Below are 111856 nucleotides of genomic sequence, written 5' to 3' on the forward strand. Positions count from 1 at the left end.
GAGCGGGTCACGCGGCACGACGTGAAGGCGCGCATCGAGGAGTTCAACGCGCTCGCGGGCCACGAGCAGGTCCACAAGGGCATGACCTCGCGCGACCTCACGGAGAACGTCGAGCAGCTGCAGGTGCTGCGCTCGCTCGAGCTGGTCCGCTCCAAGGTCGCCGCCGTCCTCGGCCGCCTCGCGCGCCTCGCCGCCGAGCACTCCGACCTCGTGATGGCCGGTCGTTCGCACAACGTGGCCGCGCAGGCCACGACGCTGGGCAAGCGGTTCGCGACGGGCGCCGACGAGCTGCTGGTCGCGTTCTCCCGCCTCGACGAGCTGATCTCCCGCTACCCGCTGCGCGGCGTCAAGGGCCCCGTCGGCACGGCCCAGGACATGCTCGACCTGCTCGGCACGCCCGAGAAGCTGCAGGAGCTGGAGCGGACGGTCGCGGGCCACCTCGGCTTCGAGCGGGTCCTCACGAGCGTCGGCCAGGTCTACCCGCGTTCGCTCGACTTCGACGTCGTCTCGACGCTCGTGCAGCTCGCGGCGGCGCCGTCGTCGGTCGCGAAGACGATCAGGCTGATGGCGGGCCACGAGCTCGTCACCGAGGGCTTCAAGCCCGGCCAGGTCGGCTCCAGCGCGATGCCGCACAAGATGAACACCCGCTCGTGCGAGCGCGTGAACGGCTTCGCGGTGATCCTGCGCGGCTACCTGTCGATGGTCGGCGAGCTCGCGGGCGACCAGTGGAACGAGGGCGACGTGTCGTGCTCGGTGGTCCGCCGGGTCGCGCTGCCCGACGCGTTCTTCGCGTTCGACGGCCTGCTGGAGACGTTCCTGACGGTGCTGGACGAGTTCGGCGCCTACCCGGCCGTCGTCACGCGCGAGCTGGACCGCTACCTGCCGTTCCTCGGCACGACGAAGGTGCTGATGGCGGCCGTGCGCGCGGGTGTCGGCCGTGAGACCGCGCACGAGGCCATCAAGGAGAACGCGGTGGCCGTCGCGCTGGCGATGCGCGAGCAGGGCCTCGCGCAGAACGACCTGCTGGACCGGCTCGCGGCGGACCCGCGCCTGCCGCTCGACCGGGCCGCCCTGGACGCGCTGCTGGCCGACCGCCTGTCGTTCACCGGCGTGGCGTCGGCGCAGGTGGCGTCCGTGGTGGAGCAGGTCGCCGCGGTCGTCGACAAGTACCCGGCCTACGAGCCGGAGCCGATCCTGTGATCGTGGCCGGTCTGCACGTCCACCCGGTCAAGGGGTGCGGCGGGTACCCCGTCGCCTCCTCGGCCGTCGACCTGACGGGCCTGCGCGACGACCGGATGATGATGCTCGTCGACGACGAGGGCGTGTTCCTGTCGCAGCGCAAGGTCCCGGAGATGGCGGCGCTGCGTCCGTCCGTCGTGGACTCGTCGCTGTCGATCGGCGGCGAGTCCTTCCCGATCGTCCCCGACGGGCCGCGGGTTCCGGTCGTCGTGCACGCCTGGCACGGGTCCGGAGTGGACCAGGGCGACGCCGCGGCGGCGTACTTCTCCGACGCGCTCGGCAGGTCCGTGCGGCTCGTGCGCACTCCACCGGACCTGCGCAGGGAGACGACCGGTGAGACGACCGGCCTCGTCGGGTACGCCGACGGCAACGCGCTGCTGGTGCTCTCGCTGTCCTCGCTGGACGGTCTGAACGAGCGGATCCTGGAACGCGGCGGGGACCCGGTGCCGATGGACCGCTTCCGCCCCAACGTGGTCGTGTCCGGCTGGCCGGAGCCGCACACGGAGGACCGCGTGCGGCGGGTGGCCATCGGTGACGTGGAACTGGCCTACGCCAAGGACTGCGTGCGTTGCGCGGTGCCGATGGTCGACCAGGCGACGGGTCTGAAGAGCGGACCGGAGCCGATCCGTTCGCTGGCGACCTATCGGCGTGATGCCGACGGAGGGGTGACGTTCGGCATGAAGGCCCAGGTCGTCCGCACCGGCACCATCGCGGTCGGCGACGAGCTCGACGTGCTGGAGTGGCGCGCCTAGGCCTTCTGCCAGCGCAGGCGGTCGCCGCGCTGGGGGTCCTTGCGGCACACCAGCTTCTCGCCGCGCAGGCCGATGCCGTTCGCGCCTTCGGGATCGCACCGCGCGCCCTCGTTGACCAGGAGGCCCTGCTGCGGCGGGGCCTCGGTGGTCGTCGGCTGCTGCACGGCGGGCGGCGTCTGGACGGGCGGCGGCTTCGGCTGCGTCGTCCTCGTGGTGGTCGTGGTGGTCGTTGCCGTCGTGGACGAGCCCTTGACCGTGATGTCGGCGACGTCCGGAGTCGGCACGATGCTCACCGACTGGGTCGTGCTCGTGTCCTGCGCGCCGCCGGAGGTGGGCGACGAGACGGGGCTGGAGTCGAAGCTCCACCCGGCCACGCCCAGGACGACGAGCAGGGCCGCACTGGCCAACGCCGGGATCCACAGGGCCTTTCTGGTGAGCACGGGTGCACCTTAAGCTCCTTCGGCCTTGATCTGTAGTGGTGCGGGGTGTAGATCGGTGCCCGGAACACGGGCACGTAGTCTGACCAGCGTGCCTACGCTCGCTGACTACCAGCACGTCGCCCGCGGCAAGGTTCGCGACCTGTACGACGTGGACGACGAGCTGCTGCTGTTCGTCGCGTCCGACCGCATCTCCGCGTACGACCACATCCTGAGCTCGGAGATCCCGGACAAGGGCCGCGTGCTCACCGCGATGAGCGTGTTCTGGTTCGAGCGGCTCACGCCCAACCACCTGGTCTCCTACGACGACCCGCGCATCCCCGCCGAGGTCCGCGGCCGGGCGCTGCTGGTGCGCAAGCTGCGGATGGTCGACGTCGAGTGCGTGGCGCGCGGGTACCTCACGGGCTCGGGCATGGCCGACTACACCGCGACCGGCGCGGTCTGCGGGATCGAGCTGCCGGCCGGGCTGGTCGAGGCGTCCGAACTGGACCCGCCGATCTTCACGCCCGCGTCGAAGGCCGAGATCGGGGCGCACGACGAGAACGTGTCGTTCGACGTCATCGCGGAGAAGCACGGCGTGGAGCTGGCGTCGAAGCTGCGTGACCGCACCATCGAGCTCTACAGCGAGGCGCGCGCGTACGCGTTGACGCGTGGCCTGATCCTGGCGGACACGAAGTTCGAGTTCGGGCTCTCCGCGGACGGTGAGCTGGTGCTGGCGGACGAGGTCTTCACGCCGGACTCGTCGCGCTACTGGCCGGCCGAGGGCTACGAGCCCGGCCGCGTGCAGCCGTCGTTCGACAAGCAGTACGTGCGCGACTGGCTGACGTCGCCCGCGTCGGGCTGGGACCGCAAGGGCGACACCCCGCCGCCTCCGCTGCCCGCCGAGGTCGTCGAGGCCACCCGTGCGCGGTACGTCGAGGCCTACGAGAAGCTGACGGGCCGGTCCTTCGCCGACTGGCTGGCGTGAGTTGGCTCCGCTTTCACGCGGATGTCACCACGGCGTGGCGCACTCATTGAGTGCACTCACAGCTCGTGGTCTCCCTGTCCGGCATCGGTCCGCAGACACTCGACCGATGCGCTGATCTGGCCGCGGCCCTCGGCCCGCGGCGGGTGCCGTTGTCGCTGCTCGTGGTCCCCCGCGAGCTCGGCAGGGCGCAGGAATGGGTGCGGCAGCGCGCCGCGCTCGGCGATGCCGTCGTCCTGCACGGTCTCGGCCAGCGGCGGTTGCCCGCCTACGAGGCCGGGCTGCTGCTGATGGGCGCGCGTCTGCAGATGGACGCCATCGGACTGAACGCCGACACGTTCGCGCCTCGGCGTTGCGTGGCGTCGCCCGGGACGTTGCTCGCGCTCGCCAAGCACCGGTTCAAGCTCTGCGCCGACGCGCACGCGGTTCGTGACGTGGGCAGCGGGCTCGCGACGCTCGGCCGCCTGCACGCGCTGACCGAGCGCAGCAGCTTCGGCGAGCTGCGGTCGCTCGCGCTGGTCTACGCGACGGCCAGGTCCGCACGCCGCGGCGGGCTGACCCGGATCACCGTCGACGCCCGCGACCTGCACCGGCCCGGTGCGCGGCAGGCCGTGCTCGACGCCGTGGACATCGCCCTCGCCCACGACGCCGAGCCGACCACCTACGTCAAACTGCCGTCTCCTCGCCTGGCGTCAGCGGCCTGACCTCGGTGCCCTCGGGCTTGAGCATCTCGAAGAGCCGGTGGGCCATCTGCGGGCTCGCGAGCGTCTTCTCGTGGATCGGCACGGCGACACGCGGCTTCACGGCGCGCATGAAGTCGACCGCCTCGCCGGTGCGCATCCACGGCGCGCCCGCGGGCAGACCGAGCACGTCCACGTCCTCGTCGGGCACGAACAGCGAGTCGCCGGGGTGGTAGAACGCGCCGTCGCCGACCACGTAGGCCGCGTTCGGCACGATCGGGATGTCCTGGTGGATCATCGCGTGCTGCCCGCCGACGACCCGGACGCCCAGGTCGCCGATCTCGAAGGTGTCACCCGGCCGGGCGACGGTCGCGTTCTCGACGGTGGGCGCCGTGCCCTCGTCCACGATCAGCTGCGCCCGCGGGTTGGTCTTGAGCAGCGCGGGCAGCTTCTCGAGGTCGACGTGGTCGAAGTGCTGGTGCGTGACCAGCACCGCGTCCAGGTCCGCGAGGTCCTCGAACCCCTCGGAGAACGTGCCGGGGTCGATCAGCACGCGGGTGGTGCCCGTCTCGAGAAGCACGCAGGCATGACCGAAATGGACAACTTTCACGTAATCCTCCAGTACCGACGTTTGGCGGGCTGACACGGTGAGGTGACGTCGGAAGTATCAAAAGGCATGAGGAAAACCCTGCAACTCCTCACGGCACTGGCGCTCGCCCTGCCGATGACGTCCATCATCCCTGCTACCACCACCTCTACCCCTGCGCAGGCGTCCTCGCCGCAGTCGCAGGAAATCGGAACCGAGGAATCGGTCTCGGTCCGCGTGGGTGGCGCGAACCGTTCGACGACCGTCGAACGACCCGGCTCCGGATACGTGAAGCTGCATTTCACGGACCTGCGGATCATGCCGGGTGACGTGCTCACGGTGTCGAACCCCGACGGCACCGAGAAGTACACGTACACAAGAGATCTGAAGGCCTCCCTGACGGCCACGGTCGACGCGTCCGGCTTCTGGGCCATGTCCGTCACCGGCGACCGCGCCGTGGTGTCGGTGACGAACCCGCTGTCGCGCGTCCGGATCGACAAGCTGACGCGCGGCTACACCGAGGCCGAGATGTCCGCGCAGCCGTCCGTGCAGAGCATCTGCGGCACGAACGACTACAAGGACGCGGTCTGCTACCAGTCCAGCAACCCGACCGAGTGGGGCAAGACGCCGGCCGTGGCGAAGCTGCTGCGCAACGGCAGCTCGCTGTGCACGGCGTGGCGCGTCGGACCCAACAACCGCATGCTGACCAACGAGCACTGCTTCACCAGCACCACCGGCATCGAGGTGTGGTTCAACTACCAGTGCCCGACCTGCGGCGGCACGAACTCGGCCACCGTCACGAAGGTGCTGGCGGCCCAGGTGCTGAAGTACAGCGCCGCGCTGGACTACACCCTCTTCACCGTGAACAACTTCGCGGCCATCAGCTCGTTCGGCTACCTCGAGCTGGACGCGCGCGTTCCGGCCGTGGGTGAGGAGATGTACATCGTCGGCCACCCGGCCGGGAAGCTGAAGAAGTTGTCGTTGCGCGACAACAACAACGGCGGCGGCTACTGCGTCGTGCGCGCGGTGCGGGTGAACGGCAGCTCGTCGCAGTCCGACATCAGCTACATGTGCGACACCGAGGGCGGCTCGTCCGGCTCACCCGTGCTGTCGAGGCGCACGCACAAGGTGATCGGGCTCCACCACTTCGGCGGCTGCCCGAACCAGGGCGTGCGCATCGACCTCGTCGCGGCGCAGGTCAACTCACTGCTGTAAGGATCTCCCGCTCCTCCTGCTCGGTGAGCCCCGCCTTGCGGGGCCGGTCCAGCCCGAGGCCGCGCTCGTACTCCAGCGAGTCGAGCGCGGTCTCGGCCAGCGGCCGGACGCGCAACCCGTTCGCCAGGGCGTTGCTGACGTCGCGGCCGACCATCTTGGCCCACTCCCGGGGCAGCCACAGCGGCAGCGACCGCGGCCCGGCCCACGGGTTGATGTTCAGCTCCTTGAGCACGCTCTCCGCGACGGGCACGAGCTGCGTCCCGGGCGCGGCCGTCGCGCCGGCGATCTCACCGATGGCCATCTGGAACGGCATGACCGGCCCGGTCGAGTCGTACGTGCCCGTCACCCGCTCCTCGGCCGCGAACACGATCCACTGCGCCAGGTCCCGCGCGTCGATGTGCTGGAAACCGAGGTCCGGGCTGTCCGGCACGACCACGCGCCCACCCCTTGCCAGCCGCGAGGGCCAGTACCCGAACCGGTCGCTGGGGTCGTCCGGCCCGGTGATGAGCCCGGCCCGGACGATGAAGTCCCGCCCCGCCACGGCCTCGCGCACCGCGATCTCGCTGGCCACCTTGACGCTGCCGTACCGCTCGGCCGTGAACTCCTCGGTCGGGTCGTCCTCCAGCGGCGGCAGCAGCTCGTTGCTGCCGGTCGCGTGGTCCGCGTAGACCGAGATGCTGGAGACGAACGTCCAGTGCGGCGTGGTGGACCCGAACGCCTCCAACGCGTCCCGCACCCAGTTCACCGAGTACTTGGACACGTCGACCACCGCGTCGAACCGCTCACCGGCCAGCGCGTCGAACGCACCGGGCCTGTCCCTGTCGACCCGGACCAGCGTCGCGCCCTCGGGAACCCCGCCGGAGGCACCGCGGGCAGCGCACACCACGTCGTGGCCGCGCCGGACGGCCTCCGCGGTGACTGCCTTGCTGAGGAACACGGTCCCGCCGAGCACGAGGATCTTCATGACCTCCAGCATCCGGCCGATCGGGCGGCGGTGCCAGTGGTCTCGCTTTCGGCGAAATAGCCGGTTGGAATAGTTCCAAGTCAGGGTCGTTCGGACCCGATCGGTGTGACTTGGTGAACTGGTGTTCGGGGTGTGCCGATGGACGTTCCGTGAGTCTGCACGCCTTCGTCGACGAGTCGCGGCGAAACAACACGTACCTGCTGGCGGTGGCCCTGGTGCCACCCGGCCAGTTGCACAAGTTCCGCAAGGCCCTGCGCTGTCTGCTGATGCCGGGACAACGGGAGTTGCACTGCAAGAAGGAGACCCCCGGCCGCCGCAAGGTGATCGTGTCGCGGCTCGTGGAAGAGCGGGTCTCGGTGCGGCTGTACAGGCGCAGCTGCGACCAGGGGGACGAGCAGTCGCGCCAGACGTGCGTCCGGCGGCTCGTGGAGGACCTGCTGGCAGCCGGTGCTCATCGGCTCGTCCTCGATTCGCGTGCCCAGCGAGATCAGCACGACCTCCTGACGATCCGCACGTCACTCGGCCACGTCGCGTTGTCCACGAACCTCGTCTACGAGCACTGCCGCAGCAGCAGCGACGAGCTGCTGTGGATCGCGGATTTCGTGGCCTGGTGCTACGGCTCCGGCGGTGAGTGGCGGGAGCGGGTGATGCCGGTCGTCGAGTCGATCGTCGACCTGGACAACCCCTAGAAAGCGCGATACCCAGCCGTCGACCGTCCGGACGTGGGCTGGGTACACTTCCTCGGCTTACGGGCCTCGGCGACTCCAACCTTACCAAACGGCCTCGCCGAGGCAAGCTCGTTCACCCGAAGGTGGACCACCGACGATGTGCCCCCGAACACGTGTCGGGAAGATGAACGCCCAGCTCAGGTAGGGTCGACGGGTACCGCCAGCCCTCCACCCCAGGGAGCAGTCCGTCGTGGCCCGAGTCGTCGTCGACGTCATGCCGAAGCCCGAGATCCTCGACCCCCAAGGCCAGGCGGTGGCGAACGCGCTGCCCCGTCTCGGCTTCGACGGCGTCACCGCCGTCCGCCAGGGCAAGCACTTCGAGCTGGAGGTCGCCGACGACGTCGACGACGCCACGCTCGCCAAGATCGCCGAGAGCTTCCTCGCGAACCCCGTGATCGAGGAGTGGACCGTGCGCAGGGTCGAGGCATGAGGGTCGGTGTCGTCACCTTCCCCGGCACCCTCGACGACGTCGACGCGCAGCGGGCGGTGAGGTACGCCGACGGCGAGGCCGTTCCGCTCTGGCACGGCGACCACGACCTCAAGGGTGTCGACGCGGTCATCGTGCCCGGTGGGTTCTCCTACGGCGACTACCTGCGGGCCGGTGCCATCGCGCGGTTCGCGCCCGTCATGCGGGAAGTGGTCGAGGCCGCGAACAAGGGGATGCCGGTTCTCGGCATCTGCAACGGCTTCCAGATCCTCGCCGAGGCCCACCTGCTGCCGGGTGCGCTGACCCGCAACCACAAGCTGCACTTCGTGTGCCGCGACCAGTGGCTCCGGGTCGAGAACACGAGCACCGCCTGGACCACCAGGTACGACCGCGACGCCGAGATCCTCGTGCCGCTGAAGTCCGGCGAGGGCGGTTACCAGGCCGACGACGACACCCTCCAGCAGCTCGAAGACGAGCACCGGGTCGTCTTCCGGTACGTCGGCGAGAACCCGAACGGCAGCCGCAACGACATCGCGGGCATCACGAACGCCAGGGGCAACGTCGTCGGCCTCATGCCGCACCCCGAGCACGCCATCGACGCGCTCACCGGCCCCACGGACGACGGCCTGGGCATGTTCCTGTCCCTGCTCGACGCGGTGGTGAAGGCGTGATCGACAGCGTCAAGAACGCGGAGAGCACTCCCGACCAGGAGCAGCCCTACCGGGAGCTGGGCCTCAAGGACGACGAGTACGCGCGCATCAGGGAGATCCTCGGCAGGCGCCCCACCGACGCCGAGCTGGCGATGTACTCGGTCATGTGGAGCGAGCACTGCTCCTACAAGTCGTCCAAGGTGCACCTGAAGTACTTCGGCGACACCACGACCGACGAGATGCGCGCCAAGATGCTCGCGGGCATCGGCGAGAACGCCGGTGTCGTCGACATCGGGGACGGCTGGGCCGTCACGTTCAAGGTCGAGAGCCACAACCACCCGTCGTACGTCGAGCCCTACCAGGGTGCGGCGACCGGGGTCGGCGGCATCGTCAGGGACATCCTCGCGATGGGCGCCCGGCCGCTCGCGGTCATGGACCCGCTGCGGTTCGGCAGGCCGGACGCCGAGGACACCAGGCGGGTGCTGCCCGGCATCGTCGCGGGGGTCGGCGGCTACGGCAACTGCCTCGGCCTGCCCAACATCGGCGGCGAGGTCGTGTTCGACGAGTCCTACCAGGGCAACCCGCTGGTCAACGCCCTGTGCGTCGGCGCGATGCGGGTCGAGGACCTGCACCTCGCGCACGCGAGCGGCACCGGCAACAAGGTCATCCTCTACGGCGCGCGCACGGGCCTCGACGGCATCGGCGGGGTCAGCGTGCTGGCGAGCGAGACGTTCGACGACACGGCCGGCAAGCGCAAGAAGCTGCCGAGCGTGCAGGTCGGCGACCCGTTCACCGAGAAGGTGCTGATCGAGTGCTCGCTGGAGCTCTTCGAGAAGGGTCTCGTCGCGGGCATCCAGGACCTCGGGGGCGCGGGCCTGTCCTGCGCGACGAGCGAGCTCGCGTCCGCCGGTGACGGTGGCATGCGCGTCCACCTGGACCGCGTGCCGCTCAGGGCGGAGAACATGACGCCGGCGGAGATCCTCTCCAGCGAGTCGCAGGAACGCATGTGCGCCGTCGTGGAGCCGCACAACGTCGAGGCGTTCATGGCGGTCTGCGCGAAGTGGGACGTCATCGCCACCGAGATCGGCGAGGTGACCGAGGGCGACCGGCTGGTCATCACGTTCCACGACGAGGTCGTCGTCGACGTGCCGCCGCGCACCGTCGCGCACGAGGGTCCGGTCTACCACCGGCCGATCGAGCGCCCGGCCGACCAGGACGAACTGCGGGCGAACACGCCCGACGGCCTTCCCCGGCCGGCGGAGGAGGAGCTGCTCGACCTGGTCAAGACCATGGCGGCCAGCCCCAACCTGGCGTCCAGGAAGTGGGTCACGCAGCAGTACGACCGCTACGTCCGCGGTGGCACCGTCCTCGCGCAGCCGAGCGACGGCGGCATGATCCGCATCGACGAGGAGACCGGCCGCGGTGTCGCCCTGTCGACGGACTGCAACGGCCGCTACACCAGGCTCGACCCGTACGAGGGCGCGAAGCTGGCGCTGGCCGAGGCGTACCGCAACGTCGCGACCACCGGTGCCACGCCCGTCGCCGTCACGAACTGCCTCAACTTCGGCTCGCCGGAGGACCCGGCGGTCATGTGGCAGTTCGAGCAGGCCGTGAAGGGCCTCGCGGACGGCTGCGCGGAGCTCGGCATCCCGGTGACCGGCGGCAACGTCAGCTTCTACAACCAGACCGGCTCCACGGCGATCCTGCCGACGCCGGTCGTGGGCGTGCTGGGCGTGATCGACGACGTGCGGCGCCGCATCCCCACCGGGATCGGGGCCGAGGCCGGGGAGACGCTGCTGCTGCTCGGCGAGACGCGCGACGAGTTCGGCGGGTCGGAGTGGGCGCACCACGTCCACGGCCACCTGGGTGGTCTGCCGCCGAAGGTCGACCTCCAGCACGAGAAGCTGCTCGGCGAGGTGCTCGTCGCGGGCTCGCGGGACGGCATGATCTCCGCCGCGCACGACCTGTCGGAGGGCGGTCTCGCGCAGGCGCTGGTCGAGACGTGCCTGATCGGCGAGGTGGGCGCGCGGGTCTTCCCCGAGGGCGACCTGTTCACGGCGCTGTTCAGCGAGTCGGCCGGCCGCGTGCTGGTCGCCGTGCCGCGCACCGAGGAGCAGCGCTTCACCGACATGTGCACCGCGCGTCGCCTGCCGTGGCGCAAGGTCGGTGTCGTCGACCCGGAGTCGAAGGCGCTCGAGGTGCAGGGGCTCGGCGAGATCCCGCTGGACGAGCTGCGCGAGGCCTGGGAGGGCACCCTCCCCGCGCTGTTCGACTGAGATGCGAGGAGGACGGCCCTCGCGAAGGGTCGTCCTCAGCCCGCGGCGATGCGCTGCAGCTGCTCGAACCTGCCGTTGAACAGGTTCTGGTCACCGGGGAAGTGCCCGGCCGCCTGCCACTGCCAGATCGTGTGGAAGTCGAAGCCCATCGGCAGCGGGCCGACCTCGGTGCCGTAGCGCGCGATCCACAGCGGGTTGTCGGCACCGAACTCCACCGAGCCGCCGACGCACTCGTTCCACCATTTCGTGGATGTGTAGATCATCGGATGCCGTTTCGTGCGCGCGTAGACCGTGTCGCTGAACGTCTTGACCCACGCCGTCATCGCGGCCTGGCTCAGGCCGTAGCAGGTGTCGCCGTACGGGTTGTACTCCATGTCGAGCGCGGGCGGCAGCGTCCTGCCGTCGGGTGACCACCCGCCGCCGTTGTCGACGAAGAAGTTCGCCTGCGCCGCTCCGCTGGCCCGGTCCGGCAGCGCGAAGTGGTACGCGCCGCGGATCATGCCGATCTTGTAGGAGCCGTCGTACTGCTGGGTGAACCCGGGGTTGCGGTAGTGGGTGCCCTCGGTCGCCTTGACGTAGGAGAACCGGGCCCCCTTGTCCCAGGCCGACCTCCAGTCGACGTCGCCCTGGTGGCTGCTGACGTCCATGCCCGGCACCTTGCCCGCGGTGGGCGGGGAGTCCGAGGCCGAACGGAGGTCGCCGGGGCCTTCGTGCTTGAGGATCTGGGAGCCCGCTGTGTGGTCCGCGGAGCCCTCGGGCAAGGGCGCCGCGGACGCGGGTGCCGGCGTCATGCCGGCGACGATCGCGACGATGCTGATCAAGGTCTGCATGGACTAGATCGTGCGTCCATTTGTCGCAATGTGCTACCGGGGTCACCCGTCCAGGCGGGACAGCTCCTCGGCGGTCAACTCCAGGTGGGTGGCGGAGGCCGAATCGCGGATGCTCGCCGGTCGGGAAGCACCCGGAATGGGGACCACCACTTCCGACTTCGCCAGCATCCACGCGAGGCAGACCTGGTGGGCGCTCACGCCGCGGGCCTCGCCGACCTCCTGGAACGGGCCGCCCAGCGAACCGGCCTTGCCGATGCCGCCGAACGGGCTCCACGGCAGGAACGCGATGCCGAGCTTCGCGCACAGCTCCAGCTCGGGTTCGCTCGACCGGAACACCGGCGAGAACTGGTTCTGCACGGCCGCCAGCCGGCCGCCGAGGATCTCGTTGGCCTGCACGATCTCGTCCGGGTTGAAGTTCGAGACGCCCGCGTAGCGGATCTTGCCGTTGTCCAGCAGCTCCGCGAGCACGCCCACGGACTCCGTGATCGGCACCTTCGGGTCCGGGCGGTGGAACTGGTACAGGAAGATCTGGTCGACGCCGAGCCGCCGCAGCGACCCGTCGACGGCCCCGCGCAGGTACTCCGGGCGTCCGTCGAGCTCCCAGCCGCCACCGGGCGCGCGGGTGTGGCCGCCCTTGGTCGCCACGAACACCTCTTCCGAGCGGCCCTTCAGGCCCTCGGCGATCAGCTCCTCGTTGTGGCCGAAGTCGGTGTCGTCGAGCGAGTAGGCGTCCGCGGTGTCGATGAACGTCACGCCCGCGTCCAGCGCGGCGTGGATGGTCTCGATCGCCCGCGCCCAGTCCGGCCTGCCCTGCACGGACATGGGCATGCCGCCCAGACCGATGGCGCTGACTTCCACTTCTCCGATGCGGCGCTTCTGCATGCCCTCCACTCTGGCCCCTCGGGATTAAGCTGTCCAACGCAGGGAAGTGATCTCATTGAGCACCGCAGGTGATGAATCGTGGAACTCAGGCAGCTGGAGCACTTCCTCGCGGTCGCCGAGGAGTCCCACTTCACCAGAGCGGCCAAGCGCCTGCACATCGCCCAATCGGGGCTGTCGGCGTCGATCCGGGCGCTGGAGGTGGAGCTGGGCGCGCCGCTGTTCCTGCGCACGACCCGCCAGGTCGGGTTGACGCAGGCCGGACGGGCCCTGCTGCCCGAGGCGCGCAGGGCGCTGGGCAGCGTCGAGGCGGCCAGGGACGCCGTCGCGGCCGTCCAGGGCCTGCTGCGCGGCACGCTGTCCGTCGGCAGCCTGCAGTGCCTGCACGTGGTGCACCTGCCGGCGGTGCTGTCGCGGTTCCACGAGCTGCACCCCGGCGTGGAGATCAGGATGCGCCAGTCCGGCAACGCCGAGCTCGTCGAGGACGTGCGGGCGGGACGGCTCGACCTCGCGTTCGTCACGCGTCAGCCGAAGATCGCCGAAGACCTCCGGGTGTCCACTTTGGCCGGTGAACCGCTCGTGCTCGCGTGCGCGCCGGGAAGTCCCTTCGCCGCAAGGGGGTCCGTCGCGCTCGCGGAGCTCGCCGGGCAGTCGTTCGTCGACTTCAACGCCGACTGGGGCACGCGCGACGAGGTGGACCGCGCCCTCGCCGCCGCCGGTGTCGAGCGGCGCGTCGCCGTGGAGGTCAACGACGTGCACTCACTGCTCGACTTCGTCTCGTTCGGGCTCGGTGTCGCGTTAGTCCCGCAGTCCTTCGCCCTCAAGACCGACCGCGCGCACTTCGTCGGCCTTCGCGGGGACGTGCCCGTCGCCGAGACCGTCGTCGTCAGGGCGGCCACCGCCGGCGCCGCCGCGACCGTTCTGCTCGACATGGTGCTGGAAGCCAGGTCCGGCCGCCTCCGTGCTGCCGGTTAGGTGCCAGCCGGCCGGGGGCTCGCGGAACTCGGTCCCCTCCAGCACCCGCATCTCACCGCGCTGCACGGCGGGCGGCTCGGGGGACGGGTGGAAGAACCGGCCGACCTTCGCGACCCCCATCTTCGGCGAGCTCATCTCGACGGGACCGGCGAAAGTCGTCTCCTGGAAGGAGATCCCGCCTTCGAAGTCGCCGTTCTCCAGCTACAGGCGGCCGTGGAAGGCGCCACCGGAGAACAGCGCGACGCTCCGCACGTGCACGTTGCGCAGGTTCGTGATGCCGTAGAACTGCGCGCGCCGGGCGACGAACCGGTTGACGTGCCGGCCGTCCAGCGAGAAGTACTCGAGGACGGCGCCGGTCAGGTCGAGGTCGTAGTGCTTGTGCCTGCGCTTCTTCCCCCACGACAGGGTGTCCTTGATCAACCGCTGCGCGGTCAGCCGGACCTGGTGCTCCAGCCTGGTCGCCTCGTCCACCTCGCCGAAGTGCTGCTGCGGGTCGTCGGGCCTCGCCTGGTGGGAGGGGTGCGTGAACGGACGGCGCAGGTAGGCGCACAGCACGTCGAGCACGGTCTGCCGGTAGCGGGGCGTCGACTTCGCGAACCACGCCAGCGAGTGCATCGCGCCCACGCGCACCTGGTCGGCCTCGTTGCCCAGCAGTTCGACGGAACGGGCGAACCGCTCGTCGGCGACCTTCTCGCTCTCGAGCGAGTGCTTGCGGTCGTTGAGCCACAACGCGTACAGCGCGACGACGGCACCGCCCGCGACGCCGGCGGTCTTCACGATCTCCACCGCCGGCGCCTTGACCGTCCAGAGCAGGACCGCGGTCGCCGCGGTCACCACGCCGGCGGAGAGCACCGCGAGCAGCCACTTCACGTCAGTTCCTCCACGCTTCGGGAAGGTCGGCCTGCACGGCGAACGTACAACCGTCCGCCTTCACGTCCGCCCACTGCGAGTCCGAGAACTTGGTCTCGCCCTGGAACTTGGTCTCGGTGAACACCGCGAGCCCGCGCGCCTTGACCCTGCTGAACCACGCCTTGCGGCGGAACTCGTTGTGGTGCAGGTAGATCCGGCCGGTCACCTCGGCGTCGGTGAGGTACAGGTCGCCGTGCACCACCATGTGGTGGAACGCGTTGGACTCGTTGAGGCGCGCGACCCGCATGACCAGGTCGCCGACCTGCCGGTACGACAGGTCCATGTACTCGAGGTGCGCCTTGGTGAGGTTGAGGTCGTAGCGCGGCGGGTCCTTCTCCTCCAGCCGGGGCAGCAGGTCCTCGACCAGCCGCTGCGAGGTGAGCCGGACCTCCAGCTCGATCTCGGCGGCGTCCTCGTCCTCGGACGAGCGCTTGAACGGTCGGCGCAGGTAGGCGCAGAGGATGTCGAGCACGGTCTGCGTGTACTCGGCCCTGGACTTCGCGAGGCCGGCCAGCGCGTGCATCGCGCCCACCCGCACCTGGGCCGTCTCGTGGCCCAGCAGCTCGACGGCGCGCGCGAACCGCTCGTCGGCCACGCGCGACCTGTCGTGGTCGATGCGCTGGCTCTCGAGCTCCTGGCGGGCCTCCTCGACCTTGCGCCGCCGGTCGTTCAGCCACAACGCGTAGAGCGCGACGATCGCGCCGCCCGCCAGACCGCCCGTCTTGATCGCCTCGTGCTTCGGCGCGCGGGGGTCCACGAGCAGCAAACCGCCGCCCACCAGCACAAATGCGCCGATCGACGCAAGAATCGTCGACAGCAGCAAACTTTTCCTCACGAGGTCGGCATTGTGCCAAGCGGCGGGTGCATGATGGGGTCGAACGGGTGCGAACGCGGGTGGGGTGAGCGGGTGGAACGGCCGAACTGGGCGCCGGGGGACATCGACCTGGAGCGGCCCAGCATCGCGCGCGTGTACGACCACTGGCTCGGCGGCGCGCACAACTTCGCCGCGGACAGGGCGGTCGCCGAGAAGGTCCTGCGGACGATGCCCGAGCTGCGCGCCGTCGTGCTCGGCCACCGCGCCTTCCTGCGCAGGGTCGTCCGCCACCTGCTCGGCCGGGGCGTGCGCCAGTTCCTCGACCTCGGCTCCGGCATCCCGACCGTCGGCAACGTGCACGAGATCGCCCAGGCCGCCGACCCCGGGGCGCGGGTCGTCTACGTCGACCTGGACCCGGTGGCGGTCGCGCACAGCCGGTCGCTGCTGGAGGGCAACGGGCACGTGGGCGTGCTGCAGGCCGACGTGCGCGACCCGCTGGGCGTGCTGTCCTCGCCCGAGGTCGGCAAGCAGCTCGACTTCGACGAACCGGTCGCCGTGCTGATGATCTCGCTGCTGCACTTCGTCCCGGACGAGGAGGACCCGTGGGGCGTGGTCGGCGGTTACCGCGACCGCCTCGCTCCCGGCAGCTTCCTCGCGATCTCCCACGCGGGCTACGAGGGTGAAGAGGAGCCGGAGTCGTTCCGGGAGGCGCGCCGGATCTACGACCGGAACGTCACGCCGATGACGCTGCGCGGCAGGGCGGAGCTCACGCGCTTGTTCGAGGGGTTCGACCTGGTCGAACCGGGTGTGGTCCGCGTACCGGCCTGGCATCCGGAGTCGTGCGACGGTGACGGGGAGTTCGGAGGGCGTTTTCCCGGGTTCGCCGCGGTGGGCCGGAAGGCGTAGAGGTGACTGCGCACCGCAACCGGCCGTATGCTGCGCGTTCGTGGCATCAGGGTCGAGCAGATGACCGAACGGGTTGACCAGCGAGTGCGCGAGGACCGCTCTCCTCTGGACCCGGCCGTAGTGGCCGGTGCCGAGGTGTTCGCGCGCAGCTGGGCGACGGCGGTGATCGGGTCGAGCTACGTCCCGATGACCCGCGCCGAGGTCGCGCAGCACCTCCAGGACCTCACCGAGCTGCTGGTCGAGGCGCTGTTCGCGAGCCCGTTCCGCACCGCTCCCGGCTACGAGATCGGCTCGCGGCTGGTCGACGCGCACTTCACCGGCACCGACACGCTCGGCCGCACGGTCCAGCTGCTCGGCGAAGACCTGCTGGCCGACCTGGGCTTCCCCGGTGACGACAAGCTGCAGTCCCGCCTCGCCGCCCTGCAGGGCGCGCTGTCCGCCGGGTACGCCCGCGCGCTGCGGGAGCGCACGCTCGCCGAGCAGGAGGCGATCAGGGCGGCCGTGCTGGACGCCCGCGACCAGGCCGAGGCGATGCTGCGGGCGTCGGAGGCCCGGTTCCGCGCGATGTTCACCGAGGCCGCGATCGGCATCGGCATCGCGGACATCGAGGGCCGGATACTCGACGTCAACCAGGCCCTGCAGGACATGCTGGGGTTCAGCGTCGAGGAGATGCGCCAGTACAACGTCCGCGACCTCATGCACCCCGAGGACGCGGGCAGCGTGTGGCGGCTCTACGACCAGCTCATCGCGGGCGAGTGCGACCACTACCGGGCCGAGAAGCGCTTCCACCGGGCCGACGGCGAGCAGGTGTGGACGCACCTGACGCTGTCGCTGGTCCGCGACGACCACGGCGAGCCGCAGTACCAGGTCGCGATGATCGAGGACGTCACCGACCGGCACCTGCTGCAGAACAGGCTGCGCTACCAGGCGCTGCACGACCCGCTGACCGGCCTGCCGAACCGCGCGCTGTTCCTCGAACGGCTGGGCCGCGTGTTCAACAACCGCGCCAAGCACGCGCGGGCCGGGCTCTGCTACCTCGACCTCGACGGCTTCAAGGTCATCAACGACTCGCTGGGCCACGACACGGGCGACCAGCTGCTGGTCGAGGTCGGCCGCCGGCTCGACCACTCGGTGTCCGGCGAGGGCAAGCTGGTCGCGCGCATGGGCGGCGACGAGTTCGTCATCCTGGTCGAGGGCTCGTCCTGCGAGCAGGACATCGTCGACGTGGCCGACCGGGTGCTGACCGAGCTGGAGGCGCCGATCCGCATCGCGGGCCACGAGCTGTCGGTGTCGGCGTCGATCGGCATCGTCGAACGGCGGCTGTCCGGCACGACGTCGGCCGACCTGATGCGCGACGCGGACATCACGCTGTACTGGGCCAAGGCGGACGGCAAGGCGCGCTGGGCGCTCTACGACCCGGAGCGCAACGCCAAGGAGGTCGCCAGGTTCACGCTGTCGGCCACCATGCCGCGCGCCCTGGAACGCGGCGAGTTCTACGTCGAGTACCAGCCGCTGGTGCGCCTGGAGGACTCGACGGTCACCGGCGTCGAAGCCCTGGTGCGCTGGCAGCACCCGGAGTTCGGCAGGCTCGCGCCCGACCGGTTCATCGAGCTGGCCGAGGAGACCGGCCTGATCGTCCCCTTGGGACGGTGGGTGCTGCGCAGGGCCTGCGAGGAGGCCCGGCGCTGGCTCGAGGAGTTCGGCGACTCGGCGCCGTTCGTGTCGGTGAACCTCGCCGTGCGCCAGTCCCGCGACCCCGAGCTCGTCCGCGACGTCAAGCGGATCCTCGACGAGTGCGGGCTGCCCCCGCACCACCTGCAGCTGGAGCTCACCGAGTCGGCGATCATGGGCACCGCCGACGAGCCGCTGGAGGCGCTGAGGGCGTTGTGCGACATGGGTGTCCGCATCGCGATCGACGACTTCGGCACCGGCTACTCGAACCTCGCCTACCTCAAGCACCTGCCCGTGCACGAGCTCAAGATCGCCGGCTCGTTCATGGAGGGGCTGCGGGCCGAGAACGAGGAGGACCCGGTCGACTCGCAGATCGTCGCCACGCTGGTCCAGCTGGCCCACGCGCTGTCCCTCGGCGTGACCGCGGAGGGGGTCGAGACACCGGCCCAGGCCGCCCGGCTGCTGCGCCTGGGCTGCGACACGGGACAGGGCTGGTTCTTCGCGCGGCCCGGTCCGCCGGAGAACATCGACAGCCTCCTGCGTGGTGATCTCTAGGGCGGGGAACTCCGAGTGCCATGAAACCCTTGGCGCTCGTCGTGCTCCTGCTCGCCGCGACGACCCCGGTCGTCCGCGCCGCTCCCGCCGACGTCGTCCCCCTGCCGGCGGACAAGCAGGGGTTCGGCACCGCGAGATCGGCGGAAAGCCCTGTTTGGTTCACCCTCGGTCACCAGGGGCTCTCGGAGATCTTCCACCCCGACCTCAGCACGCCCGCGACCCGCGAGACCCGGCTGCTGGTCGACGGGAAGCCCGGCCGGGCGCGCACCGAGCCGGCCGACGACCGGTCGCTCACGTTCCGCCAGCACCTGAGCGGGGACGGCTGGCGGGCCGAGATCACCTACGTCACCGATCCGCGGCGTGCGGCCGTTCTCGCCGACGTGGACTTCCACGCGCAACGCCCGGTCCGCCTGTCGATCGAGCACGTGCCGATGAAGGACGGCGGCTCCGTGGCGAGCACGTTGCCCACCGAACCGGTGCGACGCGCGCGCGGCACGTTCGCGGTCGGGTTCGGTGAGGGTGTCGCACGGGCGGCGTTGGAGCAGGACTTCCGCGTGGTGGCACGGGAGTACGCGCGGGGCTGGCGCACGTACCTGGACGGGCTGAAGCGGCCCGGGTCGGCGGACCGGCGGCTCTACGACATGTCCGTGATGGTGCTGGCGGCCACGGAGGACAAGGCCAACCCCGGTGCGTCGATCGCCTCGCCGAGCTTCCCGTGGGCGTTCGGGTTCGACCGCGCACTCGCGCCGGAGCTCGGCCCGTACGCGCTGGTGTGGCCGCGCGACCTGTACCACGTGTCGACGGCCATGATCGCCGCCGGCGACACCGGGTTCGCCCAGCGCTCGCTGGACTTCATGCTGACCAGGCAGCAGCAGCCGGACGGGCACCTGCCGCAGAACACGCGGGTCGACGGCACCCCGGTGTGGACCAAGGTCCAGCTCGACCAGGTCGCGGCGCCGCTGCTGCTCGCCTGGCACCTCGACCGGCGGGACAAGTCCACAATGGACGCTCTGCGCCGCTCGGCCGACTACCTGCTGAGCTATCCGAACGCGCCGTTCAGCGAGCAGGAGCGGTGGGAGAACCAGGACGGCTACTCGCCCGCCACCATCGCCTCGGCGGTCGCCGGCCTGGTCTGCTTCGCGGACCTGTTGCGGCGCAACGGCGAGAACGCCGACCGCTACCTCGCCACCGCCGACGAGTGGCAGCGCGGAGTCGAGGGCTGGACGGCGACGAACACCGGTCCGCACGACCCCAAGCCGTACTACCTGCGCGTCACCAAGGACGGAAAGCCCGACCAGGGCACGAAGTACGACCTCGGTGACAACAACCCGGCCGAGGTCGACCAGCGCGCGGTCGTCGACCCGAGCTTCCTCGAACTGACCAGGCTCGGCGTCAAGCGCGCCGACGACCCGGTCATCCGCAACACGGTGAGCGTCGTCGACCAGCACCTGCGGGAGCAGGGCTACTGGCACCGCTTCACGCAGGACGGTTACGGCGAGACGGCGGACGGCAGGCCGTGGAACATCAACTGGCCGACGCCGACCCGCACGTACGGACGGCTGTGGCCGCTGCTCAGCGGCGAACGCGGTGAGTACGAGCTGCTGACCGGCGACAAGCGCAAGGCGGCCCAGCGGCTGGAGGAGATCGCGGCGACCGCGAACAGCGGGCTCATGCTGCCGGAGCAGGTCTGGAACGGCCGCGGCACCGAGTCGGCGACCCCGCTCGCGTGGACGCACGCGCAGTACGTCCGGCTGGCGTGGTCGCTCGACCGGGGCGAACCGGTCGAGCGCCCCTCCGTGGTGGTGCGGCGCTACCGGTGACCGCGGGCCGGGGCCGGAGGGGGTGACGCGGGCCACCTCGTTCGCCACCCTCCGTGCCCGGCGATTCGGTACGTTGACCCGCATGCGCCGACTTGCCGTCCCGTTGTTGCTGGCAGCCGTGCTGTCCGGGTGCTCGGCCACCGAGCCGGGATCGCCCTCCGCGGGGCAGCAGACGGGCTCCGCGCCCGCGACCGGGTCCTCGACCGGTTCGGCCCCGGTGGCGAGGCCCAAGGCCGTCGACATGAAGGCGCTCGACCCCTGCACGCTCTACACGGCCGAGGTGAAGTCGGCACTCGGCGTCCGCCTCGTGACGGAGCGCCCCGCCCTGGCCGACTACGGCCAGGGCAGCAGGACGTGCAGCAACAACTACGAGGACGCCACGTACTCGTCGTCGATCTACACGCTGGTCAACGGTGGCGTGGACCGGCTCAGGCAGACCGTCGGTGAGGCCGAGCTCACCCCGGCGCGGGTCGCGGGCTACCCCGCGTACGTCGACGGGCGGGACGTGTCGGGCCTCGGACCCGCCTGCGATGTTTACCTCGACGCCCACGACGGGCAGTTGTTGCTGGTGAACGCCGTCGGAGGGTTCGGAGAGGACAGGTCCACGGTGGACGGGGCGTGCGCGCAGGCGAAGAAGCTCGCCGAAGCCGTCGGAGCCGTTCTCGCGACCGAATGACGTTCGAGCAGAACTACTCGTCTTGTACCGGGAACCGGTCACCCGCGTCACGCATCAGAGCTAAAGTCGTTCCAAATGCACACGCGGCCCATCCCCCAGGGCCGTACTGAGGAGGGTGTGCCGTGTATCTCGCGGACGGTGGGGGCACCACGGTGCCTTCAGAGTTCGGGCAGCGCAAGCTGAAGGTGGAGCCACACGCCATTCCACAGGCGCGGGCCGCCTTCCAGCGCGCGCTCGACGAGTTCGACGCCAAGATCAAGGCGGCTGTGCACGAGCTGACGACCAGGCCGTGGGCCGCGGACCCGATCAGCGACGAGACGTCGAAGGCGTTCAACGAGCAGACGAGGGGCAAGGCGCTCGCCGCGCTCGACGCCTACCGCGAACAGCTCGTCGGCGTCATCGCGCAGCTCAAGGCGATCGAGGAGCAGTACCGCCAGACCGAGGGCGACAACGAGGCCATGTGGGGCAAGCACCTGCGGGACATGGGCTGAGAGGGGGACTGACAGATGACTGAGCACCGCTTCCAGGGGTACGGACACCCCGAGCTGTACAAGATGATCAACTCCGGTCCCGGCGTCTCCGCGTCCATCCCGGTCGAACAGGGCTGGAAGTCGATCGCCGAGATGCTCGCGCGGATCGACAGCGACCTGCACGACGGTCTCGCGAAGATGGGCGCGGACTGGGAGTCCGACGCCTCCGACGCCGCCCAGGGCGCGCTGTCGCCGCTGGCCCAGTGGGCCGGTTTCGCCGAGTCCGGCGCGACCACCATGGAGAGCTCCGCGCGCCTGCAGGGCGAGTACATCGCCGAGGCGCGCAAGAAGATGCCCGAGGTCGTGCCCGTCACGACCGAGAAGCCGGGCCTCCTCGACATCGCCGCCGGCGCGCTGACCGGTCCGGTCGGCATGGCGCACGTCGTGAGCCAGCAGATGGACCACGAGCGCCAGGAGGCCGCCGCGGACAACGCCGCGGCCCAGGCCGTCAAGGTCATGGAGGACTACCAGTCGGACAGCCGCTGGAACTCCTCGACGCTCGGCGAGTTCCCGACACCGCCGCAGGTCGTGATCGACACGCCGCCCCCGTCCGACACGGGCACGGGCAGCACGCGCGCGGGCTACGCGTCGACGGGTGCTCCGGCGCCGTCGGGCAACACGGGCACGACCCACTCGTCGTGGGCGACGCCGACCGGCCCGCAGACCCAGGTCTCGACGGGCTGGACGCCGCCGCCGACCGACACCACGCACACGTCGTGGACGACGCCGACGCCCACGCCGACGCCGCCCCCCACGCACGTCCCGCCGCCCACCAACCTGCCGCACCCGACGCCGACGCCGACGCCGGTTCCTCCGAGCGGGCCGATCTTCACCAGGCCCTCGACGGGCGGTCCCGGCGGTGGCCCCGGTGGGCCCGGTGGTCCCGGCACCGGTGGTCCCCGCGGCGGCCTGCCCGGTGGCGGCCCCGGCGGTCCCGGTGGCGGCAAGGCGTTCGCCCCGATGTCGGGTTCGCTCGGCGGCGGCGCGTCCGGCCAGGGCGCGATGAAGGCCGTCGGCATGCCCGGTGGCCTCGGCGGCGCGATGGGCTCCGGTCCTGCTGACGCGGTGCGCGGCGGCGCGATGGGCTCCGGTCCGGGCGCGGGCGCCGGTGCGGGCAAGGCCGGTGCGGCCGGTGCCGGCATGGGTGCCGGTGGCGCCCACGGCCAGAAGGGCGAGGGCGAGGACGACATCGAGCACAAGGCGGCCGACTACCTGGTCGAGACCGACGACGTGTTCGGCGACGACCGCATGGTCGCTCCTCCGGTCATCGGTGGCCTGTCCGAGTGACTCTGTTCGGTGCTCCGGCGGAGAGGGAACCGATCACCCTCTCCGCCGAGGAGTTCGACGTGGTGTGGGACCGGATGGACGTCGGTCCCATGCCGCTCGTGCTCAAGGTCCCCACACCCGGCAAGACGCGTGACGAGCGCGTCCAACTGGAGAACCGGGTCTACGCCCAGCTCGACCAGCGCCGCCTGGGCAACTCGCGCGGTCTGTCGTCCGAGCTGGACGGGTTGCTGCGCATGTTCGTCAGGCCCGAGAGGGAGGCAGACGGTCGCCTCTGGCTCGGTCACAGCCTCCGCGTCCTCGCCGTCGCGAACGGCGACTGGTGCGCGGTGGCGACGTTGCGCGACGACCGGCTGACCTTCCAGCCGTGGACGGGCTCCGGGCTCGCCTCCGCGGTGCTGTCGGTGCTGCCGCAGCACCCCGCCGGAACCGGGATCTCCGTGACGCTGCCGAGCGCGGACATCGAGAAGGCGATCGCCCGGACCGACGGCTCGCCGAAGTCGACCGAGGCGGCGTTCCGCGGCATCGGGCTGCGCGAGGACGACGCCAAGCAGCTGGTCAAGATGTTCACCGGCATCGTCCACACCGGGAACTTCGGTGCCGCCGCCAGGGACAGGTACGGCAAGCGCTGGCGTCCCGAGCGGGTGGTCGGGTTCTTCGACACCGAGGAGGGCCGCTACCTGCAGCAGCGCCGTGCCTCGAACGGCCAGCCGCCGTGGAGCACGTTCACGCCGACCGACGCGCGCCGGATGCTGCGCCAGGTCGACGAGCTGATCGCCGAGGCGGTTCATTCCGCCGGCGCGTGATCTCTGGTTTGATCTGACCACCGCCGCCGTGGCCAAGACCCCTTGGAGACGGCGAAATGAACATCGACAGACGACGATTCCTGCTGGCCGCGGGGGTCGCGCTGGTCGGCTCGCCAGTGACGGCGGGGACTGCCTCGGCAGCGTCCCCCGCCTCGCTGTGGTCGGAGTTCGTGGCGAACCCGTACGACCACCCGCAGATCCCCAACGTCGCCTACGCCGGTTACCGGACCGGTGAGAAACCCGGTCGCAGGCCCGTGCTGGCGAACGTGCTGTTCTTCGGCGCCCGCCGCGACGGCTCCGCCGACGCCTCGGCCGCGATCAACCGGGCGGTCGAGTTCGTCGGCGGGCTGGGCGGCGGCACGGTCCTCGTCCCGCCGGGCCGGTACCGGATCGACGACATCATCCGCATCGGCTACGACAACGTCGTGCTGCGCGGCGCGGGCAGTGCGAAGACGACCTTCTACGCGACCCGCTCGCTGGAGGAGGTCGTCGGCGTCAACCGCAGCCGCTACGGCTCGGAGAACTCGGCGTGGAGCTGGTCGGGCGGCCTCGTGTGGGTCTGCCACCGCGACCGCTACCGGCCGCTGGTCGACGCGATCAAGGCGAGGAGGTGGCCGTTCGAGGGCTGGACCGGCAACGAGCTGGAGGCGGGTGAGACGCTCACCGCCGTCACGGGCTCCGCGGCGCGCGGAGCGTTCGTGGTGACCGTCGAGGACGGACGGGAGCTGCGTGCCGGTCAGCGCGTGCTGCTGCGCCTGGACGACGACGGCTACTCGCTGCCCAGGCACATGTGCGGCGACGTCCCCGGAACGTCCACCTACCGGTGGGACGACAAGGACAAGCTGCTGTCGTACTTCCCGTTCCTGTGGCCGGTGCGCGTGGAGTGGGTGCGGGGCAACAGGGTCAAGCTCGCGCAGCCGCTGCCGCTGGAGATCCGCCCGGAGTGGGAGCCGCGCCTCACCACGATGGCGCCGGTCGTCACCGGTGCCGGCGTCGAGGGCATCCGGATCGAGATGGTCAAGGTTCCGACGCCGAAGCACTTGCAGGACAAGGGGTACAACGGCCTCGCGTTCCAGTGCGCGTGGGACTGCTGGGCCGACGACGTCCACGTCCACGACGTCGACAACGGCTTCCTCCTGGTGTCCTCCAAGGGGATCTCGCTGCTGAACACGCGCGTCTCCGGCCGTGGTCACCACCACGCGTACGCGACGCGCGAGCAGTCGCACGACAACCTCACCGACGGGTTCGTGATCGAGGCGCCGTCCGAGCCCTCGCAGGCGGGCGCGGGCAACCACGGCCTGAACGTCGAAGGTCTGTCGTGCGGCAACGTCTGGACCCGCGGCCGCATGGACCACGACGTCTTCGACACCCACCGCGGTCTGCCGTTCGCCAACGTCCGCACCGAGATCACGATCAACAACGTCGGTGCGCACGGCGGCAGCGCGAACGCGGGTCCGTTGTACGGCGCCCGGTTCGCGCACTGGAACGTCACCGTCACCAACCAGCGCGCGGGCAACGTCCGCATCGACCAGGTGGCGCCGTGCAGCGCCACGGTCGCGATCTCCGAGGTCCGCGACTTCGGTCAGGTCGACAAGCCGGACTTCACCGGCGAGCTGAACTCGCGCCTGGAGCTGTACGGCACGACGGACGTGACGCCGCGCAACCTGTACGACGCGCAGCGGAAGCTGCGCCGGTCATGACTCGGCCATCCTGATCGGCAACGACCACACGACGTCGTTGAGGTCGGTGGGGAGCACGACCGCCTCCACCGACCGCCCGATCCGCCTGGTCCAGCCGGTGCCGGTGAGCTCCAGCCGGTACGACGCGTACTCGCTCGGCGTCGTGTCGGACAGCAGGAGGTGCTGGCCGTAGGTCCGTCCCGCAGCGGCCAGGGTGGCCAGGACCTCCGCGAACTCCGGGCGCTCCGCCAGGAGCCCGTGCACGCCGTCGACGCAGACCAGGAGCTCGGGCAGCACGAACCCCGCTGCCCGGTGCTCCCAGATGGTGCGGTGCCGGGCGTCGGCCAGCGCCGCGGTGCGCAGTTCGTGGTCCACGAGCAGGTCGACGATGCCGTGCCGCACGTGCGGTGCGCCGTCCAGGCCGGCGAAGATCCCGCCGCCGTGGAAGTCGACCAGGACGACCTGGAGGTCCTGCGGTGAGTGCCGCAGCATCTGGCCGAGCACCAGCGCGCGGATGCCCTCCGCCCGGCGCCCGTCCGGTGCGACGACGTCGCCGTGCGGGCCCATCCCGTCCTGGAGGTGCTGGGACTTCAGGTCGATCTCGACCGGCTGCCCGTGCTCGTCCACCCCGACCGGGACCCGGTACTGCAGCTTCACCGGCCGCGGCCGCCACGAGTGGGCCGGCGCCTCGTGCAGGGTGGCGAAGTCGGGGACGGGCTCGGGTTCGTGCATCGACCGCGGCAACGACTCCGCCGCCTCGTCGAGGTTCGCCGGCACCTCGCAGTCGCCGATCGGCCGGGCCACGTCGTGCGGTGCGTCGAGCAGCAGCTGCATCCCGGACTGCCGGACGTCCCGCGCGATGGTGAGGAGTGCCTCGCCGAGCTCCGTGGCCGCCAGGTCGGCGAAACCGGTGACGCAGACCAGCAGCTGCGGCAGCACCTGGTCGAAGCCGCGGTGGTCGAAGATCGTCCAAGTGTTGCCGACGACCTCGAGCCGGCGTTCCGACTCCGCGCGGAGCTCGGCCGCGATCCGGGCGGGATCCCCCGCCGCGTCACGGTGGTGCGCCACCACGTGCGGAGCCCGGTCGAGCCCGGCGAACGCGTCGGTGTCGTGCGCGTCGATGAAGACCGCCTGGAACAGCTTGGGCGAGTGCGTGGTCATCAGGCCCAGCACCAGGCTCCGGAACGTCCCGCGCGCGGGGGCGCTCAGGTGCGAGCCCGTGCGCCACTTCCCGTCGGCGAAGTGGGTGAGCCGCACCGCCACCGGTTCCCCGCCGGGACCCACGCCGACCGGGACCTTCCACCACCGCCCCTTCCACGAGAGCGCCTTGGTGAAGCGGGTCATCCCGTGCAGCGCCAGGAAGTCCAGCACCTCGACCCGCAGCGGCACCCGGTCCGGCAGCTCGTCGAGCGACCGCGCGGTGACGACCACCCGCACGTTCCACGCCGCCGCGGCGATCCAGCGGACGGAGTCGGCGAGCCCGGGATCGGTGTCGCTGCAGTACTTCCAGTCGTCGACGAGCAGCGTCGCGCCCGGCTCCGCGCCCCGTTCGAACCACGCCAGCAGGTTCTGCCGCCGCCGCTCGTCACCGGGTTCGAAGGTGACCGCGACACCGGGCGAGGCGCCCCGCCCGATGCGGTAGACGCCCTGCGTCCCCGCGAGGCGGCGCGTGACGAGTGCGGCCGGTCCGATGAGCGCGAGGTGGTTCACGGCAGCGCTATCCGCGCCTGCTGGAGGTCGGGCCAGGACAGGCAGAAGCCGGGCCGGTCCGGCACGAAGGCCGCGCGGTGCGGAGCGAACTTCGAGGTGGCCGGGTCGTCGAGCCGGAACTCGACGGCGAACGCCAGGCTGTCCTGGATGAACCGCGGCACCTCGTCCCACGTCCGCGCGGTCACGACGACGTGGCGCTCCGGGTCGATCGGCTCACCGGGGCCGTCGAGCAGCTGGTACCTGTGCACCTCGTCCCCGAGCACGGTCGCCAGGGTGCGCAGGGTCGTGCTCTTGCCCGTCCCCGGGCCGCCGACGATGGCGCCGTGCCGCCGGTGCTCGTCGAAGTGGACGATCATGACCGCGAGGCGTTGCTCGAACGGCAGGTCCACGATGCCGATGCCCCCTGGCGGCAGCATGCTCAGCCTGAGCTCCTTCCCGCTGTCGTGCAACGGCGGCGGGACGATCGGGCGGGCGGGCGGACCGGACCCCGCCAGCGCCCGCGGGAGCACGTCGGCCCACTCCTCGAGGTCGTGCGGCGGCACCCCGGAGGGCCACTCCGACCTCACCGACGCCCGCAACCCCTCGGGGAACGAGTCCCCCGAGCAGAGCAGGTAGACGCCCAGGACGCGGCCCGCGCTCGTGACGGTGTTCAGGGCGTCCGCGAAGCGGGGGTGCCGCCGCAGCACCACCTCCGCGCTGTCCACGCAGACCAGCAGGGCGGGCAGCGGTTCGAGGTCCTCACCCGCGAGGACCTTGGCGCGGTAGTCGTGGAAGTCGCGGCACCCCCCGGCTGCGCGCAGCAGCTCCTGCCGCCGGGCGATCTCGCCCTGGAGGCCCTGCCCGAACCGCTCGAAGGTCTCGGCGCTGTCGCCGCCGTTGAGGCTGAAGGCCATGTGGGGCGCGTGTTCCAGGCCGTCGAACACGCCGATGTCCGCCATGTCGACGCAACCGATGTTCAGGTCCGCCGGCGAGTGCGTGACCATGAACCCCAGCAACGCGGTGAGCACCTTCTGCTCCCGTTGCGCCGGCGGACCGACGTAGGCACCGAGGTAGCCGTCGCCGTCCACGCTGACGTGCAGGTACACCGGCCAGCCGCGGTCGTCGGAACCGACGGCGACCCTGAGGTCCCGGTGCCGGTGCTTGTTGCTCAGGTCGGGCTCGATGCCGTGCAGCGCCAGGAAGTCCGTGGCCTCGCCGTGCAACCGGCGCCGCAGCCGGCCGGGGACGTCCGCCCACTTCCGCGCGGTGACGACGACCTGCACGCCCTGCGCGGGCCCGAAAGCGGCGATCCACTCGACGGTCCGCTCCAGCCCGCGGTCGAACTCCGCGCACAGCGCCCAGTCGTCCACCAGCAGCACCGCACCCGACGGCGCCCCGCGCTCGAACCAGTCCAGCAGGCTCCGGCACCCCGGCTGGTCGGAGGGGTCGAACGTGGCCGAGACCGGCAACGGGTCCGCACCCCGCCCGATCCGGTAGACCGAGATGTCCGGTGCCGCCGCCAGGGCGGCCGTCAGCCGCTCCCTGGTCGCCTGCCCGGGGCCGACGACGGCGAAGTTCCTGATCACCGTTCAGATATACCAACAGCCCCGAGAGCGCCGCTGGCCCTTCGCTAATGTGGGCGGCGTGCCAGCCAGAGCCGTCGACCCCGCCGAGATGCGAGCAGCGGTGCAGGCCGTGCTGCCGTGGCTGCGCGGTGAGGCTGACCAGCCGGAACGGCCCGTGCTCGCCGCCGCGGTCCGCCTGAGCCTGCGCACCCTGGAGCAGATCGCGCCCGGCCGCAGCGTCGAGGTGCGCGTGCCGCCGTTCGCCGCCGTGCAGTGCGTCGAGGGCCCGCGCCACACCCGCGGCACGCCCCCGAACGTCGTCGAGACCGACGCCCGCACGTGGCTCGAACTGGCGACCGGCAGCCTCGAGTGGGCCGACGCCCTGGACGGCCGGGTCACCGCGTCGGGGACCCGCGCCGACCTCTCACCCCTGCTGCCGGTCGTGCGCTTCCAGGAACCGGGCCAGAACCAGGAACCGGGCCAGAACCAGGAACCGGGCTAGAACCAGGAACCGATCGTCTTCGCCACGCCGCCGACACCCTCGACGACGTCGCGGCCCAGCTCGACCGCGTTGCCGACGGTGTCGACCACGACGTCGCCCGCGTCGCTCGCCACCTCGCCTAGGGTGTCCACGGCGTGGCCCGCCGCGTCACCCCAGCGGCCGTTCGAGATGTCGTCCACGACCTGGCCGCCACCGCGCCAGACGTCCTCGCCGATGTCGGCGACCTCCTTGCCGGTGTTGACGCCCCAGTCGATGACCGGGCCCGCCACCGGCAGGTCCGAACCGGGCACCTCGCGCGGGGTGGGGGCGTCCTGCCAGCGCTGCTCGGTGACGCTGCCGCCCTCGCCGTTGGCGATCTTCGCGATGTTGCCGAGCGACTCGGTGCCCTTGTCGTAGTAGGACGAGTGGGCGTGCCCGATCCACGACTCGCCGGACGTGCCGAACGTCTTGGCGCCGAACGAGGAGTCGTAGGGACCGGTGGACGAGCCGTCCTCGGTGAACCAGTCACCGCTGGTGGCCTGGATGACCGGGTCGTGCTCCGTGCCGCCGACGTAGACGTGCCCGGCGCCGGCCGAGAGCTGGTCCACGTTGGACGCGCCGACGCCCGGCGAGCCGACGAACACGATGTCGTCCGCCTTGAGCCCGTTGTCCATCGCCGAGTAGCCGACGACCGTGCTGCCGTAGCTGTGGCCGACGACCGTGACGTGCGCGTCCGGGTTGGTCGTGCGGTAGCCCTCGACGTCCTTCGCGAGGATCGCGCCACCCTCGCGGGCCTGCTCCGGGTCGTTCACCTGGCCGGGCAGGAACTCCGGCGCGTCGTAGCCGAGCCACTGGATCGCGGCGCCGTTCGGTCCCATCTCGCCGCTGAGGTTCGCGGCCTGGTCGAGGCCGAAGCTGCTGAGCTTGGACGTGGTGCCCGGCACGCAGACCGCGACGTTCTCCGCCGTGTCGGGGTTGCCGAACGAGACGGCGATCGCGCCTTCCTTGGCACCCGCGCCGTCCGGGCTCCACGCGAGGACGTACGCCTTCTTGCCGTTCTCGTCGCTCAGCGAGTCGGCCTTGCCCAACGCGCCGACCGCGTCGTCCGCGTTCTTCGCCCGGCGCGCGGCTTCGTCGTACTGCGACATCAGCTGCGAGCCCTGGGCGTCGTTGCGCAGCGCCCGCTGGCCCTCCGGCGAGTTCGGGTCGACGCCCAACTCGCGCGCACGGTCGGCCAGCTGCTGCTCGAGCTGGTCCTTCTCCGCGTTGAACCGCGCCGCGTCCTCGGGGATCCGCTTGCGGTTGGCGAAGTCGAGCACGTCGGCGGGCAGGCCGCGGAGCTGGCCGAGCTCCTGGTACTTCGTGTTCTTGAGCGCTTCCTGCTGCGCGGGGCTGAGCGACTTCCACCAGTCGGCGACGGCCTTCGGGTCGCTGCCCGGCGGCGGCACGGGAGGCAGCGGGCCGGAGGCGCCGGCGCGTTCGGCGGCACGGCTCCAGCCGCTGTCGGTGCGCGCGGACTGCTCGAAGCCCGGCGGGATCCTGGTGAGGGCGCTCGCGTACGAGCGCAGGACGTTGTCGTAGCCCGCCTTCACCTTGGTCAGGTGCTCGTTGACCTGCTGGGCGAGCTGGCGGGTCTGCTCGGCGTCCAAGCCGGGCGGACGGCCGCGCCAGACGCCGATGGCCTGGTCGGCGGCACCGCGCATCTGGCTGTAGGCGCGCGAGGCGGCCTGGACGATGTCGACGCCGGCACCGAGCCGGTCGACGGCGGCCTTGGCGGCGGTGGCGGACAGTTCGGCGCGCGCGGTGAACCGGGTGGCGGTGTCGCCGACCCAGCTGCTGACCGCGGTCTTCCCGCCCCTGGCGACCGACTCACCGGCTCGCCCGACCGCGCTGATCGCGCCGGTGATGGGGTCGGCGGCGGCGGCGATCCGGCCGGCGTCGCCCGAGGCGAGCTTGCCGTACAGGCTCTCCGGGTCCGTGTAGCTCACTTGCCGCCCCCAAACCCGGAGAAGAGCTTCTTCAGCACCGCCGCGTGGTCCTCGTCCGTGCGCTGGTACGCGTCGGCGTTCGACACCAGGCCCTCGGCGGCGTCGTTGATCCAGGCGGACCCGCGCTGGAGGTCCTGGGCGTGCTTGCCGACGAACTCCGCGAGCGCGCCGGCGAACTCGGCGGCGCCGTCGACCTCGCCCAGCGCACCGGGGTCCAGCCGCAGCATCGAGATCATCTCGGCCGCCTCCCGCACCGCGTCGGAGCCGTTGCCGAACTCCTTGGACGCGTTGCGCAGCAGCTCTGGCTCAACGCCGAACATCGCCACCCCCGTGTTGGTCCTCGGTCACTGCGACGCAGTCACATCATGGCCGGTTCCCCACTCGTGCGATGAACGTTTCGGGCACGATGTCGCTCATGGTGCAGACAGGGTGGACGGCCGAGCGGTGGACCGCTGTGTTCGTCGAGCAGGCGGAGATGTTCCGCAGGGCGGTGGCGCAGGCGGACCCCGCAGCCGAGGTGCCGACCCGCCCCGGCTGGACCGTCGGGGACCTGGTCATCCACGTCGGGCGCTTCCTCGAGACCTCGACCCCGTACCTGCGCACCGGCAGCCGCACCGCGATGCGGCCGCCGGAGCCGCGGGCCGGCCTGGCGCCGCTCGAGTACCTCGACCTGCAGATCACCGCCGCCGCGGAGGTCCTCACCGCCGTGCCGGGCAACCGCCCCGTCTGGACGTTCTCGCCCGCGGCGCCCGACCTCGCGTGGGTGTGGCACCGCCGGATCGCGCACGAGGCGGTGCTGCGCCGGTTCGACGCCCAGACCGTCGTCCGCCAGGTCGTGGCCACGGACGCCGACCTGTGCGTGGACGGCATCGACGAGGTGCTGACCACGATCGTCGCGGCCAAGCTCGACGGCGACGTGCCGAACATGGTGTCGGGAAGCGCCGTCGTGCGGCCGACCGACGTGCCCGAGTCGTGGCTGATCTCCCTGGCCCCGGACGAGGCGCCGCGGATCCGTGCCGCCGCCCCCGGCGAGGAGGGCGACGCGCAGGTGACCGGTGAGGCCGAGCTCGTCTACTTCTGGCTGTGGAACCGGATGAACTACCGGGAGATGACCGGCGACCGGCGCGTGCTGGACGTCCTGCAGGTCGGGAGGGGGCACTGATGCGCGGGCTCGCCGTGGTCCTGACGTGCTGCCTCGCGGTGACCGCGTGCGGCGGCAGCGACAAGTTCGAGGGCGACGTCAGGTTCAAGGTCACCAAGGCGGACTCCGAGGGCTACGAGCTCGTGCTGGCGCAGGAGCAGCCGAGGGCCATGATCAGCGACTGGTACTCGGGCCGGGTCCTCGCGAGGGAGTTCTCGGGTCCGGTGGCGGTCGGCGACGAGGTCGTGTGCCACGTCGCGCAGCAACGGGTCGACGAGAAGCACGTCTCGACCCGCACCCAGATCACCGGCTGCAAGAAGGCCTGACGGGGCGGCCCGGGTGCCGGTCCGCTCCCGCGGGCATGAGCTTCATCACCTCACCAGGGGTCTGATGGGGGTGGTTGGCCCCCTGCGCCACATACACTCGGAAGCGCAGCCAGCCCCGTCGTGAGGGAGCCAATTCGGTGGTCGACGACCATTCCCCGTCCGAACAGGAACCCCGTGAGGAGTGCGGCGTCTTCGGCGTCTGGGCTCCCGGTGAAGACGTCTCCAAGCTGACCTACTACGGCCTCTACGCCCTGCAGCACCGCGGTCAGGAGGCGGCCGGCATCTCGGTCGGAGACGGGGCCCAGGTCGTCGTCTTCAAGGACCTCGGGCTCGTCAGCCAGGTGTTCGACGAGCAGGTCCTGCAGTCGCTCAAGGGCCACGTGGCCGTCGGGCACTGCCGCTACTCCACCACCGGGTCCACGACCTGGGAGAACGCCCAGCCGACGTTCCGCACCACCGCCGCGGGCTCGGGGCTGAGCCTCGGCCACAACGGCAACCTCGTGAACACCGCCGAGCTGCTGGAGAAGGCCAAGGCCCTCGGCATCACCAGCCGCAACGGCGCCACGACCGACTCGGACATCCTGACCGCGCTGCTCGCGCACGCGGCCGCCGACAAGGGCATCGAGCAGGCCGCCCTGGAACTGCTCCCGACGGTCAAGGGCGCGTACTGCCTGACCTTCTCCGACGAGTCCACGCTGTACGCGGCGCGCGACCCGCACGGCGTGCGCCCGCTGGTCCTCGGCCGGCTGGAGCGCGGCTGGGTCGTCGCGAGCGAGACCGCCGCCCTCGACATCGTCGGCGCGAGCTTCGTGCGCGAGGTCGAGCCCGGTGAGCTGATCGCGATCGACGAGGACGGGCTGCGGTCCACCCGGTTCGCGACGCCCGAGCCCAAGGGCTGCATCTTCGAGTACGTCTACCTGGCGCGGCCGGACACGACGATCTCCGGGCGCGGCGTGCACGCCACCCGCGTCGAGATCGGCCGCCGCCTCGCCAAGGAGCACCCGGTCGAGGCCGACCTGGTGATCCCGGTGCCCGAGTCCGGCACTCCGGCCGCGATCGGGTACGCGCAGGCCAGCGGCATCCCGTACGGGTCGGGCCTGGTCAAGAACGCCTACGTCGGCCGGACGTTCATCCAGCCGTCGCAGACCATCCGCCAGCTCGGCATCCGGCTGAAGCTGAACCCGCTGCGCGACGTCATCCGCGGCAAGCGGCTCGTCGTCGTGGACGACTCGATCGTGCGCGGCAACACCCAGCGCGCGCTCGTGCGCATGCTGCGCGAGGCCGGCGCCCTCGAGGTGCACGTCCGGATCGCGTCGCCGCCCGTGAAGTGGCCGTGCTTCTACGGCATCGACTTCGCCTCGCGGGCCGAGCTCATCGCGAACGGCCTGGACGACGACGGCATCCGCCGGTCGGTCGGCGCCGACTCGCTGGGCTACGTGTCGCTGGAGCAGCTCATCGCGGCCACCGAGCAGCCCAAGACGCGGCTGTGCTCGGCGTGCTTCGACGGCGAGTACCCGATCGAGCTTCCGCAGGACGCGCTCATCGGCAAGCACCTGCTCGAGGGCCTCAAGGGTGTCTCGGGCTCGGCGGCTCCCGTCCTGCCGAACGGCTATGGTGCCGAAGACGCCCTGCGTCGTCCCTAGGCACCCGATATCCAAGTGGAAGAAGTTGACGTGACCGACAGCGCCAAGGCCACCTACGCCGCCGCCGGAGTCAGTATCGCCGCAGGTGACGAGGCGGTGGAGAAGCTCAAGCCGTGGGCGGCCAAGGCGCACCGGCCCGAGGTTCTGGGCGGCATCGGCGGCTTCGCGGGCCTGTTCCAGCTCAAGCTCGACCGCTGGAAGGAGCCGGTCCTCGCCTCGTCGACGGACGGCGTCGGCACCAAGATCGCGATCGCGCAGGCGCTCGACAAGCACGACACGGTCGGCATCGACCTGGTCGCCATGATCGTCGACGACCTGGTCGTGTGCGGTGCCGAGCCGCTGTTCGTCCAGGACTACATCGCGGTCGGCCGGGTCGTCCCCGACAAGATCGCGGCGCTGGTCAAGGGCATCGCCGAGGGCTGCGTCCAGGCCGGCTGCGCACTGCTCGGCGGCGAGACGGCCGAGCACCCCGGCCTGATGGGCGACGACGACTACGACATCTCCGGCACGGGCGTCGGCGTGGTCGAGCAGTCGAAGCTGCTCGGCCCGGACAGGGTCCGCGACGGCGACGTCGTGATCGCGATGGGCTCGTCCGGCCTGCACTCGAACGGCTACTCGCTCGCGCGGCACGTGCTGCTGGAGATCGCGCGCATGCCGCTCGAGGGCCACGTCGAGGAGTTCGGCCGCACCCTCGGCGAGGAGCTGCTGGAGCCGACGAAGATCTACGCCAAGGACTGCCTGGCGCTGATCGCCGAGACGGAGGTCCGCGGGTTCTCGCACGTCACCGGTGGTGGCCTCGCCGCGAACCTGGCCCGCGTGCTGCCGCAGGGCCTGCACGCGCAGCTCGACCGCGGCACCTGGACGCCCGCGCCGGTGTTCCAGCTCATCGCCCAGCGCGGCCGCGTGGAGCGCGGGGAGATGGAGAAGGCGTTCAACATGGGCGTCGGCATGGTCGCCGTCGTCGCGCCCGAGGACGTCGACCGCGCGCTGGCCGTGCTCACCGCCCGCCACGTCCCGGCGTGGGTGCTCGGCGAGATCACGAAGTCCGAAGAGGGCGGCGCCGCCCTCGTCGGCGACCACCCGCGTTTCTGAGGCAACCTCCTGAGCCGGTCGTCGCGTACCAAGCGGCGACCGAGGAGGGGCACTTGGACCGGGACCGCGAGTTCGGGGAGTTCGTCGACGCACGCGCTCTCGTCATGCGCCGCACGGCTTATCTGCTGTGCGGCGACTGGCACCGCGCGGAGGACATCGTCCAGCAGGCGTTGATCAAGATGTACGTGGCCTGGTCGCGCGTGCGCAAGGACAGCGTCGACGCCTACGCGCGCAAGGTGCTCGTGCGCACCGCCATCGACGAGACCCGGCGCGGCTTCTTCCAGCGCGAACGCATCGTCGACACCGTGCCCGAGAGCGCGGTCGTGGACACCACGACCGACCTGGACCTGCGCGAGGCGCTCAACGCGCTGCCCGCCGGGCAGCGCGCTGTCGTCGTGCTGCGGTACTGGGAGGACCTGAGCATCACCGAGACCGCCCGCATCCTCGGCAGGACGGAGGGCACGGTGAAGAGCCAGGCCGCCAAGGGGCTCGCCGCGCTGCGCGACCTGCTGGAGGACGAGCCGGCGTCGCGCATCCACACCTCCGAGGTGATCCGGAGGGGCCGGACGAAGCTGGTGCGCCGCCGCACCGCGATCGCGGGCGCGCTGGCGTTCGTGCTGCTGGCGGGGTTCGGCACGGTCGGCTACCTGGCGTCGCCGCAGAAGGCGAGCAGCAACCAGGTGAGCGAAGCGGCCCCGGTCCTCGACCAGAACGCCCGGCTCACGGTGATCCTGCGCAATGCCGGAGTCGTCCCGCCGGGCGTGAAGGCGGAGGACGTGCCGGGAGCGAAGGCGCTGCAGTTCTTCGAACGCGACGGAAGGCGCCAGGCGGCGGCGTTGCTGGTGGACGCGCAGGGTTCCAGCGCCCTGACGGTCCTGCTGTACCGCGATCCCGGCGCGAAGGCCCCCGCGTGCCTGCCCGAGGAGGGCGCGGACTGCCGGATCGAGAACGTCGACGGCATCGAGGTGCGGTCCAGCCTGTCGCGCCGCGAGGACGGCCTGCTGGCGCACGACGTGCGCGCGTACCGCCCGGACGGCACGTACGTCGAGATCCGCAGCACCAACCTCGGGGCGTTCGTCCCCGACGTCCCCGGTTTGTCCGACTGGAGCTCCGCGCCGAGCAGGCCGGCCCCGGTCCTCGGCAGGGACGCCCTGATAAAGATCGCGACACTGCCGGGCCTCACCTTCTAACCTGGAGGCATGAACGACGTGGCCGTGACTCGGACGCTGGTGGTGCCGGCGTCCGAGTTGCGCGAGCGTTTTTCCAGGTCGGGTGGGCCGGGCGGGCAGGGGGTGAACACGGCGGACAGCCGTGTGGAGCTCTCGTTCGACCTGGCTGCCTCGCCGTCGATCCCCGATCACCTCAAGGCCCGGATGCTCGACAGGCTGGCGGGCCGGCTCGTCGACGGCGTGCTCACGATCGCCGCGTCCGAGCACCGCGCGCAGCTGCAGAACCGCGCCGCGGCCCGCGAACGCCTGGCCGCGGTCCTGCGGGCCGCCGCCGCGCCGCCACCGCCGGTGCGCCGGGCGACGAAGCCCACCAAGGGCTCGAAGGAACGGCGCATCGCCGGGAAGAAGCGGCGTGCGGAGACCAAGCGCGGCCGTTCAGGCTCCTGGGACTAGCGCGTAGATCCGTTCGGGGCGGCCGGTTCCGCCGTACCGCAGCCGGACCTCGGCCCGTCCCGTCGACACGAAGTGCTCCAGGTACCGGCGCGCGCTCACCCGCGCGACGCCGGTCGTCGAGGCGCACTCCGACGCCGACAGGCCCTCCGGGCGCGACCTCAGGGCACCCTCGACGAGCCGCGCCGTCTCCGGCGTCAAACCCTTGGGCAGCAACGGTTTCGACGTCGGTCGCGCACCGAACACCTGGTCCACGTCCGCCTGCCCGGCCGAGGCGAGCCCGCGCAGCTTCTCCCGCAGCGCCGCGAAGTGCGCGAGCTGGTCGCGCAGCGCCGAGTGGTCGAACGGCTTGATCAGGTAGTGCAGCACGCCACCGCGCATCGCACTGCGCACGGTGTCCACGTCCGTCGCGGCGGTGATGACGATGACGTCCACGTCCTCGTTGGCGCGCAACGACTTCAGCACTTCGAGCCCGTTCACGTCCGGCAGGTAGACGTCGAGCAGCACCAGGTCCGGCTTCAGCGACGCGACCAGCCGCAACGCGTCCGCGCCGTTGTGCGCGACGCCCACGACCTCGAACCCCTCGGTGCGCGCCACGTACCCGCTGTGCACCTTGGCCACCATGAAGTCGTCGTCGACGACCAGCACCCGGATCACCAGGGCAGCCTTGCCGTGAAGACCGACCCGGACACGCTCACCGAACCGCCGCGGCGCAGGCAGGCCCGCCTGATCAGCGCGAGCCCGATCCCGCGTTCGCCGTGCGACGCCGCCTTGGTCGTGAAGCCGTGCCGGAACACCTCTTCCGCGAGCTCCGGAGCCACGCCCGGACCCGAGTCGCGCACCACGACCTGGACCTCGTCGTCCAGCTGCACCACACCCACCTCGATCCACTTCCCCGCGCCGTCGGAGCTCAACGAGCTCAGCGCGTCCAGCGCGTTGTCGACGAGATTTCCCAGCACCATCACCAGATCCGCCGACAACGCCTCGTCGACCCTGCCCAGCACGCTGTCCGGGGCGAGCCGCAGCGCCGTGCCGCGTTCGGCCGCGAGCGACGCCTTGGCGATCAGCAGCGCGGCCACGGCGGAGTCGCCGATCGCCGAGCCGACCTCGGTCCGCCACTGGTCCTGCGCCGAGCTGATCTGGTGAATGTAGTGGGTGACCTCGTCGTACTCCTTCAGCGCGATCAGGCCGGCGATGGTGTGCAGCCGGTTCGCGAACTCGTGCGCCTGCGCCCGCAGCGTGTCCGTCGCGTGCTGCGAGGCGTCGAGCTCGTGCTGCAGCGCGAGGAGCTCCGTGCGGTCCCGCAGCGTCACGACCGCGCCCTCGCCACCCTCGATCGGCATGCGGTTCAACGTCAGCACGACGCCCTGCCGCAGCACGAGCTGGTCGACACCGGTCGCACGGCCCGTCAGCACGTCGCGCAGCCGGTCGTTGAGCTCCAGCTCCTCGACCGAGCGGCCGACCGAGTCCTCCGGCAACGCGAGCAGGTCGCTCGCGTGGTCGTTGACCAGCGTGATCCGGTTCTGACCGTCGAGACCGACGACGCCCTCGCGGATGCCGTGCAGCAACGCCTCGCGGTTCTCGACCAGCGCGGTGATCTCGTGCGGCTCCAGCCCGAGCGTCTGGTTCTTGACGCGGCGCGCCAGCAGCAGTGAGCCGGTGACGCCGATGATCAACGCGATCGCCAGGTAGCGCAGCACGTCGACGGGCTGCTCCAGCGCGCCGGCGAAGACGCCGGGGTCCTCCGCGCCCGCGACCACCATGCCGTTGACCCTGCGGCTGACCGGGTCGAACACCGGCACGTGCGCCTCGATCGAGTCGCCGGCCGTGCCCGTCCAGGACCGGCCTTCGAGCGCGGTCGTCCTCGTGTCCAGGGTGGACCCGATCTGCGCCGGGTCCGGCGAGGCGATCACGAGCCGCCGGTCGTCGAGGATCAGCACGTAGGAGGCGCCGGACAGGCTGCGGGCCGTCTCGGCGGGCGCGGACAGCTCGCGCCAGTTGCCCATCCGCTCCTGGACCAGCGAGTTCGCGGCCACCGTCTCCGCGACCGCCAGCATCCGGCGTTCCTCGTTGGAGCGAAAGTTGCCGCCCGTCTGGACGACCGTCAGCGCGCCCACCGCGACCAGCAGCAACGTGACGACTACGAGTTGCCAGGCGAGGAGCTGGCTGGCCAGGGAACGGCGGCGGCGCATGTCACCTCCCGTGACCAAAAAGACCGAAAGAAACCTTAAAAGCGCAAGAGCGACATCCAGGTTTACACGAGTGCAACATGTCCAACCACGCGGACGAGAGGCGGGGATCACAGTGTCGGTGAAGGTGTGGGTGGCGGTGGCGACGGCGTTGCTCGCCGTCCTGCTCGTGCCACCGCTGCTGACGCCGGGTGCGGACAGCGGCGAAACGAACCAGGTGCGCGCGCTGCGGGTGCTGGTGCCGAACGCGCCCGGCGGCGGGTACGACATCACGGCCCGTACGGCGGCGAAGGCCATGGAGGACGCGGACCTGCTGCGCAACGCCGAGGTGTTCAACCTCCCCGGCGCGGGTGGCACGGTCGGGCTCGGGCGCACGGTCGGTGAGCGCGGCAACGGCAAGCTGATCATGTCGATGGGCCTGGGCGTCGTGGGCGCGGTGTACACGAACAAGTCGCCGAACTCGCTGCTCGACACCACCCCGATCGCGAAGCTGATCGAGGAACCGGACATCGTCGTGGTGGCGAAGGACTCGCCGTACACGTCGATGCAGCAGCTCGTCGACGCCTGGAGGGCCAACCCCGGCACCGTGACGGTCGGCGGCGGTTCGGCTCCCGGCGGTCCCGACCACCTGGCGCCGATGCTGATGGCGAAGGCCGTGGGCCTGGAGCCGAAGACGGTCAACTACATCCCGTTCGACGGCGGTGGCGAGCTGCTCGCGTCGGTGCTCGGCGGCAAGGTCGCGTTCGGCGTCTCGGGCGTCGGCGAGTACCGCGACCAGATCCAGGCCGGGACGCTGAGGGTCCTCGCGGTGACGAGCGGGGACCGCATCGAGGGCATCGACGCGCCGACGCTGCGGCAGTCCGGTGTGGACGTCGAGTTCACCAACTGGCGCGGGATCGTCGCGCCGCCCGGCATCTCGCCGACCGACAGGGCGAAGCTGGTCGAGGTCTTCCAGAACCTGCAGAGGACGCCGCAGTGGAAAGAAGCGCTGCAGCGCAACGGGTGGACGGACGCCTTCGCGCCGGGAGACGAGTTCGGGACCTTCCTGGACAACGAGAACAAGCGGGTGGCAACGGTGCTCAAGGACTTGGGGCTGGCATGACGACCGTGACGAAGCCGGAGCGCAGGAGCTGGCTCCGCGAACACTCCGAGCTGGGCATCTGCGCCCTGCTGGTCGTGCTCGGCGTGCTGGTGCTCACCGACGCGCTGCGCATCCCCACCGACTTCGCCCAGCGCGGTCCCGTCGGCCCGAAGGCGGTGCCGATCCTCGTGGGCTCGCTGCTGCTGGTCGTCGCCGCGCTGCTGGCCCGCGACGTCCTGCGCGGCGGCAAGGGCGAGGCCGAGGCGGGCGAGGACGTCGACCTGTCCGCCCCCGCCGACTGGCGCACGGTCCTGCTGCTGTGCGGCGCCTTCCTCGCGAACGCCGCCCTGATCGGCGTGGTCGGGTTCCCCATCTCCGGCGCGATCCTGTTCTGGGGCGCGGCCTACGCGCTCGGCAGCCGCAACCTGGTGCGCGACCCGCTGATCGCGGCCGGTCTCTCGATCTTCACGTTCGTGATGTTCAACAACCTGCTCGGCGTCCCGCTCCCCGGTGGCCCGTTGATGGAGGTGTTCTAGGTGGAACAACTGCTCGACGGCTTCGCCACCGCGCTGACGCCGACGCACCTGCTGCTCGCCGCCGTCGGCGTGCTGCTCGGCACCGCGATCGGCGTCCTGCCGGGCATCGGCCCGGCCATGGCGGTGGCGCTGCTGCTGCCCGTCACCTACGGCATGGAGCCGACCGGCGCGTTCATCATGTTCGCGGGCATCTACTACGGCGGCATGTTCGGCGGCTCGACCACGTCGATCCTGCTCAACACGCCGGGTGAGAGCGCCGCGGTAGTGGCGGCGTTCGAAGGCAATCCCATGGCCCGCAAGGGCCGGGGTGCGCAAGCGCTTGCCGCGGCGGCCATCGGCCACTTCACCGGCGGCATCATCGGCACGGTCCTGATCGTCCTGCTGGCCCCGTTCGTCGCCAAGCACGCCGTCGACATCGGCGCACCGGACCTGTTCGCCGTCATGGTGCTCGCGTTCATCGCCGTCACCTCGGTGCTCGGCGCCTCGCGGATCCGCGGCTTCGCGTCGTTGCTCATCGGCCTGACGCTCGGCCTGGTCGGCCTGGACGAGATGACCGGTCAGCAGCGCCTGACGTTCGGCTCGCTGCACCTGGCCGACGGCATCGACATCGTCGTGGTCGCCGTGGCGCTGTTCGCGGTCGGCGAGGCCCTGTGGGTGGCCGCCCACCTGCGCCGCAAGCCGTTCGAGCCGATCCCGGTCGGCCGCCCGTGGCTGTCGAAGGCGGACCTGAAGCGCACCTGGAAGCCGTGGCTGCGCGGCCCGGCGATCGGCTTCCCGTTCGGCGCCATCCCGGCCGGCGGCGCGGAGATCCCGACCTTCCTGTCGTACGTGGCGGAGAAGCGGCTCTCCAAGCACAAGGACGAGTTCGGCAAGGGCGCCATCGAGGGCGTCGCGGGCCCGGAGTCCACGGCGTCGGCCTCCGCCGCGGGCACCCTGGTCACGATGCTGACCCTGGGCCTGCCCACCACGGCGGTCGCGGCGGTCATGCTCGCGGCGTTCCAGCAGTACGGCATCCAGCCCGGCCCGTTGCTGTTCCAGCGCGAGTCCGGCCTGGTGTGGGCGCTGATCGCGTCGCTGTTCATCGGCCTCACCCTGCTGCTGGTCCTGAACCTGCCGCTGGCCCCGCTGTGGGCGAAGCTGCTGCGCATCCCGCGGCCGTACCTCTACGCGGGCATCCTGTTCTTCGCCTCGGTCGGCGCCTACGCGGTCAACGCGGACATCTTCGACCTGCTGCTGATGTTCGTGATCGGCCTGCTGGGCTTCGGCATGCGCCGCTACGGCCTGCCGGTGCTGCCCGCGATCATCGGCGTGATCCTCGGCCCGGCCGCGGAACAGCAGATGCGGCGCTCGCTGCAGCTCTCCGACGGCTCGCTGACCGGCCTGGTCAACAGCCCGATGGCGGTCATCGTCTACGTCGTCATCCTGGTGATCCTGTTCTTCCCGCTGATCAGGAAGTTCCTGCCGAAGACCCCCGCCGCGGCCGCCGCGCCGGAGCGTGAGAAGATGGACGCCTGAACGCGTCGTGTGCAAGCCCCCGCCCAGGAACCGGGCGGGGGCTTTCTCATGCGCTGCGCACGATCAGGATCGCGAACGGCTTCTCGTCCTCGGGCCCTCTGACGGCGAGCTCGGTCTGCTCGCGCAACGTCGCCCACAGCTCCATCACGCGGGCGACCTGCGGTTCCGGCAGCCCGCAGATCGTCACGAACGTCCGCACCTGCTCGGGCTTCGTCGGCAGCCTGGCGCGCTTGAGCAGCGAGTAGACCTGGCTGCGCGGCAGCACCTGCCCCGCCCGCCGCGACAGCTCCGGCAGCGTCAGCCCGGACCGCGCGTGGATCGTCCGCAGCAGCTCGACGAACTCCGCCTCGGTCGCGGCCCGCAGCTCCGCGGTCGACGTCGCGACCAGCGGCCGCACCGGGTCGGGCCCGATGCCGAGCTCGGCGGTGAGCAGTGCGCTCACCTCGCGGTACGCGGCGATCGCCTCCGCCCGCCGGCCCGGCCGGGACAGCCCGGACACTAGCTGGGACCAGAGCCGGTTGAGGCGCTCGAGCGGATCGCCCTCCGGGTAGGTCATCGCTGCTCTTCCTGCCAGATCACCATCGGACCGGCGGGCGGCAGCGGGCCGAACCTCGCGGTCAGCGGCCGGCTGCCGCCCAGCGCGACCGTCACGGCCAGGACCGCGCTCGTCGTGGCGATGGCGGCGACCGGCGAGTGGCCCTGCCCGAGCATCCAGCCGGTGAAGGGAAACGCGAGCGCCGCGAGCAGCACGGTGCTCGATCCGGAGGGGGAGCACCGCCGGCGGGGGTGCAGAGCCCCGCTGTAGGGGGTCGTGGTCATCCGAAACTCCTGGGGTGGGGCCCGGCGCAGGCGTCACCGTGCGCCGGGTGGACCAGCTGATTGGCAGAACAACGAAAAGCCGGATGCCGGAAATCGTCTGCGCGGTCAATTGGCGTTGCCGCGGACTGTGCGACAGAGCGGCTCGACCACGAGCATGTCACTCACACGGGTGATTGCCAACCGAATCGTCGTCCAGGTTTTTCCGCGTGCCGTCCATCGGCGTGCAAAGCCGTCCAACGACGTCCAAATGTCCACTTTTTGGCATGTTCTCAGGAGCTTCTGACCACGTCCGGGGACAATTGTTCGGAACGACAACGTCCAATGTCGTCCAACTGTCTAGTCGTAACCCGTGGGCGACGTTAGGCTCGCGGACGCCGGAATGCTACTCCGGTGGTGAGAAGCCCCTGGCCGAGCTTTGGACCAGCTGAGCAGCGGGGTGCGGCCTCCTGTTGGCGCGGGAGGCCGTCACGCGCCGCCACTGACCGACCCACAGCTCCTGCGCCTCCTCCGGCTCGCCGCAGCCGGTCAGGAAGGCTCTCAGCGCTTCCTCGTGCTTCGGCATCCGATAGGTGCACATCGCGTGCGCGGAGCTCTTCGCCAGGACCAGGCCGCCGGCGTTGTCCGAGACCTGCCGGAACGACAGCTCCCTGGATCTGCGCAACCCGTCGAGAGCGCGGATGAATTCGCAACCGGTGGCGGCGCGGCATGCCGTCGCGAACGGACTGTCGTCCTCGCTGGGCGACATCGTGGTCGATCCTCCTGCTTGCGGCGTTCCTCTCCCTTTCCCGCGACATCTGTAACGGGCAGCGGCTTGCCCGCGAGAAAGAAGGAGAGTTGTTCGGCTGTGAACGCGGATACTACCTGTGTGTCCAGCGTCTTTGTCGAGCCGATGATCCGCGCACTGCTATTCCATGATCGGCGAACCGCGGAAATTTTAAGCAGGACAATCGTTCGCTTAGTTCGTCGGTCCAGATCAGCGAGTTGTTCGCTCTTCGATTGGTTCGTACCAGGTACGACAACGGCCGCCTCGCGGCGAGGCGGCCGTTGCTCCGAACGGATCAGCCGTGCGTCGGGAAGCCCAGGTTCACGCCGTGCTGCTGCGGCCACCGCGCCGTCACGGCCTTGGCGCGCGTGTAGAACCGCACGCCCTCGGCACCATGCACGTGCGTGTCGCCGAACAGCGAGTCCTTCCACCCGCCGAACGAGTAGTAGGCCATCGGGACGGGGATCGGCACGTTGATGCCGACCATGCCGACGTGCACCCGCCGCTGGAACTCGCGCGCGGCGAGCCCGTCCCCGGTGTAGATCGCGGTGCCGTTGCCGTACGGGTTGGCGTTCACCAGCTCCAGGGCGTCCTCGAACGTCTCGGCGCGCACGACCGAGAGCACCGGCCCGAAGATCTCGTCGGTGTAGATCGTCATCTCGGGCGTGACGTGGTCGAACAACGTCGGCGCCAGCCAGAAGCCGTCCTCGTGGCCCTCGGGCGCGTGACCCCGCCCGTCGACGACCAGGGACGCGCCCGCGGCCTCGCCCGCGTCCACGTAGGACCGCACGCGGTCCCGGTGCGCCCCGGTGACCAGCGGGCCCATCTGCGCGGCGGGGTCGGTGCCGGGCAGCACGGACGGGTGCAGCCCGCGGGTCCGTTCCGCGATCTTCGCGACCAGCTCGTCCCCGGCGGACCCCACGGCCACGACCACGGAGATCGCCATGCACCGTTCGCCGGCGGAGCCGTACCCGGCGGAAACGGCGGCGTCGGCGGCCACGTCGAGGTCGGCGTCGGGCAGGACGACCATGTGGTTCTTCGCGCCACCGAGGGCCTGCACGCGCTTGCCGGCCGCCGTGCCGCGCGAGTACACGTGCCGCGCGATCGGGGTGGAGCCGACGAACGACGCCGCGGCGACGTCCGGGTGGTCGAGCAGGGCGTTGACCGCGAAGGCGTCGCCCTGGAGCACGTTGAGCACGCCGTCGGGCAGGCCGGCCTCCTGGAACAGCTCGGCCAGCCGCACCGACGCGGACGGGTCGCGCTCGGAGGGCTTCAGCACGAACGTGTTCCCGCAGGCGATGGCGACGGGGAACATCCACATCGGCACCATCACGGGGAAGTTGAACGGCGTGATGCCCGCGACCACCCCCAGCGGCTGCCGCAGCGAGTAGGCGTCGACCCCGCGCGAGACCTGCTCGGAGTGCTCGCCCTTGAGCAGCTGCGGGATGCCGCACGCGAACTCGACGACCTCCAGGCCGCGCTGCACCTCACCGGCCGCGTCCGAGAGCACCTTGCCGTGCTCGGACGTGATGATCGCGGCGAGCTCGTCGCGGTGGGTGTGCAGCAGGTGGCGGTACTCGAAGAGGATCCGCGACCGCGTCGACAGCGACGACTCCGACCACGACCGGGCCGCCTTCAGCGAGGACGAGACGGCGAGGTCGACGTCGGCCTGCTCGGCGAGCACGACCTGCGCGGCGACCGCCCCGGTGGCGGGGTCGAAGACGTCAGAGGTCCGGGACGACACCCCGGCGGTGCGGGCGCCGTCGATCCAGTGGGGGATGGTGCTCAACGCGGTCCTCCTGGGGGAGCTGTCGTGGTCCGTACGACGAGAGAGGGGTTCAGCAGATGGCGCACGGGTTCGGTTCGGCCGTCACGAACCCGTTGCAGCAGCGCGGAAGCGGCCAGCCGCCCGAACTCGGCACGGGGCTGGTCGATCGTGGTCAGCGAGACGTGGCGCAGCGCGGCCAGCGACGTGTTGTCGTACCCCACGACGGAAACGTCGGCGGGCACGCGCAGCCCGGCGTCCTCCAGGGCCGAGATGGCGCCGACGGCGTTGAAGTCGTTGCAGGACAGGATGGCCGTGGGCAGGGCGTTGCCCTCGATCAACCCACGGATCGCCCGCGCGCCCGCCGCGTCGGTGTACTCGGACGGCACGACCTGGGGCACGAGCCCGTGCGACTCCATGGCGGCGACGTACCCACGCCGGCGCGGCCCGGCCTGGGAGCCCTCACCGCCGTCCAGGTGAGCGATGCGCTTGTGCCCCAACGACACCAGGTGGTCGACGGCCAGGCGGGCGCCCGTCTCGCCGTCGTCGTTCACGGTATCCACAGTGGACACCCGTGACGACCGCGCCACCAGCACGACGGGCAGTTGCTCGGCCGCCTTGCCGATGGCGGTCGCCGGCACGACGGGCGACAGCAGCACCAGCCCGGCGGGCCGGAAGGACAGCAGCGACTCCAGGGCCCGGCGTTCGCGGGCGGGCGAGCGGCCGCCGGTGTTGATGATGATGTCGAACCCCTGCTCGCGGGCCACCTCGTCGATGCCGTCCACGACCTCGGCGAAGAACGCGTTGTGCAGGTCGGACACCATCACGCCCAGGACTGTCGACGTGCGCGAGGCCAGCGACCTCGCCATGGCGTGCGGGGAGTACCCCAGCTCCTCCGCGGCCTTCAGCACAGCGGTGCGCCGCAGCTCGCTCACCTTGGGCGAGCCGCGCATCACCAGTGACACCAGTGCGCGCGACACCCCCGCGCGCAGGGCGACGTCTTCCATCGTCGGCCTGACCACCGGCAACACCTCCCCTCACGTCACGGGCAGGAAACGCACCCTTGACACCCGTGTGACGCAAGCTACAGCATTAGAGCGCTCCAACCAATAGAGCGCTCTAACACATCGGGCTCATGAACAGGGGAAACCTGCGATGCGGATCGGAGTAGCGGGTGTCGGCAGGATCGGCACCATGCACGCGACCAACCTCGCCGCGCTGGACGGGGTCGACGAGGTGCTCCTCTTCGACCCGGTGCCCGGTCGCGCAGCGCAGGCGTCGGCGCAGCTCGCCGGGACCAAGGCGGTCGACGACCTCGACGCGCTGCTGGGCGACGTCGACGGCGTCCTGCTGGCCACCCCGACGAACACCCACCCCGAGATGCTGCGCGCGGCCATCGCCAGGGGCGTTCCCACGCTGTGCGAGAAGCCGATCGCGAGCGACGTCGCCGAGATGACGGCTCTGGTCGAGGACGTCGAGAAGTCCGGTGTCGAGGTGCTGGTGGGCTTCCAGCGCCGCTTCGACCCGGCGATCCACGAGCTGCACCGCCGCGTCCGCGCGGGAGAGGTCGGGGACGTCTACCTGGTCAGGGCCATCGGCAACGACGCCAACCCGCCCGACTTCTCCTACCTCCCGGCCTCGGGCGGCATCTTCCGCGACCTGCTGATCCACGACCTCGACTGCGTGCCGTGGCTGGTCGGCGAGCCGGTCGTCGAGGTCTACGCGAGCGGCTCGGTCCTGGTGCACCAGGCGTTCGCGGACGCCGACGACGTGGACAACGCCGTCGTGCTGCTGAAGTTCGCGGGTGGCGCGCACGCCACGCTGGCCGGCGGGCGGCACGACCCGGTCGGCTACGACCACCGCATCGAGGTCATGGGCAGCAAGGACTCGCTCGTCGCGGGCGTCGACCCGCGCACCCCGCTGAACTCGCTCGAACCCGGCGGTCACGTGGCCGGCGCGGACGCCTACCCCGGCTTCCCGGAGCGCTTCCACCGCGCGTACGTCAACGAGATGAACCTGTTCACGCAGGTCATCAGGGGCGAGGTCGCGAATCCGTCCCCGGCGCGAGAGAGTTTGATCAGTCTTCGCCTGGCAGAAGCTTGTGAGCAGTCGCGCCGCAGCGGCGCACCGGTGAGGATCGAGGGGAACTAGGCATGGCGAAGATCGCTGGGGCACCGATCTCCTGGGGCGTGTGCGAGGTACCGGGCTGGGGCGACGTGCTCCCGTCCGAGACGGTGCTGGGCGAGATGCGCTCCCTGGGCCTCACCGCCACGGAGCTCGGCCCGCCCGACTACCTTCCCGCGGACCCCGAAGCCCTGAAGGCGTTGCTGGGCGGGCACGAGCTGACGCTGGTCGGCGGCTTCCTCGCCGTCACCCTGCACACCGACGTCCGGTCCACCCTGGACGAAGCCGCCCGCGTGGCCGCGATCCTGCGGGCCGGCGGCGCCGAGGTCCTCGTCCTCGCCGCCGCGACCGGGCTGGACGGCTACGACGAGACGCCGAAGCTCACCGACGACGAGTGGAAGACCCTCGTCGACACCTGCGCGAAGATCCGCGAGATCGCCGCGGAGCACGGTCTGCGCACCGTGCTGCACCCGCACGTGGGCACCCACGTCGAGCGGGAGGCGGAGGTCGAGCGGTTCCTCGCGGACTCCGATCTCCCGCTCTGCCTGGACACCGGCCACCTGCTCATCGGTGGCACGGACCCGGTCGAGCTGGCGCGCCGCTACCCGGACCGCGTCGGCCACGTGCACCTCAAGGACGTGCGTGGCGAGATCGCGGCGAAGGTGCGCAGCGGCGAGCTCAGCTACACCGATGCCGTGGAACGGGGCATCTACGTGCCGCTCGGGGACGGCGACGTGGACGTGGAAGCACTGGTGCAGTCCGTTCAACAGGCGGGCTACACCGGTTGGTTCGTGCTCGAGCAGGACACCCGGCTCGAGCACGGAAGTCCGGTGGACAAGCCACTCCAGGACACCGCGCGCAGCCTTGCGCACCTCAGCAGGATCCTCTGAAGGGACTGGAGACGATGAAGTCTCGCTTGGTCATCCGCGCGGGCGTGGCGCTCGCGGGTGTTGCTCTACTCGCCGCGTGCAGCGGTCCCACCGGTACCGGCACGCAGAACACCGGCGGCAACAACAGCTCGCAGACCTCGGGTGACCTCAAGGTGTCCGTCATCACGCACGGCACCGCGGGTGACGCGTTCTGGAGCGTCGTGAAGGTCGGCGCCGAGGACGCGGGCAAGCAGCTCGGCGTCGGCGTCACGTACAACTCCGACGGCGACCCCGGCGCCCAGGCCAAGCTGATCGACAACGCCGTGTCGCAGAAGGTCGGCGGCATCGTGGTGTCGATGGCGAACCCGGACGCGCTCAAGACGTCCGTCGAGAACGCGGTGAAGGCCGGCATCCCGGTCATCACGATCAACTCCGGCAGCGCGAAGAGCGCGGAGTTCGGCGCCATGGCGCACGTCGGCCAGGAGGAGACGATCGCCGGTGAGGAAGCCGGCAAGAAGCTCAAGGCCGCCGGTAAGACCAAGCTGCTCTGCGTGATCCACGAGGCCGGCAACTCGGGCCTCAACCAGCGCTGCGACGGCGCCCGCTCCGGCTTCGGCGGCGCGGTGGAGAACCTCCAGGTCGACATCTCCAACCCGACCGACATCGAGGCCCGCATCAAGGCCAAGCTGCAGTCCGACGCGTCCGTCGACGGCGTGCTGGCGCTCAACCCGCAGGTCGCCGTGAACGCGGCGTCCGCCATCAAGGGCGCGGGCTCCAAGGCGCAGGTCGCGACGTTCGACCTCAACGCCGACGTGGTCAGCGCGATCAAGGCGGGCGAGGTGCTCTTCGCCGTCGACCAGCAGCAGTACCAGCAGGGCTACCTTCCTGTCGTGATGCTGAAGCTCTTCAAGGACAACGCCAACACGCTCGGTGGTGGCAAGCCCGTCCTCACCGGACCCGGCTTCGTCGACAAGACCAACGTGGACAAGGTCGCGGAGTACGCCAAGAACGGCAAGAGGTAAGGAGGGGCGGGGAGATGACCGTGACAGCCACAGCTCCACCGGCTGCCGACGAACGGCTGGGCAAGCCGAGGGCGATGGATCAGCTGATCAAACGCCCCGAGATCGGCGCGATGCTCGGCGCACTGCTCGTGTTCGTGTTCTTCTCCGTGGTCACCGAGCAGTTCCTGAGCGTGGGCGGCGCGGCCACCTGGCTGGACGACGCGTCCATGCTCGGGATCATGGCGGTCGCGGTGGCACTGCTGATGATCGGCGGCGAGTTCGACCTGTCCGCCGGCGTCATGACCGCCTCCACGGCGCTCGTCACGGCTCTCCTCGCCACCCAGCTAGGACTGAACGTCTGGCTGTCGCTGCTGGTGTCGCTCGCCTTCGCGTTGTCGGTGGGCGCGCTCAACGGCTGGCTCGTGATGCGCACGGGCCTGCCGAGCTTCATCGTGACGCTGGGCAGCTTCCTCGCCCTGCAGGGCCTCAACCTCGGCGTCACTCGTCTGGTGACGGGCAGCGTGCAGGTGTCGGGCATGCGGGAGGCGGCGGGCTACGAGTCCGCCGGGTTCCTGTTCGCCTCGACGTTCCAGATCGCCGGCACGAGCTTCTACGTGTCGATCATCTGGTGGGTCCTGTTCACCGTCGTGGCGTCGACGGTGTTGCTGCGCACCAGGTTCGGCAACTGGATCTTCGCGATCGGCGGCGCCGCGCAGAGTTCCCGCGCGGTCGGCGTGCCGGTCGTGCGGTCGAAGGTCCTGCTGTTCATGACGACGGCGTTCGCCGCGTGGCTCGTCGGCTCGATCAACATCCTGCGGTACGCGAGCGTGCAGGCGAACCAGGGCATCGGCCTCGAGTTCCAGTACATCATCGCGGCGGTCATCGGCGGCTGCCTGCTCACCGGCGGCTTCGGCTCCGCGGTGGGCGCGGCGATCGGCGCGCTGATCTTCGGCATGGCCCGGCAGGGCATCGTCTACGCCGGCTGGAACAGCGACTGGTTCCAGCTGTTCCTCGGCGTGATGCTGCTGGCCGCCGTGCTGGTGAACAACATGCTGCGCCGCCGAGCGGAAAGGGTCCGGCGATGACGCCACTCATCGAGGTCGAGAACATCGGCAAGACCTACGGCAGCGTCATCGCCCTGAGCGACGTGTCCACCGTGGTCAACGCAGGCGAGGTCACCTGCGTGCTCGGCGACAACGGCGCCGGCAAGTCGACCCTGATCAAGGTCCTGGCCGGGGTGCACCAGCACGACCGGGGCTCGTTCAAGGTCGAGGGCGAGGAGATCCGCTTCTCCTCACCCCGCGACGCGCTCGACCACGGCATCGCGACCGTGTACCAGGACCTCGCCGTCGTGCCGCTGATGTCGGTGTGGCGCAACTTCTTCCTCGGCTCGGAACCGACGACGAAGTTCGGTTTCCTGGACCGGAGGAAGGGCCGCGAGATCACCAGGAAGGCGTTGTCCGACATGGGCATCGACCTCCGCGACGTCGAGCAGCCCGTCGGCACCCTGTCCGGCGGCGAACGGCAGTGCGTCGCCATCGCCCGCGCCGTCCACTTCGGCGCCAAGGTGCTGATCCTCGACGAACCGACCGCGGCTCTCGGCGTGAAGCAGGCCGGCGTGGTGCTGAAGTACGTGGCCCAGGCGCGTGATCGCGGCCTCGGCGTCGTGCTGATCACCCACAACCCGCACCACGCCTACCCGGTCGGCAACCGGTTCCTGCTGCTCAAGCGGGGCCGCGCGCTGGGCAGCTACGAGAAGTCCGAGATCGACATCGGCGAGCTGACGAAGCAGATGGCCGGTGGTGCCGAGCTCGAGGCGCTGGAACACGAGCTGCGGGGTGTGCAGGCGTGACGTCGCTGGAAGTGCTGACCGTCGGCCGGGTCGGCGTCGACCTCTACCCGGAGCAGTCCGGCGTGCCGCTGGCGCGGGTCAGCACCTTCGCCAAGTCGCTCGGCGGCACCGCGACCAACGTCGCGGTCGCCGCCGCGCGCCTCGGCCGCCGGGCCGCGGTGCTGACGAAGGTCGGCCCGGACGGCTTCGGCACCTACGTCCGCGAGGCGCTGGAGGGCTTCGGCGTCTCGTCGGAGTACGTCGGCACCTCACCGGACCTGCTGACGCCGGTGGTGTTCTGCGAACTGAACCCGCCCGCGGACCCGCCGTTGCTGTTCTACCGCCTGCCGACCGCGCCGGACCTCACCATCGGCGAGGACGACGTGCCGTGGTCGCTGGTGCGCGACGTCCCGCTGCTGTGGGTGACGGGCACGGGCGTCTCCGCCGAGCCCTCCCGGTCGTCGCAGCGGATGATGCTGGCGAGCCGCGCCCGCGGCGGCCACACCGTGCTGGACCTCGACCACCGGCCGATGTTCTGGCCGGACGTGGAGACCGCGCGGGCCGAGATCGGCTGGATGCTCGACCACGTGACGGTCGCCGTGGGCAACCGCGCCGAGTGCGAGGTCGCGGTCGGCACGTCCGACCCGGACCTCGCCGCCGACCGGCTGCTGGAACGCGGGATCTCGCTGGCACTGGTCAAGAAGGGCGCCGACGGCGTCCTCGTGGCCACCCCCGACGGCCGGTGGACCGTCGAACCGAACCCCGTCGAGGTCGTCTGCGGACTCGGCGCCGGTGACGCGTTCGGCGGATCCGTCGTGCACGGCCTGCTGTCCGGCTGGGACCCGGTGAAGATCGCACGTCACGCCAACGCGGCCGGCGCGATCGTGGCGTCCCGGCTGGCCTGCGCCGACGCCATGCCTGACCAGAAAGAGATCGAGGAACTCCTGTGATCACCGACGGCCAGTGGCGCGAACTGTTGTGGCGGCGGGCGGAGGACCCCGGCTCCATCAGACGCGCCTACCAGTCGCGCAAGCGGCGCCACTCGTTGCTGAACGGCAAGTCCACGCTGTTCCTGGTCGCGGCGGACCACCCGGCGCGCGGGGCCCTGGGCGTCGGCGGCGACCCGCTGGCGATGGCCGATCGCCGGTCGCTGCTGTCCCGCCTGCTGACGGCGCTGGCGAACCCCGACGTGGACGGTGTGCTCGGCACGCCGGACGTGATCGAGGACCTGCTGCTGCTGGACGGCCTGAACGAGCGCGTGATCATCGGCTCGATGAACCGCGGCGGTCTCGCCGGTGCGGACTGGGAGATCGACGACAGGTTCACCGCGTACGACGCGTCGTCCATCGCGACGTTCGGGCTCGACGGCGGCAAGATGCTGCTGCGCCTGGTCGACTCGGACCCCGGCACGATCCCGACGCTGGAAGGCTGCGCGCGGGCGGTCACCGAACTGGCCGAGCACGGCCTGATGGCGATGGTCGAACCGTTGCCGTACCGGCGTGACGACAACGGCAAGCTCGTGCTGGAGAAGGACTCCGCCGCTCTCTCGCGCGCCTCCGCCGTGGCCGCCGGTCTCGGCTCCACCTCCGCCTACACCTGGCTGAAGCTGCCCGCGCCGGAGGAACCCGAGGTCGTGCTGGACACCACGGCGCTGCCCGCGCTCGTGCTGGGCGGCGTGCCGTCGGCGAACCCCGCGGACGACCTGGCGTCGTGGGGCCGTTCGCTGAAGCACCCGACGGTGCGCGGCCTGGTCGTCGGTCGTGCGCTGCTCTACCCGCCGGACGGCGACGTCGCCGCCGCCGTTGCGGCCGCTGCCCAGATCCTGCGCACCGCGAAGGGGGTGGAGGAATGACCCTGCACCGTCCACACGGGACTCTCTCGACCCCGTCCGACGTCATCTCGCTGACGCCGCGGGACGCGGGCTGGACCTTCACCGGCCTGCGCGTGCTGCGGATCGAGGCCGGCGGGTCGCGCACGGTCGAGACCGGTGAGTTCGAGGCGTTCGTGCTGCCGCTGGCGGGATCGCTGTCGGTCGAGGTGGGCTCCGAGCGGTTCGAGCTGCGGGGCCGCGACTCGGTCTTCACCCGCGTCACCGACTTCGCCTACGTCCCGCGGGACGAGACGGTGGTCCTCGTCTCGGAGCAGGGCTGCGAGGTCGCCCTGCCGATGGCGCGCTGTGAGAACAGGCTGACGCCGAAGTACGGTTCGGCGCAGGACGTCCCGGTGGAGGTGCGCGGCTCCGGCAACGCCACCCGCCAGGTCACGAACTTCGGCGTGCCGGGCGTCTGGGACCACGCGGACAAGCTCATCGCGTGCGAGCTGATCACCCCGGACGGCAACTGGTCCTCGTACCCGCCGCACAAGCACGACTCCTCGGAGCCGTGCGAGGTGGAGAACGAGGAGATCTACTACTTCCGCATCGCCGACCGCGACCAGGTCACGCCGTCCCGGACCGGGTTCGGCTTCCACCGCACGTACACCGGCGACGGCACGATCGACGAGGACGTGACCGTGCGGGACGGCGACGTGTTCCTGATCCCGCGCGGCTACCACGGCCCGTGCGTCGCGGCGCCGGGCTACCCCATGTACTACCTGAACGTTCTCGCCGGTCCGGGTCCCGAGCGCTCGATGGCGTTCTGCGACGACCCGGCCCACACGTGGGTCCGCGACAGCTGGGCGGCGCAGGAGCAGGACCCGCGTTGCCCGGTCACGACAGCAGAGGGGCGCGTCAAGTGAAGCTCACGACCGCGCAGGCGCTGGTCCGCTGGATGCTGGCCCAGCGGACCGAACTGCAGGACGGCACCGCGGCACCGCTGTTCCCCGGCGTGTTCGCGATCTTCGGCCACGGCAACGTCCTCGGCCTCGGCACCGCCCTGGAGGAGGCCCGCGACCGCATCCCGGTGTGGCGCGGCCAGAACGAGCAGGGCATGGCGCTGGCCGCGGTCGGCATCGGCAAGGCCACCCACCGCCGCCAGGTCGGCGTCGCCACGTCGTCGATCGGCCCCGGCGCCCTGAACATGGTCACCGCCGCCGGCGTCGCCCACGCCAACCGCCTGCCCCTCCTCCTGCTGCCGGGCGACACCTTCACCGGCCGCGCCCCGGACCCCGTGCTGCAGCAGGTCGAGCACTTCCACGACCCGACCGCGACCGTCAACGACGCGTTCCGCGCGGTCAGCCGCTACTTCGACCGCATCACCCGCCCCGAGCAGCTGCTGTCGACGCTGCCGCAGGTGGCGCGGGTCCTGACCGACCCGGCCGACTGCGGCCCGGTCACCCTCGCCCTCCCGCAGGACGTCCAGGCGGAGTCCTACGACTTCCCGGACGCCCTGTTCGCCCCGGTGGTCCACCGCCCGCTGCGGCCGCGCCCGGACCTGGTCGCCCTGGCCGAGGCCGCCACCGCGATCCGGGCCGCCTCCCGCCCGCTGCTCGTCCTGGGCGGCGGCGTCCGCTACTCGGGCGCGGCCGGCCGGGCGCTCCGCTTCGCCGAGCAGCACTCCATCCCGGTCGTCGAAACGACGGCAGGCCGCACCCTCGTCCCGCACGACCACCCGCTGCACGCCGGCCCGCTCGGCATCACCGGCTCCACCTCGGCCAACGTCCTCGCGGGCGAGGCGGACCTGGTGATCGCCGTGGGCACCCGCCTGCAGGACTTCACCACGGCGTCCTGGACGGTCTTCGCGCCGGACGCGCGGATGGTCTCGCTGAACGCCGCCCGCTTCGACGCCGTGAAGCACGGTTCGTCCGCCCTGGTCGCCGACGCCGACGAGGGACTGCGCGAACTGACCGACGTGCTGGGCTCGTGGCAGGCCCCGGCCTCCTGGGCCGCCAGGGCGTCGGCGGAACGCGCGAAGTGGGACGAGCACATCACCTCGCTGCGCACACCGGGCGAGGGCCTTCCGACCTACGCGCAGGTGGTGGGCGTCGTGAACGACGTCAGCACCCCCACCGACTACGTGATGACGGCGTCCGGCGGCCTCCCGGGCGAGCTGATCGGGGGCTGGCGGGCCACCGGCGAGTCCACGATGGACGTCGAGTACGGCTTCTCCTGCATGGGCTACGAACTGGCCGGAGCCTGGGGAGCGGCGATCGTCCACACCCAGGGGGTCGTCACGACCCTGCTCGGCGACGGCTCGTACCTGATGCTGAACTCCGAGCTCTTCTCCGCGGCCTTCGCGGGCCACGGCTTCGTCGCGGTGGTCTGCGACAACGACGGCTACGCCGTGATCCACCGCCTGCAGACCGGGCAGGGCGGCTCCGGCTTCAACAACCTCTACCCCGACTGCACCTCCGCGCACGCCGAGCCGCCGCGCACGGACTTCGCCGCCCACGCCGCGGCGATGGGCTGCGCGGTGTTCGCGGTGGACTCCCTCGCCGACCTCGAAGGCGCCTACCGCGAGGCGCGCGAGGTGGCGGTCGGCGAGAAGCGGCCGGCGGTGGTCGTGATCCGCACGCACCCGTCGTCGTGGACCGAGGCGGGCGCCTGGTGGGAGGTCGGGGTGCCGGAGGTGTCGCACCGGCCGGCCATCGCGGCCGCCCGCGACGAGGTGCTCGAGGGCAAGGCCAAACAGGTCCGCTATCTGAGCTGAACTCCAACAGCGGATACCGCCGCAAGGGGGTGGTCGCGAGGATGACCCTCCGTGAGCAAGCGGATGTTCAGGCTCGGGGCGGTCGCCCTGGTCGTGCTCGGCGTCGCCCTGATGGTGCCGACCACGCCGAGATCGACGTCACCGCTGCTCATCGGCGGTCTGCTGGTCGTCGGGGGGAGCGTGCTGGCCTGGCGCCAGGCCAGGGACGGCCAGATCATCGACCGGTACCGCCAGGCCGTCGAGCACCTCGGCAGCGACCTGGCCGAGGTCCGGGCGGGAGGGCTCCGCGAACTGGAGCAGATCGCGAAGGACTCCGCGAGGAGCCGGTTGCTCGTCGACGTGACCCTCGGGGACTTCCTGCGCGAACGCTCCCCCCGGACCGACGCGGAGCACCCGGCGCGGCTCGCCGGCGAGGGCCCGGCGCCGGACGTCGCGACGGCCCTGGCGATCCTCACCGGGCTGCCCGGTGCGGCGCTGGACCTGTCCGAGGTCGACCTGCGGGGCGCCGACCTGGGGAAGCGGGAGCTCGGCGGCGCGGTGATCCGCCACGCCAACCTCGCCGGTGCCCGGCTCACCGGAACGCGCCTCGACGACTCCGTCCTGGCCGCCACGGACCTCCGCGACGCCGACCTGCGCGGGGCCTCGCTGCGCAGGGCCTCCCTGCGGGTCGCCTGCCTCGAAGGCGCGGACCTGCGTGCCGCCGATCTCACCGACGCGGACCTGCGCGGCGCCGACATGCGCGCCGTGAACCTCGACAAGGCCGTCCTGACCGGCGCTCGCGTCAACCGCGGCACGCTCTGGCCGCCCGACTTCACGCCGGCCCGTGTCTCTGCGTCGCTGTTCAGTGACTGAGACAACCCGGCGGCGGGGAACAACGGCCCGGCGGCGTCCCTTGAACAACTAGTTAGGTCTACGAACGTTCGAGGAGCTCCCGTGAGCCTGTTGTTCTCCCCGCTGACCCTGCGCTCGGTCACGCTGCCCAACCGCATCGCGGTCAGCCCCATGTGCCAGTACTCGGTCGACAAGGAAGACGGCGTGCCGACCGACTGGCACCTCGTCCACCTGGGCTCCCGCGCGGTCGGCGGCGCCGGCCTGGTGATGGCCGAGGCCACGGCCGTCGAGCCGCGCGGACGGATCTCGCCGCAGGACACCGGCATCTGGAACGACGAGCAGGTGCGGGCCTGGAAGCCGATCACGAAGTTCATCAAGGAGCAGGGCTCGGTGCCCGCGATCCAGCTCGCGCACGCCGGGCGCAAGGCGATCGGCGACTGGGTGCCGGTCGCGCCCACGACCGAGCCGTTCCCCGGCGGCAACCAGCCGGAGAAGCTCACGAACACGACGCAGATCGTCAAGGCGTTCGTCGACGGCGCGCTGCGGGCGGTCGAGGCGGGCTTCGAGGTCCTCGAGGTGCACGCGGCCCACGGCTACCTGCTCCACGAGTTCTACTCGCCGCTCACGAACGAGGGCAGCATCGAAGAACGCATCGCCCTGCCCGTCGAGGTCACCGCGGCCGTGCGCGCGGCCGTCGGCCCGGACGTGCCCGTGATCGTGCGGATCAGCGGGACCGACTGGGTCGACGACGGCTGGACGGCCGACGACAGCGTCGTGCTGGCACAGGCGCTCAAGGCCGCGGGTGCGGACCTGATCGACGTGTCCAGCGGCGGCAACACCGCGCAGGCGGACATCCCGATCGGGCCCGGCTACCAGGTGCCGCTCGCCGAAGCTGTGCGACGCAAGGCAGACGTGCCCACGGGTGCGGTCGGCCTGATCACCGAGGCGGCTCAGGCCGAAAAGATCGTGACGGACGGCTCCGCCGACCTGGTCCTGCTCGCGCGCGAACTGCTCCGCGACCCGTACTGGCCGCTGCACGCGGCACAGCAGTTGGGTGTGGAGATCCACGCGCCGAAGCAGTACGCCAGGGCGTTCTGATACAGCCCTCAGAGTTCAAGGGTTGAGCCCCGGAAGACCGGTGGCCCAACCCTTGAACTCCGAAGGCTGAAATCAGCGACGGTAGTCGTCGTAATCGTCGTACGGGTCGTCGCGTGGCTCATCGCCACCGCCGCTCCCGTTCGGCGACCTTTCGTCACCGGACAGCTCGCGCTGAAGCGCAGCGAAGTCGGTCTCATGAGAGCTGTACTTGAGCTCCCTGGCGACCTTCGTCTGCTTGGCCTTCGCTCGGCCGCGCCCCATGGCTCGACCCCCTCGCACAGGGACGGGGGCGGCCGGGGAACGGCGGCCCCACTCGTCTCGACAACTAGTTCCTGGTAACTACCGTACCGTGCCGATGGGGTTCCTCGCGACGCGGTAGGGGTGACACGCACCGCCAAATCCCGCGGGTGCCCCCGCGTGGGAGGATGCACAGGTGCCCAGACCGTTCGTCGCCTACCTCCGGGTGTACGAACCGTTATCGGTCTTGGACGCACCGCTAGCGGCCAAGGTCGAAAAAGCCCTGGAAAAGGGCCCTGTCCCCCGCTCGGACGCAGGGGACCGGGAACGGGAGCTGTGGTTGCGATCACAGTTGGGCCGAAAGCTCCTCCCGGGCGAGTCGTTCGACGTGATGACGATCAGTCCGGCCGAGGTTCCGACCTCCGAGGCCGCCAGGGTCGGCCCGGGGCCCCTCGTCTGCCCCCTCGACCTCAGGGCGCGCTCCGCCGCCGCTCTCGTGGGCTTCCTGGCCTCTTCTCCGCCGATCCTCCAGGACGCGGCCCTCAGCCTTTCGCCGGAAACGGTCCGAGCGCGCGCGTCGGCCGTGATGGCCGAACTCTCCGCGGGAGCGGTCCACGTCATCTCCACGACGTGGACGGTGCCGCTGCCGTGGTTCGCCCTCGTCGACCCCGCCCAGCGCCGCGTGGTGCTGGCGAGCGCCCAGGACGACCCGGAACGGCAGGTGTCGTGGCGCGTGGCGATGGCGGACGCGCGGCGCAGGGTGGCGAGGGCGCTCAAGGTCGTGAAGAGCTCCCTGGGCGACGAGGGGCCCGCGACGGTCCTCGCCGACACCGGCCGCTGGCTCGAGCACTTCCACCCGCACTCGGCCGTCGAGCTCGACTACGGCGGCCTCGTGCAGCTCGTGGAGGACAAGGACCTGCTGGAGGACACCTCGGCGGCGGACGTGAACGCCATCGTGGACGCCCTCGAAGCCGACGACGCCGAGGAGGTCGCGCTGCGCTACGAGACGCTGCGCGAGTTCTGGGGCGAGCTGGCCCGCAGGGAACGCCACGGCTGAAGCAGCGCCCGCGCGGCCACCGCGCAGGCCGCGGCCAGCAGCATCGCCGCCGGCCAGCCGGCGGACACCGCGACGAAGCTCGCGACGAACGGCGTCAGCGCGGCGCTGAGGTAGTTGGCCGAGTTCTGCATGGCGATCCCGGTGGCGCCACGGCCCTCCGGGGCGAGCTCGCCCGCCTCGGTGACCGCGAGGCCGTTCCAGCACAGCGCGAGCACCGAGGTCGGGACGAGGACGGCGACCAGCAGCGGCAAGGGCGCCTGGTCCAGTGCCGCGACCAGCACGAACCCGCCGGCGGTGAGCACCGAGACGATCTTCAGCGGCCCGATCCGGCTGCGCGCCCGGTCCGACCACACCCCGACCGCGAGCCGTCCGGCCCCGCCCAGCACCTGGGCGACGGCGAAGACCGCCGCGGCCGCCGTGACGGCCATGCCGCGGTGGTCGTGCAGGAGGGGCACCAGCAGGGCGGTGGTCGTGAACTGGGGCACCACGAGCAGTCCGCTGGCGAGCGACAGCCGCAGCAGCCGCGGGTCCCTGAGCACCAGTCCGTGCTCCGAGGTCGCCCGGACCGCGCCGGGGGGTTCGCGGACCAGCAGCGCCACGGCCAGCGCCACGAACACCGTCGCACCCGCGAGCACGATGAACGCCGTGGGCACGCCGGCCGAGATCGCGATCCCGGGCAGCACGGCCGCGGTGAGGGCCGCGCCCAGCGGGGTCGCGGTCTGCCGCACCCCCATCGCGAGCCCGCGCGACTCGCGGCTGAACCACGACATCACGGCCCGCCCGCTGGCCGCGTTGACGCTGGCCCCGAAGAGCCCGGCGCCGAGCAGCGCGAGACCGGCGATCCAGGCGTTGCCCAGGGCCACGGCGAGCAGGCAGGCGGCGGCTCCCACGCCGCCGATGGTCATCACGAGTCGTTCGCCGCGTCGGTCCGCGACGACTCCCCACGGCACGAGAGCGACCATCGTGCCGAGGTTGACCGCACCGAGGAGAAGCCCGACCTGGGGCAATGTCAGCGAGAAGTGCTGCTGGAGCTGGGGGCTGATCGCGGGCAGTCCGAGGAAGACGGCCGCGTTGGTGCCCTGCGCCAAAGCTCCGACGGACAGCACGACCCAGCGGTACCCCATGGGGGCACGCTAGGTCCGCCGTCCAAAAAGTGGAACAATCGTCCCAGAATCTGGGAATCAGCTCTTGCGGCGGTGGTGTCCGCGCTCGGCCGCCAGCAGTTCGTCCACCGACGCGCTCCCGCGCTGGTAGCGCGAGGCGATCTCGGCGTTGAGCTTGTCGACGACGACCTGGACCTCGCGCCGCCGCACCGAGACGGAGGCCTCCTCCGAGATGAACGTCTCCAGCACCTCGCCGAGGCGTTCGTCGGACAGCGAGCTCACGTCGGAGAGGTCGACATCGGAGATGAGCGCCTCAACGTGCCGTTGATGCGCATCGGCACGTGACGGCTCATGGGTCTGGTACCGGCCGAGGCCGGTCGCGGGTCCCACGGCGTTCGTGGACAGGATCGTCGCCAGTTGCTCGACCACCGCCGAACCGCCCGAGCTGCGGCGCTCCTGTTCCGCGCGGACGATGTCGATGCGCGCGTGCAACAGCCGCCGCAGGTAGGACAGATCTGTCTCTTCCTGCGCGGCCTCGTCGCGGAGTTCGCGCACCTCGACGAGCGGGCGCTGCTCGACGCCCTCCGTGTAGTCGGGGGCGAGCACCCTGTCGATTCGGCGGCGCCCGCCAGGACGCACCTCGATCACGTGTCCATCCTGCGGTAGATCCTCCTCACCCGCCAACACATCCCATGCACCGAACTTGTCTCAAATGTGCGCACCCAGCAGCTTTCGCGCCTCATCGGGCGACAGGGGAGGTCGCTGAGCGATCTTCGACAGACCCGCGGCACGTGCCACGAGCTGTGCGTTGTCCCGCACCGGAACCCCCCGCGAGTAACTGGTCGTGTCTTCCATACCCACTCGGAGGTGACCACCCGCGCCCAATGCGGTGAACATCACCGGCAGCGTGGTCCGGCCGATCCCGGTGGCGGAGAACGTCGCGCCGTCCGGCAGGGCGTTCACCGCGGCGACGAGGGTCGCGGCGTCACCGGGCATGCCACCGGGCACCCCCATGACGAAGTCGACGTGCACGTGACCGCCCGCGGGCAGGCCGTGCTGGTCCAGCAGCCGCTTGAGCGACGCGAGCTGGCCGATGTCGAAGATCTCGTACTCCGGCACGATGCCGCGTTCCTGCATGCCCTTGTGCAGGGCGACGATGAACTCCCAGCGGTTCAGGAAGACGTCGTCGCCGAAGTTGACGGTGCCCATCGTGCAGGACGCCGAGTCCGGCATCGCCTCCAGCACGCGCAGCCGGTCCTCCTCGGGGTCGTGCACCGACCCGCCCGTCGACAGCTGCACGACGAGGTTCGTCTCCGACCGCAGGGCCTCGACGGTGGCCTTGAGGCGACCGAGGTCCAGCGACGGCTTGGTGTCCTCGCCGCGGATGTGGACGTGGATCATCGCCGCGCCGACCTGCTCGCAGCTCTGCGCCGTCGAGACCAGCTCTTCCAGGGTCACCGGAAGTTGCGGGACGTCGGCTTTCGCGTGTTCCGCTCCGGTGGGAGCGACAGTGATCAGCGTGCCCAGGGACATAGCCCCGGACTGTAGCGGCCCCGGCCGGTTCAGCCCCTCAGGTTGCGCACGGCTTCCCGGCCCAGCCCGGGCGTGTCCGGCGGCACCGAGTCGGGGTCGATCCGCGCCTGCACCTCGCGCTCGGGCGCACCGGCCACCAGCTCCGCCTCGATCGGTACGGACCGCTTGACCAGCGCCAACGCGACCGTGCCCAGCTCGTGGTGCTGTGCCACGGTGCCCACCCGGCCCACCACGCGGCCGTCCAGGAACACCGGGTCACCGGTCACGGGCTGGGCGTCCGCAGAACCATCCAGGTGGAGTAGGAGCATCCGCCGGGGCGGGCGTCCCACGTTGTGGACCTTCGCGACCGTCTCCTGGCCGCGGTAGCACCCCTTGGTGAGGTGCACGGCCGGGTCGACCAGCCCGACCTCGTGCGGGATCGTGCGCTCGTCGGTGTCGACGCCCTGGCGCGCCCGCAGCGACTCGACCCGCAGCGCCTCGAACGCGAAGCTGCCGGCCGGGCGCGCGCCCGCGTCCGTGATGCGCTGCCACCAGTCGCCGAGCTCGGCGCGCGGGACCAGCAGGTCGACGGAGTTCTGCCCGGGCCACGACACGCGCCGCACGAACCCCTCGCCGAGGGGAGCGGCGCTCGCCGGCAGCGGGACGTCCAGCTTCTCCAGCAGTGCGGGGGTGTCCGGGCCGGTGATCGTCAGCAGCGCGAACTCGGAGGTGGCGTCGCGCGGCTCGACCTTCGACCAGAAGACCATCTTCCGCAGGTACGCCAGCAGGTCGTCGACCTCCTCGACGTCGAGGAACACCGTGCCGCCCACGTTCGCGACGACCATGTGGTGCTCCAGGCGGCCCTGGGCGTCGAGGATCAGGGCCTCGGTGGCCTCGTCCTCGCCGAGCTGTTCGAAGTGCTGGCTCGTCAGCTGGTGCAGCCACTTGAGCCGGTCCTCGCCGGGGACCGCGATGACGCCGCGGTTCGAGCGGTCGACCACGACGACGGACCGGACGGCGGACCGCTGCTCGGCGAACGGGTCGCCGTAGTGCCAGGCGACACCGGCGTCGAAGGACTCGTCGGGCGGCGGCGGGACGGCTCCGGGGAAGGTCACTCGGTCTCCTGCGTCAGGCAGTCGCGGCACGTTCCGGACAGCGCGAGATGGCTTGCATCCAGTTCGAACCCGTCGCGCTCCCGCAATGTTCCGACCAACGGGTCGAGGAGCTCGCACGGGATCTCCTGGATCGAGCCGCACACGTGGCAGACCAGGTGCACGTGGCGGTGCTCGTCGACCGAGTAGCTCGGGGCGCCGTGGCCCAGGTGCGTGTGCCGCACGAGCCCGAGCCGGTCGAGCAGGTCGAGCGTGCGGTAGATCGTCGTGATGTTGACCGTCGGCGCCGTCTCCTGGACGCGTGCGCAGATCTGCTCCGGAGTGGCGTGCTCCAGCGCCCTGACCGCGTCCAGCACGAGCTGGCGCTGCGGCGTCATCCTCATGCCGCGGTCGTGCAGCGTTTTCCGCAGGCCTCTTGCGGTCTCCACGCCGGCCATGTTAATCGCTGCCAGTAAGCTCGGCGCATGCGCGTGCTGGCACTGCTCGACGGAACCCTCGCTGACCCCGACTCGCCGCAGATCCGCGTCGACGACCTCGGGCTCATGCGCGGTGACGGCGTGTTCGAAACGATCCTCGTGGTCGGCGGGAAGCCCCGCGAGCTCACGCCCCACCTCGACCGGCTCGACCGGTCCGCGGCCATGCTCGACATGCAGCCGCCTCCCCGTGCGGAGTTCGAGCGCGCGGTCGAGCTCGTCATCGGCAACTGGACCGGTGCCGAGGAGTTCGCCCTCAAGCTCGTCTACACCCGCGGCGTCGAGGGCGGCGACGGCACGCCCACCGGCTTCGCGCTCGGTGTGGAGATCGGCCAGAAGGTGCTCCAGCAGCGCGCCGAGGGCCTGTCCGCCGTGACGCTGGACCGGGGCATCGACGCCGACCTCGCCGACCGCGCGCCGTGGCTGCTGCTGGGCGCGAAGTCGTTGTCCTACGCCATCAACATGGCCGCGATCCGCGAGGCCGAGCGCCGCGGCGCCGCCGAGGTCATCTTCACGACCTCGGACGGCTCGGTGCTCGAGGGCCCCACCTCGACGGTGGTCCTCGTGCGCGGCAAGACCCTCGTCACGCCGCCGTCGAAGTTCGGCATCCTCCCCGGCACCACGCAGTACGCGCTGTTCCGCGCCGCCGAGCGCGCCGGCTGGACCGTGCTCGTCGAGCCGATCCAGACCAGCGAGCTCTACGACGCCGAGGGCCTGTTCCTCGCGTCCAGCGTCCGCAGGATCACGCGGGTGAACGTGCTGGACGGCAAGCAGCTGGCCGACTCGTCGGCCCTGCTGACCCAGCTGCAGGACCTCTACGAGTCCGAGTACTGACCTACTGGCGCAGACCGGCGTCGACCGCGGCCATCAACGTGCCGCGGTCGCCCGACATCTCCCAGAACATCGCGCCCAGCAGGTTCTTCGACTTGAGCCAGGCCGTCTTGCGCTGGATCGACCAGGCGTCGTCGAAAGTCCACCACTGGTTGCCGGTGTAGCAGGACGTCGCGACGGCCACCTCGTCGTGGAAGACGGTGCAGTTGGGGACGGACGCGACGAGGTTCGCGTACCCGCGCGTGCCCGCCTCCTCGGGGAACTGGCCGGGCGCGGCGCCTCCCGCGGCCTGCCACTCGCCGTTCTTGCTGCCGTTCGCCACGTTCTGCCAGCCGCGCCCGTAGAACGCGAGCCCGAGCGTGATCTTGCGCGACGGCACCCCGGCGTCGAGGTAGGCCTGCACCGTGGACTCCACGCTGAACTTGGTCGTGTACGGGTCGTCCGGGTCCGGGTAGAGGTTGCCCTGGTGCCCGGTGCGGTTCGGCTCCCACGAGTTGTCGCTGCCCGAGCCGTGGAAGTCGTAGCCCTGGACGTTGAAGATGTCCATCGACCGCGCGACCCGCCCGAGCTCCCAGCCCGCCTCGATCTTGGCCGGGTCGGCCGGGGTGAACGCGGTGAGCTGGTAGCGCTTGCCGGTCGTGGCGCTCATCGCGTCCATCTGCCGGCGGAACTCCTCGATCAGCAGCGTGTTGTTGACCTTGTCCCGCGGTCCGAAGTGGTTGCCCGCGTGACCCTCGGCGCCGGGCCACTCCCAGTCGAGGTCGAAGCCGTCGAAGATGCCCGCCGCGCTGCCGGGACCGCCCGCGCCGTTGTACACGGGCAGGTTGCCCTTGAGGTAGACGTCGACGCAGGAGGACACGAACTTCTTGCGCGCCGCGTCCGTGGCCGCGACGTCGGAGAAGTACTTCGAGTAGGTCCAGCCGCCGAGCGAGATCAGCACCTTCAGGTGCGGGTGCTTCGCCTTGAGCTTCTTGAGCTGGTTGTAGTTGCCGCGCAACGGTTCCCAGCCGCTGTCCGCGACGCCGTCGACGGACTGCGCCGCGCTCGTCGGCCTGCCGTAGTCGGCCTCGGCGTCACCGGCGCCGTCGCCCTGGTTCGGATCCTGCGGGTTCGGGCTCGTGCCCTTCGTGACGCCTTGCAGGCACGTCAGGTTGACCGGGTCGATGTTGCCGAACGCGTAGTTGACGTGCGTCAGCTTCGCGGCGTCCATGTCCTTCACGAAGTACTGGCGTCCGTAGATGCCCCACTGCACGAAGTACCCGACACGGGCGTACCCGCTGACGATGTCGTTGGTGCGTTCGTTGAGCGCGTTGCTCGACGCGGACACGTTGTCGTAGACGTCGCGTGCCTTGACCGTGAACGTGTAGCTCGTGGAAGGCGCGAGACCGCTGACGACCGCCGTGGTGCCGCTGACCGTCTGCTTCACCGCCGAGTCCACGTAGACGTCGTAGTTCGCCACGCCTTTGTCGTCCGTCGACGCGTTCCACGCCAGCGTGATGCTGCCCGCGTCCTTGGCCGTCGCACGCAGGTCGCCCGGCGCGGTCGGCGGCGTGGTGTCGTCGGCGGGGTTGTTGGTCGTGACGCTCAGCGCGGTGCTCGGGCCGCTCTGGGCTCCTTTGGTGTCCTTGGCCCGCACCGTGAACGAGTGCGCGGTGCCGGGCGTCAGGCCGGTGATGATCGCGGACGTCGTCGTGGAGCTCCCGGCGAGCGCCGAGCCGTTGTAGACGTCGTAGCCCGCGATGGGCAGCGAACCGGGCGTGGAGGCGTTCCACTGCAACGTCACCGTGCGCGTGGTCTTCGTCGGTGACGCGAGACCCGTCGGGACGCCGGGAGGAGTGTCCGCGCTGCCGTCGCAGTTGGCGTTGTTGATCCGGCACGTCACGGGGCCGGCGTTCGCGCTGATGGAGAACGACGGGCTGTACGGCTCGGTGCTCGCCCCGGCGTTCACGGTCTTGTTGTAGTGGGCCGGGGTGACGGTGACCTGGTTGCCGTTCTGGGAAATCGTGCCGTGCTGGCCGTTGCTCACCGTTACGCCGTTGGGCAGCGTGAAGGAGATCGACCAGTCGCTGACGGCGGCGGTGCCGTGGTTGCGCACGACGAACTTCGCCGCGCCCGACGCCGCGGAGTACTCGGCGGTGAGCCCCGTCGGCGCGGGTGGCGGGGTGCCGCTGCCGTCGCAGGCCATGTTGTTGATCGTGCAGGTCGTCGGGTCGGCCGCGGCGCTCAGCGTGAACGTCGGGCTGTACGGCTCGGTGGTGCGTCCGGCCGGGATGGTGTTGATGTAGAAGGCCGGAGTGAGGGTCACCCTCGTGCCGTTCTGGGTGATCGTGGCGTTCTGCGGGTTGGTGGCGGTGACCCCGGCCGGGAGGTCGAACTTGATCGACCACCCGGTGAGCGCGGTCGTGCTCGCGTTGGCGACCACGAACTCGCCGCTCGTGCCGGTGCGGGAGAAGGTCGCGGTGATGCCCGTGTCGGCCTGTGCGGGGACGGCCAGTGCGAGCAGTGCGACCAGAAGTGCTGGCAGTGCAGGGATTCGGCGCATGCGGAACTCCAGTTTCGTAGAGGTTCCGCGGCGGCCTGGTCGTTACGGTATTTGGTCTGGACCACTGGCGTCAATGGTCCGGATGCTCAGTCGACCGGCCGGAACCGGACCTCCGTCCCCGGCCGCGCCTGGCCGAGGAAGCGCAGGTGGGCGGGGTCGACGACGCCGATGACGGGGTAGCCGCCCGTCGTCGGGTGGTCGTTGAGGAAGACCACTGGCTGCCCGTCCGGCGGCACCTGCACCGAGCCGGTGATCATCCCCTCGCTGGGGATCTCCCCGTCACGACGATTCAGCTTCGTGCCGCCGAGCCGTGCGCCGACCCGGTTGCTGCGGTCGGAGACGGTCCAGGAGCCCTGCCGCAGCTGGGTTTCCGCGTTCTCGAACCAGTCGTCGCGCGGGCCGAGGCGGATCGGGATGACCAGCGCCGGCGGCGCCTCGTGCGGCGGCACGACGTCCGCGCCGGTGGCCGGGTTCGGTGGACCGAGTTCGAGGACGTCGTTGTCCCGCAAGGGGTCTGGACCGATTCCGGAGAGCAGGTCGGTGGAGCGGCTGCCCAGTTCCTCGGGAACGTCGATGCCGCCGGAGAACGCGAGGTAGGTGCGCAGCCCGGTGTCCGGCGTGCCGATCTCCAGGGTGTCGCCGGCCTTCAGGTGGACCGGGTGGTGCGAGTCGGCGAGCCTGCCGTTGACCCGGACCGCGACCGCCGGACCGGTGACGGCGATGGTGCAGCTCGCGTTCGCCTCGACCGCGAGGCCGCCCAGCAGCAGTTCCAGCCCCGCCGCGGTTTCGGGGTTGCCGACGAGGCGGTTGGCCAGCTTGAGCGAGTGCGGGTCGACCGCGCCGGACGGCGGGACGCCCAGGTGCGCGTTGCCCGGCCGGCCGAGGTCCTGGACCAGCGCCTGCGGGCCGGTCCTGACGATCCTGGCGGTGCGGCTCATGCGACCACGAACCTGACCTGGTCGCCGGGCTGGAGCAGCGCGGGGGTCTCGGACCGCGGGTCGAAGAGCGTGATCTCGGTGCGGCCGATCAGCCGCCAGCCGCCCGGTGTGGCTCGCGGGTAGGCGGCGGTGAACTCGCCCGCGATGCCGACCGAGCCCTGCGGGACCTTGGTGCGCGGGGAGTCGAGCCGCGGCTGCCGGAGGACCTCCGGGAGGCCGGTCAGGTAGCCGAAGCCCGGCGCGAAGCCGCAGAACGCCACCTCGTAGGTGGCGGTGGTGTGGAGTTCCACGACCTCGTCGGCGGTGGTGCCGGCGGTCTCGGCGACCAGGTCGAGGTCCGGGCCGTCGTAGGTCACCGGGATGGTGATCTCGCGCGGGTGCGTGGCGGGGACCTGGGTGAGGTCGACGGTCTTCAGGGCGGCCCTGATGCCGTGGAGGTCGCCCTTGACCAGCACTGTCCGTGCGGCCGGGACCAGTTCCTCGATGCCGTCGACGCCTTGGAGGGCGGCGCGGACGGCCGCGACCTCGGTCAGCGAGTCGACCTCGACCAGGAGGGCGTCGGTTCCGCAGCGCCGCAGCAGCATGAACCCATGTTACGGGAATCGTGGGATCGTTGAACAATCCGACACGCTGATCGTTCAACAATCCCGCAATGTGCTCGTGGGATTGTTGAACGATCGGTGCCTGAATCCCGTGGCCTGTGGTCCGCGGTTTGTGGTCCGCGGTCCGCAGCGGGTGCTCAGCCGACGATGCGCTTGAGGTGCGCCGACGCGTGCGGCTGCATCTCCTGACCCATCATCGCGCGCTCCTCGACGTACGCGAGGTCGCCGTTCACCACGCCGTACAGGCGCTGCGACGCCTTCACGTCCTTGGCGCTCGCCGAGCGGATGACCGCGTCGGTCTCGAACTCCCAGGACGTCTGCGTGCGCACCTTGCCGTAGTACAGCTCCACGATGCCGGTGTTGTGCGTCAGCAGCAGCTCGATCGTGTCGTCCGCCTGCGGGCGCCAGAAACCCTGCTCGCGAGCGGCGGGCCGGATGACCTCGCCGGCCTCGTTGAGCAGCCAGCTGCGCGCCTCGTACACGAGGAACGGACGGCCGTCGTGGGCGAACGTGATCTGCTGGCCGAACCGGAACGGACCGTCGATCGTCGGGTAGACGACCTCGCCCTCGCCCCGCCACACGCCCACGAGGGGCAGCACGCCCAGCAGGGCGTCGTTCAGGTTCGCACCCTCGCGCAGGTTCGCCGTGTCCGCCGGGATCGGCATGTCGTCGAACTGCGGGAGGTTGCGCGCCCTGGTGGCGGCAGCTCGTTCCTCGGCCAGGCGGATGGCCTCGTCGCCGCTGGTCATCGCTGGTCGGAGTAGAGGCGGTAGACGACGTAGCCGGCGAACCACATAACGGCGATCGTCACTAGCACCAGGAGTCCGGTGAAGATGTGTTCCACGGGATGAGGATATCTCGACTGGTTTGACGTGCAGGGTTGTGGTGGTGGAGGACACCGGACCCAGGTCGTTTTGCGTTGGCGGGTGCCTGTTCTACTGCTCGGGGCTCCGCCCCGGACCCCGCCGATCTGATCAAAAGCGGGCCGGCGCCGTTGGTGTGTTGATGGCACGCCTGGTGCGTTGGGTGGCTCTGCCAGCCGCAGCCCGCCCCGCCCCGGACGTGGAAGGCCCCGGCGGTGAGTCACCGCCGGGGCCTTCGCCCTACCGATCAGGTCTGCCTAGGCGACCGCGATCTCCACCGCGTGGACGCCGGGGCCGGAGGCCGACACGTCGGCCTGGCCGTTGCCCGTGCGGTGCAGGGCGCGGACGGTCCAGCTGCCGGGGGCGGCGAAGAAGCGGAAGTCGCCCTCGGGGGAGGTGACGACCTCCGCGGTGAACTCGCCGGTCGAGTCCAGCAGGCGGACGAAGGCGCCGCCCACCGGGGTGCCCTCGGAGAGGACCTTGCCCTCGAGGACCGTCTCCGTGGTCGAGACGTCGATCGAGCCGCCCTGGGCGGGGGCTCCACATCCGTTGGTCATCAGGACTCCTTGCCGGAACCGAGCTCGATCGGCACGCCGATCAGCGAGCCGTACTCCGTCCAAGAACCGTCGTAGTTCTTGACGTCTTCGTGGCCGAGCAGCTCGCGCAGGGCGAACCAGGTGTGCGAGGAGCGCTCGCCGATGCGGCAGTACGCGATGGTCTTGCGGCTGCCGTCGAAGCCCGCCTCGGCGTAGAGCTCGCGGAGCTCCTCGTCGGACTTGAAGGTGCCGTCCTCGTTGGCCGCCTTCGACCACGGGACGTTGACGGCGGACGGGATGTGGCCGCCTCGCTGCGCCTGTTCCTGCGGGAGGTGGGCCGGGGCCAGGAGCTTGCCGGAGAACTCGTCGGGGGAGCGGACGTCGACGAGGTTCTTGTTGCCGATGGCCTCGACGACCTCGTCGCGGAACGCGCGGATCGAGAGGTCCTGCTCCTGCGCCTGGTACGAGGTGGCGGGGCGGGTCACCTCTTCCTTGTCGAGGGGGCGGCCGTCGAGCTCCCACTTCTTGCGGCCGCCGTCGAGCAGCTTCACGTTCTGGTGGCCGTAGAGCTTGAAGTACCAGTACGCGTAGGCCGCGAACCAGTTGTTGTTGCCGCCGTAGAGGATGACGGTGTCGTCGTTGGAGATGCCCTTGGCCGAGAGCAGCTTCTCGAAGCCCTCGCGGTCGACGAAGTCGCGGCGGACCGGGTCCTGGAGGTCGTTCTTCCAGTCGATCTTCACGGCTCCGGGGATGTGGCCGCCGTCGTACGCGGTGGTGTCCTCGTCGACCTCCGCGAACACGACGCCGGGCGTCTGGAGGTTCTCCTCGGACCAGGCGGCCGAGACCAGCACGTTCTCACGGCTCATGGGAAGTTGCTCCTGTAGTAGTGCGTGTCTTTATTGCGGTCGAGCGAGGGCAGGCACGTGCCTGCGCAGCAGCAGGTACACCTCGCACCCGAGGCACAGGCCGACCGCCGCGTTCAGCAGCGCGGCGACCAGTGCGAAGCCGGTGGCCACCATGCCGAGCGTGGCGAGGCCGGTGGCGTAGCCGAGGGTGCCGATCAGGGCGAACACGAACCCGACGCCTTGCGCGAACCGCAGCGGGGCGGCTTCCTCGCGTTCGGTGGTCGGGGTCAGGCGCGGTTGGATCGCGTAGCGGTAGACGTGACCCCACGGGTTGAGCTTCAGCGAGATGAACGCGCACATCGCGAAGAGCACCGTCTGGGCGGCGAGGAGACGCCACCAGCCGGTGAGCAACACGATCGCGAGGATGGCTGTGGTCATCCAGGCGGAGAAGCGCGGTCCGCGAGGGTCTACAGGGTTGTCCTTGGGCACGACGACCTCCGGGCAGACGGACGAGTGGATTCAGTCCGGCAGAGGTGGCTGACGGGCGTCAAGCGGCCCGGGTCAGCTCGTCGTGCGACACAGGCTGCTGCGCGTGCGGCACAGGTCAACCGCGCGTCGCTTCGTGAGCAGCATGGTCATGCCAGCGAGGGTAGCCCTCACTCCCTCGGTGCGGGAGGTATGTCCACTTGGTGGAACAACGCAGGTTCACCCGACCGGCTCAGCGCAGATGCGGGCGCAGGGCCTCGAGCAACGAGTCGCGTTTCGGCACGCCGCCGACTCGCAACACCTCGGTGCCGTCGGCCGTCAGGGCGAGCGTGGTGGGGGTGCGCAGGACGCCCAGCGAAGCGGCGACCTCGGGGAGGTTCGTGACGTCCAGCTCGGCGTGCGTGAGGCCGTCGACGCGGTCGGCCAGGTCGCGCAGGACCACCTTCGCGTGCCGGCACGGCGCGCAGAACGTCGTGGAGAGCTGGACCAGCGTCACCCCCGGCGCGAGCAGGTCGCGCACGGGAGCGGGCAGGTCGGCCGACGGCTGGGCGCGGTGGGAGATGCGGCCCTCGCGGACCTTGAGCAGCACGCCGATCGCGCCGGCCGCGGCCAGCGCGCCCAGCAGCGCCCACACCCCTGTCACCGCTGCACCAGCGGCACGTCCGCGATCTCGCCGGAGAGCTTGAACGAACCGCTCTCCACCTCGACGGCGGTGGGCGTCGCGCCGAACGGCAGCGTGCCGGGGTCGATCTTGATCGCGAGCGCCTGGCGGAGCTGCGGGACGATCTGCTTGAGCGAGGCGTCGTTCAGCTCGATGTCGTCGATGGTGATCTGGATCGAACCGCTGACCAGGGCGATCTGGCCGTACGCGGTGAGCGTGACGACCTTGCCGGCGACGTTGGTCTCGCCGGAGAGCTTGATCGCGGCCGTCGTCTTCGGGGCCGCGGGGTCCGCCGGTGCCGGTGCCGCGACGCGGTTGTCCGGCTCGATCGAGAGCTTGTCGAACGGCGTCACCTGGTTCGCCAGCCGGTTGAGGTCGAGCGCCTTGATCCGCACGCTGCCCCTGACGGTGTCGATGGTCGCCTTGGAGACGTTGCCCGCCAGCAGGTCCGACAGCTCGACGCGGGTGTGCAGCAGGTCCGCCTCGACGTCGAGGTCGCGCAGGTCGACGCCCTGCTGCTCGTTGCGGATCGGCACGCCGTACGCGCGGATCTCCACGTGCCGGTAGTCGCCGCGCAACGCCTGCAGCGTGAACGGGAAGCCGTTGATGCGCACCGACGGGTCCTCGCTGAGCTGCAGCTTCTCCCGCATCCGCTGGGCGATCTGGTACTCGCCCGCCGCGGCCAGCGCGAAGTCGGCCGCCACGAGCAGCAGGCCCAGGACGATCACCGTGATGACGAGGAACTTCCCGCGCCGAGACTTCTTCTTCCGCGGCCGTGCAGGAGTGTGCGCAGTCATCCCTCGTCCTCGACGTTGCCGGCGATCCAGGTCGCCATCCGGTCTACCAGGTCAGGAGTCGCCGCCGACTCCGCGTGCCGCATGCCGGGTTCGATCCACAACTCGGCATGTCCGCAGGACGCGCGGTGCAGCGACCTGGCGTGCTCCACGGAGAAATAGTGGTCCAGGTCACCGTGCACGATCAGCAGTGGGGTGGGCGTGATGCGGGCGACCACCTCCAGCGGACTCTCCGGCGCCTGTACCCAGCTGTCGCCGAGCCGAACCCCCATCGCCCGCGCCGCGAGCTTGCCGTGCGGCTGCTCGAGCAGCCAGTGCACCCGGCGCATGGGAGCGGTCTCCCGGGACCACCACCGAGCGGGTCCGCTCACCGAGACGACGGCGTCCGGCCTGGTGGCGCCGAGAGCGGCGTGCCGGAGCACGATCGAGGCGCCCATCGAGAACCCGATCGTGGCGACCTTCGAGTACCCGAGCTCGCGCGCCTTGAGCACGGCCGCCTCGACGTCGTGGACCTCGTCGGCGCCGACCGTGGAGCGGCCGCCGGAGCGTCCGTGGCCGCGGAAGTCGAACGCGACGACCCCCGCCCCGCGGGCCAGCCGGGCCAGCACCCGCGCCACGTACGGCTTGCGCACGTTGTTAGTGAACCCGTGTCCCACAACGAAAGCGAGGTCGCCGTCACCCCTGTGGTGGACGCCGTGCAGGCGCACTCCGTCGTGTGACATGGATGTAACGGGCATGACGTCTGTGGAAACAAGTGTGAGCACGGCTTCTTGACCTGGGACTTTCTCGGGGTGCACCGGTATCGTCTCCGTCATCCGCAGGCAACGGGGCCCGGTCACCGTACGCCGCTGGTCTGGTCGAGGTGACCTGACCACGGCCGATTTGGAGGGCGCCGCGATGAGCATCGACGTGCTTCTGCTGACGACAGACCCGGACCCGGAGGCGGTGCTCCCCGCACTGGCTCTGCTCCCCCACGCCGTGCGGCCGCTGCGCCCGGAGGTCTCCGCGCTCCTCGAAGCCGGCCCGCACGACATCGTGCTGGTGGACGCCCGCACCGACCTCGTCGGCGCCCGGTCGCTGTGCCGCCTGCTCGACTCGTCCGGTGTGGACGTCCCCGTGGTGGCCGTGGTCACCGAGGGCGGCCTCGTGGCGGTGAACTCCGACTGGTCGGTCGACGAGATCCTGCTGCCGAACTCCGGTCCGGCCGAGGTCGACGCCCGCCTGCGCCTGGTGCGCTCGCGCCGCGGCACGACCCAGCCCGGTGGCGACGGCGCGCTGCAGCTCGGCGACCTCGTGATCGACGAGGCCACCTACACCGCGCGCCTCAAGGGCCGCCCGCTCGACCTCACCTACAAGGAGTTCGAGCTGCTCAAGTACCTCGCGCAGCACGCGGGCCGGGTGTTCACCCGCGCGCAGCTGCTGCAGGAGGTCTGGGGCTACGACTTCTTCGGCGGCACCCGGACGGTCGACGTCCACGTGCGACGGCTGCGCGCCAAGCTCGGCCCCGAGCACGAGGCGCTGATCGGCACGGTCCGCAACGTGGGCTACAAGTTCGTCCGCCCGCCGCGTCCCGGTTCGTCCCGCCGCCCGGCCGACATCGCCGAGGTGGAGATCGACGACTCCGCTCGCGTCCTGGATGATCGTTTGATCGCGCGGTAGGTTCGCCTGTGTGGCGCAACTGAGCTGGTTCGAGGAGCTGGCGGCCGACCAGGCCGCCGAGGTGACGGGGCTGCTGGAGGCGGCCGGGAGCACCGACGGCGTGGCCCCGGTCGGCGAGGCCGTGCGGCTGAGGATGCGTCCCGGCGCGCGGGGCAGCCGCCACCTCCTCGCGCACCTGGACGGCGAGCTCGCCGGGTACGCGCACGTCGACCTGGTCGGCGACTCCGGCGGCAACAAGGTCGCCGAGCTCGCCGTGCACCCGAAGCACCGCCATCAGGGTGTGGGCGAGGCGCTGGTCAAGGCGCTGCCCCAGGAGTCGCTGCGCATCTGGGCGCACGGCGGCCACCCGGACGCCGAGAGGCTGGCGGCCAAGCTCGGCTTCCGCAAGGTGCGCGAGCTGCTGCGGATGCGGCTGCGCGTCGAGAACGACCTCCCGGAGCCCGAGCTGCCCGAGGGCATCACCATCCGGCCGTTCGTGCCCGGTCAGGACGAGGCCGCGGTCGTCTACGTGAACCACCGCGCGTTCGACTGGCACCCCGAGCAGGGTTCCATGTCGATCGAGGACGTCCGCGCCAAAGAAGAAGAGGACTGGTTCGACCCCGAGGGGTTCCTCCTGGCGTTCGACGGCGACGGCAAGCTGGCGGGCTTCCACTGGACGAAGGTGCACACGCCCGAGCTGGGCGAGGTCTACGTCGTGGGCGTCGACCCGGACAGCCAGGGCGGTGGTCTCGGGCGGGCGCTGACCCTCGCGGGCCTGCGCCACCTGCGCGAACAGGGCGTCAAGGAAGTCATGCTCTACGTCGAGGCGGACAACGCGGCCGCGGTCCGGGTCTACACGAAGCTCGGCTTCACCCTCTGGGACGCCGACGTCCAGTACGCCCGGTAGTCAACGTACCGTCACAAAACGCATACGCCCTGGTCACGCAGTCACTCGTTCGGCCGTGTGACCCGTCACTTCCCGTCCTGTGTTCACCTCCCGTTCACCCTGTCTAGGTGGGTTGTCCACTCTGGCTACCTACCTTCCGTAGCGAGCGGCGGCGTCCGTCGCGAAACCGCTACTGCTTTCGCAAGGTGGAGGACCAAGGTGAAGATCCAGCGGCACGGTGCCGTGCTCGGCCTCGTCGCGGCCAGCGCGCTGCTGCTCGGTGCATGTGGCAGTGACAACAACGCGCCGGCGGGTGGCAACAACACCACGTCGAACGCTGCCTCTGTCCCGGTCGAGTGCGGTGGCAAGACCAAGCTCAACGCTGAGGGCTCCTCCGCGCAGAAGAACGCGGTCGACGCGTTCGTCCAGGCCTACCAGGCCGCCTGCCCCGGTGTGGACCTCGCGTACAACCCCTCCGGCTCCGGTGCGGGCGTGAAGAACTTCAACGCCGGCCAGGTCGACTTCGGTGGTTCGGACTCCGCCCTCAAGGAAGGCGCCGAGACCGAGGCCGCCGCCAAGCGCTGCCAGAGCAACCCGGCGTGGAACCTCCCGCTGGTCTTCGGCCCCGTCGCCATCGGCTACAAGGTGTCCGGTGTGGACAGCCTCGTGCTGGACGCCAAGACCACCGCCGCGATCTTCTCCGGCGCGGTCAAGAAGTGGAACGACCCGGCCATCAAGGCGCTGAACGGCTCCGCGACCCTGCCGGACAAGGACATCGCGGTCATCTACCGCTCGGACGAGTCGGGCACCACCGACAACTTCCAGAAGTACCTCAAGGTCGCCGGTGGCTGGACCAAGGGTGACGGCAAGCAGTTCAAGGGCGGTGTCGGCGAGGGCAAGGAGAAGTCCGCCGGTGTCGCGCAGGCCGTCGGCTCCATCGACGGTGCGATCACCTACGTCGAGTGGTCGTTCGCGCAGGACAACAAGCTGTCGATCGCCAAGATCGACTCCGGTGCCGGTGCCGTCGAGCTGACCGCCGAGTCGGCCGGCAAGGCGATCGACGAGGCCAAGATCAAGGGCCAGGGCAACGACCTCGTCCTCGACCTCGACTCGATCTACGGCTCCAAGGCCGCCGGTGCGTACCCGCTGCTCCTCGCGACCTACGAGATCGTCTGCTCCAAGGGCTACGACGCCGACACCGCGAAGGCCGTCAAGGCGTTCCTGACCGTCGCCGCCACCTCGGGCCAGGCGCAGCTCGCCGAGGCCGGCTACGTGCCGCTGCCCAAGGCGTTCCAGGACAAGCTGCTGACCGCTGTGAAGGCGATCGCCTGAGGTTGATGCGACACTTCGACCCACGCTGACGCGATGAACGATCCCGTCGTGGCCAGGCGCCCCGCCCGCTCCGGTGAACCCGGAGCGGAGCGGGGCGTCGCGGCTGCTCCCCACGCCTCGGAGGCTCCGATTCCCCCGACACCGGAAGCTCCAGAAACCCCAAAGGCACCGCACGTTCGGCCCGGTGACCGCATCTTCCGCGGCCTGGCGACGGGATCCGGTGTCTTCATCGTCGCGCTCATCGGTGCGATCGGCCTGTTCCTCATCGTGCAGGCGATCCCGTCGCTCGGGCTGGACAACGTCAACTTCCTGACCAGCCGCGAGTGGAACACCTCGAACCCGGAGGACCTGCGGTTCGGCATCCTCGACCTGCTGCTGGTCACCGTCGTGGTCTCGATCCTGGCGCTGCTGATCGCCATGCCGATCGCGCTGGGCATCGCCCTGTTCCTCACGCAGTACGCGCCGCGCAACCTCGCCCGGCCGTTCGCGTACGTCATCGACCTGCTGGCCGCGGTCCCCTCGATCGTCTTCGGCCTGTGGGGCCTGTTCGTCCTCGGCCCCGAGCTCTACCCCGTCTCGCAGTGGCTGGTCGACAACCTCGGCTGGTTCCCGCTGTTCGCCAAGGGCAACGTGAACCTGCAGCTCGGCGCGACCGTCTTCACCGCGGGCATCGTCGTCGCGGTGATGATCCTGCCGATCATCACGGCCGTCAGCCGCGAGGTCTTCGAACGCACGCCCACGATGCACATCGAGGGCGCCATCGCGCTCGGCGCGACCAAGTGGGAGGTCGTCCGCACGACCGTCCTGCCGTTCGGCAAGGCGGGGTACGTCAGCGCCTCGATGCTCGGCCTCGGCCGCGCGCTCGGCGAGACCATCGCGGTCATGATCATCCTGAGCACGGCGACCTCGGCGTTCGGCTGGTCGCTCTTCGACGGCGGTGCCACCTTCGCCTCGAAGATCGCGCTGGCCGCACCGGAGTTCAACGACCCGCGCTCGGCCGGCGCCTACATCGCCGCCGGTCTGGTGCTGTTCGTGCTGACCTTCGTCGTGAACGCCATCGCGCGCTCGATCGTCGCCGGCCACAAGGAGTACGAGTGAGCACGAACCTCGCCGACCCGACGCGCCTCGCGACGCCGCCGACGTTCCAGTCGGTCAGCGTCTCCCGCCGGATCAAGAACGGCCTCGCCACCGGCCTCGTCTGGGGCGCGTTCCTGGTCGCCATCGTCCCGCTGGTGTGGGTGCTCTACACCGTGCTCGAGCGCGGCTTCCCGGTCATCCTCGACGGGGACTGGTGGCAGAAGTCGCTGTCCGGCCTGCTCGCCCGCCAGGAGGGCGGCGGCGCGTACCACGCGATCTACGGCACCCTGGTGCAGGGCCTCGTCTGCGCCGTCATCTCCGTGCCGATCGGCATCATGATCGCGATCTACCTCGTCGAGTACGGCGGCCGCTCCAAGCTGGCGAAGTCCACGACGTTCATGGTCGACATCCTCACCGGTGTGCCGTCGATCGTCGCGGCGCTGTTCATCTACACGGTGTGGATCACCTACGCGGGCCTCGGCCGCAGCGCGTTCGCCGTGTCGCTCGCCCTGGTGCTGCTGATGGTCCCGGTCGTCGTGCGCACGACCGAGGAGATGCTCAAGATCGTCCCGGACGAGCTGCGCGAGGCCTCCTACGCGCTCGGCATCCCGAAGTGGAAGACGATCGTCAAGATCGTCATCCCGACGGCGCTGTCCGGCATCCTGACCGGCATCATGCTGGCCCTCGCCCGCGTCATGGGTGAGACCGCACCGGTGCTCGTGCTCGCCGCGTACGCCCCGTACATCAACTACAACCTCTTCGACGGCCCCATGGCGTCGCTGCCGTTGATGATGGTGAACGAGCGGAACAACCCGACGCAGGCGGGCTTCGAGCGCCTGTGGGGCGCGGCGATCACGCTCGTGCTGATCATCACCCTGTTCAACCTGCTGGCGACCGTGATCTCGCGGACGCTGGCGCCGAAGACGAAGTGAGCGGGCGGACATGGCCAAGCGACTCGACATCAAGGACCTGAACCTCTTCTACGGCAAGTTCCACGCCGTGGAGAACGTCTCGCTCGCGGTGCCGCCGAAGAACGTCACCGCGTTCATCGGCCCCTCCGGCTGCGGCAAGTCGACCGTGCTGCGGTCGCTCAACCGCATGCACGAGGTCGCCCCCGGCGCCCGCGTCGAGGGCAAGGTGCTGCTCGACGGCGAGGACATCTACGCGTCCACTGTGGACCCGGTCGAGGTGCGCCGCACCATCGGCATGGTGTTCCAGCGCCCCAACCCGTTCCCCACGATGTCCATCCGCGACAACGTGGTGGCCGGGCTGCGGCTCGCGGGCATGAAGGACAAGAAGAAGCTCGACGAGGTGGCGGAGCGCTCGCTGCGCGGCGCCAACCTCTGGAACGAGGTCAAGGACCGGCTCGACAAGCCGGGCGGCGGCCTCTCCGGTGGTCAGCAGCAGCGCCTGTGCATCGCCCGCGCCATCGCGGTGCAGCCCGACCTGCTGCTCATGGACGAGCCCTGCTCGGCCCTGGACCCGATCTCCACGCTGGCGATCGAGGACCTGATCACCGAGCTGAAGAAGGAGTACACGATCGTCATCGTGACCCACAACATGCAGCAGGCGGCGCGCGTGTCCGACCAGACCGCGTTCTTCAACCTGCTGGGTGTCGGTCAGCCGGGACAGCTGATCGAGGTGGACGACACGGAGAAGATCTTCTCCAACCCCGGCCAGAAGGCGACCGAGGACTACATCTCCGGCCGGTTCGGCTAAATTCCTGGGCGTGAGCCCGCAGAGCAAGTCGCGCAAGCGCAAGCAAGGCAAGGCACCCGGCCGCCGGCAGGAGCAGCAGTCCCCGTACGGGGCGTTGCTCGAGTCGGCGGCCGCGCTGCGTTCGGAGTCGTGGCTGCTCGCGGACGCCTGGGCGAGCGAGCTCTACGCCACGCTCTGGCTCGCCGGCTCCGGCCACACGCCGATGGTCGAGGCCTTGAAGGCGATGGACGACCCGGCGGCGCTCACCGCGCTGCGCGCGCTGTCCGGCGTGGGCTCCGCCGAGCACAGGGCCGAGGCGTTCGAGGCCGCGCAAGCCGTCGCGGCCCGCGGCGTCGCCGAGCCGGACTGGTACGTCCCGGGCGCCGTCTCCGACTTCCGCGACGCCTTCCTCGTCACGAACCTGCTGGGCGACGTGGAGGTCATCGCGATCACCCAGGAACGCGCCGGCGTGGGCGAGACCGTGCTGTTCATGCGCCAGCCGGTGCTCGGGGCCACCGCGATCGAGCTGTTCTCGACGCCGGACGAGGGCACCGTGGCGCTGCTGGAGGACATGATCGCCTCCACCCCGGACGCGTTCCGCGACGAGATCACCCCGCTCAGCGCCACCGGCGTCTACGACCGCGTGTGGCCGGACGTCGAGCAGTTCTGGGCGGACGGGCCCGACGAGGAGGCCGAGGAAGGCCTCATGGGCGACGAGGACGTGCGGCACCCCGTCCAGCTGATCGCCCTCGCCGACGCCCGCGTGAGCGCGCTGGTGCCGAGCGAGTACGAGATCCCCGTCATCGGTCCGGAGAGGACGGACGAGGTCGTCGAGGCGTTCCTGGCCTCACAGCACGGGATCGCCGACACCGAGGCCGCGCGGGCGTTCGCGCGGATCGTCGTCTCCGCAGCGGTGGAGCAGAACCGCGACCCCGTGGTGTACGGGCCCGCGTCGCTCACCGCGGTGCTGATCCTCAACGTGGCCGCGAAGCTGCACGTGTCCGAAGAGGACCTGGCCCTGCTGCCGGACCTGGTGCGGGCCTGGGCGTACTTCACCGTGGACGCACGGGATCTGCCGCGCGACGAGGCGCGGGCGGCGTGGGACGAAGAACTGCCCACCGTGCTCGCCGAGTTCTCCGAGGCCTACGCCGATCCGGAGCTCGCGGCGGAACGCGATGGGCAGTTTCGCTGACTGAACGGCGCTCTCAGAGGTTCTCGTCGCCACCGTAGCCGGGCATCCGGCCGGTGACGACGAAGACCGTGCGCTTGGCGACCGACACGGCGTGGTCGCCGTAGCGCTCGTAGAAGCGGCCGAGCAGCGTCACGTCCACGGCGGCGGGGACGCCGTGCTGCCACTCCTTGTCCATGATGACGGAGAACAGGTGGCGGTGGATGTCGTCCATCGCGTCGTCCTCTTCTTCGAGGCTGCGCGCGCGGTCGACGTCCTTCTCGCGGATGATCTCCGCGGCCTCGTTCGCGAGCTTGACCGCGATCTGGCCCATCTCGGAGAAGTACGGCCGCACGTCCTCGGGCAGCGCCGACGCCGGGTGGCGGCGGCGGGCGGCCTTCGCGACGTGCAGGGCCAGGTCGCCCATCCGCTCGACGCTCTCGGCGGCGTGGATGACCGCCAGCACGGTGCGCAGGTCGGTCGCGACCGGTGCCTGCAGCGCGAGCAGCGCGTACGACTGCTCCTCGATGCTGGAGCGGACGTCGTCGACCTTCTGGTCGCCGCTGATGACCTGCTCCGCCAAGCCGAGGTCGGCCTGCAACAGGGCGGCGGTCGCGTTCTGCATCGCCTCGGCGACCATGCCGGTCATGTCGGCCAGCTGGTCGGCGAGCTGTTCTAGCTGGTCGTGGTAGGCCTCGCGCATGGCGCTCAGCCTACGTCCCGACCACCGCGGCAGCGACATCGAAGGATGAACCGGAGGTGAACCCCCGGCGAATCACTTCGCCGCGCACGGGTCCTGCGCCGCGTTCACCACGGAGAAGTCGCCACCGGGCTGCTGGGTCTGGCCCTGGTTGGTGCCGGCGGGGGTGCCCGCCTTCGGGGAGACGATCTTCTCGTCGAAGTTCGCACCGATGATCAACTGGACGGCGCCACCCATCTCGGGTGCCTCCACCAGTTCCGCGATGGGCACGGCGGCCTTGAGCGTCGCCGCCTTGTTCTCGTTGCCCTTCGCGTACTTGATGATCGTCTTCGGTGCGCGCTCCGGCGCGTTGTCCCGCTTCGCGATCTTGAAGCCCTGCTGCTCCAACCCGTTCGACGTCCTGGCGACGGCGCCGCCGTTCGTCGGGTCCCCGTTGAGGACCTGGATGGAGATCTCCTTGGGGTCGATCACCGTGCCGGGCTGCGGGGCCGCGGGATTCGCGTCCCCCGGCTTGGGGTCGACGGGCTTCTCCTGCGGCAGCGGTGTTCCGTCGATGATCGTCTGGAACAACGCCTTGACGTCGTCGTCCTTCAGCCGCTCGATGTTGTCGTCCGGGATGTCGATCAGCTTGTTGTCGTCGGTCCAGTGCGGCATCGTCACGAACGAGACGCGTCCCGCTTCGAGGCTCTGCAACGAGTTCGCGAGCTCCAGCAGCGAGGCCACGTCGATGTTGTCGCCGACGGTGGAACTGGTGAGGGCGTTGATGAAGTTGTTCAGCTTGGTGGGGCTGAGCAACACCTCGTTCGACAACGACTGGCGCAGCATCGCGGACAGGAAACCCTGCTGGCGCTTGATGCGGTCGAAGTCCGTTCCACCGTCGCCGGCGACCTTGCGCGCGCGGACGTACTGCAGCGCCTGGTCGCCCTTGAGCAGGTGCTTGCCCGGCTTGTCGATGACGACGCCGAGCTCACCGTCGACGATCTTCGTCGGCGTGCAGATCTCCACGCCGCCGATCGCCGTCGACATCTCGCGGAAGCCGTTGAAGTCGATGCTGACGAAGTGGTTGATCTTGAGTCCGGACAGCTGCGTCATCATGTTGGCGACGCACTCGGGCCCACCGTCGTTGTAGACGGAGTTCGCCATGACCTCCTTCTCGGGGGCCAGCGGGCCGGCGTACTGCCCGGTGTCCGGGTTCCAGCTGCGGCACGCGGGCCGGTCGACGCGCACGTCACGCGGCATTGACACGACGACCATGCGCTTCCGGTCGGCCGGGATGTGCGCGAGCATCAGCACGTCCGAGCGCGCGCCACCCTCCTGCGCCTGCGTTCCGACGTTGTCGCCCGCCTTCGCGCCCGCCCTGGTGTCCGAGCCGACCAGCAGGAAGTTCTCGTCACCGAGCTGCTTCTCGGCCTGCTGCACCGCCTGCGAGTTGCCGCCGAGCGCGTCGATCTTCTGGATCTTGGAGTCGGCCCACTTCATCGCGCCCCAGCCGATGCCGGTCGACGCGAAGATCACGGAAGCGGCGGCGATCGCGCCGATCCGCGCGGTGCGCATCCACTTGCGCTGCTGGGCCGTGCGGCCCACGACCCGCGGCTCGCCGGTCTCGTCGTCGACGACCACCGGGTCGGCGAACTGGGTCGCCTCCTCGTCGGGCTCGTCCTCGTCCTTGACCCACGGCATGAGCTTGGCGCGCCGCTCCTTGCGCTGGCGCTCCTGCTCGAGCAGCTCGTCGTGCACCGCCGAGAACCGGGCGAGGGTGTGGTCGACCTCGCGGCGCTTCTTCACGTCCTCGCCGATGGCCTCCATCTCGGTGGTGAGGCTCGTCGGGTCCATGTCTTCGCGCTTCTCGACCCTGGCCACACCCGCCGCGGGGGCGATCTGGGTGGCTTCGGGTCCCGGCCCGTCGACCTGGGTCTCCTCCGCCGGCGTGGGCGCGTCCGACGGCGCGGCGAGCCGGTTGGAGAGGGCGGGGGGCATCGGGCGCGGACCGCTCGACTCCGCCCGCGGGGGCATCGGCCGGGGGCCGCTCGACTCCGCGCGGGACGGCATCGGCTGCCTGCCGGTCACGTCCCCGTTGGGGGGCATGGGCCGGCGGCCGGTGCTCTCCGGCCCCTCGCCGGGGACGGGAGGTCGCGCGATGCTGTTCGACGACGGCGCGTCGCCCGGCAGGAGGCGGCGCGGCGCGGGGCCGTCCGGCGTTCCCCGGCACGGGCGGGCGCCCGGCGGGGCCCGGTTGCTCACCGGGTGCGGGCGGGCGCGGGATGCCGCCCGAGGACGGGACGTCGCCGGGGGCGAGCCTGCGCGGCGGTGCGCCGCTGACGTCGGGGCGCCGCAGCGTGCCGCTGGGCATGCCGTTCGCCTCGGGCGCCGGACCGGGTGCGGGGCGCCTCGGGATGCCGCCGGACGAAGGCGCGTCGCCGGGCGGCATGCGGCGGGGATCGCCGGGAGCCGGAGGCCGCGGCATGCCGTTCGCGCCCGCGTCACCGGGTGCAGGTGGGCGTGGGATGCCGCCCGAGGACGGGACGTCGCCGGGGGCGAGCCTGCGCGGCGGTGCGCCGTTCGGCGGCATCTCGACCGGCGCGGGACGGCGCTGCGGACCGGCGGAGTCGGGGCGGCGGGCCGCGGGCGGCTGCTCGCCGGGCACCGGGCGGCGCTGCGCTCCCGTGGCGTCGGGCCGCGGCCGTTGTCCGGTCTGCTCACCCGCGGGCGGGTGGGCGGGCCTCGGCCGTTGTCCGGTCTGCTCACCGGGACGCGGCCGCTGACCGGTCTGGGTGGCGTTCGCCTCCGGGGCGTCCGGCCTGCGCCGCCTGCCCGTCTGGTCGGCGGGGAAGTTCTGCGGGGGCGCCTGGTCCGGCATCGGAGGCCGCGGGCGCGCACCCGTCTGCTCACCTGGCCGGTGAACGGCGGGCGGCTGCTGCCGCGGAGCCTGCGGTGACTGATCCGCCGGAGGGTCGGGCAGCGCACGCCTGCCCGTGGGCGCGGGTGGGTCCGGCAGGACGCGCCTGCCTGTCGTGGATGCGTCGGGCGAGCCTGGCGGGACGGGTCGGGGGATGTTCGTCCTGCTGTGCTGCTCGATGAGGTCCGAGACGCTCAGGCCCCCAGAGCCTTCCATCGAGCGACGTCTACGGCCGGTCGGCTGGTCGTGCTGGGGATCCTGATCACCACGGGAAGAGGGGCCGCCACGTCGGGGGTCGTCGGGCACCCAATCTCCCTTCTGGGTCAGAAGCAAAAGCGGTTCGTCATTACGAAGTGACGACGACCGGGACACAAGGGTTGCATCACCGGCGTGTCAGTTGCGCCCGCGATACTACGGATGTAGGCGACTTCTGACGACCACTCCGGGTGATGTGGCTGCGATCCGTACGCGATTATGCGCAGTCCGCTTGCCCTGAACGGGTGAGCCACGTCACTCAGTAGTAGTCGAGAGCACGTGTTTGCGCGATCGCGCGCCTGCCCGAGGCAGCACCCGCGAGGCGAACCCGTCCGTCGGCACGGTACGCCACCGCGTTGCGGCCCGACTGCTTGGCCGTGTACAGGAGGCTGTCGGCGCGCAGGAGCTGTTGCTCGGCGCTGACGGCGGGGCGTTCCGGCGCCTCGTCGGCGGGCGGCTCGTACGCGAGGCCCGCGCTGACGGTCACGCGAAGGCCCGGAGCGATCTCGTGCCACGGGTGACGCTCGACACGTTCCCGGGCCGCCTCGGCGATCTCCAGGGCGGTCGCGGCGTCCACGCGGGGAAGCACGAGCACGAACTCCTCGCCGCCGTAGCGGGCGCAGAAGGCGCCCTCCGGCAGGCCGTCCTGGAGCAGCTCGACCACCCGCTGCAGCACCCGGTCGCCCAGCAGGTGGCCGAAGGTGTCGTTGACCTGCTTGAACCAGTCGAGGTCGATCAGCGCGATGGCGAGCCCGTGCCGGCACGCCCCGTGCTCGGTCAGCAGGTCCATCAGCCGTTGGTCGAGGTAACGGCGGTTGTAGGTGTCGGTGAGGCTGTCGCGCAGGCTCTGCTCGCGGGCCTCGGCGTGCTCCCGGCGCAGCCTGTCGACCTCGCGGCGCAGCTGCTCCGGGACGTGCGGCTCCTCGATCTGGTCCGCGTAGACGAGGTCGAGCGCGGAACGCAGGTGCAGGTACGCCTTGCGCCACTCCCCGCGGGAGGCGAACAGCGTCGCGATGGACTCGTGCAGGGTGATCGGCCCGGTTCCCTGCTCGTCGACACCGGTGTCGGGCTGGGGATCTGCGATCTCGGGTCGCAGCGCGGTCATCGCGGTCACCTCCTTACCTGCCAGGTGTCGTCTCCGAAGAGGCGGCGCTTGAGCCAGAAGGGCGCGTGGGGGCGGGATTTCCCCCGTCCGGTTGACCGTCGCCTGCTCCGATCCAGTGAGCTTGGAAGACCGGCAACCTGGTCAGCCACCGAGACAGGGCGCGAACCCGTACACCTGTCCGTCCAGGTGCACCACGTGCAGCGATCCGATCTGGCTGCCCACCACCGCGCCGTCCCGGCTGAGCGTGATCGTGACGGCGACGACGTAGACGTTCCCGCGCGGGTGGGCCTTCTCCCCGGGGGGTGCCCAGTCGGCATCCGTCCGAAGCGTGGCCCACGTCGGTTCGACCTTTATGGTGGCGCCGCGCAGGTCGCACGTCTTCTGCCGGAAGTCCGGGTGCTGGGTCTCCTTCAGCAGCCTCTGCTGCTGGGACGCGCCCTCGTCCCCCGCCTTGTTGAGGCGCTCGTAGAACTCCCGGAACCGGGCGCGGTCGCCGTCGGACAGGCTGGCCGGTTTCGCCGTGCCCGCGACCGGGCCGGTGCAGCCCGCGAGGAGCGCGAGCGAGACGAGGAGGACCGCGATGCGTTCAGCCACCGGAGTGCATCACGTCCGCACCGGCCGGCACCGTCGCGTCCTCGGGGTCGTCCAGCCACCCCTCCGGCAGCACGACCTTCGCCGAGGAACCCTGCCTGCCACGAGGCCCTTCCGCGTTCGCGGGGAACGGGACGCTCCCGTCGAGCGTGCCGATGAGGTCGTCCAGCTCCTGCAGGCTCGACACCATCGCGAACGCCCGGCGCGTGTCGCCGCCCACCGGGAAGCCGTGCCAGTACCAGGCCATGTGCTTGCGCAGGTCGCGCAGGCCCTTGTGCTCGCCGTCGTGGGCCGCGAGGAGCCGGGCGTGCCTGCGCAACACCTCGGCGACCTCGCCGAGGGTCGGGCCCTGCGGGACCGGCTCGCCCCGGAACGCCGCCTGCAGGTCGCGGAAGAGCCACGGCCGGCCGAGGCAGCCACGCCCGACCACCACGCCGTCGCAGCCGGTCCGCGCCACCATGTCGAGCGCGTCCTGGGCGCTGAAGATGTCGCCGTTGCCGAGCACCGGGATGCTCGTGACGGCCTCCTTGAGCCGCGCGATGGCGGTCCAGTCGGCCTTGCCGGAGTAGCGCTGCGACGCCGTGCGCGCGTGCAGTGCCACGGCCTGTGCGCCCTCGTCCTGCGCGATACGTCCCGCGTCGAGGTACGTCAGGTGGTCGTCGTCGATGCCGATGCGGAACTTCACGGTGACCGGCATGTCCCCGGCGTTGCGGACCGCGGCCCGCACGATCTGCCGGAACAGCTCCCGCTTGTACGGCAGCGCCGCCCCGCCGCCCTTGCGCGTCACCTTGGGCACCGGGCAGCCGAAGTTCATGTCCATGTGGTCCGCGAGGTTCTCGTCCACGATCATCTTCGTGGCCTCGCCGACGTTGCGCGGGTCGACGCCGTAGAGCTGCATCGACCGCGGGTTCTCGCCCTCGTCGAACGTGATCATGTGCATCGTCATCGGGTCGCGTTCGACCAGCGCGCGTGCCGTGATCATCTCGCAGACGTAGAGCCCGGCCCCGTACTGACGGCACAGCTGCCGGAACGCCACGTTGGTGATGCCGGCCATGGGGGCGAGCACGACGGGCGGGTCGACGGCGAACGGGCCGATCTTCAGCGTGGGGGGAACGGACACGCCTTCCAGGTTACGGCACTGACCTGCCGCGATCTTCACCGAGCGTGACCGCGATCGCGTCGTGGGTCTCCCGGTCGAACGCCCCGAGCCCGGCGGCCGGCCGCGGCGATGCGGCGGCGGGGGTCTTCACGGAAGGCGAACACCCCCGGTGCCCCGATCGGGTGTCGGGGGCTTCTGCCAACATGCCCTTGGAGGTGGTCGACGGCATGGGGGCGGTTGCACTGATCAGGTCCGGGTTCGAGCGGTTCTTCGTGGACGGGCCCGTGGGCAGGCCGACCGGCGGCGGTGAACAGCAGGTCGTCACCGTCCAGCAGGCCGGTGAGCTGGCGCTGCCGACCGGCAGGCTGGTGGCGGCGGACCCGTTCGTGTTGTGGCCGGAGGACGCGGAGGCGTTCACCGACGAGGTCGAGCCGGGCAGCTACCCGGTGTCGGTCTCGCTGGTGTCGTACCTCGACGGCGACGGGTTCCCCGACCTGCGCCAGGGTTACCGCGTCGCGGCGGCGAAGGTGACGGTGCGGGACGAGCCCGCGTACTCGTGGCGGCCGGCGGTCCTGCCCGGTGAGCACGTGCCGATGCTCCCGGTCATGCCGGAGTTCGGCTACGAGGTGAAGTCGAGCACCGGTGCGTTCTTCGACCTGTCCGCCGCCCCGGCGCTCGACCGGCTGGCGAGCGACGACGAGGCGGGCAACTGCGACCTGATCGACGCCCTGAGCGCGGTCGGCGGTGGGCGCGGCCCGGCCACCGTGACCGATCCCCGGACCGGGCTGAACGTCGTGGCGTTCTCGACCGGCTGGGGCGACGGCGTCTACCCGACCTGGGTGGGCCGCAACACCGCGGGCGACCCGGTGGCGTTCGTGACCGACTTCTTCGTGATCAACAAGTTCTAGTCCGAGGTCCGCGACAGCACACCCGCCCGGCGAGGCTGACACCACCGGGCGGGTGTGCGCGTGTTCGTGGTGCGGCAACGGCCGTTCGGTGAACTGCCGGTCCACAATGGACGAGTCCGTCGTCCGCGGTGTGGTGAGAACGGCTTCACCCAGCCATTTTGCGTCCGAACGGATGTTTCGACCGCTCCAAGCCGGGTAGGTGGGTGGGGTGAGCGAAGCCGAGGAGTCCGACCAACGCAGACTCGCCCGCAACGTGAACGAGCTGATGCAGGAGCTCCGCGTGGCGCAGGCCAGTGTGCAGATCCTGTTCGGCTTCCTGCTCTCCATCGCGTTCACCGAGAAGTACGTCTCCGTCGGTTCGTACATCCGCATCACCCACCTGGTCACGGTGCTGTGCGCCGCGGTGGCCGTCGCGTTCCTCACCGCTCCCGCCGCATGGCACCGCATGCTGTTCCGGCAGGGCCGCCGCGAGGACGTCGTCAGCCAGGGCAACACGTTCGCGCTCGTCGGACTCGCCTTCCTGGCCCTGGCCATGACCGGCACCGTCCTGCTGCTCGCGGAGGTCGTCCTCGGCGGCTGGCCCGCGCTGGTGGTCGGCGGCCTGGCGTTCGCGATCTTCACCGGCCTGTGGTTCGTGCTGCCGTTCGCGTCATCCCAGCGTGCTCAGGACGGCGAGGAGCCCTAACCCCACGGCCACCGGGACAGCCGTCAGCACGTTCCTCCTCGTGGGGCGCGGTTGCTCGCGGATCGTCCTGATCCCCAGCGGCACCAGTGCGACGCACAGCCCGATCGTCCCGACGACCGACAGGACGTCGGTCCCCTTCAGCACGCCGAGCGGCAGCAGTCCCGTCGACGCCAGCGCGACCGCCCTGACCACGCCGAGCACCCCGGCGCGGTACGCCCCGACCGCCAGCACGAACCAGCCGCACATGATCGTGAAGCTCAGGTAGCTGAACAGGTGCAGCTCCCCGTACCCCTGCGCGACCAGGTCCGTCGCCCGCTCGACCCCGAGGTGCTCCGCGGCGTTGAACGCCGCCTGGTCGACGCCCGCGTGGAACGTCCGCCCGAACAGCCCCACCGTCACGAGGACGCCACCCCAGAGCGCCCACCCCGGTGCGCGCTCCGCGATCCTGTGCGCGAGCCGGGCGACCGCGGCCCAGAGGACCACGGTGCCCGCCAGGAAAGCCGTGTAGGCCGCGCGCATCAACTCCGGGTGCTCGGCCACCGCGCGCAACTGGTCGGGGAAGAAGAAGTGGAACGGCGAGCGCAACAGCGTTCCCACCACCAGCAACACCGGGCCGGCGACCAGCGCCGTGCCACCGACCCACCCGTTCGGAAACCTCATGCCGGGCGACGTTGTCACCGCCGCGCGTCCGGCGGATCGGCCCGCGGTCCGAGGCGGCCATCGGCCCTTGGTCCGACCCCTAGGTGGCACCCTGCTTTCGCCCTGATTCCCGGATCCGTTGCTCCGCAACGGTTCCGGCGTCCCTACCGTCGTCGCACGAGAGCCGCCGTGCACACGAGCTTCGGTCCGCCCGACGTCGTCCAGGTGGTGGAGAAGCCGGTCCCGGCGCTCCGCCGGGACGACGTCCTGGTCAAGGTCCACGCGACCACCGTGACGTCGGCCGAGTGCGCGATGCGCCGCGGCGAACCCCGGTGGGGTCGCGTGGTCCTCGGCCTGCGCCGGCCGCGTCCCCGGCTGCGCACGCTGGGCCTCGAGGTGGCGGGCGTGGTGGAGTCCGCCGGTTCCGGTGTGACGCGGTTCCGTCCCGGTGACCAGGTCTTCGGGTTCACCGGCTTCTCGGTGGGCGGCCACGCCGAGTACGTCCGCCTCCCCGCCGAGGGCTCGTTGTGCCGGAAGCCGGAGAGCGTGACCTTCGCCGAAGCCGCCGCGATCGTGGACGGCGCCACGACAGCGTTGTTCTTCCTGCGTGACAGGGCGGGTGTCCGGCCGGGCAGCGGGTGCTGGTCAACGGCGCCTCCGGGAGCATCGGCACCTACGCCGTCCAGCTGGCCAAGCACCTGGGCGCCGTGGTCACCGCCGTCTGCGGCCCGTCGAACGTCGAGCTGGTGAGGTCCCTGGGCGCCGACGAGGTGGTCGACTACACGAAGCGCGACTTCACCGCTGACCTGGACACCTATGACGTCGTGTTCGACACGGTGACCAAGTCGTCGTTCCGCCGTTCGCGCCGCGCCCTGCGCCGTGGCGGCAAGTACCTGCCCACCTCCGGCCTGGCGAACAACCTCTGGGCGCAGGGGACGGCGTTCCTCGGCAAGCGCGTCGTCGCCGGCATGTCCGTGGACAAGCGGGCGACCCTGCCGTTCGTCAGCGCGCTGCTCGAGTCCGGCGAGCTGCGCGTCGTCATCGACCACACGTACCCGCTGAGTGACATCGCCGCTGCACACCGTTACGCCGATGCCGGTCACAAACGCGGCAACGTCGTGATAGCGGTCACTTCTTGAAAGCCGGTCGGATCCTGTCGATTCCCGCTCTCGCTGTTCGACGTGCCGGTAGACGGGCAAGCACCTGATCCGCCGGGGGCGGAATTCAGGTGAGACCGCCGCGGAGATGAGGAACACTCGGGCTCATCGATGAGTTCCACCTGATCTGCCGGTCTCCACCGGTGTCACGGGTGACGCCGGCGGCCTTGGCCGCGACGCGACTGCCAGAAACCTAGTGAGGGTCACTGACATGACTGCTGCGATCCAAGACCGACCGGACGCGAAGGCGGGCCGGACACCCCTGGTGGTGCGCCTGCTGGTGCTCGCGACGTTCGTCGTGATCCTCAACGAGACGCTGATGATCAACGCGATCCCGCGCCTCATGGAGTCGATGCACGTCACCGAACAGGCCGCCCAATGGGTGTCGACCGCGTTCATGCTCACCATGGCCGCCGTCATCCCGGTGACCGGCTGGTTCATGCAGCGCGTCACGACCCGCCAGAGCTACGCGATCGCGATGGGCGTCTTCATCGCCGGAACCGCGATCTCCGCCGTCGCACCGTCGCTCCCGGTCCTGCTCCTCGGCCGCATCGTCCAGGCCGCGGGCACCGCCGTGATGTTGCCGCTGCTGATGACCACGCTGATGACCGTCGTGCCCGAACGGGACCGCGGCCGGGTCATGGGCAGCGTGACCCTGGCGATCTCCGTGGCGCCGGCCCTCGGCCCGGCCATCTCCGGCCTGATCCTGCAGCTCGGTTCGTGGCGCCTGCTGTTCGTGGCGGTCCTCCCGATCGCCGGCGCGGTGACCTACTTCGGCCTGCGGCAGCTGAAGAACATCGGTGAGCCCGAGGTCAGCTCGCTGGACTGGCTGAGCGCGGTGATGGCCGCCCTCGGCTTCGGCGGCCTGGTCTACGGCCTGAGCCTCTTCGGCGAACGTGACTCCCACCTCGGCCCCACCCTCGGCATCGTCCTCGCCGGCGCGGCCACCGTCACGTTCTTCGTGGTCCGCCAGCTCAGGCTGCAGCGCACCGGCGCCCCGCTGATGGACCTCCGCACCCTCGGCCACCGCACCTACGGCCTCTCCCTGGCCCTGATGTGCGTCGCGTTCCTGGCGATGATGGGCGCGATGATGCTGCTGCCCCTCTTCCTGCAGAACATCCGGGCGCTCTCCCCGTTGCAGACCGGCCTCCTGCTCATGCCCGGCGGCCTCGCCATGGGCCTGCTCGGCCCCACCGTCGGCAAGCTCTACGACCGCTTCGGCAGCCGCCCGCTGGTCCTGCCGGCCTCCATCGGCCTGGTCGCTTCCCTCGCGGGCTTCACCCAGATCTCCATGACCATGCCGTACTGGCAGGTCCTCGGCCTGCACGCCCTGCTGATGGTGAGCCTCGCGGCCATGTTCACCCCGATCTTCACCCTGGGCATGGGCGCGCTCCCACCGAACCTGTACCCGCACGGCAGCTCGATCCTGGGCACGCTGCAGCAGGTGGCGGCGGCGATGGGCACCGCCTTGGTGGTGACCGTGATGTCCGCCCGAGCGGGTCAGCTGGTCACCGAAGGCGCCGCCGAGTCCGCGGCACAGCTGAGCGGCATGCGCCTGGCGTTCGTGGTCGCGACCGCCCTGGCGGTGGTCACCATCGTCGTCGCCGCTCTCCTGCCGAGCAGGACGAGCGACTCCGGCCACGCCGGTCACTGAGACACCACTTCGAGGCCCCGGATCTTCCTGGTCCGGGGCTTCTCGCCGTGCCGGGAAAGGCAGGTGGGGCCCCGGACATGTCCAGTCCAGGGCCCCGGGTTGCCGCCCATTTGCGCACACCAGCGACTTTTAAGAGCCGGATCAGTCCTTAGGTCGCCGCGCTCTTCCGTTGAGCTACGGCCGCACGAGAGCGGCCAGCAGGATTCGAACCTGCACCTCGGCGAGTCTTGTCCGTGCTCGGGCGATCTGGCGTTCGGCGGAAATGCTGAACCTGGAGCGAGAGTCTGAGCTTGATCCCGGCTTGCCTCTGCCGATTGGGCCACCCCGGCCTGCGAGTGCCGGGAGAGGGATTCGAACCCCCACTTTTCACCGAGTGGTTCAGGCTGACGTTCAGTTTCAGCTTTCACGCTCCCACGTGCGGGGAGCGCACCCCCGCGCTCCAGCGGGGGAGTCTGTGGACGCTACCGGAACAGGTAGTCGAAGACCACGTCACCGACGCGCTGGTCGGTGATCTCGAGGCTGTTGGCTTCCTCCCGGGCGAACTTCACCGCGTGCTGCAGCTTCTCGACCCGGTCGACGAGCTCGTTGACCCGCCGGGCCGGCAGCGCACCCGAGAACTTCACCGTGGTCCAGTACCCCACCGGGATGTCCTCGTAGTACACCTCGACCTGCGCCGGGTGCTTCTCCGTAGCCTCGGCCTTGACGTGGTTGCGCGGCACCTTCTTGGTGCGGATCGTCCGAACCTGCTCGGTGCGCCAGTAGTCGGCGGACTCGTCGAAGCTCCAGTCCTCCGCCGCGTCGAGCAAGGGCAGCTTCTTCACGAACGTGTGCAGGTCCGTCAGCTGCTTCTCGAGGAACAGCAGGTACGACACGGGCACGTCACGCAGCAACGGCCGCCCGTCGACCACCACGTCGGCCTTCGCAACGCAGTTGGCCCAGTCCTTGGTCGCCGTGACGTCGAAGAGCCGGGTCATCACGGCCGCCGTCCTGCGCAGCACGTCCTCGGCCTTCACCTGCACGCGGGTGGACTCCGGCGGCAACACCTCGCCGTCCTCGTCCTTCGGCTGGTACGTCCGGGAGATACCGGCCAGCAACGCGGGCTTCTGCAGCCCGTGGTGCGCGTCGGTGAGGTCCCGAAGCGTGCCCCCTTTGACACTCTTCTCCACCGCGATGATCTGGTTCAGCTTCGTCATGCCGCACCCCCCTTTTGGTCCAGCGCACCGTACTTGGCGCACACCCGCGCTCGCACGCGATTTCACCAACAGGTCCACTCATCGCACGGATGCGGTCTTGTACCGAGCACTGTGGACTGTCACGCTCGGCCTCAGCCGGACCTGATCGAGGATGCTCCGAACGCTCGCGCACTCGGCTGGCGACACGAGCCCCCTTCCGGGTCGGCGAACAAGACCGAACTCATGCGCTGCTGATGTCCTCGCGGGCGTACGTCGCCTGGCTGAACTGCCCCATGGCCACGTGGATGCGGGTGGCCTGCTCGGTGCCGAACCTGCCGATCCGCACGGCATCACCGTTGCGAGGCTGGATGATCAGAACTTGGCGACGAGTCAGCCGCACCTCCTGGATCTCAGCCCAACTGAGCTGCGCACCGCGCCACTCCAGGCCGTCGGGTGAGATCGCGATCATCGGTCCTCGCACCAACCGCCACGCGACGGCGGCGATGACGAGGACGACCAAAGCCCAGGCCCCGACCGCTACACCTGTCGCGACGGCGTCGCCCTGAAACGCCGACGAGTTGTACACGAAGACACCAACACATCCGAGCAGAAAGACGAAGAACAACCACACCCGTCGGCGCCCGGCAAAGACACGAACCGTGCGATCGGGTTCCGCGGCGCTGTCAGGACGTTGATAGCGCACAGGCTTGCGGCGGGACTTGCGCTGCTCCGGCAACAACCGCCACGCGACCGCGATGTACACGTAGAACCAGAGAATGCCGAACGGCAGAAGCAGGACCATGCCCCACCCCGCGTAGGGGCGCACCGGCTGCAGGTCACCGCGGTTGAACCCATCACCAGCTACCTGCCTGCCGATGAGCTCGGGACGGAGGAAGCCTCGCGCGGTCGTGGTGACGACGTTGCCGTTGGCCTTGTTCGTGACCGTGGCGCGGCACTCGTACGCCCAGCCGAAGCCGCGCAGCGTCACAGGGCCATGCCGATCGCACGACGTGGCGACGATGATGTGGCTGGCCCCGCTCAGGTCTTCGGTCTCGACCTTGTCCGAGAAGTAGTTGAAGATCGTCGCGCCGAGCAGGTACCCGAGAACGGGGATGACCAGGAACGCGAAGATCCGGTGCAGGATGCGTACGGCTTTCATCCGCCGTTGGCTTCCTTGCGCTTCTCTTCCTGCTTCTTCACTTCCACTCCCAGATCTCACCATGTCCGCAGTTGCCGCCGTCCTTGCCTTCGTCCTCCCGGTCGCGGAACTTGATGGACCCCTTGGTCGCTTTGATCCTGAGCTCGGGCATCAACTCAGCGGGAGCGTCTTGACATTGTCTGCCCCGACGTGGTGAAGCCGACGAGCGCGCGGACCTCCACAAGCGCCAGATCTCGCCCACTCATCGACCAGAGCCACTCGTCCAACGGCTGCTGCCGTTCCTGCTCATAACCCGAGCAATGGCCGCCGGAGCACAGCCGGCCCAGCCCGACGACGGCGAATACTACGACGGCGTAGGAGGGCCACTTCTGTTCGCAGCTTTTGGCACGCCGAAACCAGGCGCTGCCGAGGGCCAAAGCCCAGGTTCGGGGCGGTCGCCCGATGCCGCAGCTTGAGAGTCCGAGGTTAAAGCGTGCCAAAGGTGTGGAAGTGATCTTGAGATGTGAAACCCCCAGGCCTGTGACCTGGGGGTTTGGTGGGCCGCCAGGGACTCGAACCCTGAACCCGAAGAGTAAGAGCACTCGCTTGGCGTTGTTCGCCGATCGTCCTCGACAGTGCTCACTACCTGCGCGGATGCGGGTTTGATCTGAGCACTATGGACGGTCGCTTCTCGACGTTTATCGACGTTTTACGAGACTAAAGCGCATCATGATCTTGGTCCTTCCGGACCGCCCACGCCCCCTGCCATCATCCCGACGCTGAGCCTCGAACGCGGCCGGTGGTGCTGGGCCAAGGCGCTCGTTCCAGCCTTGATCGCGGCGCTGCCAGCCGTTGTCATGCTCGCGGCGTCGGGGCGGCTCGGCCTAGCGCTCGTCAGGCGTCCGCCGCTGATGGCGCATCTGCGTGTCATCACGCGCGCCTGAGTCAGAAGCGGAAGCGGGCCGTGTCGCCGTCGACCCGAACCATGACAGGCGTGATAGGTGCCCCACCCTTGAGTGGCACGAGCACGAGTCCTGAGGTCATGATTGCGTCATCGGCTGTCCGGGCTTCTTCCCGATCGCCACGACGCCAGGCTTCTCTGGAGCGGTCATTGAGGGGGCGGAAGTCTTCCCATGCTGGGCCAGGCCGGAAACGGCAGTCGGACCAGAACATGTCCTGCGCCTCGAAGATCAGCGTCCCGACAAGCCGGTCTTCCAGCTTGAGCTCCCAGCTCTCTACCTGTGAATCGTTCGTCCCGTCACTGCTCGTGGCCACGCCCCAACCCTACGAGGTTCGGCCCCTGCTTGGTGGTGCTGGGCCAAGGCGCTCGTTCCAGCCTTGGCGCGGCGCTGCCGGCCATCGCCGTGTAGGCGATGCGGTAGCTGAGTGTGCCGGGTTCCAGCGGCGACTATTCAGGGCACCGGACGTGTGCCACGCGTGCGGGTATCAACCTGCTGCCTCTTACTACCGCTGGCTTGGCCGTAGCCTCGGGTGCCCCGGCGACACCTGTTGAGTCGATGGTCAGAGGCTGCCAGTTACGGACCTCTTCGAGCAACTGGCTTCCGCGGGGCTGAGGCGCCAGGAACTGCGGGGCACATGGTTCGGTGGCAAGGCGGCGCAGCCGTCGCGGCAGTCGAGCGCCGTGCACATCCGCCTGTGGTGACCGCGCTGGCGCTCGTCGGGAGTCGGGACGAATCGGAGCTCGGATCGTGCGAGCCATCAGCTGGCGTCCGGTCCGGCGCGCAGCGCCGCCCGGCCGACCGGCGGAGCGAAGCGGATGCCGGGAGTGCCGGGATGGATGTTGGCGCAGCGCCAGACCGTACGCGCCGCCAGCGGCGGCGCCTTGATCCTGTAAAGCCAAATTCGGCAGTAACAACCGCTGTCGACTATGCGATCCTTGAACAAAGCACGCCCATCGACTGCCTGCACGTGAGGTGGAAATGTCGAAGTACTGGCTACTTGAATGGATGGATGTCGAGGGAATCGGCGCGGCCGAGGGCGGTGCTAGGGCGCTTCGAGATTCAAAGGTAATGGAGCGCCTTCTCGTTCACGCAAGAAAGGCTCACGAGCATGTTATGAAGCCGATCCCAGAGGCATATCAACAGATCGTGGCGGGGACTGGTGTCGACCTATCGGGAACCTTCGACTGCGTTCACAATGAATGCATTAAGAAAAAAGTTGATGAGCTCATTCGTAGGACCTGGCATTACTTTGATAAAGTTGTTGCGGTCGGGTTGGATCCAGCCAAGTTGTTTTTGTCTGACGACAGCGACGATCGTGAACATCTAGAGGCCGAACGCGACAGGTTGATCTATTCGCATATGATCGTCGCCTTGTACATTCGAGAAATAGGTGCTGAGCAACTGCTCGTTTTCACGCCACGTCCTCCTTACTGCCTCGATCATCTGGATGAGAAGGCGAAGGAGCTAGGACTCGTCTCCACGACCCCGATGCTTGCAGAGCTACAGGAGTTCTTGCGAGATGGCTGCAAGATAAAGAGAGTCGGTATATATGAAGGACGGCAGACCTACTCGTTCACGCATCCGCGGCTGCGGATGTATCAAACGCAAAGATATGATATTGGGGCCAATGTTAATCAACGGCGGGAGCTCGAGAAGTGGGTCGAGCAGTATTCGCGCGGGTACGCAAACAGCCTGCTGTCGGACGCAATGATTGCGCGGATCAATAGTGCGGCATTGGGGCGTGTGGCTATTATGGACTCGGAGGATCTCCCGACCGTGCGCGTCAAGACTACGGTCGAAGATGCGGCCTTTAATCTTTCTCTTCCTTATGTAGAGAACCTTGATTCCAAAGAACTCCTGGCTGTTCGTGAACATGAAGCAGCTGACTTCCAAGCGTTTCAAATAGCAATCAGAAAGGCTATAAAAGTCCGCATCGATTCAATCCCTGATGCGGACGCTGAACAGGTGGCAAGCGACGTCATTGATGACGTGATCGAACCTGCTTTAATTGAGCTCAATAGGAAGATGTCTAGGGCTGTCGAAGTGCTGGAGAGGCGTTCTCTTCTGGCAATCGGTGTTAGCGTGACGCTTACTACTGTGGGTCTCCTCGCGTTCGCGCCGCTAGTGGGTCCTGGAATAATTGTTGGCGCTGGAGGCCTGATTGCGAACTACAATGATTTCCTCAAGGATAAGAAAGAGGTAAAGCTGTCTGATATGCACTTCCTTTGGCGCATAGCGAATCGCTGAACACAACTTGAATTTGTAGAGCCTTCTTACTTGGTGGGTGCATTCATTGAGTCGAATTTATTGAGCAGCCACTCGATCACCTCTTCGGCAAGCTCGAAATATGACCATGCTCGCTCGCGTGATAGCCCTTGCTGCCTGCCATGGGCGACGTCGTTGCGGACGCCAACTAGAGCGTTCAGCCGACCGCGCCTCTCTTCTTCGCCTAGAAACTCTTCAAGCTCGCTCGCGAGCTCTTTGCTAAAGCGACTTACGAGCTTGATGAGTGGATCGGCGCTCATGTTGGGCATCCTATCGAGCCAGGAAACTGCAAAATGCTGAACAGCGCCACCTGCGTTTTTATGACAGTAATCTCTAAAGATCACGCCTGACGCTTGTTCGATATAGCCTGACACGCGCACGCATAGATAGTTGCCTAGGTCGCTGGCAATCTCTGGATCGCCCACGTTCTTCGGGTCGGACCTTATGTATAGCTCTTCAAGACTTTCCTTCAAGCGCTCGATCTGGTGTCTTGCGCTTGTTGAGTGTGCAGCCTTCTTCCAGTTCACGGAACCGCCCTGAAGGCCTTTTTCGCCATGGATAGCCGACGCGTGACGCGATCTTCATCTGCGGTAGCGCGAGCAATAGAGCTTTTAAATTCCGGATTCTCGAGTAGTTTTTCGCGCGCCGCTTTTAGGGCCTCTCCATCTGTGATCGGTCCGCTCTTTAGGCGGGTTGCGATCCCAATCATCATGGCATCGGCGAATGCGGCGTTCACCTGCGATTCGGCGCGCAACGCGGGGCGTCCCAGAAGCTCGGAGGCCGTGTTGCAAGTATCTTCGAACGTGCGACGGAGTTCCTCTATATTGAGTCCTTCCATATTCTTGTGACGACCGAGAAATTCGTTCAAGAAGCCCTTCAAGGGTCGCTTATACTGACTTTCTTCTTTCCAGAAGGCCAGGAATCGAAGGATCAACTCTTGGTCTTTAAGTCGCTCGGACGGAGGTCCAAAAATGTTCCTCCATGCCGGAAATGCATTCATGTCACGAATTGCCTCCACGAGGCTTCCGTGGTAGAGGGCTACGCGGATTTCCTGTGGATAGAGATTGGTGCCTCCTGTATTCAATCGCTCAAACAAGGAGTAGACGCTTTCATTGCCGCTAACTGTCGGACTATACTTTACAACAGTGGCGTGGATGAAGGTGTTATCAAGAGTGCGCCTTAGGTCTTCTTCTAGCTCGGAGTATTTTAGTCCCTTGAAATCGTCGGCAACGTTATCAAGTACGAATTGGGCGCCGTTCTCGAGTTTCTCGTCGTAAAATCGCTGGAGAGTTCGAAGACGCTGTTGTCCGTCTAGTACCAGTAGCTTCTTATTGCGCTGTTGTACGAGAAATATGCCAGGAATGGGAAACCCGAGAAGTAGCGATTCTACGAAACGATCCATTTGGGGTCGCTTCCAGACGAACTTTCTCTGGAAACCTCCGGTTCCGGGTGTGCCGGTGGGAGCAGGGTCGAAATTCGGAACAACGATATCTCCGCTATTTAGACGCCGAACTAGACCGTGCACGTCGAAGTCGGTGCCAAAGTATGAAAGCGGCTCAAGGTCTTGTATTACCGTATCTTGATCATCTTCGGAATCTTCGACTTGTTCGTCAACTTGATCCACGGCCGCCTCGTCGAGGTTGCTATTTGTCATTCGTTACAGTCCTTTTCGGCTATGTGAAGTACGGATGTTCGCGCTTCTCGAGGGCGTGGTCAATGCGAAGTCGAATCGACGGGTGTATGTCGAGTCCGCCAAGTTGATCTAGGTCGACCCACAATACTTCCTTGGACTCGGCACTGGTCCGAAGGTCCCCGCTGACTGCTCGCGCTCGAAAGCAGATCGAGAACTCCTGGCGAATCTCTCCGTCATCGTAGGCGATGACGTGTGCAGGGTTGGAGTATAGGCCAATCAGACCGGTCACCTCGACGTTGATGCCTGTCTCTTCGAGGACCTCTCTTGCTGCGGCTTGTGTGAGAGTCTCGCCAGCTTCTTGTTGACCGCCGGGAATCGCGTACTTTTCATTATCAGTGCGCCGGATCATCAGCAGCCGGCCAGCGTTGTCTTGGACGAACGCGCTAACGGCTGGGCGGAGGCTGTTGGCCTTGGGCGCGTTCGGGTCGTGGAAGTAGTCCACGCGGGCCATATGGCTCCTTCAGAACGTTGCTGGCTTGGACAGGTTCCAGACGTGCTCGAAGCTCTCAGAGTAGGTCTCGAAGAGATCGCCCGCAGCGAGCCGCCGCAGGTGCAGGGCCGGAGCATGAGCGGCCTGGAAGCCGTAGACGTGTGTGTTGACGACCATCTCGTCGTCGAAGCGGAAGATCGAGTTGTAGAGCGTCGTCTTGTGGAAGCGCAGCTCCACTCCGTCCACGCCCACCAGCGGCCGGTAGAACGCCAGCGCGTTGCGGATGCGGGAGCCGAGTGTGCCCTTCCCCAACTGCTCCTCGTCGCTGCGCTTGGCAACCTCGCGGCTGGCCGGGTCGCCGAAGATCAGCCGGATACGTGCGCCGTTCGCGGCCTTGCCGGCCAGGTCGCGCATGAAGGTCGGGCGCTCCACGAGGAAGATGCCAGCGTGGACCAGTACCTCGACATGCCGGGTGGCGTTGGTGATGAGGTGGTCCCAGAGGTCTGGGGGGATTGAGTTGCGGTGTGGGTAGAGCTTGACCACCTCGGACTCGGTGATCTCTGCCTTCCGCTCTGGTGCGACCGCGTCCGGCCAGAGGTACGTCTCGGTCTCCTTGACCATCGACGCGATGGTATTGCGGTGACGCGGGTACGGCGCTCGGCCCTTGGTGATCCAGCGTTCGACAGTCTTCTGGTCGACGCCCGTGGCCTTGGCTACCTGCTCGTATGTGAGCCCGTTGCGCAGCAACGCGTCTCGTAGTCGCTCGTTTGCCATGATCGCTCCTCTTGGACGTCCTTGGGGACGTCAGGGACGTCTTACGTTAGTAGGGACGTCTCTAGAAGTCCCGCCATGCGGTGCTCACGTCCCGGTTTTCAGCCGAAAGTCGTAGGTGTCGAGAACTCCAGACAACCGGTCTGGACGACACCTACGACAGGAGAGCCACGATGGCGATCACAGGTGGGAGCAGGCTCCCTGCGGGTCACGACTTCGTGTTTCCCAGGGGCGCGCTCGTGATGGGCGTTGAGCCCGTGCTCAAGTTCCAGTCCGCCGAAGAGCGGGCGAAGGGCCTGCCGCCCGAGCAGGAGAAGGACAAGGAGACCGGTCTCCTCGTGTGGTCTGTGCTGGTCATCGACCAGGCCGCGGAGCGCAAGACGGACGCCGTGGTCACGGTGAAGATCTCCGCGCCTCACCAGCCGGTGCCGCCGGAGGCCATTCCCGGCACGGACGTCCGGCCGGTGGTGTTCGAGGGGCTGACGGTCACGCCGTGGATCGATGACAAGGGGTGCCGTGGGGTGCATGCGGGTGAGCGTCACCGCTGCCGCGCGAAGCTCGGCTACAGCCTGCGGGCCTCCGGCATGAAGCCGGTCGTCGGCAAGCCAGCCGCTAAGGCGGCGTGATGCCTGATCTGGTGCGCGTTCACCTGACCGACGGTGTGCCGATGCGGCCACTCGCGATGCCGTTCGCCGACCGGATCGAGATCCGCTTCGGCAACGCCTTCCCCGCCGTACTCGTCGTCGATCGGGATGTGGTCCCGCAGCTGCGGGACGTGCTCGACCAGGGATGGCGCGCTCTCCAGGCTTCGGCCGCTCGACAGGACGGGCGTCACGCCCTCGCGGAGGAGGCTCCCGATGCCCGCGACTGAGCCCATGCACTGGGGCCTCGCTGAGCAGGTTCGGACGCTGAGCGAGGCGCACGACGTGTTGAGCAAGCTCCTCCCCAACCCCAAGGCTGCTCCCGCTGTCCTGCGGGACTACTACCTCCGCTCGGCAGCCATCTACGCGCGAGTCGCTGAGACCGATCGCAGCCACCACCACGAGGCCATCTACTGGGCGAACCGTGAGCGCGAGAAGGGGGAGGCGATAAAGGACACGAAGACGACGAAGAATTAACAAAGTCCTCATTGGACGGAGCGCGTGACGCTGTTGGGTCACGTGGCGATGCCGCACGTCTTGTTGTGGTGCAAAGAGAACGTGAGACGCAGGAGCGGAACCCGGCTACCAACCTCGCCGCTCCTGCGTTGTCCACCCAACTCGGGAGTGAACAAGATGAGCGTAGAGCCTGGGCGCATTCCTGCGCCAGACAGGGCTACAAAGCAACTGCTGTGGGATCGGATGATCTCCAGCAAGCAGACCGTCTCCAACTACGTCGTGATGCTCGACGGCGGCAGCCTGGAGACGTTGGAACTCACGGCCGCGCAGGCTGAGGGTTTCGAGTGCCTGACCTGCAAGACGCAGCACACCACAGAGTCGGGAGCGTTCCGGCCCGTTGGACGCATCCCGAGCGTTGGCACTGTCTTCCAGTGCCTCAAGTGCGCTGGCGGTGTGCGATGAAGGGCAATCGTTGGGTTGATCCCGCACCGTTCGAGGGCGCACGTCCACGGGTCCCGTGGTGGGTGTGGCTACCCGGTTGGATCAAGCTCCCGCTCGCGCCGGTCGCGCTGATCTGGCTCGCCGGCCGACTAGTCGTGAAGCTCGTCCTGGTGGCGATCCGGTACCCGGTCGCGGTCACGGCCTGCCTCGGCGGCTACATCAGCTATCGCGAGTTTGGGCTGTCGTCGCTGGTCCTGGCCTTGCTGTCGCTCGTGTGTGCCTCGGCGGTCTGGTACGGGCTCGATCGTGGCTCGTTCCTGCGATACGGCTGGTACCGCGTCCTGACCGAGTGGCGGCGGCTCACGGTCTATGTGCCGCACTGGCGCACCGTGATGCGGCTGGCTGAGCTGGCTAAGGACAGTCGAGGCAGGGAGTACCGCCCGAAGCTGCGGCGCGTCCGGTCGGAGGGGTGGCGGGATAAGGTCCGGGTTCGCATGATCCCGGCGCAGTCTCCGGAGCAGTGGGAAGCGCGGCGGGACAACCTGGCGCACTCGTTCAACGCGCGGTCCTGCCGTGTGCGGGTGCTGCGGCCGAGCGTGCTTGAGCTCGACTTCATCCACTCCGATCCGCTGTCGCGTCCGGTCGCCGTGCCGCAGCTCGCCACTGTCGGGGACGTCGACCTTAAGCGCGTCGTCGTCGGCCGGACGGAGACCGGTAAGCCCTGGCGGCTGAAGCTGCTCGGCTCTCAGGTCCTCGTGGTCGGGGTGCCTGGAGCTGGCAAGGGCTCGGTTCTCTGGTCGATCGTCTGGCAGCTCGCCCCGGCCATTAAGGCGGGCATGGTCCGGCTCGTTGGGATCGACCCCAAGGGCGGCATGGAGCTGGGGCAGTGTCCGGACGCGTTCGAGAAGGTGATCTATGACAACGGGCCGGAAGGTGTTGCCCTGCTTGAAGAAATCGCTGCAGAGGTCAAGGAACGGGCGGCGCGGTATCGGGGCATCCGGCGTCTGTGGGCTCGCGGCACCGGTGAGCCGTTCACGGTCCTGATCGTAGATGAGCTGGCGGACCTGATCGCCTACCAGCCTGACCGGAACCTCCGAGAACGTGCGACGCGGGCCGTTCAGACGATCACCTCGCAGGGACGTGCTCCCGGCTACGCCGTGGTCGGCCTGGTCCAGGACCCGCGTAAGGAGGTCGTCTCCTTCCGGCACCTGTTCACCACCCGTGTTGCCTTGCGGCTGGATGAGCCGGTCCAGGTCGACATGGTGCTTGGCGATGGTGTTCGGCAACGGGGCGCGGCTGCTCACGAGATCAGCGAGAACACGCCTGGTGTCGCTTGGCTCAAGGAGGACGGGCAGCGCGAACCGGAGCGTGCGAGGGCCTTCCACGTCACGGATGCGGACCTGGTCGAGCTGGGCGTTTACCTCGCCCCGGCCACTGTGCACGAGTTCCCGACCAGCGGTGAGGGGAGGGCGGCGGCGTGACCGAGTACCTGACTCGTTCGGAGCGGATGAAGCAGCCGGCCGCGCTCGACATCGCTCGGGCCGTGGCTGAGGAGCATGGCGTCTGCGTCCGGCCGTTGGCCAAGGAGCGGATCGACCTCGACACCGGACGCGTGGACATCGTTCCGGTGCCGTGCGGCTCGACGGTCGCGAGTGTCTGCCCTACCTGCGCTGAGAAGAACCGGCGTCTGCGGATGGCGCAGTGTCGCGAGGGATGGCACCTCACAGAGGAACCGGACTTCACGCCGGACGCTCCGAGCGACGATCAGCGGGGACTGACCGCCTATCGGGCTGACCTCGTGAAGGCCTTCCGCCTGGCCCTCGATGAGGATGACGAGGTCGGAGCGGAAGAGGTTCGGGAAGAGGTCGCGGAGGTCGACGCCGAACTTCGGCAACTCGGAGTCCGCGGTTCACTCCCCTCCCTGGAAATGCCGCTCAAGCCATCTCGGAAGCGGTCGACCAGGCGGCGGCAGGATGCGCCCAACCTGCCTCGGCGGCCGGTCAGCAAGCGCACGGTCGGCAAGGTCTTCGCGGGCAAGTACCAGCCCTCGACGTTCCTCACGCTGACGCTCGACACCTACGGCAAGGTGCGCAGCGACGGCACGCCTGTTGACCCGGCCACCTACAACTACCGGCGTGCTGCTCGGGACGCGGTGCACTTCGCGGCGCTGCTCGATCGGTTCGTCCAGAACCTCCGCAGGTGCGTCGGCTGGGAGGTCCAGTACTTCTCGACGGTCGAGCCACAGCGGCGGTTAGCTCCGCACTGGCATGCGGCTGTTCGGGGCACGATCTCGCGGGCGGAACTGCGGGCAGTCGCAGAGGCCACGTACCACCAGGTCTGGTGGCCTGAGCACGACGAGATCAAGTACAGCGGCGACCACCTGCCGGTGTGGGATGTGCGGGCCAAAGGGTTCGTTGATCCGCAGACGCGGAAGGCATTGCCTACCTGGGAAGACGCGCTCGACCAGGTGGAGCGGCCCGCGCACGTGGCGCGCTTCGGGGTGCAGGTGCACTCCAACGGCATCCTCGGCGGCACCGAAGAGGCCGGCCGCCACATCGGATACCTGACGAAGTACCTCACGAAGAGCATCAACGAGTGCTTTGAGGCGCAGACGGCCCGCCAGGAGGACCACGCCGAACGCCTGTGCGCTGAGCTCGCGGTCACGCCCTGCTCGCCGAACTGCCCGATCTGGCTTCTCTACGGCGTCCAGCCTCGGGGAGCGCGGCTGTCCACGGTGCCCGGCAAGTGCAAGGGGAAGGCGCACAAGCGGACCACGCTCGGTGTTGCTGGGCGGAGGGTGCTCGTGTCGCGGAAGTGGTCTGGGAAGTCGCTCGCCGACCACAAGCACGACCGGAAGACGTTCGTTCGGCAACTGCTCGCGGACGTCGGCATCAAGCCCGAAGACCAGCCTCAACGGGTCGTCTGGAACAACGTCGAGCCCGGTGACCCGAACGTGCCGCCTCGAGCACATCTGCTCTTGAGTGCCGTCGCTGAGCGGCGGAGGTGGAAGGCCGAATACACGGCCGCGCTGCTCGCATCTGCCGGACCTCCGGGGAGTTCGGCAACTCCACACGCTGCTTGATCTAAAGGGGGAACATCATGGAGACACACCAGTTTGAGCCACTGTGGACAGTCAGCGACGTTGCGGCCTACCTGAACGTCCCGGTCCACACGCTCTACGGCTGGAGGACCAAGAACTACGGCCCGCCCGCACGGCGCTTGGGGAAGCACCTGCGGTATCTGCCGTCCGAGGTGCGTAGCTGGTTCGAACACCTGCTTGAGGAGGTGGCGTGATGGCTCGTCCGCCGCTCGACATCGGTACGTACGGCAAGATTCGTTGCAATCAAACGGAAGCAGGCTGGACGGCCGTCGCGAACTACCGCGATTTCGACGGTAAGACGCGGCCGGTGCTTCGGAGAGGGAAGACCAAGCCTGAGGCTGAGCGGAGGCTCAAGAAGGCGCTCGCTGAGCGCAAAGGCCCAACGGGAGACTCGTTGACGCCAGACAGCCGGTTCAAGGACGCGCTCGACGCGTGGCAGGTGAAGTTCCAGAAGTTCGTGGACATGGGCAAGCGGTCGCCGAGCAGCCTCGACACCTACCGGAGCATCCTCGGCCGGCATGTCCTTCCGGGCCTCGGTGAGCTGCGGATTCGTGAGATGACGGTCGCCCGGATCGATGCGTTCCTGGGCGCGCTGTGGCGGTCGGTCGGGGTCGACAGTGCCAAGACGGCGCGCTCGGTGATCTCGGGTGCCCTGCGGATCGCGGTGCGGGATCGGGCGCTCGACACGAACCCCGTGAGGGACACGGACCCACTGGAGAGCGGGCGGAAGAAGAGCCCGAGGGCGCTCACGCGGGAGGAGCGTCTGTTGTGGCTGGAGGTGCTGGAGTCCGACCCGGTCGCGGTTCGGAAGGATCTGCCTGACCTGTCGCGGTTCATGATGGCCACGGGTGTGCGGATCGGTGAGGCGCTGGCCGTGTACTGGGACGATGTCGACTTCGAGGCCGGAACGGTTGACGTGAACTACACGGTCATCCGGGCTGCTGGGCTCGGGCTGATCAGGAAGTCGACCAAGACGGAGGCGGGAGAGCGGACGCTGCCGCTGCCCAGGTGGGCGCTCGACATGTTGCGGCGGCGTCGTGCAGCCACGCTGTTCCCGGACGGGCCGGTCTTCCCGAACAGCCTCGGAGGCCTGCGCGACCCGTCGAACACCCGCAGGGACATTCGCAAGGCTCGCGGAGGGGACGAGTTCGCCTGGGTGACCTCGCACGTCTTCCGGAAGACGGCCGCCACCATCCTCGATGAGGCGGGGCTCTCCGCGCGGGTCGTCGCGGACCAGCTCGGGCACGCGCGGCCGTCCATGACCCAGGACACCTACCTGGCTCGGAAGGCGGTCGATCGGAAGGCCGCTGACGCGTTGGAAGGGGCGCTCGACCGGCCTGAGCAGGGCGTACCCAAGAAGCGCGCAGATTGAGAGTCAGGGAGTAAAGCGCATCAAAGGCGTATCAGCGATCACCCAAAGCGAAACCCCCAGGCCTGTGACCTGGGGGTTTGGTGGGCCGCCAGGGACTCGAACCCTGAACCCGAAGATTAAAAGTCTCCTGCTCTGCCAATTGAGCTAGCAGCCCTCGCCGGCACAGCCTACCGATCTCCCCCTCCGCATGTCCTCCGGGTTGCCCGCCTGGCGCAGACGGGCGCAGACGGGCGCGAGCCCAGCCGACCGGCGCTGCGAAACGGCTGGCCGGCATCGGCCACGCCAGGCAAGGCCCGACCACCGCAGAACGACGTCCAAGGCCAGGAGGTAGAGCCTGCTCCACCCCGAGGACGGAAGCGTGCGCGACTGCGCCGGCACCCCCTCGGTTGGAAGTCTGTCCTCACCACGGCAAGGGGAGGAAGAGATGAAGAAGACGCTGGTAGGGGTTCTGGCGACGGCCATGCTGTTCACCGGGACGGCCATGGCCGCGCCATCGACCACGGTGCAGAAGCAGCTCGACGGGCTCACCAAGCAGCACGAGTTCCCGGCTGCGCTGGCCACGGTCACCGAGAACGGTGGCAGGACGACGCACTACGTGTCGGGCACGGCCGAGTTGGGCAAGCGGGTGCCGGTGCCGCGCAACGGGCAGGTGCGGGCCGGGTCCAACACCAAGGCGTTCGTGGCAGCGGTGGTCATGCAGCTCGTCGGGGAAGGCAAGGTCGAGCTCGACAAGCCGATCAACCACTACCTGCCGAAGGCGGTCAAGGACGATCGGATCACCGTCCGGCAGCTGCTCAACCACACCAGCGGTCTTGCCAACTACACGGGTCACCTGGGCCTCGAGAAGTTCGAGGAGGTGCGGCACCGCTACTTCGAGCCGCGTGAGCTGCTCGACGCCGGCAACGCGCATCCCGTCACGAACGAGCCCGGCGTGAAGTTCAAGTACAGCAACACGAACTACGTGCTGCTCGGGCTGCTCATCCAGAAGACGACCGGGCGGCCGGTCGCGGAGCAGGTGGAGCAGCGGATCATCAAGAAGCTGAACCTCCGGGACACCTACTGGCCCGGTGTCGGCGACGAGACCATCAAGGGCAAGCACGCGCGCGGGTACTCGAAGACGGGCAACGGCATCGAGGACGTCACCGAGATGGACCCGAGCTGGGGCTGGGCCGCGGGGCAGATCATCTCCACGACCAAGGACCTGAACACCTTCTACCGCGGGCTGCTGAAGGGTGACCTGCTGAAGAAGGCGCAGCTCGACGAGATGAAGAAGACCGTCGACACGGCCGGCGAGATGTGGCCGGGTGTCGAGTACGGGCTCGGGATCGCCAGTGCGCCGCTGTCCTGCGGTGGCCGTTCGTGGGGTCACGGTGGTGACATCCACGGTTACGAGACGCGCGGTGGTGTCACCGAGTCCGGCCGGGCGTTCTCCGTTGCCGTCACGGCGTTGCCGGGCACGTTCCAGGACACGCCCGAAGAGGCCAACGCGGCCCACGACGCCATGCTCGCCGCGGTTGACGCCGCCCTGTGCGGTGCCAAGTGATCGCCGCCGTCGCCGCCGCCGCGGCGCTCTCCCTCCTCGTTCCGCAGCAGCTCGACCAGATCGTCCGGGACGGCTCGCCGGGGGTCGAGGCCCACGTGCACGGCCGCGACCTCGCGAGGGGCGGCGCGCCGCTCAACGGGCAGGTGCGGATCGGCAGCATCACCAAGTCGTTCGTGGCTGTCGCGACGCTGGAGCTGGTCGCGGAGGGCAAGGTCTCGCTCGACGAGCCGGTCAACCGGTTCGTGCCGCACGTCGCGGACCGCCGCATCACCGTGCGCCAGGTCCTGCAGCACACCAGCGGCCTGCCGGACTACGTGGTCCAGGTCGGCGTCCCGAAGATCGCGGACATCCGCGACAGGTACTTCGCGCCGCACGAGCTGCTCGACGCCGCGCTCGCACAGCCGGTGAGCTTCCAGCCGGGCGAGAAGTACGGGTACAGCAACACGAACTACGTCGTGGCCGGCCTGCTGATCCAGAAGGTCACCGGACGCCCGGTCGGCGAGGCGCTCGACGGGGTGATCAGGAAGGCGGGCTTGAAGGACACCTACTGGCCGGGGCAGGGCGAGCAGCGCATCCGCGGTCGGCACGCCCAGGCCTTCGCGCTGAGCGACCTGCTCGACCCGAGGTCGAAGGTGGTCGACGCGACCGACATGGAGACGTCCGCCGCGTGGGCGTCCGGTGCGATGGTCTCCACTCCCCGGGACGTCGCGAAGTTCTTCAAGGCCCTGCTCGGGGGCGAGCTGCTGCCGAAGGCGCAGCTCGACGAGATGCGCAAGACCGTCGCGGTGGACGAGAAGAGCGCCTACGGGCTCGGCCTGGAGAGCACCGAGCTGAGCTGCGGCGGGGTCTGGTGGGGCCACGGCGGCTCAATCCACGGGTGGGCGTCGCTGGGTGGGGCGACGGACGGCGGCAAGTCGGCCGCGATCACGCTCACCGCGTTGCCCGGCACGTTCGGCGACGACCCGGCCAAGAAGTTCCAGCAGGTGTTCGACGTCGTGGACACCGCGCTCTGCAGGAAGTAGCGACGTCAGCGGGCGTACCGGAGCACCCAGAGCATGTCCTGCTCGGTCACCGGTCCGTCCGCGACGCACGCCAGCAGCCAGTCCGTCAGCGACTCCGGATCGATGCCCGCCCCGATCAGCACCAGCTGCGTCGGGGCTTCGTCGACCGGGGTGAACGACACGTACGCGCCGACGGTGTGCAGCATGAAGGTGCCGAGGGGGAACCGCACGAAACCCTTGGCGCGGAACAGGCCTTCCGGCCGCGCGCTCAGGAAGTCCATGAACAGCTTGGGGTGCAGCGGCTCGTCGCACTCGAAGGACACGCTGTCGTACGAGGCGTGCGCGTGCGTCGAGTGGTCTTCCAGGTCGTCGAACGACAGCTGCCGCGGTCCCGTGTCCGGCGGCCGCACCTCGAACAGCAGCGCCGGGTCGATCTGCCCGTACGTGACGGGGAGCACCGGAGCCGAGCAGGGCAGCGACGGCAGCGACGAGACCCGGTCGACCTTGTTCAGCACCACCAGGTCGGCCAGTGCGAGGTCGCGCTCGAGGTGCGGCACGGCGCCGAGCTCCACCGCGTCGACCACGTAGATCAGCCCGCCGTACGAGACACCGGGCGCCTGCAGCACCATCCGGACCATGGCGGCGGGCTCGGCGAGCCCGGACGCCTCGATCACGATGACGTCCAGGTCCGCCGAGGCCAGCTTCTCGAGCATCGAGTCGAGCTCGGAGCCGTCGACCGCGCAGCACAGGCAGCCGTTCGACAGCGTCACCATCGAGTCGACCTGCGCGGACACGGCGAACGCGTCGATGTTGATCCGCCCGAAGTCGTTCACCACGACGCCGATCCGCGTGCCGCCGGAGGTGCGCAGCAGGTGGTTGAGCAGGGTGGTCTTGCCGGAACCGAGGAAGCCGGCGAGCACGACTACGGGGATCACGACGCCCCAGGCTAGCCGGTGAACTCCGAGTTCCTCTTCAAGACCTCGTCCACCGTGCCGTCGAAGATCGGCGGGTAGATCACCAGCTCGTCGACGCCGAGGTCCTCGTACTCGCGGACCACCGCCGCGGTCAGCGGGACCTGCGCGGACACGCTGATCCGGAAGCCGTCGGGCCGCGAGGGGAACCGGGCGAGGTGGCCGCGGATCTCGTCGGGCGTGCCGATGCCGAACCACCCCTGCGCACGGGTGACGGCCCGCCGGAACGCCGACGGGCTGTGGCCGCCGACGACCACGCGCACGTTCGACGGCCGCGGGTGGGCGTCGACACCGGAGAACGACACGAACTGGCCGGAGAACGACGGTGCGGGCGCGTGCCAGAGCTGGTCCATCGCGTCCAGGTACTCGTCCGTCCGCTTGCCGCGGTCGTCGAACGGCACCCCGACCGCCGTCATCTCCGGCTCGAGGTACCCGGCGCCGACGCCGAGCGTGAACCGGCCGCCGCTCAGCAGGTCGAGCGACGCCACCTGCTTCGCGAGCACCACCGGGTTGCGCTGGGGCAGGATCACGATGCCGGTCGCGAGCTCGATCCTGGACGTGATCGCCGCCACGTAGCTGAGGTGGGCCAGCGGGTCGACGATCACGGTGTCCGGTTCGGACGGTGACGGGTCGACGCGCGGTGACGGCAGCACCACGTGGTCCGACGCCCACCACGAGCGGTAGCCGAGCGACTCGGCCAGTTGGGCCAGTCGCCGCGTCTCGTCCGGTCGAGCCGTGCCACCGATGTTGAGCCCCTGCACCCCGATGTCCATGACCGGCGCAACGATCGATCTGCGTCGATCATTCCCGGTGGTGCAACGGATTCGGACTTTCGCGCATCTGAGTGGCGAAGAGGGGGTGGAGATGGCCGAGTTCCTGGCTGCCGCGGTGGCGTTCCCGACGGTGCTGTTCAGCCTGCTGCTGCTGGTGGTGCTGGCGTACTGGCTCACGGTGGTGCTGGTGGGACTGGACTTCGACGCCCCGGTGCTCCCGATCTCGATCTCGTTGTTCGTCGTGATCACGTGGTTCGCCGCGCTGGTCGGCACGGTGCTCACGCCGGAGGGCTCGCTGCGCTACGCCGTTCTCGCTGCCGCGCTGCTCGTGGGCGCACTCCTCACCAAGATCGTGCTGATTCCGGTCAGGAACTGGACCAGGCCGGAGAAACCCGCGTCCCGCAACGACTTCGTCGGCCGCACGGCGGTCGTCCGGACGGCCAGGGTGACCGAGAACTACGGGCAGGCCGAGGTGACCGCCGACGACGGCGGCACGGCGGTCGTGCAGGTGCGTGCGGCGCAGAGCACCGAACTGAAGGCGGGCCAGACCGCGCTGATCTTCGACTACGACGCCGAAGGCGAGTTCTTCTGGGTCGTGGACATCACCACAGGGGGCTGACATGGGTGCGATCTCGACGGGGTTGATCGTGCTGATCGCCGTGATCGTCGTAGTAGTGGTCCTGGCGCTGATCACGCTGAGCAGACTTTTCAAGAAGTGCGAGCAGGGCAAGGCGCTCATCGTCTCCAAGATGCGCAAGGTCGACGTGACCTTCACGGGCACGGTCGTCCTCCCGGTGCTGCACCGGTGCGAGACGATGGACATCTCGGTGAAGACCATCGAGATCCGCAGGGCGGGCAACGAGGGCCTGATCTGCAAGGACAACATCCGGGCGGACATCCGCATCACGTTCTTCGTGCGGGTCAACAAGACCGTCGAGGACGTCATCAAGGTCGCGCAGGCGATCGGCACCGAGCGCGCGAGCCACGAGGCCACGCTGCAGGAGCTGTTCAACGCCAAGTTCTCCGAGGCGCTCAAGACCGTCGGCAAGCAGCTCGACTTCGTCGACCTCTACACCCACCGCGACGAGTTCCGCGACCGGATCGTGCAGGTCATCGGCACCGACCTCAACGGCTACAGCCTCGAGGACGCGGCCATCGACTACCTGGAGCAGACGCCGCTCAAGCAGCTCGACCCCGCGAACATCCTGGACGCGCAGGGCATCCGCAAGATCACCGAGCTGAC

At 69.6% G+C, this 111856-nt stretch carries 117 protein-coding genes and 1 tRNA gene (2 of these 118 cut by a window edge); 67 read left to right on the forward strand and 51 right to left on the reverse strand.

Annotated elements, in window-relative coordinates:
- Together purB and V1227_RS29385 are read left to right on the forward strand one after the other, a co-directional pair.
- Nucleotides 1–1200 carry the 3' portion of an adenylosuccinate lyase gene (gene purB, locus V1227_RS29380; protein WP_329788603.1) on the forward strand. Its footprint begins 219 nt before the window's first position, so 1200 of the gene's 1419 nt are visible here — the last part of the coding sequence; its start codon lies beyond the left edge, outside the window; its stop codon occupies nucleotides 1198–1200.
- Nucleotides 1201–1202: 2 nt separating this feature from the next.
- Nucleotides 1203–1991 carry an MOSC domain-containing protein gene (locus V1227_RS29385; protein ID WP_329788605.1) on the forward strand — a complete coding sequence of 263 codons (789 nt, stop codon included), beginning with the start codon at nucleotides 1203–1205 and terminating at the stop codon, nucleotides 1989–1991.
- Here V1227_RS29385 and V1227_RS29390 read toward each other — a convergent pair.
- Nucleotides 1988–2431: a hypothetical protein gene (locus V1227_RS29390; protein ID WP_236220812.1), complete on the reverse strand. Its 444-nt coding sequence runs from the start codon at nucleotides 2429–2431 to the stop codon at nucleotides 1988–1990. The two genes, V1227_RS29385 and V1227_RS29390, sit on opposite strands and share 4 nt — an antisense overlap.
- Before the next feature lie 88 nt (nucleotides 2432–2519).
- Between V1227_RS29390 and V1227_RS29395 the strand changes: the two genes are divergently transcribed.
- Together V1227_RS29395 and V1227_RS29400 are read left to right on the forward strand one after the other, a co-directional pair.
- Nucleotides 2520–3395 carry a phosphoribosylaminoimidazolesuccinocarboxamide synthase gene (locus V1227_RS29395; RefSeq protein ID WP_329788607.1) on the forward strand — a complete coding sequence of 292 codons (876 nt, stop codon included), beginning with the start codon at nucleotides 2520–2522 and terminating at the stop codon, nucleotides 3393–3395.
- Between the two features lie 50 nt (nucleotides 3396–3445).
- Complete coding sequence (locus tag V1227_RS29400; protein WP_329788608.1) at nucleotides 3446–4096, forward strand: DUF2334 domain-containing protein; 651 nt, start codon at nucleotides 3446–3448, stop codon at nucleotides 4094–4096.
- Here V1227_RS29400 and V1227_RS29405 read toward each other — a convergent pair.
- Nucleotides 4059–4682: an MBL fold metallo-hydrolase gene (locus tag V1227_RS29405; RefSeq protein WP_329788609.1), complete on the reverse strand. Its 624-nt coding sequence runs from the start codon at nucleotides 4680–4682 to the stop codon at nucleotides 4059–4061. The two genes, V1227_RS29400 and V1227_RS29405, sit on opposite strands and share 38 nt — an antisense overlap.
- Nucleotides 4683–4748: 66 nt before the next feature.
- On the opposite strand from V1227_RS29405, the gene V1227_RS29410 reads away from it, so the two are divergent.
- Nucleotides 4749–5873 carry a trypsin-like serine peptidase gene (locus V1227_RS29410; RefSeq protein ID WP_329788610.1) on the forward strand — a complete coding sequence of 375 codons (1125 nt, stop codon included), beginning with the start codon at nucleotides 4749–4751 and terminating at the stop codon, nucleotides 5871–5873.
- Here the strand turns inward: V1227_RS29410 and V1227_RS29415 are convergent.
- Nucleotides 5857–6837, reverse strand: a complete 981-nt coding sequence (locus V1227_RS29415; RefSeq protein ID WP_329788611.1) for an NAD-dependent epimerase/dehydratase family protein — start codon at nucleotides 6835–6837, stop codon at nucleotides 5857–5859. The two genes, V1227_RS29410 and V1227_RS29415, sit on opposite strands and share 17 nt — an antisense overlap.
- A gap of 149 nt (nucleotides 6838–6986) precedes the next feature.
- Here V1227_RS29415 and V1227_RS29420 point away from each other — a divergent pair, with 149 nt between their 5' ends.
- The 4 genes from V1227_RS29420 (at nucleotide 6987) to purL (ending at nucleotide 10918) form a co-directional block, all read left to right on the forward strand.
- On the forward strand, nucleotides 6987–7526 hold the full coding sequence (locus tag V1227_RS29420; protein WP_329788612.1) for a hypothetical protein: 540 nt from the start codon (nucleotides 6987–6989) through the stop codon (nucleotides 7524–7526).
- Between the two features lie 229 nt (nucleotides 7527–7755).
- Complete coding sequence (gene purS / locus V1227_RS29425) at nucleotides 7756–7995, forward strand: phosphoribosylformylglycinamidine synthase subunit PurS (protein WP_329788613.1); 240 nt, start codon at nucleotides 7756–7758, stop codon at nucleotides 7993–7995.
- A complete protein-coding gene (purQ, locus tag V1227_RS29430) occupies nucleotides 7992–8663 on the forward strand; it encodes a phosphoribosylformylglycinamidine synthase subunit PurQ (RefSeq protein ID WP_329788614.1) in 672 nt (223 codons plus the stop codon). The genes purS and purQ overlap by 4 nt, the downstream gene beginning before the upstream one ends.
- Nucleotides 8660–10918 (forward strand): phosphoribosylformylglycinamidine synthase subunit PurL, encoded by a 2259-nt coding sequence (purL, locus tag V1227_RS29435; protein WP_329788615.1) that lies wholly within the window; start codon nucleotides 8660–8662, stop codon nucleotides 10916–10918. Before purQ ends, purL begins: the two co-directional genes overlap by 4 nt.
- Before the next feature lie 35 nt (nucleotides 10919–10953).
- Here purL and V1227_RS29440 read toward each other — a convergent pair whose 3' ends face one another.
- Nucleotides 10954–11748, reverse strand: coding sequence for a lysozyme (locus tag V1227_RS29440; RefSeq protein WP_329788616.1), 795 nt, complete (start codon nucleotides 11746–11748; stop codon nucleotides 10954–10956).
- A 42-nt stretch (nucleotides 11749–11790) separates the two neighbouring features.
- Nucleotides 11791–12630, reverse strand: coding sequence for an aldo/keto reductase (locus V1227_RS29445; RefSeq protein WP_329788617.1), 840 nt, complete (start codon nucleotides 12628–12630; stop codon nucleotides 11791–11793).
- Nucleotides 12631–12708: 78 nt separating this feature from the next.
- Between V1227_RS29445 and V1227_RS29450 the strand changes: the two genes are divergently transcribed.
- Nucleotides 12709–13602 carry a LysR family transcriptional regulator gene (locus V1227_RS29450; protein WP_329788618.1) on the forward strand — a complete coding sequence of 298 codons (894 nt, stop codon included), beginning with the start codon at nucleotides 12709–12711 and terminating at the stop codon, nucleotides 13600–13602.
- 201 nt (nucleotides 13603–13803) lie between these two features.
- Here the strand turns inward: V1227_RS29450 and V1227_RS29455 are convergent, their stop codons facing one another.
- Both V1227_RS29455 and V1227_RS29460 read right to left on the reverse strand, forming a co-directional pair.
- On the reverse strand, nucleotides 13804–14472 hold the full coding sequence (locus V1227_RS29455; protein ID WP_329788619.1) for a hypothetical protein: 669 nt from the start codon (nucleotides 14470–14472) through the stop codon (nucleotides 13804–13806).
- A gap of 1 nt (nucleotide 14473) precedes the next feature.
- Nucleotides 14474–15346, reverse strand: coding sequence for a pentapeptide repeat-containing protein (locus V1227_RS29460; protein ID WP_329788620.1), 873 nt, complete (start codon nucleotides 15344–15346; stop codon nucleotides 14474–14476).
- 72 nt (nucleotides 15347–15418) lie between these two features.
- Between V1227_RS29460 and V1227_RS29465 the strand changes: the two genes are divergently transcribed.
- The 8 genes from V1227_RS29465 (at nucleotide 15419) to V1227_RS29500 (ending at nucleotide 25273) form a co-directional block, all read left to right on the forward strand.
- A complete protein-coding gene (locus tag V1227_RS29465) occupies nucleotides 15419–16231 on the forward strand; it encodes an SAM-dependent methyltransferase (RefSeq protein WP_329788621.1) in 813 nt (270 codons plus the stop codon).
- Nucleotides 16232–16291: 60 nt separating this feature from the next.
- Nucleotides 16292–18457 carry a putative bifunctional diguanylate cyclase/phosphodiesterase gene (locus V1227_RS29470; protein ID WP_329788622.1) on the forward strand — a complete coding sequence of 722 codons (2166 nt, stop codon included), beginning with the start codon at nucleotides 16292–16294 and terminating at the stop codon, nucleotides 18455–18457.
- A 20-nt stretch (nucleotides 18458–18477) separates the two neighbouring features.
- Nucleotides 18478–20277, forward strand: a complete 1800-nt coding sequence (locus V1227_RS29475; RefSeq protein WP_329788623.1) for a glycoside hydrolase family 15 protein — start codon at nucleotides 18478–18480, stop codon at nucleotides 20275–20277.
- 82 nt (nucleotides 20278–20359) lie between these two features.
- Nucleotides 20360–20953 carry a DUF3558 domain-containing protein gene (locus V1227_RS29480; protein ID WP_329788624.1) on the forward strand — a complete coding sequence of 198 codons (594 nt, stop codon included), beginning with the start codon at nucleotides 20360–20362 and terminating at the stop codon, nucleotides 20951–20953.
- A gap of 152 nt (nucleotides 20954–21105) precedes the next feature.
- Nucleotides 21106–21444: a transcriptional regulator gene (locus tag V1227_RS29485; protein ID WP_329788625.1), complete on the forward strand. Its 339-nt coding sequence runs from the start codon at nucleotides 21106–21108 to the stop codon at nucleotides 21442–21444.
- Between the two features lie 15 nt (nucleotides 21445–21459).
- Nucleotides 21460–22770, forward strand: coding sequence for a PPE domain-containing protein (locus V1227_RS29490; RefSeq protein WP_329788626.1), 1311 nt, complete (start codon nucleotides 21460–21462; stop codon nucleotides 22768–22770).
- Nucleotides 22767–23573: an ESX secretion-associated protein EspG gene (locus V1227_RS29495; RefSeq protein ID WP_329788627.1), complete on the forward strand. Its 807-nt coding sequence runs from the start codon at nucleotides 22767–22769 to the stop codon at nucleotides 23571–23573. The genes V1227_RS29490 and V1227_RS29495 overlap by 4 nt, the downstream gene beginning before the upstream one ends.
- Before the next feature lie 56 nt (nucleotides 23574–23629).
- A complete protein-coding gene (locus V1227_RS29500; RefSeq protein ID WP_329788628.1) occupies nucleotides 23630–25273 on the forward strand; it encodes a glycosyl hydrolase family 28-related protein in 1644 nt (547 codons plus the stop codon).
- Here the strand turns inward: V1227_RS29500 and V1227_RS29505 are convergent.
- A complete protein-coding gene (locus V1227_RS29505; protein WP_329788629.1) occupies nucleotides 25268–26962 on the reverse strand; it encodes a hypothetical protein in 1695 nt (564 codons plus the stop codon). The genes V1227_RS29500 and V1227_RS29505 overlap by 6 nt on opposite strands.
- The gene (locus V1227_RS29510; RefSeq protein ID WP_329788630.1) at nucleotides 26959–28527 is read right to left on the reverse strand and encodes a hypothetical protein; all 1569 of its coding nucleotides are present in this window, start codon (nucleotides 28525–28527) and stop codon (nucleotides 26959–26961) included. The genes V1227_RS29505 and V1227_RS29510 overlap by 4 nt, the downstream gene beginning before the upstream one ends.
- Before the next feature lie 88 nt (nucleotides 28528–28615).
- Between V1227_RS29510 and V1227_RS29515 the strand changes: the two genes are divergently transcribed.
- Nucleotides 28616–29008, forward strand: coding sequence for a sterol carrier family protein (locus V1227_RS29515; RefSeq protein ID WP_442916555.1), 393 nt, complete (start codon nucleotides 28616–28618; stop codon nucleotides 29006–29008).
- Here the strand turns inward: V1227_RS29515 and V1227_RS29520 are convergent.
- Both V1227_RS29520 and V1227_RS29525 read right to left on the reverse strand, forming a co-directional pair.
- Nucleotides 29005–30975 (reverse strand): alpha/beta hydrolase, encoded by a 1971-nt coding sequence (locus V1227_RS29520; protein WP_329788632.1) that lies wholly within the window; start codon nucleotides 30973–30975, stop codon nucleotides 29005–29007. The genes V1227_RS29515 and V1227_RS29520 overlap by 4 nt on opposite strands.
- Nucleotides 30972–31295, reverse strand: a complete 324-nt coding sequence (locus V1227_RS29525) for a type VII secretion target (protein WP_236220788.1) — start codon at nucleotides 31293–31295, stop codon at nucleotides 30972–30974. Before V1227_RS29525 ends, V1227_RS29520 begins: the two co-directional genes overlap by 4 nt.
- 95 nt (nucleotides 31296–31390) lie before the next feature.
- Here V1227_RS29525 and V1227_RS29530 point away from each other — a divergent pair, with 95 nt between their 5' ends.
- From V1227_RS29530 to arfB, 6 genes are all read left to right on the forward strand, one after another.
- Nucleotides 31391–32137 (forward strand): maleylpyruvate isomerase N-terminal domain-containing protein, encoded by a 747-nt coding sequence (locus tag V1227_RS29530; RefSeq protein WP_329788633.1) that lies wholly within the window; start codon nucleotides 31391–31393, stop codon nucleotides 32135–32137.
- On the forward strand, nucleotides 32137–32442 hold the full coding sequence (locus tag V1227_RS29535) for a hypothetical protein (RefSeq protein ID WP_329788634.1): 306 nt from the start codon (nucleotides 32137–32139) through the stop codon (nucleotides 32440–32442). Before V1227_RS29530 ends, V1227_RS29535 begins: the two co-directional genes overlap by 1 nt.
- 137 nt (nucleotides 32443–32579) lie before the next feature.
- Nucleotides 32580–34085, forward strand: a complete 1506-nt coding sequence (gene purF, locus V1227_RS29540; RefSeq protein WP_236220785.1) for an amidophosphoribosyltransferase — start codon at nucleotides 32580–32582, stop codon at nucleotides 34083–34085.
- 30 nt (nucleotides 34086–34115) lie between these two features.
- Nucleotides 34116–35177 (forward strand): phosphoribosylformylglycinamidine cyclo-ligase, encoded by a 1062-nt coding sequence (gene purM, locus V1227_RS29545; RefSeq protein ID WP_329788635.1) that lies wholly within the window; start codon nucleotides 34116–34118, stop codon nucleotides 35175–35177.
- Nucleotides 35178–35230: 53 nt separating this feature from the next.
- Nucleotides 35231–36367 (forward strand): SigE family RNA polymerase sigma factor, encoded by a 1137-nt coding sequence (locus V1227_RS29550; protein ID WP_329788636.1) that lies wholly within the window; start codon nucleotides 35231–35233, stop codon nucleotides 36365–36367.
- 9 nt (nucleotides 36368–36376) lie between these two features.
- Entirely contained in the window at nucleotides 36377–36799 is a 423-nt protein-coding gene (gene arfB, locus V1227_RS29555) for an alternative ribosome rescue aminoacyl-tRNA hydrolase ArfB (protein ID WP_329788637.1), read from the forward strand.
- Here the strand turns inward: arfB and V1227_RS29560 are convergent.
- On the reverse strand, nucleotides 36782–37453 hold the full coding sequence (locus tag V1227_RS29560) for a response regulator (protein ID WP_090102561.1): 672 nt from the start codon (nucleotides 37451–37453) through the stop codon (nucleotides 36782–36784). The genes arfB and V1227_RS29560 overlap by 18 nt on opposite strands.
- Nucleotides 37450–38988 (reverse strand): sensor histidine kinase, encoded by a 1539-nt coding sequence (locus V1227_RS29565; protein WP_329788638.1) that lies wholly within the window; start codon nucleotides 38986–38988, stop codon nucleotides 37450–37452. Before V1227_RS29565 ends, V1227_RS29560 begins: the two co-directional genes overlap by 4 nt.
- A 130-nt stretch (nucleotides 38989–39118) precedes the next feature.
- Between V1227_RS29565 and V1227_RS29570 the strand changes: the two genes are divergently transcribed.
- The 3 genes from V1227_RS29570 to V1227_RS29580 are packed head-to-tail and all read left to right on the forward strand — an operon-like array spanning nucleotide 39119 to nucleotide 42117.
- Complete coding sequence (locus V1227_RS29570) at nucleotides 39119–40087, forward strand: Bug family tripartite tricarboxylate transporter substrate binding protein (protein WP_329794144.1); 969 nt, start codon at nucleotides 39119–39121, stop codon at nucleotides 40085–40087.
- Nucleotides 40084–40602 (forward strand): tripartite tricarboxylate transporter TctB family protein, encoded by a 519-nt coding sequence (locus V1227_RS29575; protein WP_329788639.1) that lies wholly within the window; start codon nucleotides 40084–40086, stop codon nucleotides 40600–40602. The genes V1227_RS29570 and V1227_RS29575 overlap by 4 nt, the downstream gene beginning before the upstream one ends.
- Nucleotides 40603–42117 carry a tripartite tricarboxylate transporter permease gene (locus V1227_RS29580; protein ID WP_329788640.1) on the forward strand — a complete coding sequence of 505 codons (1515 nt, stop codon included), beginning with the start codon at nucleotides 40603–40605 and terminating at the stop codon, nucleotides 42115–42117.
- A 46-nt stretch (nucleotides 42118–42163) separates the two neighbouring features.
- Here the strand turns inward: V1227_RS29580 and V1227_RS29585 are convergent, their stop codons facing one another.
- The 5 genes from V1227_RS29585 to V1227_RS29605 all read right to left on the reverse strand — a co-directional run bounded on the left by V1227_RS29585 (nucleotide 42164) and on the right by V1227_RS29605 (nucleotide 46486).
- Complete coding sequence (locus V1227_RS29585; protein WP_329788641.1) at nucleotides 42164–42673, reverse strand: BTAD domain-containing putative transcriptional regulator; 510 nt, start codon at nucleotides 42671–42673, stop codon at nucleotides 42164–42166.
- Entirely contained in the window at nucleotides 42670–42936 is a 267-nt protein-coding gene (locus V1227_RS29590) for a hypothetical protein (RefSeq protein ID WP_329788642.1), read from the reverse strand. The genes V1227_RS29585 and V1227_RS29590 overlap by 4 nt, the downstream gene beginning before the upstream one ends.
- A gap of 382 nt (nucleotides 42937–43318) precedes the next feature.
- Nucleotides 43319–43681 carry a hypothetical protein gene (locus V1227_RS29595; protein ID WP_329788643.1) on the reverse strand — a complete coding sequence of 121 codons (363 nt, stop codon included), beginning with the start codon at nucleotides 43679–43681 and terminating at the stop codon, nucleotides 43319–43321.
- Between the two features lie 313 nt (nucleotides 43682–43994).
- Nucleotides 43995–45488, reverse strand: coding sequence for a CoA-acylating methylmalonate-semialdehyde dehydrogenase (locus V1227_RS29600; RefSeq protein WP_329788644.1), 1494 nt, complete (start codon nucleotides 45486–45488; stop codon nucleotides 43995–43997).
- Complete coding sequence (locus V1227_RS29605) at nucleotides 45485–46486, reverse strand: LacI family DNA-binding transcriptional regulator (RefSeq protein ID WP_329788645.1); 1002 nt, start codon at nucleotides 46484–46486, stop codon at nucleotides 45485–45487. Before V1227_RS29605 ends, V1227_RS29600 begins: the two co-directional genes overlap by 4 nt.
- Before the next feature lie 133 nt (nucleotides 46487–46619).
- Here V1227_RS29605 and V1227_RS29610 point away from each other — a divergent pair, with 133 nt between their 5' ends.
- The 11 genes from V1227_RS29610 (at nucleotide 46620) to V1227_RS29660 (ending at nucleotide 57804) form a co-directional block, all read left to right on the forward strand.
- Nucleotides 46620–47615 carry a Gfo/Idh/MocA family protein gene (locus V1227_RS29610; RefSeq protein WP_329788646.1) on the forward strand — a complete coding sequence of 332 codons (996 nt, stop codon included), beginning with the start codon at nucleotides 46620–46622 and terminating at the stop codon, nucleotides 47613–47615.
- Nucleotides 47616–47617: 2 nt separating this feature from the next.
- A complete protein-coding gene (locus V1227_RS29615; protein WP_329788647.1) occupies nucleotides 47618–48478 on the forward strand; it encodes a TIM barrel protein in 861 nt (286 codons plus the stop codon).
- Nucleotides 48479–48492: 14 nt separating this feature from the next.
- Nucleotides 48493–49479: a sugar ABC transporter substrate-binding protein gene (locus V1227_RS29620; protein WP_329788648.1), complete on the forward strand. Its 987-nt coding sequence runs from the start codon at nucleotides 48493–48495 to the stop codon at nucleotides 49477–49479.
- 14 nt (nucleotides 49480–49493) lie between these two features.
- Nucleotides 49494–50543, forward strand: a complete 1050-nt coding sequence (locus V1227_RS29625; RefSeq protein WP_329788649.1) for an ABC transporter permease — start codon at nucleotides 49494–49496, stop codon at nucleotides 50541–50543.
- Nucleotides 50540–51310, forward strand: coding sequence for an ATP-binding cassette domain-containing protein (locus V1227_RS29630; RefSeq protein WP_329788650.1), 771 nt, complete (start codon nucleotides 50540–50542; stop codon nucleotides 51308–51310). The genes V1227_RS29625 and V1227_RS29630 overlap by 4 nt, the downstream gene beginning before the upstream one ends.
- Nucleotides 51307–52239, forward strand: a complete 933-nt coding sequence (iolC, locus tag V1227_RS29635) for a 5-dehydro-2-deoxygluconokinase (protein ID WP_329788651.1) — start codon at nucleotides 51307–51309, stop codon at nucleotides 52237–52239. Before V1227_RS29630 ends, iolC begins: the two co-directional genes overlap by 4 nt.
- Nucleotides 52236–53141, forward strand: coding sequence for a Cgl0159 family (beta/alpha)8-fold protein (locus tag V1227_RS29640; RefSeq protein WP_329788652.1), 906 nt, complete (start codon nucleotides 52236–52238; stop codon nucleotides 53139–53141). Before iolC ends, V1227_RS29640 begins: the two co-directional genes overlap by 4 nt.
- The gene (gene iolB, locus V1227_RS29645) at nucleotides 53138–54025 is read left to right on the forward strand and encodes a 5-deoxy-glucuronate isomerase (RefSeq protein ID WP_329788653.1); all 888 of its coding nucleotides are present in this window, start codon (nucleotides 53138–53140) and stop codon (nucleotides 54023–54025) included. Before V1227_RS29640 ends, iolB begins: the two co-directional genes overlap by 4 nt.
- Complete coding sequence (gene iolD, locus V1227_RS29650; RefSeq protein ID WP_329788654.1) at nucleotides 54022–55875, forward strand: 3D-(3,5/4)-trihydroxycyclohexane-1,2-dione acylhydrolase (decyclizing); 1854 nt, start codon at nucleotides 54022–54024, stop codon at nucleotides 55873–55875. Before iolB ends, iolD begins: the two co-directional genes overlap by 4 nt.
- A 51-nt stretch (nucleotides 55876–55926) precedes the next feature.
- Nucleotides 55927–56727: a pentapeptide repeat-containing protein gene (locus V1227_RS29655; protein WP_329788655.1), complete on the forward strand. Its 801-nt coding sequence runs from the start codon at nucleotides 55927–55929 to the stop codon at nucleotides 56725–56727.
- 81 nt (nucleotides 56728–56808) lie between these two features.
- Nucleotides 56809–57804, forward strand: coding sequence for an NADH:flavin oxidoreductase/NADH oxidase (locus V1227_RS29660; protein WP_329788656.1), 996 nt, complete (start codon nucleotides 56809–56811; stop codon nucleotides 57802–57804).
- Nucleotides 57805–57876: 72 nt separating this feature from the next.
- On the opposite strand, the gene V1227_RS29665 is transcribed toward V1227_RS29660, so the two are convergent.
- Nucleotides 57877–58065, reverse strand: coding sequence for a DUF3073 domain-containing protein (locus V1227_RS29665; RefSeq protein WP_090102339.1), 189 nt, complete (start codon nucleotides 58063–58065; stop codon nucleotides 57877–57879).
- Between the two features lie 172 nt (nucleotides 58066–58237).
- On the opposite strand from V1227_RS29665, the gene V1227_RS29670 reads away from it, so the two are divergent.
- Nucleotides 58238–59098 carry a hypothetical protein gene (locus tag V1227_RS29670; RefSeq protein WP_329788657.1) on the forward strand — a complete coding sequence of 287 codons (861 nt, stop codon included), beginning with the start codon at nucleotides 58238–58240 and terminating at the stop codon, nucleotides 59096–59098.
- On the opposite strand, the gene V1227_RS29675 is transcribed toward V1227_RS29670, so the two are convergent.
- The 5 genes from V1227_RS29675 to V1227_RS29695 are packed head-to-tail and all read right to left on the reverse strand — an operon-like array spanning nucleotide 59041 to nucleotide 63262.
- Nucleotides 59041–60222 carry an MFS transporter gene (locus V1227_RS29675; protein WP_329788658.1) on the reverse strand — a complete coding sequence of 394 codons (1182 nt, stop codon included), beginning with the start codon at nucleotides 60220–60222 and terminating at the stop codon, nucleotides 59041–59043. The genes V1227_RS29670 and V1227_RS29675 overlap by 58 nt on opposite strands.
- 57 nt (nucleotides 60223–60279) lie before the next feature.
- Complete coding sequence (locus V1227_RS29680) at nucleotides 60280–60849, reverse strand: RsiG family protein (protein WP_236220760.1); 570 nt, start codon at nucleotides 60847–60849, stop codon at nucleotides 60280–60282.
- A 60-nt stretch (nucleotides 60850–60909) separates the two neighbouring features.
- Nucleotides 60910–61734 carry a 3-keto-5-aminohexanoate cleavage protein gene (locus tag V1227_RS29685; RefSeq protein ID WP_329788659.1) on the reverse strand — a complete coding sequence of 275 codons (825 nt, stop codon included), beginning with the start codon at nucleotides 61732–61734 and terminating at the stop codon, nucleotides 60910–60912.
- Nucleotides 61735–61763: 29 nt separating this feature from the next.
- A complete protein-coding gene (gene ygfZ, locus V1227_RS29690; protein ID WP_442916556.1) occupies nucleotides 61764–62849 on the reverse strand; it encodes a CAF17-like 4Fe-4S cluster assembly/insertion protein YgfZ in 1086 nt (361 codons plus the stop codon).
- Nucleotides 62825–63262 carry a Fur family transcriptional regulator gene (locus tag V1227_RS29695; protein WP_236220757.1) on the reverse strand — a complete coding sequence of 146 codons (438 nt, stop codon included), beginning with the start codon at nucleotides 63260–63262 and terminating at the stop codon, nucleotides 62825–62827. The genes ygfZ and V1227_RS29695 overlap by 25 nt, the downstream gene beginning before the upstream one ends.
- A gap of 27 nt (nucleotides 63263–63289) precedes the next feature.
- On the opposite strand from V1227_RS29695, the gene V1227_RS29700 reads away from it, so the two are divergent.
- Complete coding sequence (locus tag V1227_RS29700; protein WP_329788661.1) at nucleotides 63290–64132, forward strand: aminodeoxychorismate lyase; 843 nt, start codon at nucleotides 63290–63292, stop codon at nucleotides 64130–64132.
- Between the two features lies 1 nt (nucleotide 64133).
- Here V1227_RS29700 and V1227_RS29705 read toward each other — a convergent pair whose 3' ends face one another.
- From V1227_RS29705 to V1227_RS29750, 11 genes are all read right to left on the reverse strand, one after another.
- Entirely contained in the window at nucleotides 64134–66671 is a 2538-nt protein-coding gene (locus V1227_RS29705; RefSeq protein ID WP_329788662.1) for a glycosyl hydrolase family 18 protein, read from the reverse strand.
- Between the two features lie 86 nt (nucleotides 66672–66757).
- Nucleotides 66758–67609: a biotin-dependent carboxyltransferase family protein gene (locus V1227_RS29710; RefSeq protein WP_329788663.1), complete on the reverse strand. Its 852-nt coding sequence runs from the start codon at nucleotides 67607–67609 to the stop codon at nucleotides 66758–66760.
- Entirely contained in the window at nucleotides 67606–68193 is a 588-nt protein-coding gene (gene pxpB, locus V1227_RS29715; RefSeq protein WP_329788664.1) for a 5-oxoprolinase subunit PxpB, read from the reverse strand. Before pxpB ends, V1227_RS29710 begins: the two co-directional genes overlap by 4 nt.
- Nucleotides 68194–68348: 155 nt before the next feature.
- The gene (locus tag V1227_RS29720; protein ID WP_090102320.1) at nucleotides 68349–68960 is read right to left on the reverse strand and encodes an FABP family protein; all 612 of its coding nucleotides are present in this window, start codon (nucleotides 68958–68960) and stop codon (nucleotides 68349–68351) included.
- 371 nt (nucleotides 68961–69331) lie between these two features.
- Entirely contained in the window at nucleotides 69332–69631 is a 300-nt protein-coding gene (locus V1227_RS29725) for a DUF1416 domain-containing protein (RefSeq protein ID WP_090102318.1), read from the reverse strand.
- Nucleotides 69631–70476 carry a sulfurtransferase gene (locus V1227_RS29730; protein ID WP_090102316.1) on the reverse strand — a complete coding sequence of 282 codons (846 nt, stop codon included), beginning with the start codon at nucleotides 70474–70476 and terminating at the stop codon, nucleotides 69631–69633. The genes V1227_RS29725 and V1227_RS29730 overlap by 1 nt, the downstream gene beginning before the upstream one ends.
- A 30-nt stretch (nucleotides 70477–70506) precedes the next feature.
- Nucleotides 70507–70944 carry a DUF4395 domain-containing protein gene (locus V1227_RS29735; protein ID WP_329788665.1) on the reverse strand — a complete coding sequence of 146 codons (438 nt, stop codon included), beginning with the start codon at nucleotides 70942–70944 and terminating at the stop codon, nucleotides 70507–70509.
- Nucleotides 70945–71016: 72 nt separating this feature from the next.
- Entirely contained in the window at nucleotides 71017–71094 is a 78-nt protein-coding gene (locus tag V1227_RS40725; RefSeq protein WP_442916557.1) for a putative leader peptide, read from the reverse strand.
- Between the two features lie 79 nt (nucleotides 71095–71173).
- Entirely contained in the window at nucleotides 71174–71584 is a 411-nt protein-coding gene (locus tag V1227_RS29740; protein WP_329788666.1) for a thioredoxin family protein, read from the reverse strand.
- The gene (locus V1227_RS29745) at nucleotides 71581–72399 is read right to left on the reverse strand and encodes an LmeA family phospholipid-binding protein (RefSeq protein WP_329788667.1); all 819 of its coding nucleotides are present in this window, start codon (nucleotides 72397–72399) and stop codon (nucleotides 71581–71583) included. The genes V1227_RS29740 and V1227_RS29745 overlap by 4 nt, the downstream gene beginning before the upstream one ends.
- The gene (locus tag V1227_RS29750) at nucleotides 72396–73133 is read right to left on the reverse strand and encodes an alpha/beta hydrolase family protein (RefSeq protein WP_329788668.1); all 738 of its coding nucleotides are present in this window, start codon (nucleotides 73131–73133) and stop codon (nucleotides 72396–72398) included. The genes V1227_RS29745 and V1227_RS29750 overlap by 4 nt, the downstream gene beginning before the upstream one ends.
- 160 nt (nucleotides 73134–73293) lie before the next feature.
- Between V1227_RS29750 and V1227_RS29755 the strand changes: the two genes are divergently transcribed.
- The 7 genes from V1227_RS29755 (at nucleotide 73294) to V1227_RS29785 (ending at nucleotide 80219) form a co-directional block, all read left to right on the forward strand.
- Nucleotides 73294–74055 carry a response regulator transcription factor gene (locus V1227_RS29755; protein WP_329788669.1) on the forward strand — a complete coding sequence of 254 codons (762 nt, stop codon included), beginning with the start codon at nucleotides 73294–73296 and terminating at the stop codon, nucleotides 74053–74055.
- A 10-nt stretch (nucleotides 74056–74065) separates the two neighbouring features.
- The gene (mshD, locus tag V1227_RS29760) at nucleotides 74066–74941 is read left to right on the forward strand and encodes a mycothiol synthase (protein ID WP_442916383.1); all 876 of its coding nucleotides are present in this window, start codon (nucleotides 74066–74068) and stop codon (nucleotides 74939–74941) included.
- A gap of 198 nt (nucleotides 74942–75139) precedes the next feature.
- On the forward strand, nucleotides 75140–76252 hold the full coding sequence (gene pstS / locus V1227_RS29765; protein WP_329788670.1) for a phosphate ABC transporter substrate-binding protein PstS: 1113 nt from the start codon (nucleotides 75140–75142) through the stop codon (nucleotides 76250–76252).
- Between the two features lie 33 nt (nucleotides 76253–76285).
- Nucleotides 76286–77350 carry a phosphate ABC transporter permease subunit PstC gene (pstC, locus tag V1227_RS29770; RefSeq protein WP_329788671.1) on the forward strand — a complete coding sequence of 355 codons (1065 nt, stop codon included), beginning with the start codon at nucleotides 76286–76288 and terminating at the stop codon, nucleotides 77348–77350.
- The gene (pstA, locus tag V1227_RS29775; RefSeq protein ID WP_329788672.1) at nucleotides 77347–78261 is read left to right on the forward strand and encodes a phosphate ABC transporter permease PstA; all 915 of its coding nucleotides are present in this window, start codon (nucleotides 77347–77349) and stop codon (nucleotides 78259–78261) included. The genes pstC and pstA overlap by 4 nt, the downstream gene beginning before the upstream one ends.
- A gap of 10 nt (nucleotides 78262–78271) precedes the next feature.
- The gene (pstB, locus tag V1227_RS29780) at nucleotides 78272–79048 is read left to right on the forward strand and encodes a phosphate ABC transporter ATP-binding protein PstB (RefSeq protein WP_236220743.1); all 777 of its coding nucleotides are present in this window, start codon (nucleotides 78272–78274) and stop codon (nucleotides 79046–79048) included.
- 10 nt (nucleotides 79049–79058) lie between these two features.
- The gene (locus tag V1227_RS29785; protein WP_329788673.1) at nucleotides 79059–80219 is read left to right on the forward strand and encodes a hypothetical protein; all 1161 of its coding nucleotides are present in this window, start codon (nucleotides 79059–79061) and stop codon (nucleotides 80217–80219) included.
- Nucleotides 80220–80232: 13 nt separating this feature from the next.
- On the opposite strand, the gene phoU is transcribed toward V1227_RS29785, so the two are convergent.
- Nucleotides 80233–80898 (reverse strand): phosphate signaling complex protein PhoU, encoded by a 666-nt coding sequence (gene phoU, locus V1227_RS29790; protein ID WP_236220741.1) that lies wholly within the window; start codon nucleotides 80896–80898, stop codon nucleotides 80233–80235.
- A gap of 72 nt (nucleotides 80899–80970) precedes the next feature.
- Nucleotides 80971–83136 carry an LCP family protein gene (locus V1227_RS29795; protein ID WP_329788674.1) on the reverse strand — a complete coding sequence of 722 codons (2166 nt, stop codon included), beginning with the start codon at nucleotides 83134–83136 and terminating at the stop codon, nucleotides 80971–80973.
- 20 nt (nucleotides 83137–83156) lie between these two features.
- Here V1227_RS29795 and V1227_RS29800 point away from each other — a divergent pair, with 20 nt between their 5' ends.
- The gene (locus tag V1227_RS29800; RefSeq protein WP_329788675.1) at nucleotides 83157–83657 is read left to right on the forward strand and encodes a hypothetical protein; all 501 of its coding nucleotides are present in this window, start codon (nucleotides 83157–83159) and stop codon (nucleotides 83655–83657) included.
- A gap of 648 nt (nucleotides 83658–84305) precedes the next feature.
- Here the strand turns inward: V1227_RS29800 and V1227_RS29805 are convergent.
- From V1227_RS29805 to dusB, 3 genes are all read right to left on the reverse strand, one after another.
- Nucleotides 84306–85151 (reverse strand): GGDEF domain-containing protein, encoded by an 846-nt coding sequence (locus tag V1227_RS29805; RefSeq protein ID WP_329788676.1) that lies wholly within the window; start codon nucleotides 85149–85151, stop codon nucleotides 84306–84308.
- 141 nt (nucleotides 85152–85292) lie between these two features.
- Entirely contained in the window at nucleotides 85293–85745 is a 453-nt protein-coding gene (locus V1227_RS29810) for a hypothetical protein (protein ID WP_329788677.1), read from the reverse strand.
- Nucleotides 85738–86862, reverse strand: a complete 1125-nt coding sequence (dusB, locus tag V1227_RS29815; protein WP_329788678.1) for a tRNA dihydrouridine synthase DusB — start codon at nucleotides 86860–86862, stop codon at nucleotides 85738–85740. The genes V1227_RS29810 and dusB overlap by 8 nt, the downstream gene beginning before the upstream one ends.
- Nucleotides 86863–87068: 206 nt before the next feature.
- On the opposite strand from dusB, the gene V1227_RS29820 reads away from it, so the two are divergent.
- Together V1227_RS29820 and V1227_RS29825 are read left to right on the forward strand one after the other, a co-directional pair.
- Nucleotides 87069–87749 (forward strand): DUF4241 domain-containing protein, encoded by a 681-nt coding sequence (locus V1227_RS29820; RefSeq protein ID WP_329788679.1) that lies wholly within the window; start codon nucleotides 87069–87071, stop codon nucleotides 87747–87749.
- Between the two features lie 208 nt (nucleotides 87750–87957).
- A complete protein-coding gene (locus V1227_RS29825; protein WP_329788680.1) occupies nucleotides 87958–88434 on the forward strand; it encodes a DUF6328 family protein in 477 nt (158 codons plus the stop codon).
- On the opposite strand, the gene V1227_RS29830 is transcribed toward V1227_RS29825, so the two are convergent.
- Entirely contained in the window at nucleotides 88399–89094 is a 696-nt protein-coding gene (locus V1227_RS29830; RefSeq protein WP_329788681.1) for a hypothetical protein, read from the reverse strand. The genes V1227_RS29825 and V1227_RS29830 overlap by 36 nt on opposite strands.
- Nucleotides 89095–89262: 168 nt before the next feature.
- Between V1227_RS29830 and V1227_RS29835 the strand changes: the two genes are divergently transcribed.
- From V1227_RS29835 to V1227_RS29845, 3 genes are all read left to right on the forward strand, one after another.
- Nucleotides 89263–89823: an alcohol dehydrogenase catalytic domain-containing protein gene (locus V1227_RS29835; RefSeq protein ID WP_329788682.1), complete on the forward strand. Its 561-nt coding sequence runs from the start codon at nucleotides 89263–89265 to the stop codon at nucleotides 89821–89823.
- Nucleotides 89781–90212, forward strand: coding sequence for a zinc-binding dehydrogenase (locus V1227_RS29840; RefSeq protein ID WP_329788683.1), 432 nt, complete (start codon nucleotides 89781–89783; stop codon nucleotides 90210–90212). The genes V1227_RS29835 and V1227_RS29840 overlap by 43 nt, the downstream gene beginning before the upstream one ends.
- A gap of 229 nt (nucleotides 90213–90441) precedes the next feature.
- A complete protein-coding gene (locus V1227_RS29845; RefSeq protein WP_329788684.1) occupies nucleotides 90442–91884 on the forward strand; it encodes an MDR family MFS transporter in 1443 nt (480 codons plus the stop codon).
- 461 nt (nucleotides 91885–92345) lie between these two features.
- Here the strand turns inward: V1227_RS29845 and V1227_RS29850 are convergent, their stop codons facing one another.
- From V1227_RS29850 to V1227_RS29860, 3 genes are all read right to left on the reverse strand, one after another.
- Nucleotides 92346–93077, reverse strand: a complete 732-nt coding sequence (locus V1227_RS29850) for a DUF7873 family protein (protein ID WP_329788685.1) — start codon at nucleotides 93075–93077, stop codon at nucleotides 92346–92348.
- 220 nt (nucleotides 93078–93297) lie between these two features.
- Complete coding sequence (locus V1227_RS29855; protein WP_329788686.1) at nucleotides 93298–94215, reverse strand: DUF6346 domain-containing protein; 918 nt, start codon at nucleotides 94213–94215, stop codon at nucleotides 93298–93300.
- A 924-nt stretch (nucleotides 94216–95139) separates the two neighbouring features.
- Nucleotides 95140–95469, reverse strand: coding sequence for a hypothetical protein (locus V1227_RS29860; RefSeq protein ID WP_329788687.1), 330 nt, complete (start codon nucleotides 95467–95469; stop codon nucleotides 95140–95142).
- Between the two features lie 665 nt (nucleotides 95470–96134).
- Between V1227_RS29860 and V1227_RS29865 the strand changes: the two genes are divergently transcribed.
- Nucleotides 96135–97403: a hypothetical protein gene (locus tag V1227_RS29865; protein WP_329788688.1), complete on the forward strand. Its 1269-nt coding sequence runs from the start codon at nucleotides 96135–96137 to the stop codon at nucleotides 97401–97403.
- A 26-nt stretch (nucleotides 97404–97429) separates the two neighbouring features.
- Here V1227_RS29865 and V1227_RS29870 read toward each other — a convergent pair whose 3' ends face one another.
- Genes V1227_RS29870 through V1227_RS29885 form a run of 4 tightly spaced genes read right to left on the reverse strand, consistent with a single transcriptional unit; the run spans nucleotide 97430 to nucleotide 100318 of the window.
- Nucleotides 97430–97948, reverse strand: a complete 519-nt coding sequence (locus V1227_RS29870) for a HEPN domain-containing protein (protein ID WP_329788689.1) — start codon at nucleotides 97946–97948, stop codon at nucleotides 97430–97432.
- The gene (locus V1227_RS29875) at nucleotides 97945–99045 is read right to left on the reverse strand and encodes a DUF262 domain-containing protein (protein WP_329788690.1); all 1101 of its coding nucleotides are present in this window, start codon (nucleotides 99043–99045) and stop codon (nucleotides 97945–97947) included. Before V1227_RS29875 ends, V1227_RS29870 begins: the two co-directional genes overlap by 4 nt.
- A 49-nt stretch (nucleotides 99046–99094) precedes the next feature.
- Nucleotides 99095–99565, reverse strand: a complete 471-nt coding sequence (locus tag V1227_RS29880) for an NUDIX hydrolase (RefSeq protein WP_329788691.1) — start codon at nucleotides 99563–99565, stop codon at nucleotides 99095–99097.
- A 9-nt stretch (nucleotides 99566–99574) separates the two neighbouring features.
- Nucleotides 99575–100318, reverse strand: a complete 744-nt coding sequence (locus V1227_RS29885; RefSeq protein WP_329788692.1) for a DUF5919 domain-containing protein — start codon at nucleotides 100316–100318, stop codon at nucleotides 99575–99577.
- Nucleotides 100319–100557: 239 nt separating this feature from the next.
- Here V1227_RS29885 and V1227_RS29890 point away from each other — a divergent pair, with 239 nt between their 5' ends.
- The 8 genes from V1227_RS29890 to V1227_RS29925 all read left to right on the forward strand — a co-directional run bounded on the left by V1227_RS29890 (nucleotide 100558) and on the right by V1227_RS29925 (nucleotide 106325).
- Entirely contained in the window at nucleotides 100558–100941 is a 384-nt protein-coding gene (locus V1227_RS29890) for a plasmid replication, integration and excision activator (RefSeq protein ID WP_329788693.1), read from the forward strand.
- Nucleotides 100941–101186 carry a hypothetical protein gene (locus V1227_RS29895; RefSeq protein ID WP_329788694.1) on the forward strand — a complete coding sequence of 82 codons (246 nt, stop codon included), beginning with the start codon at nucleotides 100941–100943 and terminating at the stop codon, nucleotides 101184–101186. Before V1227_RS29890 ends, V1227_RS29895 begins: the two co-directional genes overlap by 1 nt.
- The gene (locus V1227_RS29900) at nucleotides 101173–101433 is read left to right on the forward strand and encodes an AMED_5909 family protein (protein WP_329788695.1); all 261 of its coding nucleotides are present in this window, start codon (nucleotides 101173–101175) and stop codon (nucleotides 101431–101433) included. Before V1227_RS29895 ends, V1227_RS29900 begins: the two co-directional genes overlap by 14 nt.
- Before the next feature lie 222 nt (nucleotides 101434–101655).
- Nucleotides 101656–101874, forward strand: a complete 219-nt coding sequence (locus V1227_RS29905; RefSeq protein WP_329788696.1) for a hypothetical protein — start codon at nucleotides 101656–101658, stop codon at nucleotides 101872–101874.
- On the forward strand, nucleotides 101871–103334 hold the full coding sequence (locus V1227_RS29910; RefSeq protein WP_329788697.1) for an FtsK/SpoIIIE domain-containing protein: 1464 nt from the start codon (nucleotides 101871–101873) through the stop codon (nucleotides 103332–103334). Before V1227_RS29905 ends, V1227_RS29910 begins: the two co-directional genes overlap by 4 nt.
- Nucleotides 103335–103360: 26 nt before the next feature.
- Entirely contained in the window at nucleotides 103361–104935 is a 1575-nt protein-coding gene (locus V1227_RS29915) for a replication initiator (RefSeq protein ID WP_329794146.1), read from the forward strand.
- A gap of 17 nt (nucleotides 104936–104952) precedes the next feature.
- Entirely contained in the window at nucleotides 104953–105147 is a 195-nt protein-coding gene (locus tag V1227_RS29920; protein WP_329788698.1) for a helix-turn-helix domain-containing protein, read from the forward strand.
- Complete coding sequence (locus V1227_RS29925; RefSeq protein WP_329788699.1) at nucleotides 105147–106325, forward strand: site-specific integrase; 1179 nt, start codon at nucleotides 105147–105149, stop codon at nucleotides 106323–106325. The genes V1227_RS29920 and V1227_RS29925 overlap by 1 nt, the downstream gene beginning before the upstream one ends.
- A 78-nt stretch (nucleotides 106326–106403) precedes the next feature.
- Here V1227_RS29925 and V1227_RS29930 read toward each other — a convergent pair.
- Nucleotides 106404–106479: transfer RNA gene (locus V1227_RS29930), tRNA-Lys, on the reverse strand.
- A gap of 270 nt (nucleotides 106480–106749) precedes the next feature.
- Between V1227_RS29930 and V1227_RS29935 the strand changes: the two genes are divergently transcribed.
- Both V1227_RS29935 and V1227_RS29940 read left to right on the forward strand, forming a co-directional pair.
- Entirely contained in the window at nucleotides 106750–107868 is a 1119-nt protein-coding gene (locus tag V1227_RS29935; RefSeq protein WP_329788700.1) for a serine hydrolase domain-containing protein, read from the forward strand.
- Nucleotides 107865–108890: a serine hydrolase domain-containing protein gene (locus V1227_RS29940; RefSeq protein WP_329788701.1), complete on the forward strand. Its 1026-nt coding sequence runs from the start codon at nucleotides 107865–107867 to the stop codon at nucleotides 108888–108890. Before V1227_RS29935 ends, V1227_RS29940 begins: the two co-directional genes overlap by 4 nt.
- Nucleotides 108891–108895: 5 nt before the next feature.
- Here V1227_RS29940 and V1227_RS29945 read toward each other — a convergent pair whose 3' ends face one another.
- Both V1227_RS29945 and V1227_RS29950 read right to left on the reverse strand, forming a co-directional pair.
- The gene (locus V1227_RS29945; RefSeq protein WP_236221863.1) at nucleotides 108896–109804 is read right to left on the reverse strand and encodes a CobW family GTP-binding protein; all 909 of its coding nucleotides are present in this window, start codon (nucleotides 109802–109804) and stop codon (nucleotides 108896–108898) included.
- Between the two features lie 11 nt (nucleotides 109805–109815).
- Nucleotides 109816–110613: an LLM class F420-dependent oxidoreductase gene (locus tag V1227_RS29950; RefSeq protein WP_329788702.1), complete on the reverse strand. Its 798-nt coding sequence runs from the start codon at nucleotides 110611–110613 to the stop codon at nucleotides 109816–109818.
- Nucleotides 110614–110704: 91 nt separating this feature from the next.
- On the opposite strand from V1227_RS29950, the gene V1227_RS29955 reads away from it, so the two are divergent.
- Both V1227_RS29955 and V1227_RS29960 read left to right on the forward strand, forming a co-directional pair.
- A complete protein-coding gene (locus V1227_RS29955) occupies nucleotides 110705–111232 on the forward strand; it encodes a hypothetical protein (protein WP_329788703.1) in 528 nt (175 codons plus the stop codon).
- 1 nt (nucleotide 111233) lies between these two features.
- Nucleotides 111234–111856, forward strand: partial view of a flotillin family protein gene (locus V1227_RS29960; RefSeq protein ID WP_329788704.1) — the start only. 1303 nt of this gene lie beyond the right edge of the window; only the first 623 of its 1926 coding nucleotides appear in the window; it begins with the start codon at nucleotides 111234–111236; the stop codon falls past the right edge of the window.

The organism is Lentzea sp. DG1S-22 (assembly GCF_036321065.1).
GTDB lineage: Bacteria > Actinomycetota > Actinomycetes > Mycobacteriales > Pseudonocardiaceae > Lentzea > Lentzea jiangxiensis.

Bases quoted from the DNA above. Each gene is read 5' to 3' on its own strand.
- V1227_RS29935 (WP_329788700.1), top strand. From the start codon at position 106,750: ATGAAGAAGACGCTGGTAGGGGTTCTGGCGACGGCCATGCTGTTCACC.
- V1227_RS29805 (WP_329788676.1), bottom strand. From the start codon at position 85,151: ATGACCGCGCTGCGACCCGAGATCGCAGATCCCCAGCCCGACACCGGT.
- V1227_RS29800 (WP_329788675.1), top strand. From the start codon at position 83,157: ATGCCGCCCGAGGACGGGACGTCGCCGGGGGCGAGCCTGCGCGGCGGT.
- V1227_RS29720 (WP_090102320.1), bottom strand. From the start codon at position 68,960: ATGACCAGCGGCGACGAGGCCATCCGCCTGGCCGAGGAACGAGCTGCC.
- V1227_RS29665 (WP_090102339.1), bottom strand. From the start codon at position 58,065: ATGGGGCGCGGCCGAGCGAAGGCCAAGCAGACGAAGGTCGCCAGGGAG.
- V1227_RS29470 (WP_329788622.1), top strand. From the start codon at position 16,292: ATGACCGAACGGGTTGACCAGCGAGTGCGCGAGGACCGCTCTCCTCTG.
- V1227_RS29480 (WP_329788624.1), top strand. From the start codon at position 20,360: ATGCGCCGACTTGCCGTCCCGTTGTTGCTGGCAGCCGTGCTGTCCGGG.
- V1227_RS29620 (WP_329788648.1), top strand. From the start codon at position 48,493: ATGAAGTCTCGCTTGGTCATCCGCGCGGGCGTGGCGCTCGCGGGTGTT.
- V1227_RS29880 (WP_329788691.1), bottom strand. From the start codon at position 99,565: ATGGCCCGCGTGGACTACTTCCACGACCCGAACGCGCCCAAGGCCAAC.
- V1227_RS29685 (WP_329788659.1), bottom strand. From the start codon at position 61,734: ATGTCCCTGGGCACGCTGATCACTGTCGCTCCCACCGGAGCGGAACAC.
- V1227_RS29705 (WP_329788662.1), bottom strand. From the start codon at position 66,671: ATGCGCCGAATCCCTGCACTGCCAGCACTTCTGGTCGCACTGCTCGCA.
- V1227_RS29525 (WP_236220788.1), bottom strand. From the start codon at position 31,295: ATGTTCGGCGTTGAGCCAGAGCTGCTGCGCAACGCGTCCAAGGAGTTC.
- V1227_RS29725 (WP_090102318.1), bottom strand. From the start codon at position 69,631: ATGACCAACGGATGTGGAGCCCCCGCCCAGGGCGGCTCGATCGACGTC.
- V1227_RS29515 (WP_442916555.1), top strand. From the start codon at position 28,616: ATGCGAGCAGCGGTGCAGGCCGTGCTGCCGTGGCTGCGCGGTGAGGCT.
- V1227_RS29610 (WP_329788646.1), top strand. From the start codon at position 46,620: ATGCGGATCGGAGTAGCGGGTGTCGGCAGGATCGGCACCATGCACGCG.
- V1227_RS29445 (WP_329788617.1), bottom strand. From the start codon at position 12,630: ATGCAGAAGCGCCGCATCGGAGAAGTGGAAGTCAGCGCCATCGGTCTG.
- V1227_RS29625 (WP_329788649.1), top strand. From the start codon at position 49,494: ATGACCGTGACAGCCACAGCTCCACCGGCTGCCGACGAACGGCTGGGC.
- V1227_RS29410 (WP_329788610.1), top strand. From the start codon at position 4,749: ATGAGGAAAACCCTGCAACTCCTCACGGCACTGGCGCTCGCCCTGCCG.
- V1227_RS29755 (WP_329788669.1), top strand. From the start codon at position 73,294: ATGAGCATCGACGTGCTTCTGCTGACGACAGACCCGGACCCGGAGGCG.
- V1227_RS29905 (WP_329788696.1), top strand. From the start codon at position 101,656: ATGATCTCCAGCAAGCAGACCGTCTCCAACTACGTCGTGATGCTCGAC.
- V1227_RS29745 (WP_329788667.1), bottom strand. From the start codon at position 72,399: ATGACTGCGCACACTCCTGCACGGCCGCGGAAGAAGAAGTCTCGGCGC.
- phoU (WP_236220741.1), bottom strand. From the start codon at position 80,898: ATGCGCGAGGCCTACCACGACCAGCTAGAACAGCTCGCCGACCAGCTG.
- V1227_RS29895 (WP_329788694.1), top strand. From the start codon at position 100,941: ATGCCTGATCTGGTGCGCGTTCACCTGACCGACGGTGTGCCGATGCGG.
- V1227_RS29695 (WP_236220757.1), bottom strand. From the start codon at position 63,262: ATGGCCGGCGTGGAGACCGCAAGAGGCCTGCGGAAAACGCTGCACGAC.
- V1227_RS29415 (WP_329788611.1), bottom strand. From the start codon at position 6,837: ATGAAGATCCTCGTGCTCGGCGGGACCGTGTTCCTCAGCAAGGCAGTC.
- V1227_RS29500 (WP_329788628.1), top strand. From the start codon at position 23,630: ATGAACATCGACAGACGACGATTCCTGCTGGCCGCGGGGGTCGCGCTG.
- pstB (WP_236220743.1), top strand. From the start codon at position 78,272: ATGGCCAAGCGACTCGACATCAAGGACCTGAACCTCTTCTACGGCAAG.
- V1227_RS29955 (WP_329788703.1), top strand. From the start codon at position 110,705: ATGGCCGAGTTCCTGGCTGCCGCGGTGGCGTTCCCGACGGTGCTGTTC.
- V1227_RS29820 (WP_329788679.1), top strand. From the start codon at position 87,069: ATGGGGGCGGTTGCACTGATCAGGTCCGGGTTCGAGCGGTTCTTCGTG.
- V1227_RS29900 (WP_329788695.1), top strand. From the start codon at position 101,173: ATGCCCGCGACTGAGCCCATGCACTGGGGCCTCGCTGAGCAGGTTCGG.
- pstC (WP_329788671.1), top strand. From the start codon at position 76,286: ATGAACGATCCCGTCGTGGCCAGGCGCCCCGCCCGCTCCGGTGAACCC.
- V1227_RS29910 (WP_329788697.1), top strand. From the start codon at position 101,871: ATGAAGGGCAATCGTTGGGTTGATCCCGCACCGTTCGAGGGCGCACGT.
- V1227_RS29950 (WP_329788702.1), bottom strand. From the start codon at position 110,613: ATGGACATCGGGGTGCAGGGGCTCAACATCGGTGGCACGGCTCGACCG.
- V1227_RS29885 (WP_329788692.1), bottom strand. From the start codon at position 100,318: ATGGCAAACGAGCGACTACGAGACGCGTTGCTGCGCAACGGGCTCACA.
- V1227_RS29730 (WP_090102316.1), bottom strand. From the start codon at position 70,476: ATGAGCCGTGAGAACGTGCTGGTCTCGGCCGCCTGGTCCGAGGAGAAC.
- V1227_RS29615 (WP_329788647.1), top strand. From the start codon at position 47,618: ATGGCGAAGATCGCTGGGGCACCGATCTCCTGGGGCGTGTGCGAGGTA.
- V1227_RS29855 (WP_329788686.1), bottom strand. From the start codon at position 94,215: ATGAAAGCCGTACGCATCCTGCACCGGATCTTCGCGTTCCTGGTCATC.
- V1227_RS29675 (WP_329788658.1), bottom strand. From the start codon at position 60,222: ATGGGGTACCGCTGGGTCGTGCTGTCCGTCGGAGCTTTGGCGCAGGGC.
- V1227_RS29630 (WP_329788650.1), top strand. From the start codon at position 50,540: ATGACGCCACTCATCGAGGTCGAGAACATCGGCAAGACCTACGGCAGC.
- V1227_RS29890 (WP_329788693.1), top strand. From the start codon at position 100,558: ATGGGCGTTGAGCCCGTGCTCAAGTTCCAGTCCGCCGAAGAGCGGGCG.
- V1227_RS29865 (WP_329788688.1), top strand. From the start codon at position 96,135: ATGTCGAAGTACTGGCTACTTGAATGGATGGATGTCGAGGGAATCGGC.
- pxpB (WP_329788664.1), bottom strand. From the start codon at position 68,193: ATGCTGCTGCGGCGCTGCGGAACCGACGCCCTCCTGGTCGAGGTCGAC.
- V1227_RS29590 (WP_329788642.1), bottom strand. From the start codon at position 42,936: ATGACCACGACCCCCTACAGCGGGGCTCTGCACCCCCGCCGGCGGTGC.
- V1227_RS29565 (WP_329788638.1), bottom strand. From the start codon at position 38,988: ATGCGCCGCCGCCGTTCCCTGGCCAGCCAGCTCCTCGCCTGGCAACTC.
- V1227_RS29440 (WP_329788616.1), bottom strand. From the start codon at position 11,748: ATGCAGACCTTGATCAGCATCGTCGCGATCGTCGCCGGCATGACGCCG.
- V1227_RS29535 (WP_329788634.1), top strand. From the start codon at position 32,137: ATGCGCGGGCTCGCCGTGGTCCTGACGTGCTGCCTCGCGGTGACCGCG.
- V1227_RS29850 (WP_329788685.1), bottom strand. From the start codon at position 93,077: ATGACGAAGCTGAACCAGATCATCGCGGTGGAGAAGAGTGTCAAAGGG.
- arfB (WP_329788637.1), top strand. From the start codon at position 36,377: ATGAACGACGTGGCCGTGACTCGGACGCTGGTGGTGCCGGCGTCCGAG.
- V1227_RS40725 (WP_442916557.1), bottom strand. From the start codon at position 71,094: ATGACCATGCTGCTCACGAAGCGACGCGCGGTTGACCTGTGCCGCACG.
- V1227_RS29925 (WP_329788699.1), top strand. From the start codon at position 105,147: ATGGCTCGTCCGCCGCTCGACATCGGTACGTACGGCAAGATTCGTTGC.
- V1227_RS29595 (WP_329788643.1), bottom strand. From the start codon at position 43,681: ATGTCGCCCAGCGAGGACGACAGTCCGTTCGCGACGGCATGCCGCGCC.
- V1227_RS29920 (WP_329788698.1), top strand. From the start codon at position 104,953: ATGGAGACACACCAGTTTGAGCCACTGTGGACAGTCAGCGACGTTGCG.
- V1227_RS29475 (WP_329788623.1), top strand. From the start codon at position 18,478: ATGAAACCCTTGGCGCTCGTCGTGCTCCTGCTCGCCGCGACGACCCCG.
- V1227_RS29585 (WP_329788641.1), bottom strand. From the start codon at position 42,673: ATGACCTACCCGGAGGGCGATCCGCTCGAGCGCCTCAACCGGCTCTGG.
- iolB (WP_329788653.1), top strand. From the start codon at position 53,138: ATGACCCTGCACCGTCCACACGGGACTCTCTCGACCCCGTCCGACGTC.
- purQ (WP_329788614.1), top strand. From the start codon at position 7,992: ATGAGGGTCGGTGTCGTCACCTTCCCCGGCACCCTCGACGACGTCGAC.
- V1227_RS29915 (WP_329794146.1), top strand. From the start codon at position 103,361: ATGAAGCAGCCGGCCGCGCTCGACATCGCTCGGGCCGTGGCTGAGGAG.
- V1227_RS29575 (WP_329788639.1), top strand. From the start codon at position 40,084: ATGACGACCGTGACGAAGCCGGAGCGCAGGAGCTGGCTCCGCGAACAC.
- V1227_RS29750 (WP_329788668.1), bottom strand. From the start codon at position 73,133: ATGCCCGTTACATCCATGTCACACGACGGAGTGCGCCTGCACGGCGTC.
- V1227_RS29490 (WP_329788626.1), top strand. From the start codon at position 21,460: ATGACTGAGCACCGCTTCCAGGGGTACGGACACCCCGAGCTGTACAAG.
- V1227_RS29710 (WP_329788663.1), bottom strand. From the start codon at position 67,609: ATGAGCCGCACCGCCAGGATCGTCAGGACCGGCCCGCAGGCGCTGGTC.
- V1227_RS29845 (WP_329788684.1), top strand. From the start codon at position 90,442: ATGACTGCTGCGATCCAAGACCGACCGGACGCGAAGGCGGGCCGGACA.
- V1227_RS29830 (WP_329788681.1), bottom strand. From the start codon at position 89,094: ATGAGGTTTCCGAACGGGTGGGTCGGTGGCACGGCGCTGGTCGCCGGC.
- V1227_RS29530 (WP_329788633.1), top strand. From the start codon at position 31,391: ATGGTGCAGACAGGGTGGACGGCCGAGCGGTGGACCGCTGTGTTCGTC.
- V1227_RS29700 (WP_329788661.1), top strand. From the start codon at position 63,290: ATGCGCGTGCTGGCACTGCTCGACGGAACCCTCGCTGACCCCGACTCG.